At 56.7% G+C, this 115343-nt stretch carries 104 protein-coding genes, 1 tRNA gene, 3 pseudogenes and 1 other annotated feature (2 of these 109 cut by a window edge); of the genes and pseudogenes, 63 read left to right on the top strand and 45 right to left on the bottom strand.

The window, feature by feature from the left end:
• From INF77_RS07475 to INF77_RS07510, 8 genes are all read left to right on the top strand, one after another.
• On the top strand, positions 1-707 hold the 3' portion of the coding sequence (locus INF77_RS07475; protein ID WP_193531930.1) for an NAD(P)-dependent alcohol dehydrogenase. It extends 319 nt beyond the left edge of the window; only the last 707 of its 1026 coding nucleotides appear in the window; its start codon lies off the left edge, out of view; its stop codon occupies positions 705-707.
• 114 nt (positions 708-821) lie between these two features.
• Positions 822-1634, top strand: coding sequence for a sugar-phosphatase (gene yidA / locus INF77_RS07480; RefSeq protein WP_047363227.1), 813 nt, complete (start codon positions 822-824; stop codon positions 1632-1634).
• Positions 1635-1860: 226 nt separating this feature from the next.
• Positions 1861-2550: a D-galactonate utilization transcriptional regulator DgoR gene (dgoR, locus tag INF77_RS07485; protein ID WP_003861109.1), complete on the top strand. Its 690-nt coding sequence runs from the start codon at positions 1861-1863 to the stop codon at positions 2548-2550.
• On the top strand, positions 2547-3425 hold the full coding sequence (locus INF77_RS07490; RefSeq protein ID WP_047366731.1) for a 2-dehydro-3-deoxygalactonokinase: 879 nt from the start codon (positions 2547-2549) through the stop codon (positions 3423-3425). Before dgoR ends, INF77_RS07490 begins: the two co-directional genes overlap by 4 nt.
• Positions 3409-4026 (top strand): 2-dehydro-3-deoxy-6-phosphogalactonate aldolase, encoded by a 618-nt coding sequence (locus INF77_RS07495; protein WP_041911729.1) that lies wholly within the window; start codon positions 3409-3411, stop codon positions 4024-4026. The genes INF77_RS07490 and INF77_RS07495 overlap by 17 nt, the downstream gene beginning before the upstream one ends.
• Positions 4023-5171, top strand: a complete 1149-nt coding sequence (dgoD, locus tag INF77_RS07500) for a galactonate dehydratase (RefSeq protein ID WP_028014940.1) — start codon at positions 4023-4025, stop codon at positions 5169-5171. Before INF77_RS07495 ends, dgoD begins: the two co-directional genes overlap by 4 nt.
• Before the next feature lie 78 nt (positions 5172-5249).
• The gene (locus INF77_RS07505) at positions 5250-6587 is read left to right on the top strand and encodes an MFS transporter (protein WP_080351061.1); all 1338 of its coding nucleotides are present in this window, start codon (positions 5250-5252) and stop codon (positions 6585-6587) included.
• 51 nt (positions 6588-6638) lie between these two features.
• A complete protein-coding gene (locus INF77_RS07510) occupies positions 6639-7868 on the top strand; it encodes a DUF3748 domain-containing protein (protein ID WP_193531931.1) in 1230 nt (409 codons plus the stop codon).
• Here INF77_RS07510 and INF77_RS07515 read toward each other — a convergent pair.
• Positions 7865-8197, bottom strand: coding sequence for a YceK/YidQ family lipoprotein (locus INF77_RS07515; protein ID WP_014881914.1), 333 nt, complete (start codon positions 8195-8197; stop codon positions 7865-7867). The genes INF77_RS07510 and INF77_RS07515 overlap by 4 nt on opposite strands.
• Before the next feature lie 250 nt (positions 8198-8447).
• Positions 8448-8519 (top strand) — a sequence feature (ROSE (Repression Of Heat Shock gene Expression) occurs in the 5'-region of heat shock genes and acts as an RNA thermometer to modulate expression.).
• On the opposite strand from INF77_RS07515, the gene ibpA reads away from it, so the two are divergent.
• From ibpA to INF77_RS07530, 3 genes are all read left to right on the top strand, one after another.
• On the top strand, positions 8513-8923 hold the full coding sequence (gene ibpA, locus INF77_RS07520) for a small heat shock chaperone IbpA (protein ID WP_008500162.1): 411 nt from the start codon (positions 8513-8515) through the stop codon (positions 8921-8923). Its footprint overlaps the feature before it by 7 nt.
• Before the next feature lie 136 nt (positions 8924-9059).
• On the top strand, positions 9060-9488 hold the full coding sequence (ibpB, locus tag INF77_RS07525; protein WP_028014943.1) for a small heat shock chaperone IbpB: 429 nt from the start codon (positions 9060-9062) through the stop codon (positions 9486-9488).
• Between the two features lie 129 nt (positions 9489-9617).
• Complete coding sequence (locus INF77_RS07530) at positions 9618-11279, top strand: putative transporter (RefSeq protein WP_193531932.1); 1662 nt, start codon at positions 9618-9620, stop codon at positions 11277-11279.
• On the opposite strand, the gene INF77_RS07535 is transcribed toward INF77_RS07530, so the two are convergent.
• Entirely contained in the window at positions 11247-11993 is a 747-nt protein-coding gene (locus INF77_RS07535; RefSeq protein WP_028014945.1) for a GntR family transcriptional regulator, read from the bottom strand. The genes INF77_RS07530 and INF77_RS07535 overlap by 33 nt on opposite strands.
• A 221-nt stretch (positions 11994-12214) precedes the next feature.
• Between INF77_RS07535 and INF77_RS07540 the strand changes: the two genes are divergently transcribed.
• From INF77_RS07540 to INF77_RS07555, 4 genes are all read left to right on the top strand, one after another.
• A complete protein-coding gene (locus INF77_RS07540) occupies positions 12215-13837 on the top strand; it encodes an alpha-glucoside-specific PTS transporter subunit IIBC (RefSeq protein ID WP_193531933.1) in 1623 nt (540 codons plus the stop codon).
• On the top strand, positions 13834-15156 hold the full coding sequence (locus tag INF77_RS07545; protein WP_193531934.1) for a 6-phospho-alpha-glucosidase: 1323 nt from the start codon (positions 13834-13836) through the stop codon (positions 15154-15156). The genes INF77_RS07540 and INF77_RS07545 overlap by 4 nt, the downstream gene beginning before the upstream one ends.
• Before the next feature lie 92 nt (positions 15157-15248).
• The gene (locus tag INF77_RS07550; protein WP_028014948.1) at positions 15249-15596 is read left to right on the top strand and encodes a YidH family protein; all 348 of its coding nucleotides are present in this window, start codon (positions 15249-15251) and stop codon (positions 15594-15596) included.
• Positions 15586-15933 carry a DUF202 domain-containing protein gene (locus INF77_RS07555; RefSeq protein ID WP_023309822.1) on the top strand — a complete coding sequence of 116 codons (348 nt, stop codon included), beginning with the start codon at positions 15586-15588 and terminating at the stop codon, positions 15931-15933. Before INF77_RS07550 ends, INF77_RS07555 begins: the two co-directional genes overlap by 11 nt.
• A gap of 17 nt (positions 15934-15950) precedes the next feature.
• Here INF77_RS07555 and dsdA read toward each other — a convergent pair whose 3' ends face one another.
• Positions 15951-17237 carry a D-serine ammonia-lyase gene (dsdA, locus tag INF77_RS07560; protein ID WP_193531935.1) on the bottom strand — a complete coding sequence of 429 codons (1287 nt, stop codon included), beginning with the start codon at positions 17235-17237 and terminating at the stop codon, positions 15951-15953.
• A 17-nt stretch (positions 17238-17254) separates the two neighbouring features.
• Positions 17255-18592, bottom strand: a complete 1338-nt coding sequence (dsdX, locus tag INF77_RS07565; protein WP_193531936.1) for a D-serine transporter DsdX — start codon at positions 18590-18592, stop codon at positions 17255-17257.
• 203 nt (positions 18593-18795) lie between these two features.
• On the opposite strand from dsdX, the gene dsdC reads away from it, so the two are divergent.
• Positions 18796-19722, top strand: coding sequence for a DNA-binding transcriptional regulator DsdC (gene dsdC / locus INF77_RS07570; RefSeq protein ID WP_039024536.1), 927 nt, complete (start codon positions 18796-18798; stop codon positions 19720-19722).
• Positions 19723-19806: 84 nt separating this feature from the next.
• On the top strand, positions 19807-20895 hold the full coding sequence (locus INF77_RS07575; protein ID WP_193531937.1) for a cellulase family glycosylhydrolase: 1089 nt from the start codon (positions 19807-19809) through the stop codon (positions 20893-20895).
• On the opposite strand, the gene emrD is transcribed toward INF77_RS07575, so the two are convergent.
• From emrD to INF77_RS07605, 6 genes are all read right to left on the bottom strand, one after another.
• A complete protein-coding gene (emrD, locus tag INF77_RS07580) occupies positions 20798-21982 on the bottom strand; it encodes a multidrug efflux MFS transporter EmrD (protein WP_193531938.1) in 1185 nt (394 codons plus the stop codon). The genes INF77_RS07575 and emrD overlap by 98 nt on opposite strands.
• Positions 21983-22156: 174 nt before the next feature.
• Entirely contained in the window at positions 22157-22990 is an 834-nt protein-coding gene (locus tag INF77_RS07585; protein WP_150145096.1) for an EamA family transporter, read from the bottom strand.
• A gap of 62 nt (positions 22991-23052) precedes the next feature.
• Complete coding sequence (locus tag INF77_RS07590) at positions 23053-23499, bottom strand: GNAT family N-acetyltransferase (RefSeq protein ID WP_028014956.1); 447 nt, start codon at positions 23497-23499, stop codon at positions 23053-23055.
• A gap of 64 nt (positions 23500-23563) precedes the next feature.
• Complete coding sequence (gene tisB, locus INF77_RS07595; RefSeq protein WP_045260836.1) at positions 23564-23653, bottom strand: type I toxin-antitoxin system toxin TisB; 90 nt, start codon at positions 23651-23653, stop codon at positions 23564-23566.
• Between the two features lie 399 nt (positions 23654-24052).
• Positions 24053-26461, bottom strand: a complete 2409-nt coding sequence (locus tag INF77_RS07600; protein WP_193531939.1) for a DUF2235 domain-containing protein — start codon at positions 26459-26461, stop codon at positions 24053-24055.
• Positions 26449-27045, bottom strand: coding sequence for a DUF3304 domain-containing protein (locus INF77_RS07605; RefSeq protein WP_193531940.1), 597 nt, complete (start codon positions 27043-27045; stop codon positions 26449-26451). The genes INF77_RS07600 and INF77_RS07605 overlap by 13 nt, the downstream gene beginning before the upstream one ends.
• A 321-nt stretch (positions 27046-27366) precedes the next feature.
• Between INF77_RS07605 and ivbL the strand changes: the two genes are divergently transcribed.
• From ivbL to INF77_RS07650, 9 genes are all read left to right on the top strand, one after another.
• Complete coding sequence (gene ivbL, locus INF77_RS07610; RefSeq protein ID WP_057979964.1) at positions 27367-27465, top strand: ilvB operon leader peptide IvbL; 99 nt, start codon at positions 27367-27369, stop codon at positions 27463-27465.
• A 106-nt stretch (positions 27466-27571) separates the two neighbouring features.
• Positions 27572-29260 (top strand): acetolactate synthase large subunit, encoded by a 1689-nt coding sequence (gene ilvB, locus INF77_RS07615; protein ID WP_193531941.1) that lies wholly within the window; start codon positions 27572-27574, stop codon positions 29258-29260.
• Between the two features lie 3 nt (positions 29261-29263).
• Positions 29264-29551, top strand: coding sequence for an acetolactate synthase small subunit (gene ilvN, locus INF77_RS07620; RefSeq protein WP_010426528.1), 288 nt, complete (start codon positions 29264-29266; stop codon positions 29549-29551).
• 82 nt (positions 29552-29633) lie between these two features.
• Positions 29634-30227 carry a transcriptional regulator UhpA gene (uhpA, locus tag INF77_RS07625; RefSeq protein WP_022646555.1) on the top strand — a complete coding sequence of 198 codons (594 nt, stop codon included), beginning with the start codon at positions 29634-29636 and terminating at the stop codon, positions 30225-30227.
• The gene (uhpB, locus tag INF77_RS07630; protein WP_193531942.1) at positions 30224-31729 is read left to right on the top strand and encodes a signal transduction histidine-protein kinase/phosphatase UhpB; all 1506 of its coding nucleotides are present in this window, start codon (positions 30224-30226) and stop codon (positions 31727-31729) included. Before uhpA ends, uhpB begins: the two co-directional genes overlap by 4 nt.
• Positions 31722-33032, top strand: a complete 1311-nt coding sequence (locus INF77_RS07635) for an MFS transporter (RefSeq protein WP_063155232.1) — start codon at positions 31722-31724, stop codon at positions 33030-33032. Before uhpB ends, INF77_RS07635 begins: the two co-directional genes overlap by 8 nt.
• A 132-nt stretch (positions 33033-33164) precedes the next feature.
• A complete protein-coding gene (gene uhpT / locus INF77_RS07640) occupies positions 33165-34556 on the top strand; it encodes a hexose-6-phosphate:phosphate antiporter (protein WP_028014963.1) in 1392 nt (463 codons plus the stop codon).
• A 163-nt stretch (positions 34557-34719) separates the two neighbouring features.
• The gene (locus INF77_RS07645) at positions 34720-35724 is read left to right on the top strand and encodes an alpha/beta fold hydrolase (RefSeq protein WP_126818368.1); all 1005 of its coding nucleotides are present in this window, start codon (positions 34720-34722) and stop codon (positions 35722-35724) included.
• 151 nt (positions 35725-35875) lie between these two features.
• Positions 35876-36328 carry a DUF1198 domain-containing protein gene (locus INF77_RS07650; protein ID WP_193531943.1) on the top strand — a complete coding sequence of 151 codons (453 nt, stop codon included), beginning with the start codon at positions 35876-35878 and terminating at the stop codon, positions 36326-36328.
• Here INF77_RS07650 and INF77_RS07655 read toward each other — a convergent pair.
• Positions 36325-37245 carry a LysR family transcriptional regulator gene (locus INF77_RS07655; RefSeq protein WP_193531944.1) on the bottom strand — a complete coding sequence of 307 codons (921 nt, stop codon included), beginning with the start codon at positions 37243-37245 and terminating at the stop codon, positions 36325-36327. The two genes, INF77_RS07650 and INF77_RS07655, sit on opposite strands and share 4 nt — an antisense overlap.
• A 187-nt stretch (positions 37246-37432) precedes the next feature.
• Here INF77_RS07655 and INF77_RS07660 point away from each other — a divergent pair, with 187 nt between their 5' ends.
• From INF77_RS07660 to INF77_RS07695, 8 genes are read left to right on the top strand one after another with little or no spacing between them, the layout of a single operon-like run.
• Positions 37433-38044, top strand: coding sequence for a hypothetical protein (locus INF77_RS07660; protein WP_028014967.1), 612 nt, complete (start codon positions 37433-37435; stop codon positions 38042-38044).
• Positions 38045-38054: 10 nt separating this feature from the next.
• Entirely contained in the window at positions 38055-38831 is a 777-nt protein-coding gene (locus INF77_RS07665) for an AfsA-related hotdog domain-containing protein (RefSeq protein WP_193531945.1), read from the top strand.
• The gene (locus INF77_RS07670; RefSeq protein WP_193531946.1) at positions 38824-39657 is read left to right on the top strand and encodes a hypothetical protein; all 834 of its coding nucleotides are present in this window, start codon (positions 38824-38826) and stop codon (positions 39655-39657) included. Before INF77_RS07665 ends, INF77_RS07670 begins: the two co-directional genes overlap by 8 nt.
• 7 nt (positions 39658-39664) lie before the next feature.
• Positions 39665-39889, top strand: a complete 225-nt coding sequence (locus INF77_RS07675) for a 2-hydroxymuconate tautomerase (RefSeq protein ID WP_041911708.1) — start codon at positions 39665-39667, stop codon at positions 39887-39889.
• Between the two features lie 3 nt (positions 39890-39892).
• The gene (locus tag INF77_RS07680; RefSeq protein ID WP_028014971.1) at positions 39893-40543 is read left to right on the top strand and encodes an HAD family phosphatase; all 651 of its coding nucleotides are present in this window, start codon (positions 39893-39895) and stop codon (positions 40541-40543) included.
• 21 nt (positions 40544-40564) lie between these two features.
• The gene (locus INF77_RS07685; RefSeq protein WP_088204453.1) at positions 40565-41785 is read left to right on the top strand and encodes an MFS transporter; all 1221 of its coding nucleotides are present in this window, start codon (positions 40565-40567) and stop codon (positions 41783-41785) included.
• Positions 41772-42185: a carboxymuconolactone decarboxylase family protein gene (locus INF77_RS07690; RefSeq protein ID WP_028014973.1), complete on the top strand. Its 414-nt coding sequence runs from the start codon at positions 41772-41774 to the stop codon at positions 42183-42185. The genes INF77_RS07685 and INF77_RS07690 overlap by 14 nt, the downstream gene beginning before the upstream one ends.
• A complete protein-coding gene (locus INF77_RS07695) occupies positions 42182-43357 on the top strand; it encodes an acetyl-CoA C-acetyltransferase (protein WP_059357165.1) in 1176 nt (391 codons plus the stop codon). The genes INF77_RS07690 and INF77_RS07695 overlap by 4 nt, the downstream gene beginning before the upstream one ends.
• A 62-nt stretch (positions 43358-43419) precedes the next feature.
• Here INF77_RS07695 and INF77_RS07700 read toward each other — a convergent pair whose 3' ends face one another.
• A complete protein-coding gene (locus tag INF77_RS07700) occupies positions 43420-44418 on the bottom strand; it encodes an aldo/keto reductase (RefSeq protein ID WP_192971844.1) in 999 nt (332 codons plus the stop codon).
• Between the two features lie 207 nt (positions 44419-44625).
• Here INF77_RS07700 and nepI point away from each other — a divergent pair, with 207 nt between their 5' ends.
• Entirely contained in the window at positions 44626-45816 is a 1191-nt protein-coding gene (gene nepI, locus INF77_RS07705; RefSeq protein WP_049000261.1) for a purine ribonucleoside efflux pump NepI, read from the top strand.
• Positions 45817-45864: 48 nt separating this feature from the next.
• On the opposite strand, the gene INF77_RS07710 is transcribed toward nepI, so the two are convergent.
• From INF77_RS07710 to INF77_RS07735, 6 genes are all read right to left on the bottom strand, one after another.
• The gene (locus INF77_RS07710; RefSeq protein ID WP_028014977.1) at positions 45865-46770 is read right to left on the bottom strand and encodes an EamA family transporter; all 906 of its coding nucleotides are present in this window, start codon (positions 46768-46770) and stop codon (positions 45865-45867) included.
• Positions 46771-46917: 147 nt separating this feature from the next.
• A complete protein-coding gene (locus tag INF77_RS07715; RefSeq protein ID WP_041911699.1) occupies positions 46918-48297 on the bottom strand; it encodes a carbohydrate porin in 1380 nt (459 codons plus the stop codon).
• Positions 48298-48435: 138 nt separating this feature from the next.
• Complete coding sequence (locus tag INF77_RS07720) at positions 48436-48738, bottom strand: PTS lactose/cellobiose transporter subunit IIA (RefSeq protein WP_028014979.1); 303 nt, start codon at positions 48736-48738, stop codon at positions 48436-48438.
• 5 nt (positions 48739-48743) lie between these two features.
• The gene (locus tag INF77_RS07725; protein WP_048959751.1) at positions 48744-50120 is read right to left on the bottom strand and encodes a glycoside hydrolase family 1 protein; all 1377 of its coding nucleotides are present in this window, start codon (positions 50118-50120) and stop codon (positions 48744-48746) included.
• 17 nt (positions 50121-50137) lie between these two features.
• Positions 50138-51463: a PTS sugar transporter subunit IIC gene (locus INF77_RS07730; RefSeq protein ID WP_028014981.1), complete on the bottom strand. Its 1326-nt coding sequence runs from the start codon at positions 51461-51463 to the stop codon at positions 50138-50140.
• A gap of 11 nt (positions 51464-51474) precedes the next feature.
• Positions 51475-51789, bottom strand: a complete 315-nt coding sequence (locus INF77_RS07735) for a PTS sugar transporter subunit IIB (protein ID WP_014830072.1) — start codon at positions 51787-51789, stop codon at positions 51475-51477.
• 293 nt (positions 51790-52082) lie between these two features.
• On the opposite strand from INF77_RS07735, the gene INF77_RS07740 reads away from it, so the two are divergent.
• Positions 52083-53033: a LacI family DNA-binding transcriptional regulator gene (locus tag INF77_RS07740; protein ID WP_041911696.1), complete on the top strand. Its 951-nt coding sequence runs from the start codon at positions 52083-52085 to the stop codon at positions 53031-53033.
• Between the two features lie 44 nt (positions 53034-53077).
• Here INF77_RS07740 and INF77_RS07745 read toward each other — a convergent pair whose 3' ends face one another.
• From INF77_RS07745 to INF77_RS07765, 5 genes are all read right to left on the bottom strand, one after another.
• Entirely contained in the window at positions 53078-53374 is a 297-nt protein-coding gene (locus INF77_RS07745; protein WP_028014983.1) for a YicS family protein, read from the bottom strand.
• 121 nt (positions 53375-53495) lie between these two features.
• Positions 53496-54860, bottom strand: coding sequence for an efflux transporter outer membrane subunit (locus INF77_RS07750; protein WP_063155225.1), 1365 nt, complete (start codon positions 54858-54860; stop codon positions 53496-53498).
• A complete protein-coding gene (locus INF77_RS07755; protein ID WP_193531947.1) occupies positions 54860-57970 on the bottom strand; it encodes an efflux RND transporter permease subunit in 3111 nt (1036 codons plus the stop codon). The genes INF77_RS07750 and INF77_RS07755 overlap by 1 nt, the downstream gene beginning before the upstream one ends.
• Positions 57970-59091, bottom strand: a complete 1122-nt coding sequence (locus tag INF77_RS07760) for an efflux RND transporter periplasmic adaptor subunit (protein WP_045260816.1) — start codon at positions 59089-59091, stop codon at positions 57970-57972. The genes INF77_RS07755 and INF77_RS07760 overlap by 1 nt, the downstream gene beginning before the upstream one ends.
• Positions 59092-59239: 148 nt before the next feature.
• On the bottom strand, positions 59240-59809 hold the full coding sequence (locus INF77_RS07765; protein ID WP_193531948.1) for a TetR/AcrR family transcriptional regulator: 570 nt from the start codon (positions 59807-59809) through the stop codon (positions 59240-59242).
• A 186-nt stretch (positions 59810-59995) separates the two neighbouring features.
• On the opposite strand from INF77_RS07765, the gene INF77_RS07770 reads away from it, so the two are divergent.
• The 8 genes and pseudogenes from INF77_RS07770 (at position 59996) to INF77_RS07800 (ending at position 77281) form a co-directional block, all read left to right on the top strand.
• Entirely contained in the window at positions 59996-60415 is a 420-nt protein-coding gene (locus tag INF77_RS07770; protein ID WP_059357161.1) for a GNAT family N-acetyltransferase, read from the top strand.
• Positions 60416-60562: 147 nt separating this feature from the next.
• Positions 60563-61363, top strand: a complete 801-nt coding sequence (nlpA, locus tag INF77_RS07775) for a lipoprotein NlpA (protein WP_193531949.1) — start codon at positions 60563-60565, stop codon at positions 61361-61363.
• Positions 61364-61485: 122 nt separating this feature from the next.
• Positions 61486-62265: an MBL fold metallo-hydrolase gene (locus tag INF77_RS07780; RefSeq protein ID WP_193531950.1), complete on the top strand. Its 780-nt coding sequence runs from the start codon at positions 61486-61488 to the stop codon at positions 62263-62265.
• Positions 62266-62291: 26 nt separating this feature from the next.
• Positions 62292-63245: a GlxA family transcriptional regulator gene (locus INF77_RS07785; protein ID WP_193531951.1), complete on the top strand. Its 954-nt coding sequence runs from the start codon at positions 62292-62294 to the stop codon at positions 63243-63245.
• Positions 63246-63427: 182 nt separating this feature from the next.
• Positions 63428-65125, top strand: a pseudogene (locus INF77_RS07790) (ShlB/FhaC/HecB family hemolysin secretion/activation protein).
• Positions 65126-65220: 95 nt separating this feature from the next.
• A pseudogene (locus INF77_RS23445) lies at positions 65221-65949 on the top strand (filamentous hemagglutinin N-terminal domain-containing protein); the annotation flags it as partial.
• Between the two features lie 801 nt (positions 65950-66750).
• The gene (locus tag INF77_RS07795; protein ID WP_370552750.1) at positions 66751-77016 is read left to right on the top strand and encodes a hemagglutinin repeat-containing protein; all 10266 of its coding nucleotides are present in this window, start codon (positions 66751-66753) and stop codon (positions 77014-77016) included.
• The gene (locus INF77_RS07800) at positions 77006-77281 is read left to right on the top strand and encodes a hypothetical protein (protein WP_126818377.1); all 276 of its coding nucleotides are present in this window, start codon (positions 77006-77008) and stop codon (positions 77279-77281) included. Before INF77_RS07795 ends, INF77_RS07800 begins: the two co-directional genes overlap by 11 nt.
• Before the next feature lie 108 nt (positions 77282-77389).
• Here INF77_RS07800 and INF77_RS07805 read toward each other — a convergent pair whose 3' ends face one another.
• A complete protein-coding gene (locus INF77_RS07805; protein ID WP_028014993.1) occupies positions 77390-78478 on the bottom strand; it encodes an AAA family ATPase in 1089 nt (362 codons plus the stop codon).
• The gene (locus INF77_RS07810; RefSeq protein WP_044597397.1) at positions 78471-79367 is read right to left on the bottom strand and encodes a LysR substrate-binding domain-containing protein; all 897 of its coding nucleotides are present in this window, start codon (positions 79365-79367) and stop codon (positions 78471-78473) included. Before INF77_RS07810 ends, INF77_RS07805 begins: the two co-directional genes overlap by 8 nt.
• A 130-nt stretch (positions 79368-79497) precedes the next feature.
• Between INF77_RS07810 and INF77_RS07815 the strand changes: the two genes are divergently transcribed.
• Genes INF77_RS07815 through INF77_RS07825 form a run of 3 tightly spaced genes read left to right on the top strand, consistent with a single transcriptional unit; the run spans position 79498 to position 81800 of the window.
• Positions 79498-80508 carry an aldo/keto reductase gene (locus tag INF77_RS07815; protein ID WP_126345619.1) on the top strand — a complete coding sequence of 337 codons (1011 nt, stop codon included), beginning with the start codon at positions 79498-79500 and terminating at the stop codon, positions 80506-80508.
• Between the two features lie 45 nt (positions 80509-80553).
• Complete coding sequence (locus INF77_RS07820) at positions 80554-81351, top strand: SDR family NAD(P)-dependent oxidoreductase (RefSeq protein ID WP_048960252.1); 798 nt, start codon at positions 80554-80556, stop codon at positions 81349-81351.
• 32 nt (positions 81352-81383) lie between these two features.
• Positions 81384-81800 carry an SRPBCC family protein gene (locus INF77_RS07825; protein WP_048960253.1) on the top strand — a complete coding sequence of 139 codons (417 nt, stop codon included), beginning with the start codon at positions 81384-81386 and terminating at the stop codon, positions 81798-81800.
• A gap of 141 nt (positions 81801-81941) precedes the next feature.
• Here INF77_RS07825 and INF77_RS07830 read toward each other — a convergent pair whose 3' ends face one another.
• From INF77_RS07830 to INF77_RS07840, 3 genes are all read right to left on the bottom strand, one after another.
• Positions 81942-82901 (bottom strand): DUF523 and DUF1722 domain-containing protein, encoded by a 960-nt coding sequence (locus INF77_RS07830; protein WP_193531953.1) that lies wholly within the window; start codon positions 82899-82901, stop codon positions 81942-81944.
• Positions 82902-83003: 102 nt separating this feature from the next.
• Entirely contained in the window at positions 83004-83414 is a 411-nt protein-coding gene (uraH, locus tag INF77_RS07835) for a hydroxyisourate hydrolase (protein WP_028014995.1), read from the bottom strand.
• A gap of 99 nt (positions 83415-83513) precedes the next feature.
• Positions 83514-84239: a MerR family transcriptional regulator gene (locus tag INF77_RS07840; protein WP_028014996.1), complete on the bottom strand. Its 726-nt coding sequence runs from the start codon at positions 84237-84239 to the stop codon at positions 83514-83516.
• Between the two features lie 117 nt (positions 84240-84356).
• On the opposite strand from INF77_RS07840, the gene INF77_RS07845 reads away from it, so the two are divergent.
• From INF77_RS07845 to INF77_RS07855, 3 genes and pseudogenes are all read left to right on the top strand, one after another.
• A complete protein-coding gene (locus tag INF77_RS07845) occupies positions 84357-84881 on the top strand; it encodes a lipocalin family protein (RefSeq protein WP_193531954.1) in 525 nt (174 codons plus the stop codon).
• 114 nt (positions 84882-84995) lie between these two features.
• Positions 84996-85109: pseudogene (locus tag INF77_RS07850) on the top strand (class I SAM-dependent methyltransferase); the annotation flags it as partial.
• A gap of 31 nt (positions 85110-85140) precedes the next feature.
• A complete protein-coding gene (locus INF77_RS07855; protein ID WP_193531955.1) occupies positions 85141-85596 on the top strand; it encodes an acetyltransferase in 456 nt (151 codons plus the stop codon).
• On the opposite strand, the gene INF77_RS07860 is transcribed toward INF77_RS07855, so the two are convergent.
• Together INF77_RS07860 and INF77_RS07865 are read right to left on the bottom strand one after the other, a co-directional pair.
• Positions 85586-86614 carry a virulence RhuM family protein gene (locus tag INF77_RS07860; RefSeq protein WP_150145113.1) on the bottom strand — a complete coding sequence of 343 codons (1029 nt, stop codon included), beginning with the start codon at positions 86612-86614 and terminating at the stop codon, positions 85586-85588. The two genes, INF77_RS07855 and INF77_RS07860, sit on opposite strands and share 11 nt — an antisense overlap.
• A 58-nt stretch (positions 86615-86672) precedes the next feature.
• Entirely contained in the window at positions 86673-87014 is a 342-nt protein-coding gene (locus tag INF77_RS07865; protein WP_150145114.1) for a SymE family type I addiction module toxin, read from the bottom strand.
• Between the two features lie 136 nt (positions 87015-87150).
• Here INF77_RS07865 and INF77_RS07870 point away from each other — a divergent pair, with 136 nt between their 5' ends.
• The 3 genes from INF77_RS07870 to INF77_RS07880 all read left to right on the top strand — a co-directional run bounded on the left by INF77_RS07870 (position 87151) and on the right by INF77_RS07880 (position 89323).
• Positions 87151-87333 carry a toxin-antitoxin system HicB family antitoxin gene (locus INF77_RS07870; protein WP_071965046.1) on the top strand — a complete coding sequence of 61 codons (183 nt, stop codon included), beginning with the start codon at positions 87151-87153 and terminating at the stop codon, positions 87331-87333.
• A 241-nt stretch (positions 87334-87574) separates the two neighbouring features.
• A complete protein-coding gene (locus INF77_RS07875; protein ID WP_127341526.1) occupies positions 87575-87754 on the top strand; it encodes a hypothetical protein in 180 nt (59 codons plus the stop codon).
• 66 nt (positions 87755-87820) lie between these two features.
• Positions 87821-89323, top strand: coding sequence for an anti-phage dCTP deaminase (locus INF77_RS07880; protein ID WP_150145115.1), 1503 nt, complete (start codon positions 87821-87823; stop codon positions 89321-89323).
• A gap of 229 nt (positions 89324-89552) precedes the next feature.
• On the opposite strand, the gene INF77_RS07885 is transcribed toward INF77_RS07880, so the two are convergent.
• A tRNA-Sec gene (locus INF77_RS07885) sits at positions 89553-89647 on the bottom strand.
• A gap of 289 nt (positions 89648-89936) precedes the next feature.
• Here INF77_RS07885 and INF77_RS07890 point away from each other — a divergent pair.
• Entirely contained in the window at positions 89937-91328 is a 1392-nt protein-coding gene (locus INF77_RS07890) for a glycoside-pentoside-hexuronide family transporter (protein ID WP_063437862.1), read from the top strand.
• A 12-nt stretch (positions 91329-91340) separates the two neighbouring features.
• A complete protein-coding gene (gene yicI, locus INF77_RS07895) occupies positions 91341-93659 on the top strand; it encodes an alpha-xylosidase (RefSeq protein WP_193531956.1) in 2319 nt (772 codons plus the stop codon).
• A 110-nt stretch (positions 93660-93769) separates the two neighbouring features.
• On the opposite strand, the gene INF77_RS07900 is transcribed toward yicI, so the two are convergent.
• Positions 93770-95458 carry an AsmA family protein gene (locus INF77_RS07900; RefSeq protein ID WP_193531957.1) on the bottom strand — a complete coding sequence of 563 codons (1689 nt, stop codon included), beginning with the start codon at positions 95456-95458 and terminating at the stop codon, positions 93770-93772.
• A gap of 119 nt (positions 95459-95577) precedes the next feature.
• Positions 95578-96969, bottom strand: a complete 1392-nt coding sequence (gene xanP / locus INF77_RS07905) for a xanthine/proton symporter XanP (RefSeq protein WP_193531958.1) — start codon at positions 96967-96969, stop codon at positions 95578-95580.
• A gap of 225 nt (positions 96970-97194) precedes the next feature.
• Between xanP and gltS the strand changes: the two genes are divergently transcribed.
• Positions 97195-98397 carry a sodium/glutamate symporter gene (gltS, locus tag INF77_RS07910; protein ID WP_047366905.1) on the top strand — a complete coding sequence of 401 codons (1203 nt, stop codon included), beginning with the start codon at positions 97195-97197 and terminating at the stop codon, positions 98395-98397.
• Between the two features lie 2 nt (positions 98398-98399).
• Here the strand turns inward: gltS and recG are convergent, their stop codons facing one another.
• Genes recG through gmk form a run of 5 tightly spaced genes read right to left on the bottom strand, consistent with a single transcriptional unit; the run spans position 98400 to position 104266 of the window.
• Complete coding sequence (gene recG / locus INF77_RS07915; protein ID WP_047366906.1) at positions 98400-100481, bottom strand: ATP-dependent DNA helicase RecG; 2082 nt, start codon at positions 100479-100481, stop codon at positions 98400-98402.
• A 3-nt stretch (positions 100482-100484) separates the two neighbouring features.
• Positions 100485-101174 (bottom strand): tRNA (guanosine(18)-2'-O)-methyltransferase TrmH, encoded by a 690-nt coding sequence (gene trmH, locus INF77_RS07920; protein WP_193531959.1) that lies wholly within the window; start codon positions 101172-101174, stop codon positions 100485-100487.
• A 4-nt stretch (positions 101175-101178) separates the two neighbouring features.
• Positions 101179-103293 carry a bifunctional GTP diphosphokinase/guanosine-3',5'-bis pyrophosphate 3'-pyrophosphohydrolase gene (gene spoT / locus INF77_RS07925; RefSeq protein WP_028015011.1) on the bottom strand — a complete coding sequence of 705 codons (2115 nt, stop codon included), beginning with the start codon at positions 103291-103293 and terminating at the stop codon, positions 101179-101181.
• A gap of 19 nt (positions 103294-103312) precedes the next feature.
• Positions 103313-103588: a DNA-directed RNA polymerase subunit omega gene (gene rpoZ / locus INF77_RS07930; protein WP_000135058.1), complete on the bottom strand. Its 276-nt coding sequence runs from the start codon at positions 103586-103588 to the stop codon at positions 103313-103315.
• 54 nt (positions 103589-103642) lie between these two features.
• The gene (gene gmk / locus INF77_RS07935; RefSeq protein WP_010426438.1) at positions 103643-104266 is read right to left on the bottom strand and encodes a guanylate kinase; all 624 of its coding nucleotides are present in this window, start codon (positions 104264-104266) and stop codon (positions 103643-103645) included.
• A 251-nt stretch (positions 104267-104517) separates the two neighbouring features.
• On the opposite strand from gmk, the gene ligB reads away from it, so the two are divergent.
• Positions 104518-106188 carry an NAD-dependent DNA ligase LigB gene (gene ligB, locus INF77_RS07940; protein WP_193531960.1) on the top strand — a complete coding sequence of 557 codons (1671 nt, stop codon included), beginning with the start codon at positions 104518-104520 and terminating at the stop codon, positions 106186-106188.
• Positions 106189-106190: 2 nt separating this feature from the next.
• Here the strand turns inward: ligB and INF77_RS07945 are convergent, their stop codons facing one another.
• Both INF77_RS07945 and INF77_RS07950 read right to left on the bottom strand, forming a co-directional pair.
• Positions 106191-106808 (bottom strand): trimeric intracellular cation channel family protein, encoded by a 618-nt coding sequence (locus tag INF77_RS07945; RefSeq protein ID WP_023334014.1) that lies wholly within the window; start codon positions 106806-106808, stop codon positions 106191-106193.
• A gap of 206 nt (positions 106809-107014) precedes the next feature.
• The gene (locus INF77_RS07950) at positions 107015-107878 is read right to left on the bottom strand and encodes a YicC/YloC family endoribonuclease (RefSeq protein ID WP_008502687.1); all 864 of its coding nucleotides are present in this window, start codon (positions 107876-107878) and stop codon (positions 107015-107017) included.
• A gap of 125 nt (positions 107879-108003) precedes the next feature.
• On the opposite strand from INF77_RS07950, the gene rph reads away from it, so the two are divergent.
• Together rph and pyrE are read left to right on the top strand one after the other, a co-directional pair.
• Positions 108004-108720, top strand: coding sequence for a ribonuclease PH (rph, locus tag INF77_RS07955; protein ID WP_010426431.1), 717 nt, complete (start codon positions 108004-108006; stop codon positions 108718-108720).
• Positions 108721-108788: 68 nt separating this feature from the next.
• Positions 108789-109430: an orotate phosphoribosyltransferase gene (pyrE, locus tag INF77_RS07960; RefSeq protein WP_041911672.1), complete on the top strand. Its 642-nt coding sequence runs from the start codon at positions 108789-108791 to the stop codon at positions 109428-109430.
• A gap of 41 nt (positions 109431-109471) precedes the next feature.
• Here pyrE and slmA read toward each other — a convergent pair whose 3' ends face one another.
• From slmA to coaBC, 3 genes are all read right to left on the bottom strand, one after another.
• Positions 109472-110068: a nucleoid occlusion factor SlmA gene (gene slmA / locus INF77_RS07965; protein ID WP_028015015.1), complete on the bottom strand. Its 597-nt coding sequence runs from the start codon at positions 110066-110068 to the stop codon at positions 109472-109474.
• A gap of 118 nt (positions 110069-110186) precedes the next feature.
• The gene (gene dut, locus INF77_RS07970; RefSeq protein WP_015570042.1) at positions 110187-110645 is read right to left on the bottom strand and encodes a dUTP diphosphatase; all 459 of its coding nucleotides are present in this window, start codon (positions 110643-110645) and stop codon (positions 110187-110189) included.
• Complete coding sequence (coaBC, locus tag INF77_RS07975) at positions 110623-111834, bottom strand: bifunctional phosphopantothenoylcysteine decarboxylase/phosphopantothenate--cysteine ligase CoaBC (protein WP_028015016.1); 1212 nt, start codon at positions 111832-111834, stop codon at positions 110623-110625. The genes dut and coaBC overlap by 23 nt, the downstream gene beginning before the upstream one ends.
• Positions 111835-112008: 174 nt before the next feature.
• Here coaBC and radC point away from each other — a divergent pair, with 174 nt between their 5' ends.
• The 4 genes from radC to mutM all read left to right on the top strand — a co-directional run bounded on the left by radC (position 112009) and on the right by mutM (position 114201).
• A complete protein-coding gene (radC, locus tag INF77_RS07980) occupies positions 112009-112674 on the top strand; it encodes a DNA repair protein RadC (protein ID WP_028015017.1) in 666 nt (221 codons plus the stop codon).
• Between the two features lie 218 nt (positions 112675-112892).
• Entirely contained in the window at positions 112893-113129 is a 237-nt protein-coding gene (gene rpmB, locus INF77_RS07985; protein ID WP_002436699.1) for a 50S ribosomal protein L28, read from the top strand.
• Positions 113130-113151: 22 nt separating this feature from the next.
• Positions 113152-113319: a 50S ribosomal protein L33 gene (rpmG, locus tag INF77_RS07990; RefSeq protein WP_003024094.1), complete on the top strand. Its 168-nt coding sequence runs from the start codon at positions 113152-113154 to the stop codon at positions 113317-113319.
• A 72-nt stretch (positions 113320-113391) separates the two neighbouring features.
• Entirely contained in the window at positions 113392-114201 is an 810-nt protein-coding gene (mutM, locus tag INF77_RS07995; protein ID WP_049137151.1) for a bifunctional DNA-formamidopyrimidine glycosylase/DNA-(apurinic or apyrimidinic site) lyase, read from the top strand.
• A 2-nt stretch (positions 114202-114203) separates the two neighbouring features.
• On the opposite strand, the gene coaD is transcribed toward mutM, so the two are convergent.
• Positions 114204-114683, bottom strand: a complete 480-nt coding sequence (coaD, locus tag INF77_RS08000; protein ID WP_045260067.1) for a pantetheine-phosphate adenylyltransferase — start codon at positions 114681-114683, stop codon at positions 114204-114206.
• A 3-nt stretch (positions 114684-114686) separates the two neighbouring features.
• Positions 114687-115343, bottom strand: the 3' portion of a protein-coding gene (locus INF77_RS08005; RefSeq protein ID WP_041911668.1) for a glycosyltransferase family 2 protein. Its footprint extends 114 nt past the window's final position; the window shows 657 of its 771 coding nt (coding positions 115-771); the start codon falls outside the window, past its right edge; it ends in the stop codon at positions 114687-114689.

The raw sequence follows: 115343 nt of genomic DNA on the forward strand, positions 1-115343 counted from the left end.
ATTTGCCCTACAAAACGTCCGGCGGCTATTTCCAGGGAATGCTGGCCGAATATGTGGTTGTAAATGAAAACGCGCTGGTGGCCTCTCCGGAAACTCTGAATGACGCAGAGGCCAGCACGTTACCCTGCGCAGGGCTTACCGCCTGGTTCGCGCTGGTGGAGCGGGGTCAGCTCCGCGCCGGGCAATCGGTGCTGGTACAGGGGACGGGCGGCGTGGCGATTTTCGCCCTGCAAATTGCAAAATCGCACGGCGCAGAGGTTATTGTCACGTCCGGGAGCGATGAAAAGCTGGCGCTCGCCAAAAAACTGGGCGCCAGTCAGGGCGTCAACCGCCTGAAAAGTGACTGGGATGAAGAAGCATTGGCGCTGACTCAGGATCGCGGCATCGACCATATTATCGAAACCGTAGGTGGGGAAAACCTGAAGCATTCCCTGCGTGCCGTTGCCGTTCATGGGCGTATCTCCGTCATTGGCGTGCTGGCCGGGACTGACATTTCGCTGCCTGCTGCTGAGCTGCTGCTGAAATCCCCCGTCATTCAAGGGATTGGCGTGGGACACCGCCGGGCGCTGGAGGATTTCGTCCGCGCTGTTGACGTCACGGGACTGAAGCCGGTGATTGAGCATCGCTACCGTTTTAACGAGCTTGAACAGGCCCTTGAACATCTGGATCGCGGCGCATTCGGTAAAATCGTTCTCACCCGCGAGTAAGTCGTCGTTCCCCAGGATAAGCGTAAAAGGGGGGGTCTGTTGCGCAATGTAGCTCTATTTTTGTGTGCTTAATCGCGTTAGCATGAGGTAGCACTCATTTATCCCGGGGAACTCATGGCTATCAAACTCATTGCAATCGATATGGACGGCACGCTGCTGCTGCCAGACCACACTATCTCTCCTGCCGTTAAAAACGCGATCGCCGCCGCACGAGCGAAGGGCGTGAATGTGGTTCTGACCACGGGGCGTCCGTATGCGGGCGTACACAGCTACCTGAAAGAGCTGCACATGAATCAGCCGGGCGATTACTGCATCACCTATAACGGCGCGCTGGTGCAGAAAGCCGCAGACGGCAGCACGGTTGCGCAAACTGCGCTGAGCTATGATGACTACCTGTTCCTCGAAAAACTGTCCCGTGAAGTGGGCTCCCACTTCCACGCGCTCGATCGCAATACGCTCTACACCGCCAACCGCGATATCAGCTACTACACGGTGCATGAATCCTACGTTGCGACCATTCCGCTGGTGTTCTGTGAAGCCGAGAAAATGGACCCGGCGACGCAGTTCCTGAAGGTGATGATGATCGACGAGCCGGAGATCCTGGATAAAGCCATCGCGCGCATTCCGGCGGAGGTAAAAGAGAAGTACACCGTGCTGAAAAGTGCGCCGTACTTCCTCGAAATCCTCGATAAACGCGTCAATAAGGGCACCGGCGTGAAATCACTTGCTGATGCGTTAGGGATTAAGCAGGAAGAAATCATGGCGCTCGGCGACCAGGAAAACGACATCGCGATGATTGAATTCGCGGGCGTTGGCGTGGCGATGGATAACGCCATTCCTTCGGTGAAAGAGGTGGCTGATTTCGTCACCAAATCTAACCTCGAAGACGGTGTTGCCTACGCGATCGAGAAGTTTGTGCTGCAGTAACGCTTATTTTTAATCATCAGCCCCGGTTATCAACCGGGGCTTTTTTTTGCCCTGTATTTATCGAATTGTTCTTTTTGTGATCTTGATTGTAGTACAACATTAAATGATTGTACTACATTGTCACCACGGCAAAGACGAATGGCCTCACGTTTGTACTGCAAAAGTGAGGCGAAATTCAGCGGTCGCGGTAAAGTAGTGATGGACATACAGAGCACAAGGACTCTCCATGACTCTCAATAAAACCGATCGCATCGTTATTACGCTGGGCACTCAGATTGTGGGCGGTAAATACGTTCCCGGTTCGCCGCTCCCCGCAGAGGCTGAACTGTGCGAGGAGTTTGAAACCTCGCGCAACATCATCCGGGAAGTGTTCCGCTCGCTGATGGCGAAGCGGCTGATTGAAATGAAGCGCTATCGCGGCGCGTTTGTTGCTCCGCGCAACCAGTGGAACTACCTCGATACCGACGTGCTGCAGTGGGTGCTGGAAAACGACTACGACCCGCGGCTTATCGGCGCGATGAGTGAAGTTCGAAACCTGGTGGAGCCGGCAATTGCGCGCTGGGCAGCGGAACGCGCGACCTCCGGTGATTTGGCCCAGATTGAATCGGCTTTAAACGACATGATCGCCAATAACCAGAACCGGGAGGCGTTCAACGAGGCGGACATTCGCTACCACGAAGCGGTGCTGCAGTCGGTGCATAACCCGGTTTTACAGCAGCTTAGCGTGGCGATCAGCTCGCTACAGCGAGCGGTATTTGAACGTACCTGGATGGGTGATGAGGCCAACATGCCAAAAACGCTCCAGGAACATAAAGCGCTGTTCGATGCGATACGGCATCAGGACGGCGATGCGGCAGAGCAGGCGGCGCTTACCATGATTGCCAGCTCGACACGAAGGCTGAAGGAAATCACATGACATCTCGCTACATCGCAATTGACTGGGGATCGACCAATCTGCGCGCCTGGCTTTATCAGGGCGAGCAGTGCCTGGAGAGCAGGCAATCAGAAGCAGGCGTGACGCGCCTGAACGGTAAATCCCCCGAGGCGGTGTTAGCAGAGGTCACACAAAACTGGCGTGACAGCGCCACGCCGGTGGTAATGGCGGGAATGGTGGGCAGTAACGTAGGCTGGAAAATTGCACCTTACCTGCCGGTTCCCGCCCATTTCTCCGCTATTGGCGAGCAGTTAACGTCCGTTGGCGACAATATCTGGATTATTCCCGGTTTGAGCGTCTCTCGCGACGATAACCACAACGTGATGCGCGGCGAAGAGACGCAGCTGCTTGGCGCGCGCGCTCTCTCTCCTTCTTCTGTCTACGTCATGCCCGGCACGCACTGTAAGTGGGTCCAGGCTGACGCTGAGCAAATCCACGATTTTCGCACCGTAATGACCGGCGAGCTGCACCATTTGCTGCTCAACCATTCGCTGGTCGGGGCCGGTTTACCTGAGCAGGAATCCTCATCAGAGGCGTTTGCCGCCGGGCTTGAACGTGGGATCGCCTCCCCTGATGTTTTGCCGCAGCTTTTTGAGGTTCGCGCCTCGCACGTGCTGGGACTTCTCCCGCGCGAGCAGGTCAGCGAGTTTCTCTCCGGCCTGCTGATTGGCGCAGAGGTCGCCAGCATGCGTGAGTTCATCGCGCACGAGCAGGCCATTACGATTGTCGCAGGCGCATCGCTAACGTCGCGCTACGAACAGGCATTTCGCGCCGTTGGGCGTGATGTTTCGACGGTATCCGGCGACACGGCATTTCAGGCAGGAATAAGGAGCATCGCTCATGCAGTGGCAAACTGATCTTCCCCTTATCGCGATTTTGCGCGGCATCACGCCCGATGAGGCGTTAGACCACGTCGGCGCGGTTATCGACGCCGGATTCGACGCGGTAGAAATCCCGCTCAACTCGCCCGACTGGGAAAAAAGCATTCCGGCCGTGGTGGAGGTTTTCGGCGATAAGGCGCTGATTGGCGCAGGCACCGTGTTACAGCCTGAGCAGGTCGATCGGCTGGCAAAGATGGGCTGCAGGCTTATCGTCACGCCCAATATTCAGCCTGAGGTGATCCGCCGCGCGGTGGGTTACGGCATGACGGTCTGCCCGGGCTGCGCCACCGCCACGGAAGCCTTTACTGCCCTTGATGCGGGCGCGCAGTCGCTCAAAATTTTCCCGTCATCGGCTTTTGGACCGGACTACATCAAGGCGTTGAAAGCGGTATTGCCCGCCAGCGTACCGGTCTTTGCCGTGGGCGGCGTAACGCCAGAAAACCTGGGCCAGTGGATGAGCGCTGGCTGTGTGGGCGCAGGGTTGGGTAGCGATCTTTATCGTGCCGGACAGTCCGTGGAACGTACCGCACAGCAGGCGGCAGCATTTGTGAAAGCGTATCGAGAGGCAGTGAAATGAAAATAACCAAACTCACCACGTACCGTTTACCCCCGCGCTGGATGTTCCTGAAAATCGAAACCGATGAAGGGGTTGTAGGCTGGGGCGAACCGGTGATTGAAGGGCGCGCGCGCACCGTTGAAGCGGCAGTACACGAGCTGGGCGAATACCTGATTGGTCAGGATCCGGCGCGCATTAACGACCTGTGGCAGGTGATGTACCGCGCGGGCTTCTACCGCGGTGGTCCGATCCTGATGAGCGCCATCGCCGGTATCGACCAGGCGCTGTGGGATATCAAAGGTAAAGTGCTTAACGCGCCGGTATGGCAGCTTATGGGCGGCCTGGTGCGCGACAAAATCAAAGCCTACAGCTGGGTAGGCGGCGATCGTCCTGCGGAAGTGATCGACGGCATCACGCAGTTGCGCAATATCGGCTTTGACACCTTCAAGCTCAACGGCTGCGAAGAGATGGGCGTTATCGACAATTCGCGTGCGGTAGACCGGGCGGTCAATACCGTGGCGCAAATTCGTGAAGCCTTCGGCAACGAGATTGAGTTTGGCCTGGATTTCCACGGCCGCGTCAGCGCGCCGATGGCCAAAGTGCTGATTAAAGAGCTGGAGCCGTATCGCCCGCTGTTTATCGAAGAGCCGGTGCTGGCCGAGCAGGCGGAGTACTATCCGAAGCTGGCTGAACAGACCCACATTCCTATCGCGGCGGGTGAACGTATGTTCTCGCGCTTCGAGTTTAAACGCGTACTTGAAGCGGGCGGCATAGCGATCCTACAGCCGGACCTTTCTCATGCGGGCGGCATCACCGAATGCTACAAAATTGCCGGGATGGCAGAAGCTTACGATGTGGCGCTGGCGCCGCACTGCCCGCTCGGCCCAATCGCGCTGGCGGCCTGCCTGCACGTCGACTTCGTCTCCCGCAATGCGGTGTTCCAGGAACAGAGCATGGGGATTCACTATAACAAGGGCGCGGAACTGCTCGATTTTGTGAAAAATAAAGAAGACTTCTGCATGGAAGGCGGTTTCTTTAAACCGCTTACGAAGCCGGGCCTTGGCGTGGAAATTGACGAAGCTAAAGTCATTGAGCTGAGTAAGAATGCGCCGGACTGGCGAAACCCGCTGTGGCGTCATGAGGACGGCAGCGTAGCGGAATGGTAATCGCCATCCCGTAGACCCGGTAAGCCTCCGGGCAAAAATCATACATACAAAAATATAACCCTCTGTAAATTACAGGGCATGGTGAGCGGCTTCGCTATGCCCAAAATCTGGAGACAGATTGCGATGGATATTCCAGTTACCGCTACAAAAATCGGGCGTCGCCGCTACCTGACGCTGATGATGATCTTTATTACCGTGGTCATTTGCTATGTCGACCGCGCCAACCTTGCCGTGGCATCGGCCCATATTCAGGAAGAGTTTGGCATCACCAAAGCGGAAATGGGCTACGTCTTCTCGGCGTTTGCCTGGTTGTATACCTTATGCCAGATCCCCGGCGGCTGGTTTCTTGACCGCGTGGGTTCACGTCTGACCTACTTTATCGCCATATTAGGCTGGTCCGTGGCGACCCTATTCCAGGGCTTCGCCACCGGGCTGATTTCGCTGATTGGCCTGCGTGCCATCACCGGGGTTTTCGAAGCGCCCGCGTTTCCGACCAACAACCGTATGGTGACCAGCTGGTTCCCGGAACACGAGCGCGCGTCCGCCGTTGGTTTTTACACCTCTGGCCAGTTTGTCGGCCTGGCGTTCCTGACGCCGCTGCTGATCTGGATCCAGGAGCTGCTGAGCTGGCACTGGGTGTTCATCGTCACCGGCGGGATTGGCATTATCTGGTCGCTAATCTGGTTCAAGGTCTACCAGCCGCCGCGTCTGACCAAAAGTATCACCAGGGCCGAGCTGGACTACATCCGCGACGGTGGCGGTCTGGTGGATGGTGATGCGCCGGTGAAAAAAGAGGCGCGCCAGCCGCTGACCAAAGCGGACTGGAAGCTGGTCTTCCACCGTAAGCTGGTGGGCGTTTATCTGGGTCAGTTCGCGGTTACTTCTACGCTGTGGTTCTTCCTCACCTGGTTCCCGAACTACCTGACCCAGGAAAAGGGGATCGCGGCGCTAAAGGCGGGCTTTATGACCACCGTGCCGTTCCTCGCCGCATTTTTCGGCGTGCTGCTCTCCGGCTGGCTGGCCGATAAGCTGGTGAAAAAAGGGTACTCGCTGGGCGTGGCGCGTAAAACACCGATTATCTGCGGGCTGCTGATTTCGACCTGCATCATGGGCGCCAACTACACCAACGATCCGGTGTGGATTATGGCCCTGATGGCGGTGGCGTTCTTTGGTAACGGTTTCGCCTCTATCACCTGGTCGCTGGTGTCGTCCCTTGCGCCGATGCGGCTGATTGGCCTGACCGGCGGTGTGTTCAACTTTGTCGGCGGACTGGGCGGGATCACCGTACCGCTGGTCATCGGCTACCTGGCGCAGGACTACGGCTTCGGCCCGGCGCTTGTCTACATCTCTGCCGTGGCGCTGATCGGGGCACTCTCCTACATCCTGCTGGTGGGCGATGTGAAACGAGTAGGCTAATCCCTGCGGATGTTTTACCCTGATGCACTCACCGTGCATCAGGGTATCCTCATGAAACAAATTACCTTCGCCTCCCGCAACCACCAGCTGACCAACATCAATACCTGGACGCCGGACAGCCAGTGGCTGGTCTACGACGTGCGCCCGTCAGGCGCGTCATTTACCGGCGAAACCATTGAGCAGGTCAACGTCGCTACGGGTGAGGTGGAGGTGGTCTATCGCGCCACTGACGGCGCGCATGTCGGCGTGGTGACCGTTCATCCGGCACTGGACAAATACGTCTTTATCCACGGTCCGAAAAACCCGGATGCTGACTGGCACTACGATTTTCATCATCGTCAGGGTGTGATTGTGCATCACGGTCAGGTGAGCAACCTGGACGCGATGGATATCACCGCGCCTTATACCGCAGGCGCGCTGCGCGGCGGCAGCCACGTGCACGTCTTTAGCCCGAACGGGCTGCTCGTCAGCTTTACCTATAACGACCATGTTTTACATGAGCGGGATCCGAAGCTCGATTTACGCAACGTCGGCGTGGCGGCACCGTTTGGCCCGGTGAACCCGCAGGGGAATCATCCACGTGAATATTCAGGCACGTTCTGGAGCGTGCTGGTCAGCCGCACAACACCCAACCCGCAGCCGGGCAGCGATGAAATTAACCGCGCCTACGAAGAGGGCTGGGTGGGCAACAACAGGCTGGCGTTTATCGGCGATACCCTCTCCGCGCAGGGCGAAAAAGTGCCTGAACTGTTTATTGTTAACCTGCCAGAAGACGAGCAGGGCTGGAAACAAGCGGGCGATGCGCCGCTGCAGGGCACCCCAGATACCCTGCCAGCGCCGCCTGCCGGGGTGAAGCAGCGTCGTCTGACCTTTACCCACCAGAGGGCCTACCCGGGTCTGGTGAACGTGCCGCGTCACTGGGTGCGCAGTAACCCGCAAGGGACGCAGATCGCGTTTCTGATGCGGGATGATAACGGCATTGTGCAGCTGTGGCTGATCTCTCCTGAGGGCGGCGAGCCGCGCCAGCTGACGCGCACCGGGAGCGGTATTCAGTCTGCGTTTAACTGGCACCCTTCCGGGAACATGCTGGGATTTGTGCTTGAAAACCGAATCGCCTGCTGTGACGCGAAGACTGGAGAAGTGACGTTTTTGACGTCCGATCACGGCAATCCGCCGTCTGCTGATGCGGTCGTGTTTTCCCCGGATGGGCGCTTTATTGCGTGGATGCAAGAGACGGGCGGTTTCCGTCAGCTTTGGGTAACGGAAACCGCGAAGGACTAGCGCGGCGGCATCTCGGCGGGCGGGATGACGGCGTTTGTCGCCAGATTTTCCTGCTCGCTTTTCTCTACCCGTGAGCGCACGGAATCGTCCTTTCGGAATACATCCCACGGCAGCAGAAGCGTATCCGCCACTGCTGTAAAGGGCATATCCAGGATAACCAGGGATTTGGTGCCCCAGTTCGTATCGTCATCGGAGATCATCGCCGCGCTGGCGCGCGTCCCCGGATATGTTCCTTCTTTACCGCCGGTGTGAGACATCACGCTCGAACACCCGCAAAGTAAAACCACCCCGCTGAACGTCGTCAGCTTTATCAGAACATTTTTCATCATCACTCAGTCATCGTTAATGGCACTGCATAGACCTGCAACTCAGGGTTATAGCGAGCCTTATCCGAAATGAATAGCCCGATAACCCCGCACTGTGGCAGCCATCGCAATTTAACCCTTTGTGCTGTTGTCCCAGAGTCTATGCGACAACCAGCAAAGTGCAAAAAAATCTCGACTAAATAGTCTTGAAAAGCCCAGTTCCAGACCCATTTTAAGAATGTGACCCGATAACGAACACGCCTGATGGGTGCTCGGGGGCGCAAAGGCCTGTCCATGGTGGAAGGCTACAATTTCTCGCTGATTTCAGGAGTATTATCTATGCGTAACTTCGATCTTTCTCCGCTATACCGTTCTGCAATTGGTTTTGACCGCCTGTTTAACCATTTAGAAAATAACCAAAGCCAGAGCAACGGCTACCCTCCATACAATGTTGAGCTGGTTGACGAAAACCACTACCGCATCGCTATTGCCGTCGCCGGTTTTGCAGAAAACGAGCTGGAAATCACCGCGCAGGACAACCTGCTGGTGGTGAAAGGTTCCCATACGGCCGAGCAGAAAGAACGTACCTACCTTTATCAGGGCATCGCCGAGCGCAACTTTGAACGCAAGTTCCAGTTAGCCGAGAACATTCACGTTAAAGGCGCGAACCTGGTTAACGGCCTGCTGTTTATCGAACTGGAACGCGTGATTCCGGAAGAGAAAAAACCGCGCCGTATCGAAATTAACTAATTACGCGGGTCGCGCGAGCGGCCCACCCGGACTTGCTTGCCGTAACGGGAGCATATGCGAATCCATCAGGATTTGCAGGAACAACTGTGCACAAAATTAAACTGTGCCGAACTCGCTTCTCAGAAGGAGATTTAGTATGCGTAACTACGATTTATCCCCCCTGCTGCGTCAGTGGATTGGTTTTGACAAACTGGCTAATGCCCTGCAAAGCACCACCGAGCAACAGACATTTCCGCCGTACAACATCGAAAAAAGCGACGATAACCACTATCGCATCACCCTTGCGCTGGCCGGGTTCCGCCAGGAAGATCTGGATATCCAGCTCGAAGGCGCGCGCCTGACCGTGAAGGGTACGCCGGAAAAACAAGAGACCGAAACCCGGTGGCTGCATCAGGGTCTGGTTAATCAGCCGTTTAGCCTGAGCTTTACCCTGGCAGACCATATGGAAGTGTCCGGTGCGACGTTTACCAACGGGCTGCTGCATATCGATCTTATCCGTAACGTGCCGGAAGCCATCGCGCCGCAGCGTATCGCCATTAGCGAGCGGCCGGCGTTGAACAGCTAATCCGCTTTACTCACAGACTGCACAAAGCCCTGCCCCGGCAGGGCTTTTTTGTGCGCCATCGCCCATACAACCGCATCCGGCTCTGAGAAAATCCTTGTTATAACTAAGGTTATGCCAAGGATGTGGATCATGAGTGATATCGCGTTAACCGTAAGCGTGTTGGCCCTGGCCGCGGTTGTAGGGCTATGGATTGGCAATATCAAAATCCGTGGCGTCGGGTTTGGGATTGGCGGGGTGCTGTTTGGCGGCATTTTTGTCGGGCATTTTGCTGACAAGCTCGGGCTGGTTCTCAGCGCCGATATGCTCCACTTTATTCAGGAGTTCGGCCTGATCCTCTTTGTCTACACCATCGGGATTCAGGTAGGGCCGGGCTTTTTCGCTTCCCTGCGCGTCTCCGGGCTACGGCTCAATCTGTTTGCCCTCGGCATTGTGATGATGGGCGGGCTGGTCACCGCGATCCTGCACAAAATCTTTGCTATCCCGCTGCCTGTGGTGCTGGGCATTTTCTCCGGGGCGGTTACCAACACGCCGGCGCTCGGTGCCGGGCAGCAAATCCTGCGCGATTTGGGCATTGAACCCGGCATTGTTGACCAAATGGGGATGAGCTACGCCATGGCCTATCCGTTTGGGATTTGCGGCATTCTGCTCTCCATGTGGCTGGTCCGCGTCCTGTTTCGCGTTAACGTCGACAAAGAGGCGAAGGACCACGAAACCACGCTCACCAACGGCCATATGCCGATCAAAACCATCAACATTCGCGTCGATAACCCCAACCTGAACAATATGGCGATTCAGGACGTACCGATCCTGAACAGCGCCAATATTATCTGCTCCCGCCTTAAGCGCGACGACGTGCTGATGGTGCCTGCGCCCGGCACGATGATCCAGCAGGGCGACCTGCTGCACCTGGTCGGCCAGCCGGGGGATTTAAACAACGCGCGGCTGGTGATTGGTCAGGAAGTGGATACCTCGCTTTCAACGCGCGGCACCGATATGCGCGTGGAGCGTGTTGTGGTGACCAACGAGCACGTTCTGGGCAAGAAAATACGCGATCTGCAGGTAAAAGAGCGCTACGACGTGGTCATCTCCCGCCTCAACCGTGCGGGCGTCGAACTGGTTGCCAGCCCGGAGGCCAGCCTGCAGTTCGGGGATATCCTCAACCTGGTCGGACGCCCGTCGTCCATCGATGCCGTGGCGGATATGGTGGGCAACGCCCAGCAAAAACTGCAGCAGGTGCAGATGCTGCCGGTGTTTATCGGCATCGGGCTTGGCGTGCTGCTCGGCTCTATTCCGCTGTACGTGCCGGGCTTCCCGGTGGCGCTCAAGCTCGGCCTGGCGGGCGGGCCGCTGATTATGGCGCTGATCCTCGGGCGTATCGGCTGTATCGGGAAGCTCTACTGGTTTATGCCGCCGAGCGCTAACCTGGCGCTGCGCGAGCTGGGCATCGTGCTGTTCCTGGCGGTTGTCGGGCTGAAGTCCGGCGGGGATTTTGTCGATACCCTGGTCAAGGGCGAAGGGATGAGCTGGGTCGGCTACGGCATCTTTATCACGGCGATCCCGCTGCTGACGGTGGCAATCCTGGCGCGGATGTTCGCCAAAATGAACTACCTGACGCTGTGCGGTATGCTGGCAGGCTCCATGACCGACCCGCCAGCGCTCGCTTTTGCCAACAACCTGCACGCCACCAGCGGCGCGGCCGCGCTCTCCTATGCCACCGTCTACCCGCTGGTGATGTTCCTGCGCATCATCACCCCGCAGCTACTGGCGGTGCTGTTCTGGGGGATGGGCTAACAGCTCTTCCGGGTGGATGCGCCGCAGATGGTAGTCCACCTGGTAATCGCTGGTATTTCGGAACATCACGGAATAATTGAGGAACTCGCCGCTGTCGCTGTAGGAGAGAGAGGTAATTCGCAGCAGTGGCGTCTGTTCCGGCAGATTCATATAACCGGCCAGCTGTTTATCTGCCAATACCGGCGTCAGGCTCTCGTAGTTGCCGCTGATGGTGATCCCGCACTCCTTCTCAATGTAATCAAACTTAGACCCCTCAAGATGCGCGAGCGACAGGTTGCGGAACAGCTTCACCGGCATAAAGCTGTCTTCCAGCATCAGCGGCTTTCCGTCCACGTAGCGCACCCGCCGTGAAAAGTAGATCCGCTCATCCACCTGGATCCGCAGTTGGCTGGCGATGGCGGGCGGGGCGGGCATCACTTCGAACTGCAGCACCTTGCTCTGCACCTCTTTTCCCTGCTGACGCAGTACCTCCACCAGCCCGGTCAGGTTAGTGGTTTCGTGGTGAACGTCTTTGCGCGAGACAAACGTTCCGCTGCCGTGCCGGCGCTCAACCAGCCCCCAGCTCACCAGCAGATCCAGCGCCTTGCGGATGGTCATGCGCGCCACGCCAAACTCCTGCGCCAGCGCTTTTTCACCAGGCAGCGGGCTGCCGATGTTGTAGTCCGATGAATTCAGCCGCAGCCGCAACCTGTCAGCAATTGATTTGTAGATCACCAGTAGACCTCTCTGCCCTTATCAGGGCGTGGAATGCGTCCTGACATGTCCATATTTACCGCAAGAAGTAGACCTGACTGGTCAAAATAAAACCATGAATGCGATCACGAATCGCAGCGGCACGCCATGTTCGTACATCAGTAAGTTCTTATGCTCACCTCAGGCCAGCACAAAACCATAAAGGCCTCTACCCCTACAGGTTGTTACGTGAGGATTTAAAAATGCTCAGTCAAATACAACGTTTTGGCGGTGCCATGTTTACCCCGGTGTTGCTGTTTCCGTTTGCCGGGATCGTGGTGGGAATCGCCATCATGCTTCGCAACCCGCTGTTTGTCGGCGAAGCCTTAACCGCCCCCGATCATCTTTTCGCGCAGATCGTTCACATCATTGAAGAGGGCGGCTGGGCGGTGTTTCGCAATATGCCGCTGATTTTTGCCGTCGGCCTGCCGATTGGGCTGGCGAAGCAGGCGCAGGGCCGCGCCTGTCTGGCCGTGCTGATTAGCTTCCTGACCTGGAACTACTTCATTAACGCGATGGGGATGACCTGGGGCCACTTCTTTGGCGTCGACTTCTCCGCCGAACCGACGGCGGGAAGCGGGCTGGCGATGATTGCCGGGATCAAAACGCTCGATACCAGCATCATCGGCGCCATCGTGATCTCAGGCATCGTCACCGCCATCCACAATCGCTATTTCGACAAGCCGCTGCCGGTCTTTTTGGGGATTTTCCAGGGCAGCTCGTTTGTCGTTATCCTCGCGTTCTTCGTGATGATCCCCTGCGCCTGGCTGACGCTGCTGGGCTGGCCGAAAGTGCAGATGGGTATTGAGTCCCTGCAGGCGTTCCTGCGCTCTGCCGGTGCGCTGGGCGTGTGGGTGTATACCTTCCTGGAACGCATTCTGATCCCAACGGGGCTGCACCACTTCGTCTACGGTCCGTTCATCTTCGGCCCGGCGGCGGTGGAGGGCGGTATTCAGGTCTACTGGGCGCAGCATCTGCAGGAATTCAGCCAGAGCACCCTGCCGCTGAAGACCCTCTTCCCGGAAGGTGGCTTCGCACTGCACGGCAACTCAAAAGTGTTTGGCTCGGTCGGGATTGCCTTCGCTATCTGGTACACCGCGTCGCCGGAAAACCGCGTCAAGGTGGCGGGGCTGCTGGTCCCGGCCACGCTTACCGCCGTGCTGGTGGGCATTACTGAACCCCTCGAATTCACCTTCCTGTTTATCTCGCCGCTGCTGTTTGCCGTGCACGCCGTGCTGGCGGCCACCATGGCAACGGTGATGTACACCTTCGGCGTGGTTGGGAACATGGGCGGCGGCCTGCTGGACCAGTTCCTGCCGCAAAACTGGATCCCGATGTTCCATAACCACGCCTCGACGGTGTTCACCCAGATCGGCATTGGCGTCTGCTTCACCGGCATCTACTTCGTGATCTTCAAAACGCTGATTGAGCGTCTGAACCTGAAAACGCCGGGCCGGGAAGAGAGCGAAATCAAACTCTACAGCAAGGCCGACTATAAGGCGGCTCGCGGGCAAACCACCTCCCCGGCGGCGGCCAGCCAGCAGGTTGGGCAAGCCGCCGGATTCCTGCAGGCGCTCGGCGGCGCGGCCAACATCGAAAGCATCAATAACTGCGCCACCCGCCTGCGTATCGCACTGGTGGATATGGCGAAAACCCAAAGCGACGACGTCTTCAAAGCCCTGGGCGCACACGGCGTAGTGCGACGCGGCAACGGCATTCAGGTGATTGTCGGCCTGCACGTTCCTCAGGTGCGTGACCAGCTGGAATCGCTGATGAAAACTCCTTTAACAAATGAACAAACCACCCTGACAGAGGCTATATCATGAAAAAATTCTCAGTTGTCATTGCAGGCGGCGGCAGCACCTTTACGCCTGGTATCGTCCTGATGCTGTTAGCCAACCGTGACCGCTTCCCGCTGCGCGCCCTGAAGTTCTATGACAACGATGGCGCGCGTCAGGAGACCATCGCCGAAGCGTGCAGAATCATCCTTAAGGAGCAGGCCCCGGAGATTGAATTCAGCTACACCACCGATCCAAAAGCGGCGTTTACCGATGTCGATTTCGTGATGGCGCACATCCGCGTGGGAAAATACCCGATGCGCGAAAAAGATGAAAAAATCCCGCTGCGCCACGGCGTGCTGGGCCAGGAAACCTGCGGACCGGGCGGTATCTCTTACGGTATGCGCTCTATCGGCGGCGTGCTGGAGCTGGTGGATTATATGGAGCAGTACTCCCCGAACGCGTGGATGCTGAACTACTCCAACCCGGCGGCGATTGTCGCAGAAGCCACGCGCCGCCTGCGTCCGAACGCTAAAATCCTCAACATCTGCGATATGCCGATCGGCATTGAAGGGCGCATGGCGCAGATTGTCGGCCTGAAAGACCGCAAAGAGATGCGCGTGCGCTACTACGGCCTGAACCACTTCGGCTGGTGGACGTCGATTGAAGACCTGAACGGCAACGATCTGATGCCGAAGCTGCGCGAATACGTGGCGAAAAACGGCTATGTTCCGCCTTCGGAAGATGCGCATACCGAAGCGAGCTGGAACGATACCTTTGCCAAAGCTAAAGACGTGCAGGCGCTGGATCCGGACACCATGCCGAACACCTACCTGAAGTATTACCTGTTCCCGGACTACGTGGTCGCGCATTCCAACCCGGAACGGACCCGCGCCAATGAAGTTATGGATCACCGTGAGAAGCATGTGTTTAGCGCCTGTCGGGCGATTATCGAAGCCGGCAAGTCCGCCGCCGGTGAGCTGGAAATCGACGAACATGCGTCGTACATCGTCGATCTGGCGACTGCGATTGCCTTTAACACCCAGGAGCGGATGCTGCTGATAGTGCCAAACAACGGTGCCATCCATAACTTTGACGCCGACGCGATGGTGGAGATCCCGTGCCTGGTGGGCCATAACGGACCGGAGCCGCTTACGGTGGGCGATATTCCGCACTTCCAGAAAGGGCTGATGAGCCAGCAGGTGGCGGTGGAAAAACTGGTGGTGGATGCCTGGGAGCAGCGCTCGTACCAGAAGCTCTGGCAGGCCATTACCCTGTCGAAAACCGTGCCGAGCGCCTCCGTCGCGAAAGCGATTCTGGATGACCTGATCGAGGCCAACAAAGAGTACTGGCCAGAGCTGCATTAATCGTCCTGACCGGCATCGCCCGATGCCGGTCTCCTTGTCCTTGTCGATTTACGCTATGCTGAAGCCTGCCCGTAGCACGACAAGGAATCTCCATGAAAATTTCCCGCCTCGGCGAAGCGCCGGACTACCGCTTCTCTCTGGCTAATGAGCGCACGTTTTTAGCGTGGATCCGCACCGCACTGGGCTTTCTGGCCGCAGGTGTCGGCCTTGACCAGCTCGCCCCCGATTTTGCCACGCCGCTGATTCGTGAAGTGCTGGCGCTGCTGCTGTGCCTGTTCGCGGGCGTGCTGGCGATTTACGGCTACCTGCGATGGCTGCGCAATGAGAAGGCGATGCGCCTGAAGCAGGATCTGCCCTATACGCGCGGGTTACTCATCATCAGCGTGATTCTGCTGGCGGTGGCGGGCGTGGTGATGGGGCTGGTGTTCTATGGCGGATAGCCGCAAAGCGCGGCGCGAAGCGGACCCCGGCCTGCAGCCGGAGCGGACGTCGTTGGCCTGGCTGCGCACGCTGCTGGGGTATGGCGCGCTGATTGCCCTGGCGATTAAGCACAACTGGCACCGAACCGGGGTGCCATTCTGGATCTCTATTATTGTGCTGGCGCTGGTGGCCATCATTTTATGGCGCTATACCCGCAGCCGTAACCTGATGGACGTGGCGCAGAACGATTTTGTACAGCCGAAAGCGGTGCGGGATAAATTCCTGATTGCGCTGGCTGTTCTCTCGCTATCGCTGCTGTTTGCGGTGACCCATATTCAGCAAATTTTGAGCCTGTAAACCGAGTGGCGGCTTAATTACTTCCCTTTAGCCAGATACTTCGCCATCTCGTCTTCCGGCACCATGCCACCGCCGGTTGCCCACACCAGGTGGGTAACGTTGGTATGAGAATGAACGCGCACCGGCCCGGCCATCCCCGCCAGCGCTGAAGGCTCAAGGCGGATCCCTTCCTCCTGCGCCAGCCAGCCGAGCATGTCGTACATGCTCCGATCGGAAAGCGTATAGAACCCGTCGAGCAGGCGCTCCATCGCGCGGCCTACGAAGCCGGACGCGCGCCCAACCGCCAGACCGTCCGCCGCCGTCACGTTATCAATGCCCAGATCCTGCACTGCAATCGCATCATGCAGGCCGGTGTAAACGCCCAGCAGCATGCACGGCGAGTGCGTTGGCTCCGCGAAGAAGCAGTGCACGTTATCACCAAAGGCCAGCTTCAGGCCAAACGCCACGCCGCCAGGCCCGCCGCCTACGCCGCACGGCAGATAGACGTACAGGGGATGATCCGCATCCACCACGCGGCCCTGTTCGGTGAACTGCGCTTTCAGGCGCTCGCCCGCCACCGCATAGCCCAGGAACAGGGTGCGGGAATTCTCATCGTCAATGAAGAAGCAGTTCGGATCGCTTTCCGCCGCTTTGCGCCCTTGCTCCACCGCCACGCCGTAATCCTGCTCATATTCCACGACGATGACACCGTGGCTGCGCAGCCTGGCTTTCTTCCACTCGCGGGCGTCGGCGGACATATGGACCGTCACCTTAAAGCCGATGCGGGCGCTCATTATGCCAATGGATAACCCCAGGTTGCCGGTGGAGCCCACGGCAATGCTGTACTGGCTGAAGAAGGCCTTAAAGCGTGGCTCCAGCAGAATGCTGTAGTCGTCTTCGGTGGTCAGCAACCCGGCTTCCAGCGCCAGTTTTTCCGCGTGGGTCAGCACTTCATAGATGCCGCCGCGCGCTTTAATCGAGCCGGAAATCGGCAGGTGGCTGTCTTTTTTCAGCAGCAGCGTGCCGGGAATGGATTTGCCAGATTCTCTCTCCAGCCGCGCCTGCATTGCCGGAATGGCGACCAGTTCAGATTCAATAATCCCACCCGTTGCCGCCGTCTCCGGGAAGGCTTTCGCCAGATACGGCGCGAAGCGGTTGAGGCGCGCATGGGCATCGTCCACGTCGGCTTTGGTCAGCCCGACATAGGGCAGCCCTTCTTCAAGCGTGGTGGTGTTCGGGTTAAGCCAGGTGGTTTCTTTCAGGGCAATCAGATCCTCAACCAGAGGAAACTGTGCGGTTAAAGTGGTGATAGTTGCGTTTTCCATAATATGTCTCTTCGCGCTCAGATAATGAAAGAAAGCAGGAATGTGCCGCCAAGTGCAAGCACCGAGGCGATAAACGTCGCCGTCGTATAGTATTTGAAGGTCTCATTCAGGGTCGCGCCGCAGTATTGCTTCACCAGCCAGAAGAGAGAATCGGTCACGATCGTGCAGCCAATGGCGCCGGAACCGATGGCAATGGTGATGATCTCCGGGCTGACGTTCGGGTAGAGCGGCAGCATCGGCGCGACGATGGCCGTGGCGCCCATCATCGCGACCGTGGCGGAGCCTACGGCGGCATGCAGCACCAGCGCCACCAGCCAGGCGAGCAGGATAGGGTGCATGTGCAGGTTCGAGAGAATTTGCGCCAGCGAGTCCGCCAGTCCGCTGGTTTTCAGGATGGCGTTGAACGCGCCGCCCGCGCCGATAATCAGCAAAATGTTGGCGATAGAGCCAAAGCCGTGCTCGGTGTGCGTCAGCATCGCGCCCATGCCCATGTGCTGGCGGATGCCCAGCAGGTAGTAGGCGACAAACACGGCGATAAACATGGCGGTGATCGGGTTGCCGATAAACTCCAGCAGCGTATACAGCGTGCCGTCTTTTGCCATATTCAGTTCAGCGATGGTCTTCACCAGCATCAGGGCAATCGGCAGCAGCACCGTAAACAGCGTGGCGCCCAGCGACGGCAGGGTATGCTCCTCCCGCACCTTCAGGTCTGAAAATTCCGCCGGAACCGGTTTAAACGGCAGACGATTGCCGAGCAGCTTCAGGAACAGCGGGCCGCCGACCAGAGAGGCCATCAGGCCGACCATCAAACCGTAGACAATGACCGTTCCAACGTCCGCCCCTAATTTATTGGTCACAAACAGCGCGGCCGGATGCGGCGGCACCACGCAGTGCACCGCCATCAGCGTGGTACAGAGCGGAATGGCCAGCTTGAGCAGCGACGTGTGGGTCTTTTTGGCGATGGAAAACGCCAGCGGTATCAGCAGGACCACGCCCACTTCCACGAACAGCGTAATGCCGCAGATCAGGCCCACCAGCACCATAATCACGTCTGCTGACAGCCAGCGGCAGCGCTGCAACGTAATCCCGATGCGCTCTGCCGCGCCGGAAACCTCCATCATCTTGCCGAGAATGGTCCCAAGACCAATCACGGCCGCCAGGAAGCCCAGCGTGCCGCCAATCCCACTCTCAATGGCGTTTACCATATCCAGCGGGCTCATTCCCATCATTGCGCCGACGAAAAAGCTCGCCAGCAGCAGCGCGAGGAACGGGTGAAACTTTAGCTTAACGATGGTTAAAACAATCAACACAATGCTGACCAGCAGCGTTGCCACAACCCAGACCTGAGATCCCATATCTCACCTCACCCTTATGTCATCTGGGGGTATTGGACGAAAAGCGGCGTGGGCTGACAAACGATATAAATTGGCGTTCAGGTGAGCCAGATTGAATCAACTGAGTGACTGCGCTCTAAAAAACGCACTTAAACCGCATTAGGTTCACATATATTCACCCTTAAACAGTATGCTGAGCGCAGAAACCACGCGTGAGAATTGTGATGACCGATGCAAATGAAGCCAGAAATCGGCTGCTCAACGGCTGGCAGCTGTCGAAAATGTACACCTTTGAAGTGGCGGCTCGACATGAATCCTTCGCGCTGGCGGCGGAGGAGCTGTCGCTCAGCCCCAGCGCGGTGAGCCACCGCATCAACCTGCTCGAAGAAGAGCTCGGTATTCAGCTGTTTGTCCGTTCGCACCGTAAAGTCGAGCTGACGCAGGAGGGAAAGCGCGTTTACTGGACGCTAAAATCGTCCCTCGACACCCTGAATCAGGAGATCCTGGACATCAAAAACCAGGCGCTGTCCGGCACGCTGACGGTCTACTCCCGGCCGTCGATCGCTCAGTGCTGGCTGGTACCCATGCTGGGCGACTTTACCCGCCGCTATCCGTCGATTTCGCTCACCGTCCTGACCGGCAATGATTACATCAATATGCAGCGAACGGGGGTCGATCTGGCGCTCTATTTCGACGATACGCCGCCAAACCATCTGTCTCATCACTTCCTGATGGACGAAGAGATTTTGCCCGTCTGCTCGCCGCAGTATGCCCGCGAGCATGAGCTGTTGAAAAACCCCGATAACCTTAGCCACTGCACGCTGCTGCACGACCGTCAGGCCTGGAGCAATGATTCCGGTACGGATGAGTGGCTGAGCTGGGCGCAGCACTTTGCGGTGAATATGCCGCCATCGTCGGGTATTGGTTTCGATCGTTCCGACTTAGCGATTATTGCGGCCATCAACCACGTCGGCGTCGCGATGGGGAGAAAGCGGCTGGTGCAAAAACGGCTTGAACGGGGCGAACTGATCGCCCCGTTTGGTGACAAGACCCTGAAATGCCATCAGCACTACTATGTTTCGACGCTTTCGGGCCGACAGTGGCCGAAAATAGACGCCTTTATCGGCTGGCTGAGAGAACTGGCAGGTTGAAGAATTATTACGCTTTCGCGCTACACCAAATGTGAAAAAGCGTGCTAAATACAGGTAATGCTTTCGATTTATCCAGGGTAAACCGTGTTAAAGCCTCTTATAGCGACCGCGTTACTGATCTCTTCCGGCTGGGCCATTGCCGCTGAGCCGCCGCTGACGGCTGCCCGTTATGCGCAGCAGCTTGGCGTCGGGATGGATGTGGACTGGGCGCGCACCGAGCGCGGCATACGCGAATTCGACCCGCTGGTGGTCCGCGATTTTCGGGCTAAAGGCATTACTCACGTGCGCATCCGCGTGGCCGACGAGCCGACGGAAGCGCGGCTGATCCACCTGCGCAAGCTGGTGGAAGCCTGCGAGCAATATGGCGTGATCCCGATTATCGCTTATCAGGCCGATGAATATAAAAACGACCCCAAAGCCGATAACGAGAAAGAGACGATCAACTGGTGGATTGCCGTGGCGCACTATTTCGGCCAGAGCTATCCGCTGCTGGGTTTTGATCTCATCTATGAGCCAGCCGACAAGCTTAACCACAACCTCGCGTCGTTAAACCGCGTGTATGAAAAAACCATTAAAGCGATCCACGACATCGACCCGCAGCGCATGATTTTCATTGCGCCGCGCCTGCGCGCTGCGCCGGAGGATTTATCCGGCCTGAAGCTGCCTGCGCACAGTCAAAACTACCTGCTGGCGGAGTGGCATATTTTCCCGTGGGGGCCGCTGAAAAATAGCGGTAAATACCCGTGGACGTCCGGCACGGCGGCGGAGAAGGCGGCTATCCGTAACCGCATCAGCACCGCGCTGCGCTGGCAGCAAAAAACCGGGCACGTTAGTTGGGTCGGGGGCTGGGGCGTGGGGGAGTCAAACCACCTCACGCCAACCGCTTCGCAAATGGCCTTCGCCACCTTTATGGCCTGCGAGCTGCAAAAGGCGAAAATCCCGTATGCGCTTAACGCGGATTTCCAGTTTTACGACGGGGAAGAGGGGGCCTGGCGGCCTGCGCCGGAGCCGTTATTGCAGGCGATGATTGCGCCCGTCTGTGAAAAGCCCGGCGAGAAGCCGGGCCATCATGCGGTTAAACCGGCTGCTCGTGATGCGGAACGCGTGACGCCAGCGGCAGCCAGCACAGTAAAATCAGCAGCCCCATTAGCGTCATCAGCAGGCCCAAACTAGCCTGCCCGGTCTGCGGCATCATGGCCGAGAGCCAGGCCAGCGCGCCGGAACCGATGTTCTGCAAACCGCCCACCAGCGCGCCCGCCGTGCCGGCGAGGAGCGGGAACGGCTCCATCGCGCCGCTGGTGGCGAGCGGGAACAGCATTCCCGCGCCGAAGAAGAACAGCGCCGCCGGAATCAGCAGCGTCCAGACGGTCATCACGCCAAACAGCCCCGGGATCCACATCATCAGACCCGCCAGCAGGCAGCTGATCACGGCCTGCCACATCAGGGTTGAAAAGCGCTTGTTCTGACGCCCGGCAAACCACGCGCCAAAGAACGCCGCCGGGATTGGCAGAATAAACAGAATGCTCACCACCATGCTGCTCAGGCCCAGACCCGCGCCCAGCAGCACGCCGGAGCAGGCTTCGAACACTGCAATACCCGCCAGGCCGCCGATCAGCATCAGCAGGTAGCAGGTAAACGCGCCGTTGCCGAACAGTGTCTTATAGCTTGTGAGAAGCTTCGTGCGCGGCGCGTCTTTGGGACGGGTTTCCGGCATCCAGCGCGCCATGCTGAAGGTGACAATTACGCAGAGCACCAGCAGAAAGGCGTAACAGGCGCGCCAGGACCACATTGTGTCCAGCAGGCCGCCAATCAGCGGAGCGAGAAGCGGGCTGACCAGAATGCCCATATTCAACAGGCTGTTGGCGTGGCGGAGCTGGGTGCCCTGATACATATCGCGCGGTAAGGTTCGTGCCATCACCCCGCCGACACCCGTCCCAACGCCCTGCAGGGCGCTGGCGGCAATCAGTACGGTCAGGCTGTGGGTGGTAATGGCAATCACCGTCGCTACCATGAAAATGCTCATGCCCACCAGGATCACCGGGCGACGCCCGACGCGGTCGGAGAGCGGGCCGTAGAAGAGCTGTGAAACGCCATAGGTCAGCAGGTAGGCTGCCATCACGCTCTGCACCGCGCCTTCGCGGACGTTCAGTTCCTTTGCCATGTCGGCAATCGCCGGAATGTAGATGGTTTGCGCCATCTGACCGACGGCCACCAGTAACACCAGCATCAACAATAAGTTAACGTTCCTTTGCTTTTTCATGTCGCTGAATACTTTTGCCAAAAGAGAGAAATAAAGAATAAGTGACTACGCATTCCCATAAATGCGCGAGGAATCTACCACAGGCAGATGACAATTTAAGCATTGTTGCGGTGAATGGAAATACCGGAAAGGCAGGATTTGTAAACAAGAACGGCAACTAATGTTGCCAGCGATTTACGCCAGACGCAGCAGAATTGCGCCGACAGCAATACCCAGCGCTGCCGCGATGCGCAGGCCCGCAACCTTCTCTTTTAAAAGGACAAAAGCGATCAGCGCCCCGAAAAGAATCGAGGTTTCACGCAGCGCGGCGACCACCGCCAGCGGCGCCTGCGTCATCGCCCAGAGGGCCAGACCGTAAGAGCCCATGGTCCCCACGCCGCCGAGCAGCCCTTTTTTCCAGTGCAGGCGCAGGTAGCTGGACGCCTCGCGCCGACGCGCCACCATCGCCCAGCCCAGCAGGCAGAAGCCGTTCATAAAGAAGGTCCAGAGCGTGTAGCCCAGCGCGGTGTCCGACAGCCGCACGCCGGTGCCGTCCACCAGCGTATACCCGGCGATAAAACAGGCATTCAGCAGCGCCAGCCAGATCCCCCTGCGTGACTGCATGCGGCCATTCATCGCCATCGCCAGAATCGACAGGCAAATGACTCCGATACCGGACCAGGCGAGCCAGGAGAGATGGTCGCCGAGCGCCAGCACGCTGATCAGCGCCACCAGCAGCGGGGCGGTGCCGCGCATCAGCGGATAGGTCTGGCTCATGTCCGAGACCTGATAGGTCTTCGCCACCAGCACGGTGTAGACCACCTGTAAGGCGCAGGAGACGATCAAAAACGGCCAGCTTGCCGCAGAAGGCTGTGCTGAGAAGGGCAGTAAAATCAGGGCAATAATCGCGGCTGAGCCGCTAACGCCGATCGCAGAGTAGAGTTTATCCGTTCCGGCTTTAACGATAGCGTTCCAGCTGGCATGCAGCAGTGCGGCGAAAAGCAAAATGCAGAAAACGGTAATGGTCATGGCGTATTGGGTGATGAATTGTCACTCAACTGTAACATTCACATCCTGATGCCGCCAGCCGGTTACACCGCACAAAAAAGGCGGTGCGTCACCCGCGGTTCGTCTGAGACCAGCGTAAAACCGGCTCGATTGTAAAATCCGTACGCGCTGTCCGGCGCGTGAGTATTCAGAAAATCAAACCAGATGCTGGCATCCGCCATCACTACGGTTAAAAGCTGTTTTCCAATGCCCAGCCCGCGGCACTTCTCGCTGACGTAGAGATGGCGAATGCGTCCGGCACGCGGCTGCTGGCTGAACGGATCGCGGTTGAGGCCACACACGCCCACCAGCTTGCCGTTAAGAAACGCACCCAGCAGCTTTTCACCCGGCGCGTTAAAGCGGTTCTCACCCCGCAGCCAGTTCTCTTCCAGCCTGCGCAGCATGTTGAAATTCAGCGCGATACTTTCCGCCTTCAGGGCGATATACCCCGGCTCATCCGGTGTGACAGGCTCAATTAACAGACGCGACATAGCATTCCCTCGTTATTAAAGAGGGGCGGTTGCCCGCCCCTCTCAGGTGCGACTTGAACCTGAATTACCGAACGTATTTCAGGACAGCATCAAGCAGTTGCAGTACTGCAACAATGAGTTTGAGGATAAGTATCACCATATCCACTACGCTCATACGCGTCTCCTTTTGGTTAAAAGGAGCACGATGCTGGCGTACCTTTCCGCCGCCTGTTGCCAGCACCTGGATTGACGTAACACAGTGTGCTCACTTCAGGGGTTAAGGCACTGACGGCACCACCCGTTTCAGCCAGGACTTCGTTGCGCCGGTAAACTGCGGCCCCCTCGCTCACTGCGAACACCCTCAGTATAGATAAATACTGTATGCATGAACAGTATTTTTTGGACAAAATTTGGAAGGTGATCCATACTCAAAAACGTCAAAATCCGTGCCGGAATTGCGCGTTCGAGTTCTATCGCGTATACTTTTTCCGTTGACGTAACACAGTGTGTTCTGCGGCGACCAACCGCAAAACCCTGATAAAAACCTCGCTTAGGCGGGGTTTTTTGTTTTCTGTCAGTCTGAATAATTCATATTTTCAATGTAAGACTGTATTGCGGCTCTCTTTTGTTCAAAGGCCATTTCCTCCGCCTTTTGACACTCTGCCAGGGCTGAGGCAGGGTAGTGAACGCAGGGTATTTGCCGGGTTTTATCCTGCAACACCCCCAGCGGATATCCCGTGCTGGCATCAAGGACAGAAATGCGTTGTTCGACGGGGGCAGATGGCCCCCGCCCGGTATTTTGCAATTCAATAAGAAACTGGACCTCGTGCGTTGAGATGGGGTAACCCAGGCCTGCAACATAGCCCAGCATGGAGAGTGGCTTAACCTGTTTACTCGTCGCTTCGCCGAAATAGATCATACGGTAGATAAAATAACTGCCCCAGGGTTCGCGCGAACCCAACGCGCTGTGCATAAACCAGGCGCGGGAATCATGGATTTGATCATCAAAAAGCGTTCTTGTTAGTCCTGAGGGTTGATTGGCATTGCTCTGTTCCCCTTGTGGTGGAAACAGTGTTTCCAAATGTTCTTTCCCCGCCTCTTTGATCTTTTTAAACTCAACGAGAATGTCATCCTGGTTAAAGGCAAAAACAAAACCTTTGAAGTAATCGAGTACGGCGTAGGTTGTGCTTTTTGCCTGAGTACGAGAAACGCCCTGATAGTCCTCTTTGAACTCGAATGCGGCCTGTAAAAGCTGTGTTTGCCCGAGCAAAGCATCAAAGTCTTTTGGGCCTGTCTTAAGCATCACAAACTGACCCTGCGGGTAGCTACCGAGCTGTTTAATTCGCTCTCTTTCTGCATCTTTTTGTAATTTTTCGCGTTTTCTTTCCCGTTCCGCCCTTTTACCAGGATCGTTATCCTGATTTTGATTATTGGCTGCGGCGTCGTGATAAAAGCGCTGGCTCCGGAATGTTTCCTGGGCGTAGCGATTGATGCGCCAGGCGGTTATCCAGCCGATCTGGTTTTCAAGCGCTTCGATGATATTGACTCGAGCGCGAACGGGGGAGTAGTGGGTTGCCTGTTCGTCGGGAATGCCAGTTTCGGAAAGAGGTAAATCAAGAGTGAGCTGGCGCCAGGCGTTGAAGCGTTGGATTAGTAAGGGGTCAGTACTAAATTCGTCAACCAGGGCTTCTGGCATAATTCTCCATGAATCTTTTTGTAAATCTTCAGGGAGCGACTCTTTTTGGACTTTTAATGGGGCACCTGAAGTAAAGGCTGCTGCGTATATGTCGTTTAAACAAAGCTGTGATAATAAGAAATCATCGACATTAGCATTTGCTTTCCCCTGATCGCCTGGTGGATACCCGCCCCCAATATCAGAGTGCATGCCAGGATAAACCACCTCTACGGCATATTCAGGATACCCCCCGTCAGCACGACAGATTGAATCGAGTGGGAAGCACAACCGCTGATCGTGAGCCGAAACCAGATGCACGCAGCGCTTAATCAGCGCATTGTCCGGCAATTCCATCGTTCCGTCGGCCCAGCCCATATGACCTTCCGCAACCGGGGCAATATGGGCAATTCCAACGGAAGCGACCGTATCCAGCAGACCCAGAAATTCAATGCTAATCGGAATTTCACCCTGCTTTGTCGCCAGGCAAAAAGGTTGTAAGGCCCCTTCCCGGGAGGGAGAAAGCAGGGCGTTCAGCCAGTTAACAAAGGCCCGGGCCGAGGCCGCTCCGCGCGAGAAACCGTAAACATAGAGTTTGATTCCCAGCAGCTTAGAGGTGCCCGGCGTTGGCTGCCTTAACGCGATCTCCAGCGTTTTACCCAACCCGTTCAGCAGCCGGAAAAGCTCTCTGTGGCGGAGGTATTCTCCGTGAACGTTGGAGTGTGAGTAGTTGGTGGCCATAGCCTGAATGGAGTGCCAGTTTTCATCATCGCTTAGTTTCCTAAGCCCAAGCGTACGTCGCAGGGCGTCAATCAGCCGAAGCAGACCCCAGTTGATGCGCTCCTCGCCGTAAGCCGCGTATTTAAGCCCTGCATCGCTGAAGTCGAGATCTAACACCTCCGGAAAAGGCGTCCCCACGCCGGGAATATAGTATTTGTAATACTGGTTGTGCGCGACGCCGTCCTGATCGACCAGCTCTGCGTTATGCGCGCCGGTTCCCCCTGCATAGCCTTGTCCTATGGTGGCACGGAACAGGCGAGCGATATCGGTCGGATGAGGCGGGGTCGATTCATAGAGGTCATGATTCAGGTTGTTGCCCGTACCGTCAAAGAAAAGGCTGATATGCAGCGTCTTACAGCAGGGAGGCAAGACGCGTCGGTTGGCAGCTGTGCAAAGCTGGTTATGGTATTGCCTTTCCAGACTGCCTTGTTCCCTGCAGTTTTGCCCAAAGTGAGATCTAGTACTAGGTAATCTACCTCTTTCCGGAAACTCAGGAGGGTACCAGACATTATCAGGGTTCAGTTTGGACATACTTTGGGCTTCTCCATATGCACGGGGTCTTTGATGGGGTAATCCGGGCTGCCGTAGTCGGCACAGCTGGTGGTGACCTTCACCTGGTCACAGGGCAGGAAATGAACGGTAATACCGCAGGTTTTTTGTCCGGTGTAATCGGGGACCGGAACGCTTTGAGTATGTTTTTTATTCAACCCTTTGATTATTGCTCGCCACTCACGGCGTTTATCTGCATATTTCTGCCATGCCTTGTAACGCTCATCCCGGTTCATCCCGGTGGTATCTGGTTCATCAGGCTGCGGAATCTCAGGCACATCGCTGGCAAACGCGACGCCCGTTTCCCAGTCAACCTGTACCGTCATTCCGGGCTTCCACGGCCCGCTCACGCCAAAGCAGCAGCCCCCACCGCCACCCGAATACGGGCCGATAATATCGAGGCCGGACTGCCCGTTAACGCTGAAGCGGTTGATGGCCCAGCTGGTGTGGTTAATGGCTTCAATGGTTCCGCCCCCGCCGGGCGGGGCTGGTTCTGTTTTTACAGGCTTGTCGCACCCTGTTAGTAAAAGCAAAGCAGCGAAAAGCATTGTGTAAAACTTGTTCATGCTGTCTTCCTTAACACCCGCCTGTATCCCTCGGCACGCTCTAGTATTTTTGTACTTGTTCTTAGGTTCGAAGAAATCATAACCACATAAAGCCTGCGACAATACCCTCGAGCCGCTATTTTCAGATTTTCATAAGAAATTAATATGTGACTGAACCTAATAGCGTTTAGGGCAAATTTGAGAGGTGAAAACGGAGAGCAAATCCAACAAACGAAACGTGATCCCTGACGCATTTTTGTGCAGATGAAAATATTTCCATTGTCACGCCCGAAAACCTGTGTTTGTATAAATTCAATCAATGATTCCAAACACAGGTCCCCAATGACTTCATCCATCTTCACTTCGACCCTACTAAAAACTGCGCAACCAGCCGCAGTGGTCGTCGTGCGTGTGGTGGTGGTCGTCGGCAATGCGCCGTAGGGACTGGATCAACACACGAATCCAAAACCCCGCCGGCGCAAACCGGGCGGGGTTTTTCGTTTAGGACCCTCCCCGGAAAGTCGGCCCAGAAGAAAAGGACTGGAGCATGGCAAGTTCGGGCACAACATCCACAAAGACGCGTTTTACAGGCGCGCAGCTGATTGTTCATTTACTGGAACGACAGGGCATCACCACGGTTGCGGGTATCCCGGGTGGAACCGTGCTGCCGCTGTACGATGCGTTGAGCCAAAGCACGCAGATCCGCCACGTGCTGGCGCGTCACGAGCAGGGGGCAGGATTTATCGCTCAGGGCATGGCGCGTACGCAGGGCAAACCGGCGGTCTGTATGGCCTGCAGCGGCCCCGGCGCAACCAACCTGGTGACCGCCATCGCCGACGCGCGCCTCGACTCCATTCCGCTGATCTGCATTACCGGCCAGGTACCGTCCTCGATGATCGGCACCGACGCGTTCCAGGAAGTTGACACCTACGGCATCTCTATCCCCATCACCAAACATAACTATTTAGTTCGCGATATCAGCGAGCTGCCTCAGGTTATCAGTGATGCGTTCCGCATTGCGCAGTCTGGCCGCCCGGGCCCGGTGTGGATAGACATTCCTAAGGATGTCCAGACCGCAGAGATCGAGATCGACGTGTTGCCGGAGCCGGGCGAGCGCGCCCCCGCGCCGGAATTCAGCGCTGAAAGCGTGCGCGACGCCGCCGCCATGATTAACGCCGCCAAACGCCCGGTGCTCTATCTGGGCGGCGGGGCGATTAACGCTGCGGATGAAATCCGCCAGTTTGCGGAAAAGGCCAACCTGCCGACCACCATGACCCTGATGGCGCTGGGTATGCTGCCTAAAGCGCATCCGTTGTCATTAGGCATGCTGGGCATGCACGGTGCGCGCAGCACCAACTACATCCTGCAAGAGGCGGATTTGCTGATTGTTATGGGGGCGCGTTTTGATGACCGGGCGATTGGCAAAACCGAGGAGTTCTGCCCGAACGCCAAAATCATTCACGTGGATATCGACCGCGCCGAGCTGGGTAAAATCAAACAGCCGCACGTGGCGATTCAGGGCGACGTGGCCGAAGTGCTGGCGCAGCTGATCCCGCAGACTGACGCAACTGACCGGGCCGACTGGCGTCAGCTGGTGGCCGATCTGCAGTGCGAGTTCCCGGGCGCCATTCCAGCTGAGGGCGACCCGCTGAGCCACTACGGGCTGATCAACGCCGTGGCCGCCTGCGTGGACGACAGCGCGATTATCACCACTGACGTGGGCCAGCACCAGATGTGGACCGCGCAGGCGTATCCGCTGAACCGTCCGCGCCAGTGGCTGACCTCCGGCGGCCTCGGCACCATGGGCTTCGGCCTGCCGGCGGCAGTAGGCGCGGCGCTCGCCAACCCGGACCGCAAGGTTATCTGCTTCTCCGGCGACGGCAGCCTGATGATGAACATTCAGGAGATGGCGACCGCGGCCGAAAACCAGTTAGACGTGAAAATCATCCTGATGAACAACGAGGCGCTGGGTCTGGTGCACCAGCAGCAGAGCCTGTTCTACAAGCAGGGCGTGTTTGCGGCGACCTATCCGGGAATGATTAACTTTATGCAGATTGCCGCCGGCTTTGGCCTGCACACCTGCGATCTGAACGCGGAAGAAGACGCCCACGCGGCGCTGCAGGCGGCGATCTCGCGTCCTGGCCCGGCGCTGATCCACGTGCGTATCGACCCTGAACAAAAAGTGTATCCGATGGTGCCGCCGGGTGCGGCCAATACTGAGATGGTGGGGGAATAAGCCATGCAGAAACAACATGATAACGTCATTCTGGAACTCACCGTCCGCAACCACCCTGGCGTTATGACCCACGTCTGCGGGCTGTTTGCCCGCCGCGCGTTTAACGTGGAAGGTATTCTCTGCCTGCCGATTCAGGGCAGCGAGCACAGCCGCATCTGGCTACTGGTCAACGACGATCAGCGTCTGGAGCAGATGATGGCGCAGATCGACAAGCTGGAAGACGTCACCAAAGTGGCGCGCAACCAGTCCGATCCCACCATGTTTAACAAAATTGCGGTGTTTTTCGAGTAAATCGCTTAAGGTAAGCGTCTTTCGCTCTTGTAGGCCGGATAAGCGCAGCGTCATCCGGCTTTTTCAGACCGCAGGAACACACATGACCACCATCGCTCTCATCGACGACCACCTTATCGTCCGCTCCGGCTTTGCCCAGCTTCTTAACCTCGAACCGGATTTTCAGGTCGTGGCCGAGTTTGGCTCCGGTCGCGAGGCGCTGGCGGGCCTGCCGGGGCGCGGGGTGCAGGTCTGTATCTGTGACATCTCGATGCCGGATCTCTCCGGGCTGGAGCTGTTGAGCCAGCTGCCGAAAGGGATGGCGACGATCATGCTCTCGGTTCACGACAGCCCGGCGCTGGTCGAGCAGGCGCTCAACGCGGGCGCACGCGGCTTCCTCTCCAAACGCTGTAGCCCGGACGAGCTGATCGCCGCGGTGCGCACCGTCTCCACCGGCGGCTGCTACCTGACGCCGGATATCGCCATCAAGCTGGCGGCCGGACGTCAGGATCCGCTCACCAGACGCGAGCGCCAGGTGGCGGAGAAGCTTGCCCAGGGGATGTCGGTAAAAGAGATTGCCGCCGAGCTGGATCTGTCGCCGAAAACCGTGCACGTCCATCGCGCGAACCTGATGGAAAAACTCAACGTCAGCAACGACGTTGAGCTGGCGCGCCGCATGTTCGACAGCTGGCAATGAGTCCCGTGTTTTCGCGGCTGATCGCCGTCGTTGCCAGCTTTTTTATCTTCTCCGCCGCGTGGTTTTGCCTGTGGAGCATCAGCCTGCATCTGGTGGAACGCCCTGAGCTGGCGGTGCTGCTGTTTCCCTTCGGCCTGCGTCTGGGGTTAATGCTCCAGTGCCCGCGCGGCTACTGGCCCGTGTTGCTGGGTGCAGAGTGGCTGCTGCTGGTCTGGCTGGCGCAGGAAGTCGCTCTGGCGCATCTGCCATTATTGATGATCGGAAGCCTGCTTACGCTTCTCCCCGTTGCCCTGATTTCCCGCTATCGTCACCAGCGCGACTGGCGCACGCTGCTGCGGCAGGGGACGGCGCTGATTGCCGCCGCGCTGCTGCAGTCCCTGCCGTGGGTCGGCGACAGGGAGATGCTCAACGCGCTGCTGCTCACCCTCACCGGCGGCCTGACGCTCGCGCCGACCTGCCTCGTTATCTGGCACTACCTCTCAAGCACCGTCTGGCAGCCGCTTGGTCCGGGGCTGGTGTCTCAACCGGTGAACTGGCGCGCCCGGCATCTTATCTGGTATCTGCTGCTGTTCGTGGTGAGCCTCTGGCTTCAGCTGGGTTTACCTGCCGAGCTTTCACGTTTTACCCCGTTTTGCCTGGCGCTGCCGATTATCGCCCTGGCCTGGCACTACGGCTGGCAGGGGGCGCTGATCGCGACCCTGATGAACGCTATCGCGCTGATTGCCAGCCAGACCTGGCACGACCATCCGGTGGATCTACTGCTCTCGCTGCTGGCCCAGAGCCTGACCGGGCTGCTGCTCGGGGCGGGCATTCAGCGCCTGCGCGAGCTGAACCAGTCCCTGCAAGCAGAGCTGGCGCGCAACCGGCGTCTGGCGGAGCGTCTGCTGGAGACCGAGGAGAGCGTGCGTCAGGAGGTGGCTCGCGAGCTGCACGATGATATCGGCCAGACCATTACCGCCATCCGCACGCAGGCGGGCATCGTCCAGCGTCTGGCGGCGGAAAACGCGGTGGTGAAGCAGGGCGGGGCGCATATCGAACAGCTTTCGCTGGGTGTCTATGACGCCGTTCGCCGCTTGCTGGGACGGCTGCGTCCGCGCCAGCTTGATGACCTGTCGCTGGAGCAGGCGATACGCTCCCTGATGCGCGAGATGGAGCTGGAAAGCCGCGGCATTGTCAGCCATCTCGACTGGCGCATTGATGAATCATTGCTCAGCGAAGGCCAGCGCGTGACGCTGTTCCGCGTCTGCCAGGAAGGGCTGAACAATATCGTTAAACATGCCAATGCCAGCGCGGTCACGATCCAGGGCTGGCAGCAGGACGAGCGCCTGATGCTGGTGATTGAAGACGACGGCTGCGGCCTGCCGCCGGGCTCCGGCCAGCAGGGCTTTGGCCTGGCGGGCATGCGCGAGCGCGTCAAGGCGCTGGGCGGCACGCTGACCCTCTCCTGCACCCACGGGACGCGCGTCAGCGTCAGTTTGCCGTTAAGGACGTACCATGTTTAAAACCCCAACCAGCGCGGCTCCGTTGCGCGACAAGGCGGAAATCGACGCCCGCTACCGCTACTGGCGTCGCCATATCCTGATTACCATCTGGCTCGGCTACGCGCTGTTCTACTTCACCCGCAAAAGCTTCAACGCCGCCGCGCCGGAAATCCTCGCCAGCGGCGTGATGACGCGCACCGATATCGGCCTGCTGGCGACGCTGTTTTACATCAGCTACGGGCTGTCGAAGTTCTTCTCCGGCATCGTCAGCGACCGCTCGAACGCGCGCTATTTCATGGGCGTTGGGCTGATCGCCACCGGCGTGGTGAACATCCTGTTTGGCTTTTCCACTTCGCTGTGGGCCTTTGCCCTGCTGTGGGCGCTGAACGCCTTTTTCCAGGGCTGGGGCGCGCCGGTCTGCGCCCGCCTGCTCACCGCCTGGTACTCGCGCAACGAGCGCGGCGGATGGTGGGCGATCTGGAACACCGCGCATAACGTTGGCGGGGCACTGATCCCGATGGTGGTGGGGGCTGCCGCGCTGCACTACGGCTGGCGCACGGGGATGATGATTGCCGGTGCCCTCGCGATTGTCGCCGGGCTGTTCCTCTGCTGGCGCCTGCGCGACAGGCCGCAAACCGTCGGCCTTCCGGCGGTGGGCGACTGGCGGCACGACGAGATGGAGATCGCCCAGCAGCAGGAGGGCGCCGGGCTGTCCCGCCAGCAAATCCTCACCAAGTACGTGCTGAAAAATCCGTACATCTGGCTGCTGTCCCTCTGCTACGTGCTGGTCTACGTGGTGCGCGCGGCGATCAACGACTGGGGTAACCTGTACATGTCCGAGACGCTGGGTGTGGATCTGGTCACCGCTAATTCGGCGGTCACAATGTTCGAGCTGGGCGGGTTTATCGGCGCGCTGGTGGCGGGCTGGGGCTCGGACAAGCTGTTCAACGGCAACCGCGGCCCGATGAACCTGATTTTTGCCGCCGGGATTTTACTCTCCGTGGGCTCGCTGTGGCTGATGCCGTTTGCCAGCTACGTGATGCAGGCGGCGTGCTTCTTCACCATCGGCTTTTTTGTCTTTGGTCCGCAGATGCTGATCGGCATGGCGGCGGCGGAGTGCTCGCACAAGGAGGCGGCAGGCGCGGCGACGGGCTTTGTCGGGCTGTTTGCCTACCTCGGCGCATCGCTCTCCGGCTGGCCGCTGGCACGGGTCATCGACGTCTGGCACTGGAGCGGTTTCTTCGCGGCGATCGCCATCGCGGCGGGGATTTCCGCCCTGCTGCTGCTGCCGTTTTTGCACGCCCAGGCGCCGCGCGAAGCGTGACGTGCCTCACCTTTTGTTGCCGAATGGCGCAAAACTAAGAAATTTTCCCGGTTTCACCTGGACGCTGTCTCAGGCATCTCTCCCGGCTGATTTTTACAATGCTGCAAAAATCAGCTCAGGAGTAAACCAACCATGCTGGCCTTCTTAAACCAGGTGCGCAAGCCGACCCTGGATCTGCCGCTCGACGTGCGGCGCAAGATGTGGTTCAAACCGTTCATGCAGTCTTATCTGGTGGTCTTCATCGGCTACCTGACCATGTACCTGATCCGCAAAAACTTTAACATCGCGCAGAACGACATGATCTCCACCTACGGGCTGAGCATGACGCAGCTGGGGATGATTGGCCTGGGCTTCTCCATCACCTACGGGGTGGGGAAAACGGTTGTGTCCTACTACGCGGACGGTAAAAACACCAAGCAGTTTCTGCCGTTTATGCTGATCCTCTCCGCCATCTGTATGCTCGGCTTCAGCGCCAGCATGGGCGCGGGCTCCGTCAGCCTGTTCCTGATGATCGCCTTCTACGCCCTGAGCGGTTTCTTCCAGAGCACCGGCGGGTCGTGCAGCTACTCCACCATCACCAAATGGACGCCGCGCCGCAAGCGGGGTTCGTACCTCGGCATGTGGAACATCTCCCACAACCTCGGCGGGGCGGGTGCGGCAGGCGTGGCGCTGTTTGGCGCGAACTATCTGTTCGACGGCCACGTGATCGGCATGTTTATCTTCCCGTCGATTATCGCCCTGATCGTCGGCTTTATCGGCCTGCGCTTCGGCAGCGACTCCCCGGAATCCTACGGCCTCGGCAAAGCGGAAGAGCTGTTCGGGGAGGAGATCAGCGAAGAGGACAAAGAGACCGAAGAGAACGAGATGTCCAAATGGCAGATCTTTGTTGAGTACGTGCTGAAAAACAAAGTGATCTGGCTGCTGTGCTTCTCGAACATTTTCCTGTACGTGGTGCGCATCGGCATCGACCAGTGGTCAACGGTGTACGCCTTCCAGGAGTTGAAGCTCTCGAAAGAGGTGGCGATTCAGGGCTTCACCCTGTTCGAAGTGGGCGCGCTGGTCGGCACGCTGCTGTGGGGCTGGCTCTCCGACCTCGCCAACGGCCGTCGCGCGCTGGTGGCCTGCGTCGCGCTGGCGCTGATTATCGCCACGCTCGGCATCTACCAGCACGCCAGCAACCAGTACGTTTACCTGGCGTCCCTGTTCGCGCTCGGCTTCCTGGTGTTTGGCCCTCAGCTGCTGATTGGCGTGGCGGCCGTAGGTTTCGTGCCGAAAAAAGCGATCGGCGCCGCCGATGGGATTAAAGGCACCTTCGCCTACCTGATCGGCGACAGCTTCGCCAAGCTTGGCCTGGGGATGATCGCCGACGGCACGCCGATTTTCGGCCTTACCGGCTGGGCGGGCACCTTCGCGGCGCTGGATGCGGCAGCGATTGGCTGTATCGTCCTGATGGCGATGGTCGCGGTGCTGGAAGAACGTAAAATTCGCCGCGAGAACCGCGCGCAGAAATTAAAAGCGGCCTGAGTGTGCAGGTAACGTCTTTGCCCGGTGTGTGATGCCGGGCTTTTTTTATTTGCTCGTCCTACCTTTACCCCGCTTTACACACCCACTCCTCTCCATGCTCTACAGTGTTTTTTGCTGCCGCCTTTCGTGCAGCCTTAGCCCCTTTTGCTAACGGAGAGCTTGCATGTTAACCCGACGATTGTCCTGCCTGGCGCTGCTGATGGCGCTGGCGTCCCCCGCAATGGCTGCGGATGCCCCCACCTACGGCGAGAAGCTGGAAGGTTTCGACTACGGCTGGCCGGTAAAACACTTTACCTTTACCTCGCAAAACCAGTCTCTGGATATGGCTTACCTGGACGTGAAGCCGGAAAAACCCAACGGACGTACCGTGGTGCTGATGCACGGCAAAAACTTTTGCGCCGGCACCTGGGACGGCACGATCCGTGCGCTGTCGGCCAGCGGGTATCGCGTGATCGCACCCGACCAGATCGGCTTCTGTAAATCCACCAAGCCGGACCATTATCAGTACACCTTCCAGCAGCTGGCGGACAACACCCACGCGCTGCTCACATCGCTTGGCGTCGATCGCGCGACGGTTATCGGCCACTCGACCGGCGGCATGCTGGCGACCCGCTACGCGCTAATGTGGCCGCAGCAGGTAGAGCAGCTGGTGATGGTGAACCCGATAGGGCTGGAAGACTGGAAAGCGCGCGGCGTGCCGCATATCACGGTTGACCAGTGGTACCAGCGCGAGCTGAAGGTCAGCGCCGACGGCATTCGTCAGTACGAGAAAAATACCTACTACGCCGGGGAGTGGAAGCCGGAGTACGAACGCTGGGTCACGATGCTTGCCGGGCTGAACAACGGGCCGGGTAAGGCGCGCGTGGCGTGGAACTCGGCGCTGCTCTACGACATGATCTACACCCAGCCGGTCATCTATGAATTTAGCGACCTGAAGATGCCGGTATTATTGATGATCGGCACGAAGGACAACACCGCCATCGGGAAAGACCTCGCCCCGCCGGAGGTCCGCAAGACGCTTGGCAACTATGCGGTGCTGGGCAAAGAAACGGCGAAGCGCATCCCGCACGCGACGCTGGTGGAGTTTAACGACATGGGCCACGCGCCGCAGATGCAGGATCCCGCACGCTTTCACGAGGCGCTGTTGAAGGGGCTTCAGGCGCGCTGACGGGTCTCCAGCAACAGCCCGCGCAGCCACGCCTGCGCGGGATTGCTTTCATCGCATTTATCCAGCTTTTTTCGGTTCACTATTCTGGCCGTACCCGCTGTCGACACGCTGCGTTTCCCGCTATGATGAGCGGCTAGTCTAAGGAGAACGCATGGTCTGGATAATGCTGGCAACGCTTGCCGTGGTGTTTGTGGTGGGATTTCGCGTCCTGACCTCAGATTCCCGCCGCGCCATCAAACGTTTAAGCGAACGGCTGGGGATTACCCCGATGCCGATCGAGTCGATGATTGACCAGTTCGGTAAAACACCGGGCAATGAATTTATCCGCTACCTTGAGCGGCCTGACGAGGCGCATCTGCAAAACGCCGCGCAGGTGCTGCTCATCTGGCAGGTCTGTATTGTCGACGGTAGCGAAGAGAATCTGCATACCTGGCACCGTATGCTGCGTAAAGCCCGCCTTGCCACACCCGTTACCGATGCGCAAATTCGTCTGGCACTTGGCTTTATGCGCGAAATGGAGCCCGATCCGCAGGAGCTGAACGCCTTCCAGCTGCGCTATAACCAGCTATTTCTGCCGGAAGAAGGTGTGTTTTATCTGCATTAAGCCTTTTTGCCGCACAAGATATTCTGAGCGTTCAGGATCTCCTCTCTGTTTTCATTGAGGCGAGTTGCGGCATAGATATCAATATTTAATCTCTTTGCCTCATCGTCCGTTAGTTCGCGATAGCATAGCCCCTCCTGATTGAAGGTGCATTTTGACTGAGGCAGCAGCGCAAACCCTTTCCCTCTTGCGATACGGCTTAGCATCACGAGGGAATCATCCGGCTCTTTAATACGCTTCAGCGGCGTTTTAAGCGTGTCAAAGTAGCTTTCGCATTTGTCATAGAATGACGGATTAGCGCTTCTCGAAAACCAAAAAAGTGGAAGATCGCTAATGTCTTCCAGCGAGACTTTCTCTTTCAGACTGGCAGGATGTAAAGAAGGCATTGCGATGAGCAACGGTTCCTGGCAGACCCAGCGGTATTGAACAATGTCTTCATGACCCGTTCCCTTTTCCCCGGTCAGCACCAGATCCAGCATATTTTTAGACAAGCTTTGCAGCAGCTGTGCTGACGTCAGGTCGGGCGTTTCAACGTCATCTCCGGCGTTCATTTTTTGAAGCTGGGTATTTACAGGTTCAATATATTCAAAATTAAGCGTGCGCGTGAGACCGATGCGCAGATTCGTTTCTGAAGAGTGAGGGTCTTCTTTTAAGCTGCTGATGTCTTTGAGTATTTTTTCTGCCTGAACGACCAGCGCTCGGCCTGCTTCAGTGAGGCTAACGTCATGCGTACTGCGACTGAACAACTGACGTTTCAACACCGCTTCAAGGCATTTTATCTGACGCGTCAGAGGCGGTTGAGTCATGCGCAGACGTTCGGCAGCCTTACGAAAGTTCAGTTCATGTGCAACAGCGAGAAAGCATTGTAATTGTTTGATACTGGGCAGGTTATTGCTGAGTAAATGTTCTGCTGTAGCCATACGTGGGTCCTAAATGCGAAAAGGTATTTCGTCTTTTTTCCATTTCGATATTACACGCTAAATGCTGGCAGCAAAACCCGTTTTAACAGTAATACAAAAAATATATTACAAATTTAACAATTCCAATAGTTTCCTGTATTGATAAATTTCTATCCGAATCCTCACTTAATCAATACTCGGAGTAATTATGTCGTCTAAATATGTACTGGTATCACGCTTCCCATTAAAAAACACTTTTTCTGAAAAAGAATTTACTTCCTTAAAAAGCAATGAAAACGTTCGCTACTATACCTGTGAAGAAAACGGCGTTAATGAATTGCTGGAATTACGCGCATTCAACGATATTAAAGAAATTGCATGGGTTGAAAGTGAAATGGAATCCATGTTCCATCGTTTCTCTGAGGTTCTTTCTGCCGATATCCGTCGCGAACTGCTTAAGTTTGTTGAATCCCCAATTGATAATAATAATAGCTTGCCACAATCAAATTATATTCAACTCCGACACGTCGAAGTGCCTGCGCATAACTATCAGCAGTACCGTCAGTGGCGCGATGAAACCATTTTTAATGTTGTAAGAGATAACAAAGATAAGATTGAAAGTTTCGAAGCATTTCATTCACTGATCAGTGGCGTTCCGGGTGTAATGTTCATCTCCTCATTCAACGGCGATAAAGCAGCATATAAAGAAGCATTTACCAATGCGCGTTATCAGGAAATCATTCAACAGGCCGGCGATAACTTTATTACTGGCGGTAATGACGGCCTTTATACACGTATCTATCGTGCTTGCTGTTGTTGAGGGACAATGAATGAACTGTAAAAAGTTGGTAGTTGTTGGCGATAAATTTAATGAATTTGCCAATGGTAAAGATGTACTGACTATATCTCAGCTAGAATTATTGACTCAAATCCCTGCGAATATCATTGATAAAGAACATGAAATTATTGTTGGGCAGGGCGTGCGCAAGGATTTTGCCGGAAAGGTAATTTCAAACCAGGCAAGAAATGCGATTCATGGTAATAAATTAAAAATGTGCTCTCTGGAAAAACTGGTTAGCGACAAAAAAAATGCTTATTGCCATAAAAGACTGGAACAGAATGTACTTATAGGATCTGCGGAACAAGCTGAGCATAACCACGATCTTTATGCGATGCCGCTGTTAATCGATGAGCGTTGCGAATTGATGGCGGATCATCAGACGGGGCAGCATATTCAGGGAATGCTCCTGGTTGAAGCCAGCCGACAGGCCTTTATCGGCGTCACCGAAGAATTTATTTACCAGCAGGAAAGTGGACGCTATTACGTCATTAATAGCATGGCAATCAATTTCGCCAGTTTCCTGTTCCCTTTACCGGCGCTGGTCCACTTTGAATTTCTTGAAAAAGATATTAACGACCGCCGGGGGCGTTTCAAGGCTCAGGTTCGCGTCACTCAGCATAAAACGCTTTGCGCGACAATGGATGTCTCGTTCACCGTCTATCCTTCCGCCCTGATTACAGAGAAAGAGAAATCTCTGGCTGAGGTTGCCATGCAGGCGACCATTGTTGAGCAGCAAGGGGTGACTCAGGGGGTAACGCATGCCTGAATTACGTAGCCAGAAATACCGTCTGGCTGCGACCACGCAGGGGCCGCTTTACCCCCCTGCGGAGGTCATGGACGGGAAGGGTAATTTTGTCGTGGTTGGCATGGTGCCAGGGGATAACGGACTGCAGTGGCGAAGCGTCATTGTCTCTCCGGACAGCCCGCTTCCGGCATTTGGGGAAGTCGCACCCTATAACATTCTGTGCGATCTGGAAAAGATGCCTCAGGACGCGTTGAAGGACATCATTCTTCATACTCTTCCTTTACCCATTCCGATGAACAACTATCGGATGGTTTTCGCACCAGAACAGCGGCCGCAGGCCAATAATGAAATAAGGCCTGGCCTGCCACTTCATGAAGGCTATATCGCGGATTATCGCAGCAGCGATGGAAAGCGAGAGATCGAGCCAGTGACCCTCGCTGCCTGGCTCGAGGCAGAGGGCAACTTTGAGGTCACATTGTCCGAAGATAAGAAACGAGCCCGGTTCACGTTTTCGTTCCGGAGCCTTGTTCCGGATAGCGTTTACACCGTGATGAGTCTCAGGGAAAACGATCTAGCCTCGGTGGATCCGAGCAGGCCAGGTCCGCTGGGAATACCCAACGTATTTATAACCGATAGCGAAGGTAATGCCGAATATTGGGCAGAGTTAACCGATCCTTTCCCGGCTCCGGCGAGGAAAGGAAACAGAATTATTAACGTAGTCGTACTTTATATGAGCTCGCGTCAGAGCTACGGCGGTGCAATTGGCTTGTATGGTCTTGGAGGCGATATCCATGCCCATTTAAAACTCAAAGGCCGTTCCTTCGATGAATTTACAACTATAGAGTGAGAAAAATATGCCATTTGTTCATGTTATGACCTGGCCTGCGAAAGATGAAAATCAAATCATCAGACTCCAGGAAGATATTACATTTGCCGTTCACAAAAACACGGGTGCGCCGCTGGATAAAATTTCCGTGGTGGTTTCTGAAATTGCGCCTTCCCGCTGGGCGGATGCAGGCGTGTCTGGTACGGATAGAGATTTTCCGGTTAAGAGTCGAAGAAAAAACTACGAGGAATAAAGTTTGCGTAAACATGCCGCTTTTTTTGATGTTGATGAAACGCTTATAAATATTAAAAGCATGTTTGATTTCTATGATTTCTGGTGCAGGGAAAATAATCAAAACGATCGTCTTCAACGCTATATGTCTCGTTTTCGCACCGACGTGAAAAACGGCGTGCCAAGGGAAGCCCTGAACAGAGATTATTATCGTCAGTTTAAAGGTGTGTCTTGTCGTTATCTGGAAGAAATGGGTGAGAAGTGGTTCAGGCGTAAGCTGGAAAGCGATTTTTTTATTGAGAGTGCTGTTTCAGCCCTTAAAAAACATCAGAACCAGAACATGTATACCGTATTTATATCGGGCTCTATGCTTCCGATTCTTTCACCCATTGCAAAATATCTTGGAGTAACGGAAGTACTCTGTGCGCCGGTGATAATAAATGACGAAGGTGAGTTGACGGGTGAAATCGGCCTGCCTCAAACAATTGGAACAGGTAAAAAAGACGCGCTTATCGCCTTTTGCGATGATAAAGAGATTAACCCCGTGGATTGTTATGCCTACGGCGACGATCTTTCGGATATTCCAATGCTGGAAGCCACTGGCCATCCCGTCTGTGTGGGAGAGCATTCCGCGCTTACCAGATATGCAACTGAAAAAAATTGGCACATTATTTAAATCCTTATTGAGGTAAGTAGTATGACTTCAGAACTCACTCCGCAGAATATGACGTTAAGGTCATGGCTTGCTTTATTCATTCTGGCTATTTCAACCTTTACTATTGTCACCACCGAACTGGCGCCAGTCGGATTATTAACGCCAATCGCAGAGGGGCTACAATCTTCGGAATCTGCGGTGGGCATGACCGTGTCGCTTTATGCCTGGGTGGGGGCGTTGAGTGCGCTGTTTGCCTCCGTCTTTTTAGGGAATGTGTCCAGGAAGCGGCTTTTACTTGTGCTCACCGTGGTACTTCTGATCTCTAACGTTATGGCTGCGACGGTAAACGTCTATAGCATGCTGCTTAGCGCCCGCGTACTGGGAGCGCTCGCTCACGGCGCATTCTGGGCGATGATCGGCGCAACGGCGGTAGCTATGGTCCCTGCCAGATATATAGGGGCGGCGACGTCAATCGTATTTGGTGGTGTTTCCGCAGCAAGCGTTTTTGGCGTACCGGTATCCAACTATATTGGTATTCACTTCGGCTGGCGGCAGGCATTTTGGCTGATGGCCGCGCTGAGCGTAATTGCCTTTGTGGGTATTAGCGTTCTTGTCCCCAGGATTACCAGCAAAAGCGCGCTCGGGCTGGATGCGCTTAAAGGCGTGCTGAAATCGTCAACATTATGGAAAATTTACTCAGCAACCTTGCTGGCTGTGACGGCTCACTTTGCTGCCTTTACGTACATTGAACCCTGGCTACACACGCAGAGTTTACTGTCCACCACCATTATTCCTGCTGTGCTTTTTGTTTACGGCATCGCGGGTCTGGCAGGTAATTTCCTGACCGGCGTGTTGATTGATAAGTATCTCAAGCTGACGGTCTCTTTGTCTGTACTGCTGATCTGTGCAGTGCTGCTGTTCCTGGGCCTGTCTGGTTCCTCGCTCTCTGCTGCGTTGATATTTACCAGTATGGTTGTCTGGGGTGTCGCCGTATCAGGAATATTTGTCGGTTTCCAGACGTGGGTTTTACGTATGGCAGAGGATAAAGCCTTCCCGGCCTCCGCAATCTACGTTTCATTTTTCAATACCGCCATTGGTATCGGTGCGTCAGTCGGTGCCTGGATGGTTTCATCATTTTCAATGCCGCTCCTGTATATCGTCGCCGGTACGGCCATCGGTCTGTCCGTTCTGCTTGTCGCGGTTATTCCGGCAACGTTGACCGCAAAACAATCCCGTATGGAGAAATCTTATGAGTCAAATTAATGACCGCACGCGCTATGGCAGAGAGATTATGGACCGTCTTGAAGCGGGGCTCGCGGATAAAGTCACCCGCCGCCTGAGCGAGCTCGACCCGGGGCTGCCCGCCCTGATTACCGACTATGCGTTCGGGGATGTGGTGGGTCGTCCGGGACTGGATCTCAAAACGCGCGAAATGTTGACCGTCGCCTCGCTTGTGACGCTGGGTAATGCCATGCCGCAGCTAGAACTGCATATGCGAGGCGCGCTCAATACCGGCGTGACGCCGGAAGAGCTGCTTGAAATTGTGATACAGATGGCGGTATATGCTGGCGTTCCCGCCTGCATGAATGGTCTTACTGCATACCGCGCGGCAATGGCCGCGACGGGCCATACTTTGCCAGGACTGAAGGGAAGTGACGCATGAGCGAGATTGTTATTATTGCAGCCCGCCGCACGGCGACGGGCGCATTTCAGGGCGCGCTTGCGGAGCATTCAGCCTCTGATCTGGGAAGCCGCGTCATTCAGGCGCTCCTGAAAGAATCTGGCGTAGAAGCCAGTGATATCTCTCAGGTCATTATGGGACAGGTTCTTACTGCGGGGTGCGGCCAGAACCCGGCCCGACAGTCGGCACTGAATGCTGGATTGCCCGTAGATACGCAATGTCTGACGGTAAACAAAGTGTGCGGGTCCGGGCTTAAGGCGGTCCATCTTGGCATGCAGGCGCTGCAGACGGGTGAGGCTGAGTTTGTTATCGCAGGTGGTCAGGAGAGTATGTCCAACGCGCCGCATATCGCCACGACGTCGCGTAGCGGAACGCGGCTGGGTGATATTACTCTCAAAGATAGCCTGGTTTCTGATGGGCTCTGGGATGCCTTCAACGATTATCACATGGGGATCACTGCAGAGAATGTTGCGACGGAGTTTGGTATCAGCCGCGAAATGCAGGATGAATATGCCCTTGTCTCTCACCACAATGCGCTTGAAGCGCAGGCGCGTGGCATTTTTGAGCGTGAAATTGTCCCGGTTGAGTGGCAGACGCGAAAAGGTGAAACGATCAGCGTGGAGAGGGATGAAGGACCCCGTGCAACCAGTATCGAAAAATTGACGAAACTGAAGCCTGTCTTCCGAAAAGAGGGTACGGTGACGGCGGGAAATGCTTCATCGTTGAATGACGGTGCCGCGGCGGTCCTGCTTTGTACGCGTGAGACTGCCGAAGCACGTAGTTTGCCGGTTCTGGCATCGCTGGGCGTATTTTCCAATTCCGGTATCCAGCCGGCATTAATGGGTGCAGCCCCGATTCAGGCCATTGCCGACTGTCTTTCCCGCTCGGGATGGAAGCCTGAGGATGTCGATCATCTCGAATCCAACGAAGCGTTTGCCGCCCAGGCGCTGGCCGTGATTCAGCGGGCCGGGATTTCCCCGGATCGTATCAATCCATACGGCGGGGCAATCGCGCTTGGGCATGCGATAGGTGCATCCGGCTGCCGAATTTTGGTGACGCTGGTTCATTCCCTGATCCGTAATGATGCCAGGCGTGGCGTTGCCGCCCTGTGCGTTGGCGGCGGGGAAGGCGTCGCGTTGAGCGTTTATCGCTAACGGCGTTTCCGTAGATATAAAAAAACCGGGGAAACCCGGTTTTTTATTTTTAAGATGCTGTATCAGGCATTCACGCCCTTCATACCCTCGGCAGAATAACGATCGCCTTTAATCGCTACCCGGCGATGAAGGTTGTTCAACGATTCGATATCGCTCTTCTCAAGCACAATATCGGCAGCGCGCGCGTTCTCGGCCAGATAGCTGACGTGCTTAGTACCCGGAATGGGAACCAGCCGATCGTATTGTGCTAACAGCCAGGCAAGCGCAATCTGACCTGCGGTACAGCCGTATTTTGTCGCCAGCGGGGTAATGATATCGAGCAACTGGCGATTATGATCGAGACTGGACTGAACAAATCGTTCGTTATTCTTGCGGAAATCACTTTCTGCAAAATCGTTGTTGTTCAGGTATTTTCCCGTCAGGAAGCCTCTGCCAAGAGGTGAGTAGGGCACCAGGCCGATACCTAGCGCTTTCACGACCGGCAAAATGTTTTCCTCGATGTCTCGTGTCCACAGAGAATATTCTGTTTGCAATGCGGTGACCGGATGCACCGCATGCGCCCGTTGCAGCGTTGAAGCCGACACTTCGCAAAGGCCGATGTGGTTGATCTTGCCCTCTTTAACAAGGGTGCGCAGACAATCCATACTCTCTTCGATCGGGGTTGCGTTACTCACTCTGTGAAGATAAAAGAGGTCGATTCGCTCCACGCCAAGCCGCTTAAGGGATTCGTTACAGCAGCGGATGATATAGTCCGGCGTATTGTTGATGGTGCGGGCGTAGGACTCGTCAGGAGAGCGATCGATGCCGCACTTCGTGGCGATTTTGAACTGGTCGCGAGTGTTTTTATCCAGCCCGGCAAGAAAGTGACCGATTAGCCTTTCATTATGGCCACGGCCATATAAATTTGCGGTATCAATAAACGTCACGTTCAGATCGATGAGGTTATGCAATACCTGCAGTGAGCCTTTGTCATCAGTCTGGCCATAAAATTCACTCAGACCCATGGCACCGTAGCCGACGGCACTGACGGTAAGATTTTGAGATAAAGTACGTGTTTTCATAGTTTCTCCTTTTCAGACGCTATGATTGTTTCACCTCAATTGTGGTTACTGAATTTTCATTTTCGTTATGCTGAAAAGGTATCAGTCACCGCCGCTCTGCCTTCCGAATCATTAAAAACGACAAAAGTTGTCTAAACGTTAAATTCGTCACACTTTTGATGATAAACTGCGCGACTTTTCCGCACGTTTTTATCTTCAGGTGACGCCATGACAGAACATATCCAGCCCACAACCAGACCGCAGACCAAAGAGGTGTCGCGCCCCAACTGGTCGGCGGTTTTCTCCGTGGCGTTCTGCGTCGCCTGCCTGATTACCGTTGAGTTTCTGCCGGTGAGCCTGCTGACGCCGATGGCGCAGGATCTGGGCATTTCCGAAGGCGTGGCGGGGCAGTCCGTTACCGTCACCGCCTTTGTGGCGATGTTCGCCAGCCTGTTTATCACTCAGGTGATTGGCGCGATTGATCGCCGCAAAGTGGTCATTCTGTTCAGCGTGCTGCTGACGCTCTCCTGCCTGCTGGTCTCTTTCGCGGAAAGCTTCACCCTGCTGCTACTCGGTCGCGCCTGTTTGGGGCTGGGATTAGGCGGCTTCTGGGCGATGTCGGCCTCGCTGACCATGCGCCTGGTGCCCGCGCGCACCGTGCCAAAAGCGCTGTCCGTTATCTTCGGCGCGGTCTCTATTGCGCTGGTGATTGCCGCGCCGCTGGGCAGCTTCCTTGGTGGGATTATCGGCTGGCGTAACGTCTTTAACGCGGCGGCAGTGATGGGTGTGCTCTGCATTATCTGGGTGTGGAAGGCGCTGCCGTCCCTACCGGGCGAAGCGGCGCACCACAAACAGAACATGTTCGCGCTGCTCAAGCGTCCGGGCGTGCTGGCGGGGATGACCGCCATCTTTATGGCCTTTGCCGGGCAGTTTGCCTTTTTCACCTACATCCGCCCGGTGTTTATGACCATGGCGGGCTTTGACGTGGACGGCCTGACGCTGGTGCTGCTGAGCTTCGGTATCGCCAGCTTTATCGGCACGTCGCTGTCGTCCCAGTTCCTGAAGCGCTCCCTGAAGGTGGCGCTGGCGGGTGCGCCGTTGCTGCTGGCGGTGAGTGCCACGGTGCTGATTTTGTGGGGTAGCGACAAATGGGTTGCCTCGGCGATTGCGATTATCTGGGGCTTTGCCTTTGCGCTGGTACCGGTGGGCTGGTCGACGTGGATCACCCGAACGCTTGCCGATCAGGCGGAAAAAGCCGGGTCGATTCAGGTGGCGGTGATCCAGCTGGCGAACACCTGCGGTGCGGCCATTGGCGGCGTGGCGCTCGACCATCTGGGGCTGACGTCACCGCTGGTGATCTCCGGCACGCTGATGCTGCTGACCGCGCTGCTGGTGGCGGGGAAGGTTAAGGCGAAGTAGTGTTTTTCTCCCTCTCCCGTGGGAGAGGGTTGGGGTGAGGGCATCAGGCTACGCCGATGCCTTAACCCTTCTACGCGAATCCATCGAAATCAGCACCACCGACGACACGATCAGCAGCGTCCCCAGCCAGTCCGGCAGCGTAAACGCCACGCCTAGTAACACCACCGACAGTAGCGCGCTGCTCAGCGGCTCGGCGCAGCTCAGAATGCTCGCCTTCGGCCCGCCGATCATCTGCGCGCCCTTCAGGTACAGGCTGAACGTCAGCGCCGTGCCGATCACCACCAGGTAGAAAAACGCCAGCAGCAGGCCGCCGTCAATCACGAAAGTGGTGCCGCGCCCGGCGTAGAACGGCGTCAGCATTAACCCGGCAATCAACATGCTCCAGCCGACAATCGGCAGCGTGCCGTAGCGGGCAATCAGCGCTGACGGATAGGTTGTGTAAAACGCGGCGGCAAACGCCGAGGCGATGCCGAAGAACAGCGCGGCAGGGGAGATGGAGAGCGAGGTTGGGTCGCCGTGGGTCACCAGCAGGAAGGTGCCGATCAACGACGTAAAAATCGCTGACAGGACAAACACGCCGGGACGCGTTTTCCGCGCCAGGGCGAACCACGCCACAATGATGGTCGGCGACAGAAACTGGAGCACGGTCGCCGTAGCGGCATTGGATTTTTCAATCGTCAGCAGGAAGGTGAGCTGCACGGTGAGTGCGCCGACCAGCGAGAAAAACAGCAGACTGAGCGCGTCTTTACGATGCTTGATGATCGAGAAAATCTTGTCGCCGTGAACGAAGGAGAGCGTCAGCAGGATCACGCCGGTAAACAGCAGGCGAACCATGGTCAGGTAAGGCGAAGAAATGTGGCTTTTCTCCATGATGTACTGCGCGCAAACTCCGGAACTGCCCCATAAAACGGCGGCGATCAGGACGTTCAGCATCCCTTTGCGTGTGGAACCCATTTTCTCCCCTGCTATGTTGTCGTTAATTGGCCAACAGCATAGCATGGTTGTGTGCGGCCTGATGCCCTCACCCCGGCCCTCTCCCATGGGGAGAGGGGGAAAACCGTAGGCCGGGTAAGCGTAGCGCCACCCGGCATGTTGTTGACCTTAGAACCACGCCTCCCACATCGCGCCGACGTTGAAGTCGTCGAGCGTCTCGTCTTTGGTATTGTTCACGCGCGCGGTGCGTTCATTATCCACTTTGCCGCCGGTGACGTAGAAGCGCAGCATCGGACGGAACTCAGGCCCCATGGCGATAGACATGTTCTGCGACAGGGTCAGCTTCCAGCCCTTGTTGTCGCCGCCGTTGTCGTAGTCAACGTGCTGCCAGCCTGCTTCCAGCCAGGTGGAGTGAACGTCGTTCCACCAGTGCATCGGGCGCACGATGGCGTTGTAGTTCTTGCGGTTGTCGGTCTTATCGCGGCTGTTGTCGTAGTCGTGGAAGGCGAGGATGTACTCCACCTGCGTGGCCTGGGTGAATTTATACAGCCCTTCGAAGCTGGCGTAGACCGTGGTCAGATCTTCGGTTTTGTTGAACACGCTGTTATCCGCATTATCGGAGTAGCGGGCGATCACCTTATTCACGCCGCTGTCGTTGGTGTGGCTCAGCACCACGCCGCCCTGCCAGGCGTTCAGGCGTTCGTCGCTTTCAACCGCTTTCGAATCAAAGCCATAGTTGGCGTACAGCTCCATGTCGATCGGGCCGAGCTTCATGCCGTGGATTTTGGAGGTCGCGGCGTAGTTGCCCTTGTCGCCCGTGCCGGAACCGCCGGTACAGGTGATGCGCGACGGGTTCGCTTCGTCTTCCATCACTTCCGGGCTACAGGATTCGACTGCCGCCACGGCAGCCACGTCAAACTGCACGCCGCCGATGTCGAAGTTCTTCACGCCTGCGCCCTGGCCGTCGTGGTTCATCCAGAAGTAATCATTAATGCCCTGCTGCGGACGCTGGTGGAAGTCACGACCGGCCCAGAAGTAGGCATTTGGGTTGGAGGCCATAATGTTGGTCACCCCCGCGTAGGCTTTTTTCAGGTTAACCTCGTCGCCCCAGTGGTCGATCATCACGTTGATGTCCCAGATGGCGCCGTTGTCCCCTTTGAAGGCCTTGGAGAGCTGGAATTCCCCGCCGTTACCTTCGTTACCCAGACGACCAATCGCGGACGCGCCGTTGTAGGAGCCGTCCACCGCCACGTATTTCTGATCGGCGGCCTGGAAGTGCGCGCCGTAGCGGGCGTAGCCGGTAAATTTAATGCCGAACGGGATCGCCATATCCGGGGATTGCGCCGCGCTTTGCGGCTCGGTTACCACGTCCGCTTTTTTCGCAACCGCCGCATCCATTTTGGCCTGACGCTCGGCCAAAGCTTTATCTACCGCTTTCGCCACAATGGCGTCGATTTGCTCCTGGGTAAATTCTTGTGCGAGTACGGAAATTGGGCAAAGCGCGGCGATAACCGCCATGGTTAATGGAAGTTTTTTAATCGTATTCATGGTTATCTCAATATAGTTTAATTTTATTCAGACAATAACCATCCCGCTCCGATCTGACAGAGTATGTCGCTATCATCAGAACAAGTGGATCTCTATTTAGGGTACAGAGGTATTACATTAACTTTATTTCGCCATAGACTATCTCTGATATAAATGAATAATTTCTTCAGACAGTTCACGCGCTAATAAGGAATTCATTAAATGATCCTGCGCGTGCACCATGATTAACGTCATCGGCTGGCGGCCTTCGCCTGCATCCTGCTCGATCAGTTTGGTCTGCATCTTGTGCGCCTGGCGCGCGTAGCCGTCGGCTTCGTGCAGCAGGCTTTTGGCCTCGTCAAAGTTGCCCTGACGCGCCGCGTGCAGCGCTTCAAAGCACAGGCTGCGGGACTGTCCGGCGTTGACGATAATTTCCATTACGGCTTCTTCTAGTGCGATCATCATTATTACTCTTTTTCAAAACTATTATTTAAGGCGGTGGCGGCAAACCACTCTCCGCTTTTCTTAATGGTGCGCTGCTGCGTCTTTAAATCAAGCTGGATAAATCCGTAGCGGTTTTTATAGGCATTGCACCACGACCAGTTATCAATAAACGTCCACATATGGTAGCCAAGACAATTGCACCCTTCGCTAATCCCTTTATGCAGCCACGTTAAATGCTCAGAAATAAACTCGATGCGGTATTGATCGTTAATCTGGCCATTTTCAATAAAACGCTGTTCATTTTCGACGCCCATGCCGTTTTCAGAAATAAAGCAGCGAGGGTTGCCGTAATTGTCGCGCAGGTTAACCAGAATATCGTAAATACCCGGCTCGTAGATTTCCCAGCCGCGGTACGGATTCATCTTGCGGCCCGGCATCTCGTAGTTATCAAAGAACCACTCCGGCATAAACGGCGCCTGCGGGTTCACCGCGCTGTCGCGACACTTCACGCGGCGCGGCTGATAGTAGTTCACGCCGAGCAGGTCGATTTTCCCTTCCGCAATCAACGCGCTGTCTTCCGGTTTGCAGGCGGGCAACTGATCGTAGGATTTCAGCAACGCCACCAGGTCGGCCGGATACTCCCCGCGCAGTACCGGGTCAAGGAAGCTGCGGTTAAACATCAGGTCCGCGATATGCGCCGCCTTCACGTCCGCCGGGTTCTGCGAGCGCGGGTAGGACGGCGTCAGGTTCAGCACGATGCCGATCTCCCCCGCGTAATGTCCGGCGCGGTAAGCCTGAACGGCCTTCGCGTGGGCCAGCACGGTGTGATACGCCACGGTGGCGGCCCGGCGGAAATCCACCACGTTGGGATAGTGGAAGTCGTACAGATAACCGCCTTCCACCGGCACGATCGGCTCGTTGAAGGTAAACCAGTGCAGCACGCGGTCGCCGAACAGTTCGAAGCAGATCTGCGCATAGCGGGCGTAAGCGTCCACCACGTCACGGTTTTCCCAGCCGCCGATTTCCTGCATCGCCATCGGCATGTCGAAATGGAACAGGGTGATAAACGGCGTGATGCCCTGTTCATTCAGCTCATCAATGACCTGATTGTAAAAATCGACCGCTTCCGGGTTCACTTCACCGATACCGTCGGGGATCAGGCGTGCCCAGCTAATCGAGGTACGAAAGCTGTTGTGGTTCAGCTGCTTTAACAGCTGAATGTCCGTTTTCCAGTTTTGATAAAACGTGGAGGTCTGCTGCGGCCCCACGCCGTTGTGAAAACGGTTCGGCTCGCGGGCAAACCAGTAATCCCATGTGGTTTCCCCCTCTCTTGCCCCTTCGGTCTGGAGAGCGGAGCTTGCGCTGCCCCACCAGAAGTTATCGGGAAATGCGTATTTCATGTCCTTTCCTCTTTGACTTAATTGCTTGCGGCTTCAGCGGTACCGACGGTTGCCTGGGCTTTCTGCTCTTCGTTTTTCATCAGCGTACGCTCATAGGCGCGCAGGAACGGCAGGTACATCAGCGCGGACATCACCATACAAACCAGGCACATTATCACCGGACTGAGCGCCCAGTTTGCCGCCCATGAGGCACCAATCGGCGCGGGGGTGGTCCACGGGGTTAATGACACCACCTGAGCCAGCCAGCCGAGCTTCGTTGCGCCGTACGCCAGGCAGGCATTGACCAGCGGAACAAACACGAACGGGATAAACAGCATCGGGTTCATGATGATCGGCGCGCCGAACAGAATCGGCTCATTGATGTTAAAGAAGCTCGGCACAATGCCCATTTTGCCGATGGTGCGCAGGTGCGTGGCGCGGCTGCGCAGCAGCAGGAACGCCAGCGGCAGCGTGGAGCCTACGCCGCCAATCAGCAGGTAGTGATCCCAGAAGCCCTGCAGGTAAACGTGCGGCAGCGCCGCGCCTGCGGCGAGCGCCGCCTGGTTTGCGGAGAGGTTCGCCATCCAGAACGGGTTCATGATGCCGGTGACAATCAGCGAGCCGTGAATACCGGCAAACCAGAAGATCTGGCACAGCAGCACGGAGAGCAGTATCGCGGGTAGGGAGTCGGATGCGGATACCAGCGGCTCCAGCAGGTGCATGATCGCCTGCGGGATGATCATTCCGGTCTGCGCTTCAATGAACAGGTTCAGCGGGTGCAGCGTACCGATCACCACCATCACCGGGATCAGGATCTCAAACGAACGCGCCACGCCGGTGGGCACTTCCTTCGGCAGGCGGATGGTCACGTTGTTCTGCTTCAGCCACGCATAGACGCGGGTGGCGTAAATCGCGGTGATAAGCGCGGTAAAGATGCCCTGACCTGACAGATATTGGGTGGAGATCTTACCGTCGGCATACGGCGCGGCGACCAGCAGGAAGGCCATAAAGGCCAGCAGGCCGGACATCACCGGGTCGAGGTTAAACTGACGCCCCAGGCTCGCCCCAATCCCCACCGAAATGAAGAAGGTCATCACGCCCATGCTGAGGTTAAACGGCAGCATCAGCTGTTCGCGGTAGGTCTGGGAGAAATCCAGCCAGCCGCGGGCGAAGCTGTTGGTGGTATCCGCCGAGAACGGCGGGAAAATGAACACCAGCATAAACGAGCCGATGATCATAAACGGTAGCGCGGCGGTAAAGCCGTCGCGGATGGCAATCACATACTTTTGCTGACCCAGCTTTGCGGCCAGCGGGGTAATTGACTGCTCAATCACCGCGACCATGGATTGATATAACGAACTCATGTGAACACCTTTTAGTGTGCCGCTTCGATGAGCGACAGAGCATAGTCCAGTACTTTATCGCCACGCTGCATGCCGTAGTCCATCATATCGATGGGCTGCACCGGAATGCCTTTCGTAGCCGCCTTGTCTGAGAGTGTCTGTAACATGTATTTCACTTGCGGTCCGAGAAGTACCACCTGGTATTGCGGAAACTGCGTATCAAATTCGGAAACACCGTACGCATCAATCTTCACCGGCAAACCACGTTCTTTCGCGACATCGACCATTTTGCTGACCAGCAGGCTGGTGGACATCCCGGCAGAGCAACACAGCATAATCTTGAACATCGACAACCATCCTCTAAATGTAAATAGTTATTGCGAAGATGATTGGACATGATACGGAAACCGGTTTCCATTTATAAAAAGCAGAACTGTGATAACCATCAAGATCCAATACTTATGAGGCTAATTAACCGGATGTGTGTCACATAATTTGGCTGTTTTGACATCATTTTGAGTGGAAACGGAAAATCGGTTTCCATGAAAAACGGAAACGGATATACTCCGTTCTGGCTATAATGTGAGCCGTAGCGGTTATGGAATTTGCAGGCGCGAGGTTAGCCTGCCAGGGGAAAGAGATGTCGACAATCAATGATGTATCACGTCTGGCCGGGGTGTCTAAAGCCACGGTATCGCGAGTGTTGAGTGGGTCACGTGGCGTTAAGGAAGCCAGCCGTCAGGCCGTGCTAAAGGCGGTGGATGAGCTGAACTACCGTCCTAACGTGATTGCCCAGTCGTTGCTGAGCCAGTCGACGGGCTGCATTGGGGTGATTTGCGCGCAGGAAAACATTAACCAAACCACCGGGTATCTTTACGCGCTGGAAAAACAGCTCAGCCAGCACCAAAAACACCTGCTGCTGCGCTTCGCCCATAGCAAAGCGGAAGTGATGAATGCTCTTGAAGAACTCTCCTGCGGCCTGTGTGACGACATTCTGGTGATTGGCGCCCGTTTCCCGCTGGACGTGGATATGGACAACGTCATTCTGGTGGACTGCATGGAGGCTGATAACTCCAACAGCATCCAGTTCGATCACGCCTTTGCCGCCGAAACCGCCTGTAACTATCTAACCAGCCAGGGGCGTCGCCAGATTGCGCTGATCCACCCGCACGGCAGCGGGTTTGCCGACCAGGTGCTGCTCGGCTATAAGCACGCGCTGGAGAAAAACTTCCTGCCTTTTAATCGCAACCTCGTCTTTATGGACGCGACCTCCTCGTCCGTTGCGCTTCAGGAATTACTCAACAACGCGTCCACGCTGAACTTCAACGCGTTACTGGTGGCGGACGAGCAGGAAGCCCAGCGGGTGATCCCGCAGCTGCAGGCGTTTAATAAATCCGTACCGGACGACATTATGGTCTTTAGCCTTGCCGGATCGCTGCACCTGCCGGGTATTCCGGTGATCCCGGCGATTGAATATTCCATGGATGCCATGGCGGCGCGTATCGTAAGCTGGCTGACGGAGAAAACGCAGATGCTCGGGTCCTATGTTCTGCGCGGGGATCTCATCATTCCGGACGTGCGGAAGCGTTAAAACATTTTCCAGGCCGGGTAAGCGCAGCGCCACCCGGCGAGAACTCAATAATCTTCCAGACAATCCACCTGACCAACCGCAGCCCAGTAGGCGTCCAGGTTGTCGCGCTTCACGGCGGTGATGGCGTTTTTGATCAGCAGCTGATTGGCCTCGGACGACAAAATCATCTCCTGCCAGGCCTTATCGCTCTGCTTTTTCTGTGGCGTACAGGTTTTCTTAATATCTTTCAGGACCTGTTGCTTAATCTGCGCCTCTTTCGCCGGATCGTCCTTTTCTTGAGCATGGACAAACGCGGCGAAGAGCAGACAAACCAGCAGGCAGACCAGGTGCGCAGCTTTCATCAACAACCCCCTTTAGACGTCACAGGCTTCCCATGAAATATATCGTTACATTCAGTGTAGCGATTCCAGTCGAAAGTATGATTTTCTCTTTTCTGCGCATGAGAATCGCCCACCGATAAGGTTACTGGATCCCCCCGCCCAGCGACTGCCACAGCGTGATACGGTTCTCCAGGTCGGTTTGCTGCAGCGCAATCAGCGATTCCTGCGCCGACCACAGCGACCGCTGCGCGGTCAGTACCGTCAGATAATCCCCCGCGCCCGCCTTATAGCTGCGCGTTGCCACATCCAGCGTTTTTTGCTCGGCCGCCACGTATTCTCGCTGGGCATCAAGCTGCTCGCTGAGCGTTTCACGGCGCGCCAGCGCGTCGGCCACGTCTTTAAACGCGCTCTGGATGGCTTTTTCGTAGGTCGCAATTAACCCTTTTTTCTCGGCTTCTGCATAACGCAGCTGCGCCAGATTGTTGCCACCGCTGAACAGCGGCAGGGTGATGGACGGCGCGAATGACCAGACCTTCATCCCGTGGCTGAACAGGGAGGAGAGCGAGTCGCTGCCGACGCCCGCGCTGGCGGTCAGTGAAATGGTCGGGAAGAAGTTGGCGCGCGCCGCGCCGATATTGGCGTTGGCGCTCAGCAGGTTATGTTCCGCTTCCTGAATGTCCGGGCGGCGCAGCAGCGCGCTGGAGCTGACGCCCGCCGGGATCAGCGTGATGGCGTTGTTGCTCAGGCTCTCCAGCGTACCGGGCAGCAGGTTCTCCGGCACCGTATCGCCCGCCAGCAAATTGAGGGCATTTTTATCCTGCATCACCAGCGTCCGGTAGCTCGCTACGCTGGCGCGCGCCTGCTGGTAAACCGCCATCGCTTCACTGACGTCCGTAGCCGCCGCGACGCCCACTTCCTGCTGGCGCTTCACAATCTTCAGCGAGTTTGCCGCGCTCTCCATTGTGGATTTCGCCAGCGCCAGGTTGCTGTTATCCGCCGCCAGCGTCACCCAGGCCGTGGTCAGCTCGCTAACCATCGTCAGGCGCGTGTTCTGCGCGGTGAACTCGCTGGCAAGCCAGGTTTCACGCGCGGCGCGGGAGAGGCTCTGGTTGCGGCCAAACAGATCCAGCTCGAAGCTGGAGACCGCGCCGTTGGCTTCGTCGCTTGTCGCAACACCGCTTGCCAGCGTGCGGCTGCGGGTGTGGCTCAGCTCGGCGTCCACCGTCGGAAACAGGGACGAGCGCGTTTCACCGTACTGTGCGCGGGCGGCGTCGATATCCGCGATCGCTTTTTGCACGTCGCGGTTGCTGTTCAGCGCCATCGTTACCACGCTTTTCAGCCTCGCGTCGTTCATCACCTGCTGCCACTGGCTCACCACGGCGGTGGCTTCGCCGTGCGCGCCGGGCAAGGTCGCCGGGACGGGAGCGTCCGGGCGTTGATAGGTAGGGTCTAACGACACACACCCTGCGCTCAGCAGGGCTAACGCTAAAACAGTGACACGAAACATTATGACCTCCGGTTCGGGTGTTTACCGGAGAACAGACGTTTCACCAGTACAAAGAATAAAGGGACGAAGAAGATCGCCAGCAGCGTCGCAGCCAGTGTTCCGCCGATAATGCCGGTACCAATTGCCACGCGGCTGTTGGCACCGGCACCGGTTGCAACGGCCAGCGGCGTCACCCCTGCGATAAACGCCAGCGACGTCATGATGATGGGACGCAGACGCGTCTGGGCGGCACGCAGGGCGGCGCGCGTCAGGGAGTAACCTTCTGCGACTTTGGCTTCGGCAAACTCGACAATCAGGATGGCGTTCTTCGACGACAGGCCGATGGTGGTGAGCAGCGCCACCTGGAAGTAGACGTCATTACTCAGGCCGCGCAGGGAGGCGGCAAGCGCCGCACCCAGCACCCCAAGCGGGATCACCAGGATGACCGAAATCGGCACCGACCAGCTCTCATACAGCGCCGCCAGGCACAGGAACACCACGAGAATGGAAAGGGCATAAAGGCTCATTGCCTGACCGCTCGCCAGTTTTTCCTGCAACGATAAACCGCTCCACGCCCAGGTGCTGCCGGATGGCAGGCTGTTTGCCAGCTGCTCCATTTTGCTCATCGCCGTGCCGGAGCTCGCGCCGCTGGCGTTTTCGCCCTGTATCTCATACGCCGCCGAGCCGTTGTAGCGCACCAGGCTTTCCGGGCCATACTCCCAGCGGGTGGTGGCGAAGGCGGAGAACGGGGTCATGGTGCTGTCGCTGCCGCGCACATACCATTTGTTGAGATCGGACGGCACGGAGCGATAGTCGCTGTCGCCCTGGATGTAGACCTTTTTCACACGGCCGCGATCGATAAAGTCGTTCACGTAGGTCCCGCCCCAGGCGCTGGAGAGGGTGTTGGTGACGTCGCTCAGGGACAGCCCCAGCGACACGGCCTTGTTGTTGTCGATATCCACCTGAAGCTGCGGCATCTGCGGCAGATCGTTGGCGCGCACGGCGTGCAGCGAGCTGTCCTGGTTGGCTTCGCCAATCAGCTGGTTACGCAGTTTAAGCAGCGCATCGCGGTCGGTGCCGCCGCTGGCCATTAGTTCAAAGGTAAAGCCGTTGCTCTGGCCCAGGCCGTCCACCGCCGGCGGCGTCATCGCAAAGATGGTCGCATCGCGAATGGTGCTCAGTTCCTGCGTGGCACGCAGAGCGATGGCCTGAGCCGTGTTTGCATCGCCTTTACGCTCTGACCAGTTCTTCAGGGAGACAAACGCCATCCCGGCGTTCTGGCCGCTGCCGCTGAAGCTGAAGCCTTCAATGGTGAAGATCACGTTGGTGTTGGCTTTCTCTTTGGTGAGGAACCACTCGCGCACCTGGCGGCTGACTTCGGCGGTACGTACCGTCGTCGCGCCGGCTGGCAGGGTGTACTGCACCATGATTTCGCCCTGGTCTTCCGTCGGCAGGAAGCTGCCCGGCAGCTTAAGCATGGCGAAGCCCATCGCGCCGCAGAGCAGGGCGTAGATGACCAGCATGCCGCCGGAACGGCGCAGAGCGCGCAGCACCTTGTTCTGATAACCGCGCTCGGTCCTGCTGTAGAAGCGGTTAAACGCGCCGAAGAAGCCCTTTTTGTGCGGCGTCGTGTGGCTCAGAATCGAGCCGCAGAGCGCGGGCGTCAGGGTCAGCGCCACCACCACGGAGAGGAACATCGCCGAAATAATGGTGACCGAGAACTGACGGTAAATCACCCCGGTGGAGCCGCCGAAGAAGGCCATCGGCAGGAATACCGCAGAGAGCACCAGCGCAATGGCGACCAGCGCGCCGGAGATTTCGCCCATCGATTTCTCGGTGGCTTCCCGGGCGGGCAGCCCCTCGTCGCGCATAATACGCTCGACGTTTTCCACCACCACGATGGCGTCATCCACCAAAAGCCCAATCGCCAGCACCATCGCAAACAGCGTCAGGGTATTGATGGAGTAGCCGAACAGCGCCAGCACGCCGAAGGTACCCAGCAGAACGACAGGTACCGCCAACGCGGGGATCAGCGTCGCGCGGATGTTTTGCAGGAACAGGTACATCACCACCACCACGAGGACAATGGCTTCGAACAGGGTCTGAATCACGTCCTCAACGGAGATCTTGATGAACTCGGTGCTGTCCTTCGGGTAGGCCACGTCGTAGCCTTCCGGCATCGACTTTTTGAACTCGGCAATCTTGTCTTTCACCGCCGTCGCAGTGTTGAGCGCGTTCGCACCCGGTGAGAGCATGACTGCCATACCCGCCGCCGGGTGGCCGTTGAGCTTCGCGGTGGCGGTATAATCTTCGCTGCCCATCTCCACGCGGGCGACATCGCTGATGCGCACCACCGCGCCGTTGGACTGGCTCTTCACAATGATGTTTTTAAACTGATCCACCGTCTGCAGGCGCGACTGGGCTCGGACGGTGGCGGTCAGCTGCTGGGCGTTCGACGAGGGCAGCGCGCCGATTTTACCGGCGGAGACCTGCACGTTCTGCGCTTCAATCGCGTTCTGCACGTCGGACGGCATCAGCGAGTAGGATGCCAGCTTCGCCGGATCGAGCCAGATGCGCATCGCGTATTCCGCCCCGAACACCTGCAGGCTCCCGACGCCTTCCACGCGCGCCAGCGGATCCTGCATATTACTCACCAGCCAGTCGGCAATATCCGAGCTGCTGGCGGTGTCGGTTTTATCGTACACGCCCATGATCAGCAGGAAGTTGCTCTGGGATTTTTCGACGGTGATCCCGGACTGCTGCACCTCGGTGGGCAGGCGCGATTCCGCCTGCTGGACTTTGTTCTGCACCTGCACCTGAGCGGTGTCCGGGTCAGTGCCCTGCTCGAAGGTGACGGTAATGCTCACCGATCCGTCCGAGCTGCTGGTGGAGGTGAAGTAGAGCAGGTTATCCAGCCCGGTCAGCTGCTGCTCGATCACCTGCGTTACGCTGTTTTCCAGCGTCTGCGCGGAGGCACCGGTATAGGTGGCGGAGATTTTGATCGACGGCGGCGCGACGTCCGGGTACTGCGCGACCGGCAGCGTGCGGATGGCCAGCATTCCGGCGAGCATGATAAGAATAGCGATAACCCAGGCAAAGACCGGGCGACGCACGAAGAAACGGGAAAACATCAGGCGTTTCCTCCGTTGGCTTTCATCTCTTCGGCCTTCACTTCCTGCCCGGCGGTGACTTTGTCAGTACCTTCCACAATCAGCCTGTCGCCCGCCTTCAGCCCGCTCAGCACCAGCCATTTGTCGCCGTAGGTGTCACCCGTTTCCAGCTGACGCTGCTCGACCTTGTTGCTGGCATTGACCACCAGAGCGGTGGCGGTGCCTTTGGCGTCACGGGTGATGCCCTGCTGCGGCGCGAGGATCGCGTCGCTCATGACGCCTTCATCCACCCTGGCGCGGACAAACATGCCCGGCAGGAGCTGATGCTGCGGGTTCGGGAAGACGGCGCGCAGCGTGACCGAGCCGGTTGATTCATCCACCGCCACTTCGGTTAACGCCAGGCGGCCTTTCTCGCTGTAGGTGCTGCCGTCTTCGAGGATTAACGACACGCTTAGCGTATCGCTATTGGTGGCAAGGGTTTGCTTGCGTAAACGCAGCAGATCGGCGCTGGAACGGGTTAAGTCGACGTACATGCTGTCCAGCCCGCGAATGGTGGCGAGCGCGGTATCCTGCTGGGCGGTGACCAGCGCGCCGGGGGTGACGGAGGAGATGCCGATGCGTCCGGCAATCGGCGCGGTGACGGTGGTCCAGTTGAGGTTAATGCGCGCGCTCTCCTGCGCGGCCTTCTTTGATTCAACGCTGGCCTTGTCCTGCGCGCAGGTGGACTTCGCGTCTTCTGCGTCCTGACGCGACACGCCGTCGTCTTTCACCAGCTGCGCATAGCGCTGGGCTTTCTGGCAGTCGGCCTGCACCAGCGCCTGGGCCTGTTTCAGCGCCGCGGCGGCTTCATCAAACGCCGCGCGGTAGCTGGAAGGGTCAATTTGATACAGCGCCTGTCCGGCCTTCACGGTATCGCCTTCGGTGAACAACCTCTTCTGAATAATGCCGCCCACCTGCGGGCGCACTTCGGCGCTCATGGCGGCGGTGGTGCGGCCCGTGAGTTCGCTGACGACGGAGACCGGCTGGCTCATGAGAGTGACAATCCCCACATCCGGAAGAGGATGCTGGGGAGCAGATGTTTGCGCATTATCGCACCCGGTCAGGAGGAGTAATGCCGCGATGGAGGTTGTTATGGTTTTCATAATCTTTTTCCAGGGTGAACGATGCCTGCCCTGTTAAAGGCTCAACAGGGAGAAAGGCTATTTAAAGGCACAGCGATACCGCATCTCCGGCATGGCCGAAAATGTTAAGTTGGGAAATTACTTATTCCCGCTAATTATTCACATGCGATTACTTCGCAGAGAAAAGCATATTTAAAATATTCTGATAGATAGGCTCTAATTGTTCTGGCGGTACTTTTAAAGGCGCGAGTCGACGGTAAATCGTGCCTTCGATCATCACCGCGGTAATTTCCACGCAGCAGCGAATATGTTCATCGCTCAGATGAGGAAATTGTTTTTTCAGGTGCGCACAGGCATTGGTAAACATCCGGGCATCGGCTGCGATCAGCATGGCCGCCACCTGCGGGTTACGGGTCGCCTCGGCAGACATTTCGAGCATCAACGCATCGTCGTCTTCGTTGAGCGTCTGACGCCAGGCGAGCGCCTGCGGCATCCCTTCCACCACCGTTTTGTCCTGCATCCCTTCGATGCGTGAGTCGATAATGCGGCGGATCATCTCTTCAATAATCGCGTCTTTGTTACTGAAATAACGGTAAATTTGCCCGACGCTAAGCTTCGCCTCACTGGCAATTTGCGACATGCTGGCGGCGTGAAATCCGCTGGCGCGAAAGCAGCGACGCGCGGCGGTGATGATTTCGTCCTGACGTTGTTTTTGTCGTTCTTCCAGCTTTGTGCTCATCGTCGTCTACCGTGTAAAAGTGAGAATGATCGTTCTCAGTATACGTTTGGGGTGCGTATTGGAAAGGCTTTTTTTATTTAGTTATTGAGTGAATGTTTCTGTATTAAAAAAAAGGAGGAAATTAGGAGTTTTTATGAAGGTTAAGCTGTGAGATATTCAAATTGCGCGGAAAATAAGGAGAGGAATATGCACCTGAGCATAACAGATAATGTAACACCCGCAGAAAAAGAAGAGCTATTTGTGGGGTTAAGAGCCTATAACGGACAGTTTATCGATCTGACAAACTTTAGCGGCGACATTGGCGTTTATGTACGAGACGATAAAGGCGTCATGCTCGGCGGGCTCATTGGAGTGCGTAAAGGCGACTGGCTGAATATCGACTTTCTCTGGGTCAGCGACACCGTGCGGGGTACGGGCGTGGGCAGCCAGCTTATCAAAACGGCGGAAGAGGAAGCCAGACGCAAAGGCTGCAAGCATGCGCTGGTGGATACCGTCAGCTTCCAGGCGCGCCCGTTCTATGAAAAACAGGGGTACCAGCTGCAGATGTCTTTGCAGGATTATCCTTATCCGGGCATGCAGCGACATTACCTGGCGAAAGCCCTTTAAGCTTTGAATCCGTAGGCCGGGTAAGCGCAGCGTCACCCGGCCATACCCGCATATAACTTATCCTTCTTATTGATTCTTTTTCGTTTTTTATTTCTCCGCCTCGTTGTCGATATAGTCACTACAACATTCAGCAAAAGGAACTTTCTCGTGAAACGTCGATTGGGTGCTCTGGTTCTCGCTGGCCTGCTGCTGGCAGGGTGCGATCAAAGTGGCAGCTATGCCAAACACATAAAAGTGGGCGTCATCAACGGCGCTGAACAGGACGTGGCGGAAGTCGCCAAAAAGGTGGCAAAAGAAAAATATGGCCTGGACGTGGAGCTGGTCGGATTCAGCGGCTCGCTGTTGCCTAACGATGCCACTAACCAGGGAGAGCTGGATGCCAACGTTTTCCAGCATCGCCCGTTCCTTGCAGAAGATAACAAGGCGCATGGCTACAAGCTGGTGGCCGTGGCGAACACCTTTGTTTTCCCGATGGCCGGCTATTCCCGCAAAATCAAATCCGTCTCTGACCTGAAGGACGGGGCGACTATCGCCATTCCAAACGATCCGACCAACCTTGGCCGCGCGCTGCTGCTGCTGCAAAAAGAGAAGCTCATCACCCTGAAGCCGGACACCGGGCTGCTGCCGACGGCGCTGGATATTACCGCCAACCCTAAGCAGCTGAAAATCATGGAACTGGAAGGGGCACAGCTGCCGCGCGTGCTGGATGACCCGAAAGTGGATGTCGCCATCATCAGCACTACCTATATTCAGCAAACCGGGCTATCGCCGGTGCATGACAGCGTCTTTATTGAAGATAAAAACTCGCCGTACGTGAACATCGTGGTGACGCGCGAAGACAATAAGGACGCGGAGAACGTGAAGGCGTTTATCCAGTCCTATCAGTCACCGGAAGTGGCGAAAGCGGCAGAGACGATCTTTAACGGCGGGGCGGTGCCAGGCTGGTAAAGGTGCCGGCAGAAAACGCGGTGATGAAAATGGCCCGATTCCATCGGTAATCGCCCTTTAACCCACAGCACCAATTGTGACGGCTGGCTATTCTCCTTATCACACCAACCGGAGGATAGCCCATGAACATTACCCAAATTCGCAATGCCACCCTGCTGATTACCTACGCCGGAAAACGCCTTTTAATCGACCCGATGCTGGCCCCGAAAGGCGCTTATCCGGGCTTTCCCGGTACGGCGCATGCCGAACGCCGTAACCCGACGGTCGAACTCCCTGTCGACGTCAATACGCTGCTGGACGCTGACGCGGTGATCGTCACCCATACCCATGACGATCACTGGGATCGCACCGCGGCAGAGCTGATCGCCAAAGACAAACCGATCTACGTGCAAAACGATCGTGACGCCGCGCTGCTGCGCAGCCAGGGATTTACCAACCTGACGGTCATGACCGACGAGACCACCTTCGGGGAGGTTCGGATTGCGAAAACGTACGGCGGCCAGCACGGTACCGACCGCGCATACGCCGTGCCGGAGCTGGCGGAGCGGCTGGGCGAGGCCTGTGGCGTGGTGCTGCGTCATCCTGATGAGAAGACGCTCTATCTTGCCGGGGATACCATCTGGCGCGAAGAGGTGGCAGCCGATCTGCAAAAACACCAGCCAGATGTGGTGGTACTGAACGCCGGTTATGCCCACGTCATCGGCTTTGGGCCCATTATTATGGGGCAGGAGGACGTGCTCAACGTTCATTTCCTGCTGCCGCAGGCTAAAATCGTCGCGAGCCACATGGAGGCGATTAACCACTGCCTGTTGACCCGCAGCGCGCTGCGTGAGTACGTCGAATCCAACCAGGTGAGCGATGTGGTGAGCATTCCCCAGGATGGCGAAACCGTTATATTCTGAGTGCGTTAACGGGAAAGGAGAGACAGATGTCGCTAATCAACGTCGCGATTGTCGCGGTAGACGGGTTTAGCCCGTTCCACTACTCCGTTCCCTGCATTCTGTTTGGTGATTCGGTCTCCGGCGAAAAGCGCTTTAACGTGACGATCTGCGCCGAAACGCCGGGGTTTCTTACCTCAAAAGACGGGTTTGCCCTCAACGCCACGCAGGATTACACCGCCATCGGGCAGGCCGACATTGTTGTCGTTCCCTACTGGCAGCACGTCCTTGAACGGCCGCCTCAGGCGCTGCTCGACAGCCTGGTGTTGGCGAGAGACAACGGCGCGGAAATTGTCGGCCTGTGTCTGGGGTCGTTTGTGCTGGCCTGGGCGGGGATCCTCGACGGTAAACGGGCCGCCACCCACTGGGAGTTTGAACATCACTTCCAGTCGCTCTTTCCGAACGTCCAGCTGGATATCAATGCCCTCTACGTGGATGACGGCAATATCATCACCTCTGCCGGTACCGCGGCTGCGCTGGACTGCTGTCTGTACATCATTCGCCAGCGTTTTGGCAGCGTCGTCGCCAACCAGATTGCCCGTCGGATGATTGTCCCGCCCCATCGCGAGGGCGGGCAGGCGCAGTTCATCGCCCAGCCGGTTCCGAAAGATACCCGTGACGCACGTATTAACTGCCTGATCGACTACCTGCAGCAGCACATCACCGAACCGCATAGTCTGGACTCGCTGGCGGAGGTGGTTTCGATGAGCCGCCGCACGCTGACTCGTCATTTTGTTAAAGCCACGGGGATGAGCGTCGCCGACTGGCTTACCGCCGAACGCCTGCGGCGCAGCCAGATTTTGCTTGAAGCCGGAAATATGCCCGTTGAGAGCGTGGCGGAACTGGTGGGATTTAATTCCGCCGTCACCTGGCGACAGCAGTTTAAGGCGCGCTTTGGGGTGAGCCCTGCTGAATGGCGAAAAACGTTTCGCCTGCATATTTAATTTATTACGGCTAACTCTTCATTGAAGGGTAAGTTAAATATTTCTCTTATTTTCTTAATCGAGCTCGCAATTTTCTGAAATAATATTCTTTTTAATGTGCCATAACGCAAATCACATATACTCGCATTAAGAATGCTCTTATATTGCGACTATTATAATTGCGAAATAACCTTGTGGCATGGATGAATAGCTCAGAAATAAAAATTAGAATAATTTCATTTGTAAATTATGCCGTTGCTATCTTATTGGCTGCGCTTTTTTCAGCGAGCGCTCACGCTGCGCCGCTGTCGCCAGCCGATCGCGATGCCATTCAACAGCAACAGCAGCAGCTTTTACTCCAGAACCAGCAGCAGCGTGAAGAGCTGGAGCGCAGTATTCCCCTTCCCGAATCCGCCAGACCACGGCCTGTTACCGGCTCCGGGCCTTGTTTCACCATTAACAATATTACGCTTTCCGGCGCGACCTTAATCTCCCCAAAAAACCAGCATAGACTTGTTGCGCCGTGGCAGGGCCAGTGTCTGAATATGGCGAAAATAACGGAGCTTCTGGCCCATATTTCCGACTGGTATATCAGCCGGGGATATATCACCAGCCGCGCCTTTCTTACCGAGCAGGATCTGTCCGGCGGTCAGCTGAATATTGTTGTGCTGGAAGGCCGGCTGGAAGCGATTCGCCTGGAAGGTGAAACGCCGCGGATGCTGAAAATGGCGTTTCCGGGACGGGTGGGGCGCATCCTTAATTTACGCGACATCGAACAGGGCATGGAGCAAATAAACCGTTTGCGCGCCGAGCCGGTTCAGATTGAAATTCTGCCGGGGACGCAGGCTAGATATTCGATTGTTAATCTCACGGCAAAACCGGAATTTCCCTTAAGCGCATCCGTAAGCCTGGATAATAGCGGGCAGAAGAGCACCGGTGAAAACCAGCTTAACGGCGTGCTCACCGCCAACAATATGCTGGGGCTGGCGGATAAATGGTTTGTCAGCGGCGGGCGCAGCAGTGATTTTGCCAGCGCGTACGATGCGCAGAATTTCCAGGCGGGCGTCAGCGTGCCGTTTGGCTAAGGCTTGCTGGACTACAGCTACGCCTGGAGCAACTACCGAATCACCATCAATAACCAGGGGTTCAACTGGCTCTCCACGGGCGATACCAAAACCCACCGCGTCAACGCGTCGTGGGTGGTTTTCCGCAACGGGGATGTGAAAACCGGTATCGCGGCAGGCGTAGTTCAGCGTTCAAGCCGTAACTGGCTTAACGACGCGCCGCTTCAGAGCAGCACGCGCAATCTCTCCAGCCTGATCCTCGGGGTTACCCACACGCAAAAAATGCTGGGCGGTGTGGCGACCTTCAACCCGACCTGGAGCCACGGCATGCCGTGGTTCAATGCCGAAACCGACGAAGGTAAATCCGGCGATATGCCGCGGGCAGAATTCCGCAAATGGAGCCTGAACGCCAGCTTCCAGCGTCCCGTCGCCCGTAACGCCTGGTGGCTGACCAGCGCCTACGGCCAGTGGTCGCCCGACCGGCTCTACGGCTCCGAGCGCCTGACGCTCGGCGGGGAAAGCTCCGTGCGCGGTTTTAAAGAGCAGTATCTGTCCGGGGATAACGGCGGCTACTGGCGTAACGAGCTGGGGTATTCCCTCTTCACCCTCCCGGTGATTGGCGCGGTGAACGCAACGATCGCCGTTGACGGCGGCTGGCTGGAAAAAGACCGTCAGGACCGCTTTGCCTCCGGCACGTTATGGGGGGCCTCTGTGGGGCTGAGCAGCGCAGGGCGCTGGTACAGCAGCCAGGTTTCAGTCGGCACGCCGCTGCACTACCCCGACTGGCTTGGCCCGGATCATGTGAGCGTTAACTGGCGCATTGCCTTCATGCTTTAAGAGACTCTACGACTATGGATACCCGTCACCCACCCGTTCGTTTCTCACAGTGTCTGATCAGCTGGATTGTCTGCGGCTTAATGGTCTGGCAACCGATGGCACCTGCCGTCGCGGCGGCGCTTACGCCGACCGGGCAGACCACGGTGGATCGGGCGGGGAACGGGGTTCCGGTCATCAATATCGCCACGCCGAACGGGGCGGGCATTTCGCATAACCAGTTCCAGGATTACAACGTCGGCAAAGAGGGGCTTATCCTCAACAACGGTACCGACCGTTTAACCCAGACCCAGCTGGGCGGGCTTATCCAGAACAACCCCAACCTGCAGGCCGGGCGGGAAGCGAAAGGCATCATCAACGAAGTCACGGGAGCCAGCCGCTCCCAGCTGCAGGGCTACACGGAAGTTGCCGGTAAGGCGGCAAACGTCATGGTGGCTAACCCGTACGGGATCACCTGTAACGGATGCGGGTTTATCAACACCCCCAACGCCACGCTGACCACGGGTAAACCGCAGTTTGACGCTAACGGTAACCTGCTGGCGCTGGATGTAACGAAAGGGGCCATCACGGTTGAAGGCCAGGGGCTGGACGCCAGCAAGAGCGACGCGCTGTCGATTATTGCGCGCGCAACGGAGGTGAACGCCGCGATTCACGCGAACGACCTGAAGGTGACGGCAGGTGCGAACCGCGTTGGCGCAGATGGAAGCGTTAAGCCGATTGCCGGTGAGGGGGCTGCACCCGTTGTGGCCGTGGATACCGGCGCGCTCGGCGGGATGTATGCCAACCGTATCCGCCTGGTCTCCAGCGAGAAGGGTGTAGGGGTAAACCTCGGCAACCTCACTGCGCGCCAGGGGGATATTCAGCTTGATGCGGGCGGGAAACTGACGGTCACGAACAGCGTGGCCAGCGGATCGATCGCCGCGAATGGCGCGGGGGTGACCCTCAACGGCAGCCATCAGGCCGCGGGGGCGCTGAATGTAACCAGCTCGCAGGATGTGGAACTCAATAACAGCACCCTCGCCAGCCAGGGGGATATGCGCCTTTCCGGTGAGGGGAAAGTGCAGATAACGGGCGGCAGCATCAGCAGCAAAGGCGCGCTCAGCGTGGCGGCCGGAAAGGATATCGTACTCACCAATACCCGCAGCGGAAGCGATACCCTTACCTCGCTGACCAGCGGCGGCACGCTGTCAGCCACGGGCAGTGCGATCTCGGCAGGAGAGAACCTGGCGCTGAGCGGTGGACAACTGGTGCTGGACGACCTGAGCCGGGCCGATGCCACGGGCGATATCCGCCTGACGGGCGGCACCGTCAGTAATCTGGGACAGGTGAACGCGGGGCGCGACGCTGCGCTCTCCGGCGACAGGGTGTCAAACGGCGGCCAGCTGGCGGCGAAAGGCCATCTGGATGTGAACGCCCGAGACCTTACGAACGGCGGCATGGTTCAGGGTAACGACATTACTTTACTGGGGCAGACGGTCACCAATAACGGTACTTTGCAGAGCGCGGGAACGCTGGCGTTAAACGCCGATACCCTGGAGCAGCAGGGCACGCTGAGCGCGAAAGGCGATGCGAACGTCACGGCGCAGCAAACCCTGCGTAACGGCGGCAGCCTGCTGGCTGACGGCGCGATGAACGTGACCGCAGGCACTCTTGAACAAAATGGCACCCTGTCCGGCGCGACGGCGCTGACGGCGAAGGCCGATACCCTGACCAGCGGTCAGGCATCCCGTACCACCAGTCAGGGCAACGTCCAGCTTACTGCGACCCGCAGCGCCAGCCTGAACGGGCAGACGGACGCGGCGGGGGCATTAACCGTTACCACCAGCGATTTGATCTCCGATCGGGATGCCCGCCTGCAGAGCGGGCAGGCGCTCATACTTCAGGCGCAGAATGCGACGCTGAACGGCACCCAGGCGGCGAAAGGGGCACTGTCGGTGACCGCGGGCACGCTGATGCACGCCGGGAAATCCACCGGTAACACCCTGAATTTTAATGCGACCAACGACCTGACCAGCAGCGGGGAACTTGCCGGCGGTACGATCGGCCTCAGCGGACAGAACATCCTCCACTCCGGCGTCGCAAAAGCGGACCGCATGACCCTGACGGCAGCCGACCGCATCACCACCCGCGGTTCGCTGGTGGCCGATAGCCTGTCGCTGGACGGTGCGTCGGTGGAGAACGGCGGCCTGCTGCAGGGAACCACCCTGCTCAATCTGAAGACCGGATCGCTCGCGAACCTGACCGGAGGCTCGCTCTACAGTTCGCAGGATTTAACGCTGAATATCCCGATGCTGAATAACAGCGGGCTTATCACCACCGACGGTACGCTGCGCATTAAAGGCGACACGCTGACAAACCAGGGTGAAATCAACGGCGTCAGTCTGAGCAGCGATTATCTCAACCTGAGCAACAGCGGACGCCTGCTGGCGGACGAGCGGATCACGCTGAACGGCACCACGCTGGTCAACGCGGGCAATATTGCGGCCAGCGACCTGCAAATGACGGCGAACAGCCTGCAGAACCAGGGCACCGTTCAGGGGGAAGATACCCTGACGCTTGGCGTGGCAGACATTACTAACCGTGGTGCGCTGCGCAGCAGCGGAACGCTGACGCTTAACGGCGACACGCTTGCCAACAGCGGCGAACTCAGCGCCACCGCGCTGCTGCTGAACCTGACCCGCCAGGCCGCCAACGATGCCGACGGTCGGGTGATTGCCCGTGACGGCCTGACCCTGACCGCCGCCAGCCTGACGAACGGCGGGTTGATGGCGGGCACTGACGCCCGGTTCAACAGCGCGGCAATCACCAACGGCGGCACGCTGCAGGGAACCCATTCTCTGACGGCGACGGGGGCGCAGCTCAGCAACCAGCAGTCGGGCATGCTGCTCTCCGGTGGCGCGCTCGAACTGCACCACACCACGTTAAACAACGCCGGGCTTCTGCAGGGTAATACCCTGAACCTGGCCACCGGCGAGTGGATCAATACCGGTAATGCGCTGGGGGAAACGGGCGTAACGGCGGCAGTGACCGGCGCGCTGACCAACAGCGGCAAGGTGCTCAGCCAGCAGACGGTGGACGTGCAGGCTAGCAGCACTGATAACCGGGGCCAGCTGCTGGCGAAAGTGTTGACCCTGCGTGGCGACCTGCAGAACAGCGGCCTGCTTCAGGGCAGCAGCACGCTGGCCTGGTCCGGCGATAGCTTCGCGAACCAGACTCAGGGGCAGGTGACGGGCGGCGAGACCCTGACCCTGAGCGGAAAAACTCTCAGCAATGCGGGCAGCCTGCAAGGGCGCAGCGCGACGCTTGGCGCAGAAAACCTGAGCAACCAGGGCAGCGTTCAGACGCTGGATGCCCTGACGCTTGCCGCGACCGGCAGGCTGGACAACAAAGGGGCTCTGCTCAGCCAGAACCTGTTTTCGCTGACGGTGGCGCAGCTGTTTAACGACGGCCAGCTGGCCGGGAAAGCGCTGGCGGTGAACGCCGCGCAGCTGACCAACTCCGGCATTCTGCAGGGTAACGACACGCTGTCGCTGACAACCCGCGCGCTGAGCAACAGGAATACCGGACAGCTGGTGAGCGGCAGCGACCTGGATTTAAACCTCACCACGCTTGATAACGCCGGTCTGCTGCTGGTGGACGGCGGGTTCACCCTCCGGGGAAGTGACCTGACGAACCAGGGTGATATTCAGGCGCTGAGCCTGGATCTTGGCCTGAGCAACACCCTGAAAAATATGGGGAATCTCGTTGCCACTGACGATGTCACCCTTAACGCAACGACGCTGACCAACAGCGGCACGGCGGCGGGCAAAACGCTGACCGCAGGCGCAGCGGAGCTGCGCAACAGCGGCCTGATGCAGGGCAGCAACGCCGTTAACGCCATCGCCGATAGCTTTATCAACGAGCTGAACGGCAAATGGCTCTCCGGCGGCGGCTTCACGCTGAAGGGCGGACAGCTGACGAACGCCGGTACGCTACAGGGCGCGACGCTGGGCATGACGGGTAGCACCCTGAGCAACAGCGGCACGGTGAACGGGCTGATGGGGCTCAGCGGCACGCTCAGCGGGACGTTAACGAATACCGGGCTGCTGCAGAGCGGCGGCGCAACGACCTTCAACGCGGATACCCTGGCGAACCCGGGGCGCATCATGGGCGGCACGCTGTCCCTCAACGCTCGCGATCTCAATAACGGCGGGCTGATGCAGGGAACGAACGGCCTGGCGCTCACCGGCACCACGCTGACCACCGGGGCAAACTCGCGCACGCTTTCCGGCGGCATGCTGACGCTGGACGCAGACCTGCTGACCACCCAGGGCACGCTGCAGGGGAACGGCGCAGACATCCGCGCCACCGAGTGGACGCACGGCGGGTCGCTGCTCAGCCAGGGGACGCTGACGGCAAACGCAGGCGGTACGCTGACCTCAACAGGCTCGCTGATGAGCCAGGGCGGGGTGGATATCAGCGCCCGGACGCTGGATAACCGCGGGCAGCTTCTCAGCGAGGATAACGTCACGCTCGGCGGCAGCACGCTCAAAAACAGCGGCACCGTGCAGGGGAATAGCCTCACGCTGGGTCAGAGCAGCATTAACAACCAGGGCACTTTAACCGGCCTGCAGAGCCTGACCCTGCAGGGGCAGCAGCGGCTGATGGCGCGCATGGCGATGGCCGCGCCGCAGCCGGAACTTATTAACGGCGCAGGCGGCAAGCTGCTCACCCAGGGCACCCTGACAATAACGTCCGGTGCGGTAACCAACGCCGGAAGCTGGCAGGCACAAAACATTCTGCTTAACGCCCAGTCGCTCACCAACAGCGGCGCGGTGCAGAGCGCCGACGCGCTGCAGATGACGCTGGCCGACACGCTCACCGGGACCGCAGGCAGCAAGATCACCGCGCTGGGCAGCGCGACGCTGCAGGCTGCCACGCTGGTGAACCAGGGGCAGTGGGCGGCGAAAAACCTGACGCTGAAAAGCGGCACGCTCAGCAACAGCGGCGCCATCAGCGGCGTGAATGGTCTGACCCTCAGCCAGACCGGCGCGGTGAGCCAACAGTCATCCGGAACCCTACTCTCCGGTGGGGCGCTGAACGTTACGTCGGCGTCCGTTACCAGTGACGGCAAAATTCAGGGTAGCACGCTCGGTATCACCACCGGGGCGCTTACCAATGGCGGACGTCTGCAGGGCGATAACGGCGCGACGCTGGCTCTCAGCGGGACGCTGACCAACAACGGCGGGGGCGAAATCGTCAGCCGCGATGGCCTGACGCTGACCACACCCACATTATTTAACTACGGCCTGATCCAGGGCGGCGGCGAGACGCGCGTGACCGCCTCCTCGCAGGCGCGTAATGATGGCAGGCTGCTTTCCGGCGTGCGCCTGACGCTCGGCACGCCGCAGTTCACCGGCACCGGCTGGCTGCAGGCCACCGACCTTATTCTTAATGCGGCAAGCGCCACTAACGGCGGTACGTGGGTGGCCGATCGCGCCACGCTGACCGGCACCACGCTTGCCAGCCAGGGCACCACCCAGGCGGGAGAGTTAACAGTTAACTACGGTCAGCTGAACAACAGCGGCACGCTGCTCGGCAACGCGCAGCTGAACATTAATGCCGACCAGGTGACCCAGAGCGCGGGCGGCAAGCTGCTGAGCGGTGGCAACCTGTGGCTGCAGAGCAAGGGGCTGGACGTCGTAGGTCAGCTGGTCTCTCTGGGTGATTTAACGCTGCAGCTGACGAACGCGTTTACCAGCAAAACCGCCGTGGCGGCGGGCAGAACCCTGACCATCAGCAGCGGTGGCGACATCGATAACCGCAGCGTGCTGCAGGGGCAGGCTGTCAACCTCAATGCGGGCGGGCAGCTTAGCAATAACGGACAAATTACTACCGGCGCTGGTGCCAGCACCCTCTCCGGCAGCAGCGTGGCGCTGAACGCTGCGGGCTCGGTGCAGGGCGGGGGCGACATTACCGTTGCCAGCCGGAGCAATATTACCGTCGACGGCTTCACCGGCACGCGCGGCTCGCTGACCCTCAGCGCGCCGGGCTCCATCGTCAACACCGCGCTGCTGTATGCGGCGAATAACCTGGCGCTTTTTGCCGACAGCATCACCAACCAGCGCGGCGACATTATGGCGGGGAACAACCTGTGGATGCAGCGGGATGCGGCGGGGAATACCAACAGCCAGGTGGTAAACACGTCGGGGAATATTGAGACGCAGGGTGGTGATATTACTGTTAAAACCGCTAATTTGCTCAATCAACGTGCCGGATTAGCAACATCCACAACCACCAGTTCGTCGCCTGCTTATGACTGGGTAGGTCAGGCAACTGTAGACATACCCGCGTCGGTTCTCGGAATCGATACGCTTGTTCAGGATAGCTACAGCACTTACACCCATGATGGTTCAGGTACATGCGGGGGAGTTCCCTGTTTCATGTATGAGGACACGCATTACTACTACAGACCAATTACAGGTTATGGAACGCGTAAATATGCATTGAATCAGACAGCACAGGTTGTAAATGCTGAAGGTGGAAGCGCTCGTATTTCTTCAGGGCGTAACCTGACTATCACTGCCGCAGAGTTGAACAATCAGGCGAGTGCAATCCTGGCGAATAGCAATATTACGCTTGCAGGAAACACGCTGAATAATCAGAGCTATCAGAGCGGAACTTATACAGAATATGCTGTATATAAATATGTCAGCCCCTCATATGGCGGGGGTTCTCCCGGCTCCTACTCTCCAACCCATCGCAATACTTACTACGACAATGACGTAACCTATGTATTAGATGGGCATGTCACAGAAAGTGAAAATGGTGAAACATTCCGCGCCGTCATCCAGGCTGGCGGCAACGTCACCGCAAACTTCACCAGTAACATCAGCAACACCAATACCACCGCTAACGCGGGCGGCGTCAGCAACGTTATCTCCACGCCGTCCCTGAACACCCTCAGTAACCAGACTATCGGCAGCGGAGTGCAAAAACAGGGGCTAAGCAATACCGGCACCGTGGCGGTGAATTCGCCGCAGTGGAACGATCAGCTCCAGGGTGCGCTACAGCAGCTTAACGGCGGCGGGGCGCTGGAAAACAGCGGCGCGTCCGGCACGTCTCTCAGCAACATTGCCACCACGCAGAAAGGCAACGCCAACCTCGGCCAACTGGGTGCACTGGCGAACGCCGGAGCCACCACCGCCGATCTTAAAACCGCTCAGGGCGGGGCTGTCGGGCATTATCAGGGCCAGCGCGTCGATACCAGCGCTTACCCGCTGCCGTCGGGCAACAACGGCTATTTTGTCTTCTCCGACAACCCAAAAAGCCCGTACCTGATCAACATCAACCCGAAACTAAACGGCCTGGGGCAGCTCGATCCCGCCCTGTTTGCCGATCTGAACGCCATGCTCGGGGTCAAGCCGTTGTCCACTGCACCACAGGAGACGCGGCTGGCGTTTACCGACGAGAAGCAGTTCCTCGGCTCGTCTTACATGCTCGGCCGTCTCAACCTGAACCCGGACTACGATTACCGCTTCCTGGGCGATGCGGCGTTCGATACCCGCTATGTTTCCAACGTGGTGCTCAACCAGACCGGTAACCGCTACCTGAACGGCATCGGCTCCGATCTGGATCAGATGCGCTATCTGATGGACAACGCCGCGGCAGCGCAGCAGTCGCTGGGCCTGCAGTTTGGCGTCTCGCTGACCGCCGATCAGATTGCCGCGCTCGACCACAGCCTGCTGTGGTGGGAGAAAGCCACCGTCAACGGCGAAACGGTAATGGTGCCGAAACTCTACCTGTCGCCGAAGGACGTCACCGTCAATAACGGCAGCGTGATCGCGGGCAACAACGTCACCCTGAAGGGCGGCAGCATCACCAACAGCGGCAGCTCGCTGCTGGCGAATAACAGCCTGACGCTCGACAGCCAGAACAGCATCAGCAACCTCAACAGCGGACTGATGAAAGCGGGCGGCGACCTGAACCTGAGCGCCATCGGCGATATCAATAACATCAGCTCCACCATCAGCGGTAAAACGGTCGCGCTGGAGAGCCTGGACGGCAGCATCAACAACCTGACCCAGGTTGAGCAGATTGATATCAACGCCAAAGGGAAATACAGCAACATCGGCCTGAAAGACACGCTTCTGGGCAACACGGCGTCCATTACTGCGCAGGATGGCCTGTCGCTTGAGGCGGGGAAAAACATCACCGTGACCGGGGCGAACCTCGCCTCCGGCGGCGACATGCTGCTGAACGCGTGGGGCGATATTGCCGTCAACGCGAATCAGATCAACGACGCGTACAGCTCCAGTCGGGAGAAAACCAGCCGCTCATCCGTCACGTATCAGGGTAGTAACGTCACCGCAGGCGGCAGCCTGCTGATGAATGCCGGACACAACCTCGACGTGACCGCCAGCGACCTGAAGGCGGGCGGCAGCGCGGGGCTGAGCGCGGGCAACGATCTCAACCTGAACGCGGCACAGACCAGCGAAAGCAGCCGTAAAGGGAAAAGTGAGTCCCACAGCACCGGGCTTGACCGTACCACGATTTCCGCAGGCGATAACCTGGTGCTGAAGGCCGGGCAGGATATCAATGCGCAGGCCGCCGCGCTGGCGGCGGAGAAAAACGTCGGGCTGCAGGCGGGTCGCGACGTGAATCTGGCTGCGGAAGAGACCACACAGGGCGACAGCTATAGGTCAGGCAAGAAAACCGTTATTAACGAGTCGGTACGTCAGCAGGGAACCGAGATCGCCAGCGGGGCGAATACGCAGATCCTCGCAGGGCGCGATGTCACCACCGAAGCCGCGCAGGTGACGGCGAAGGGCGATATCGGCGTGGTGGCAGGCCGCGACGTCAGTCTCGATACCGCAACCGAAAGCGATTATCACTACAAAGAGGAGACTAAAACCAAGAAAGGTTTCCTGAGCAAGAAAACCACTCACACCATCGAGGAGAACAGCGCGACGCGTGAATCCGGCTCTTTGCTGAGCGGTGACAACGTGCTGGTGGTGGCGGGCAATAACCTTCTGGTGAACGGTTCCGCCGTGGCGGGCGATGGCGATGTGCAGCTTAAGGCGGGCAACAACGTCGATATCGTGGCGGCCACCAACAGCGACACCTCCTGGCGCTTTAAGGAAGAGAAAAAATCCGGTCTGATGGGCTCGGGCGGGATTGGCTTCACCATCGGCAGCAGCAAAAGCACGCACGATCTCCGTGAGAAGGGCACCACCCAGAGCCAGAGCTTCAGTACGGTGGGTTCGACGGGCGGTAACGTCGCGATTTCTGCCGGAAACCAGGCCCACATTGGCGGCGCGGATCTTATCGCCGGGAAGGATTTAAGCCTCAGCGGCGACAGCGTCATCATCGAACCGGGGCATGACAAGCGCACCCGGGATGAAACCTTTGAGCAGAAGAAAAGCGGGCTAACCGTGGCGCTCTCTGGCACCGTCGGTAGCGCTATAAACAATGCCGTGAGCGCGGCGCAGGAGACCAAAGAGCAGAGTGACGGCCGTCTGAAAGCCCTTCAGGCCACCAAAACGGTGCTGTCCGGCGTGCAGGCCGGGCAGGCAGCGGATATGGCGGCAACCACCGGCGACCCGAACGCAATGGGTGTGAGCCTCTCGCTGACGACCCAGAAGTCGAAATCACAGCAGCACGCTGAGAGTGATGCGGTGGCAGGCAGCACGCTGAACGCAGGCAACAATCTCTCCATCACCGCGAACGGTAAAAACAACGGCGCGAACAGCGGCGACATCGTGATTGCGGGCAGCCAGCTGAAAGCCGGGGGCGACACCACGCTGGATGCACAGAACGACATTCTGCTGTCCGGCGCGGCGAATACCCAAAAAACCAGCGGCAAGAACAGCAGCAGCGGTGGCGGTATCGGCGTGAGCATCGGTGCAGGAGGTAGCGGCGCAGGTATCAGCGTATTTGCCAACGTCAACGCCGCGCACGGCAAGGATAAAGGCAACGGGACCGACTGGACCGAAACCACCATCGACAGCGGCAAAACCGTCACCCTTAAAAGCGGGCACGACACCGTGCTCAACGGGGCCCAGGTTAACGGCGATAAAATCGTGGCAGATGTCGGTCACGACCTGCTGATGCGCAGCCAGCAGAACAACAGCGACTACGACAGCAAGCAGACCAGCGTTGCGGCGGGGGGCAGTTTCACCTTCGGCACCATGTCCGGTTCAGGCTATATCAACGCCAGTCAGGATAAGATGAAGAGCCGCTTTGATTCGGTGGCCGAACAGACCGGGCTGTATGCCGGGGACGGAGGATTCGACATCACCGTGGGACATCACACCCAGCTTGATGGCGCGGTTATCGCCTCTACCGCCACGCCTGACAAAAACAGCCTCGACACCGGGACGCTGGGCTTCAGCGATATCCACAACGAGGCGGACTTTAAAACCTCGCACTCCGGTATCAGCCTGAGCGGCGGCGGCAGCTTCGGGGATAAATTCCAGGGCAACCTGCCGGGCGGCATGATCTCCGCTGCGGGTAATAAAGGCCATAAGGAAGGCACCACGCAGGCCGCTGTGGCGGAGGGCTCCCTCACCATCCGCGATAAGGCAAACCAGAAGCAGGACGTGGCCGATCTGAGCCGCGATACCGAACATGCTAACGACAGCATCAGCCCGATCTTCGACAAGGAGAAAGAGCAGAACCGTCTGAACGCAGTTGGGATGATCAGCGACATTGGCAGCCAGGTGGCGGATATTGCCAGGACGCAGGGTGACCTGAACGGGCTGAAGGCGGCACAGAAAGCATCCGGTGAGACGCTTCCCGCAAATGCGACAGAGGAACAGCGCCAGAACTATCTTGCGAAGCTGCGTAATACCCAGGCATACAAAGAAGAGATGGTGAAGTACGGAACCGGCAGCGATCTGCAGCGTGGTATCCAGGCGGCCACGGCAGCGCTTCAGGGACTGGCGGGCGGCAATATTGCCGGTGCGCTGGCGGGGGCATCGGCACCGGAGCTGGCGCATATGCTCAAATCTACCGAAGGCGATCCGACCGTCAATACCGTTGCGCACGCTATTCTGGGCGGCGCTGTGGCGGCTCTCCAGGGGAACAGCGCTGCAGCGGGAGCTGCGGGGGCCGCGTCAGGGGAGCTGGCTGCGCATGCGATAGCCAGCCTGCTCTATCCGGATGTGAAAGACCTGTCGAAACTGAGTGAAGATCAAAAGCAGACGATCGTTACGCTGGCTTCCGTATCGGCGGGGATGGCGGGTGGATTGGCGGGAGGGAGTACGGCTTCGGCAGCTGCTGGGGCGCAAGGGGGAAAGAACGCGGCTGAGAATAATGCAACCTCCATTCCGCTCCCCTCCGGCCTTGATAACTACATGAACGCCGTGGGGTCATGGAATCAATATGCTGAAAGCCAGGGCTTATCTGTAGAAGAAAAACAGGCCGGTCTGGATAAACTGGCGAAAGGCGACTTACCTGAAGGCGCTAACATCACAAAAGTGATTGTCGAAGGTTACCAGGATGGGGTAATGATCGGAGCTGCCTGGTATTTAGGACCTGCGGCATCCGTGGGTAAAGTTGTTGGCGGGGGAGTGATTGCGGAAATCGCCAACGGGGGGTACCAGTGGTTTAGTCTGAGTCAGCCTGGCAATGAAAATAAATCATGGGATTATAAAAGCAGCATTAGTGCTGGCGTAGGAGGAATGCTTGCTCCGGGCAGGAATACCTGGCAAAACGTCGGCATAGCTATGGGAGGGGCATTCTTTACTGATGGCCCAGATACGGGATCGCTTATTGGTTCAGCATTAGGTTCATGGGCTGGCGGTAAATTCGGTGAGCTGGCACCTTTCCCTGGGGAAGTTAATGATCTGATTGGTGGTTTGGGAGGGGAGTTAATCGGCGATAAAGTTAAGGATAAAGTTAATGGCAAATAAAAAGACGTTTCATCGGGCTACGTTTTTGGTTTTTCTGCTTAGTACCCTTTATTACGGCGTATGTTTTTTTGCACTTATTTTTATTGTAAACAATGTGCTGATCGAGTTTATAAGCTCTGGAAAGATTGATTTTTCATCAAAATCATTAAGTTATTTGTCTGTGGTGAGCGCTATTGTTGGCGTCGCCGCAGGTGCCAGAGTATGGCTCTTTGCAAAGATAGATGAACGCAAAGCGAGAAGATCATCCTCAATAGATCGCCACTAATTGACAGGCCCATCCGGGTTGTATGGACATTTGATATGCCTGGGAAATATTCTTTCCAGGCATAACTTCGCTACAAACGAGACCTTCCTGACGATTTTTTCTTACAGGCTACCCCAGCCTCTCCACCCTCGTCTCCCCCTCCGCCATCGACAGCTGATACAGGGAAAACGATCTGTGCTTCTCAATCAACGTCGCCAGCTCCGGCGAGTGGCTGGTGAGCCAGATCTGCGAGTAGCGGCTGGCCTCGGCGATTAAGCTCGCCAGGGCGGGCAGCATCTGTGGGTGCAGGCTGTTTTCCGGTTCGTTTAACGCGATAAACGCCGGCGGGCGCGGGCTTAACAGCGCCACCGCCAGGCACAGAAAGCGCAGGGTGCCGTCGGAGAACTCCGCCGGTTCCAGCGGCCTGCTCAGCCCCTCGCGCTGCATCATCATGCGAAAACGTCCACCGCTGTTGTCGCTGTAAAACACGCAGCCGGGGAAGGCCTGATCGAGAATGCGCATCAGCAGCAGCTCGTCGCCAATCTCCACTATGGTCTGAAACGCCGCAGCCAGGTTGGCGCCGTCGCTGGCCAGCACCGGGGAGCGGAAACCGACCTGCGGGGCGCGCATCGCCGAGCCGATTGATACAGAAAACTCATGATAAAAGCGCCAGTTACGAAGGGACTCGCGCATCTGCGACACTTCCGGGTAAAGGTGCGGTTCGCCGAGCTGCCCGAATACCGATTCGTTCTCGTACAGCGTGCCGCTGTGGGTCACTTTTTCATGATGTACATTGTTCAGAAATACGGCCTGATTCCTGCGCTTCATCAGCTGTGACGAAGGACGACGGTGCTGGCCGCTCAGCCAGATGGACTCCTCTTTGATCACCGGGTCGAGCTGAAACTGTGAGGGATACGGCAGCTTCTCCACAAAACCGACCTGCAGTTCGTATTCGTAGGTCTCTGTTTCCACGGCCAGATTCATCCGCCGCAGCTGGTCGCTGCGGGTTTTGCCTGCCCAGAACACCTTCAGAATGCCGCCCTCGTTCGCCAGCGCCTGGGAAAACTGCCCTTGCGCGGCGCTGTGCATCAGGTGTATCGCCTTATAAATATTGGATTTCCCGGTACCGTTCGGCCCGAAGACGATATTGAGCTGCTCCAGCTCCAGCGACATCTCGCGGATGGAGCGGTAGTTTTGAATGTGCAGGGTGTTAATCATTTTTGTTCCCACGCAAAATTTCCCTGAAATGCGTGACCAGTGGACGCTGGTTGGCCTTATGCCACGCCGCCCACAGTTGAGTTGAGTAAGGCATCCACGTTAGTTCGCGCAGTATCACCCCTTCCGGTGCGTTATGACGCAGGCTGTGCTGGATGAGCGCCAGTCCAAGCCCGGCGGCCACAAGCCCCAGTGCCGTTAGCGGTTCACCCGCCTCCAGACGAATGGTCGGGTTAAATCCAGCCTTCACGCAGGCGGCAACAAACTCGTCGCGGGAGTGAGCATCATCGTTGTGAATGACGGCAATCCACTCCTGATCCGCCAGTTGCGCGGGCAAAAGGACTTCTTCCTGAGCCAGAGGGTGATGTTGCGGCAATGCCAGCAGCATTTTGTCATCCAGCACCTGAATATATTCCAGGTCTTGCTCGCTTTCCGCAGGTGGCGTGTCGACCAGTGAAAAGTCGAGGCTGCGCTGACGCAACCCTTCGATCTGCGTGGCGGGTGGTTGGCTGTAAAGGGCTATATGAACGTCCGGGCGGGACTGGCGCAGTGTGCGTAAGGCGGTAGAGAGCACACCGGAGTGCATCGCGTTTTCAATATAGCCGATACACAACCCCCCATCCTCACCGCGGCCTAAGCGCTTTCCGAGAGACTCCAGACGGTTCGCGTGGGTCAGCAGGGAGCGGGTCTCAGCGAGGAAAGTTTGCCCGTCGGCGGTTAAACGTATGCGCTGCTGGTTGCGTTCAAAAAGCATCAAACCGAGGCGTTCTTCAAGCTGGGCAATCTGGCGGCTCAGCGGAGACTGAGAGATATGCAAACGCTCGGCGGCACGGCCAACGTGCTCCTCTTCTGCCACCACCACGAAATATTTCAGCTGTCGTAAATCAATCATGTCAGACCTCAAAGGACTCAAGTTAGACGAATTATGTCCTATCAAGTCATAACCTCGCAAGGTATTGTGATCAGCGTCACAGGGCGACAGCGAAATCGCCCGACCTGAACCCAAAAACTGAGGACATCTTATGAGTATCAAAAATCTGTTACCTGCAAACATCGGCCTGGGCGGCGCACCGCTGGGCAACATGTTCCGCAACATTCCTGAGGATGAAGCATTGGCCACCGTACACGACGCCTGGAAACTGGGCGTGCGTTACTTCGACACCGCACCGCTTTATGGCTCTGGCCTTTCCGAACTGCGCATGGGTGAAGCGCTGTCTCAGTATCCTCGCGACGAGTATGTGCTGAGCACCAAAGTAGGCCGCATCATGCTCGACGAGATGGAAGATCCCGCGACCCGTGATTTTGGTGAGAAAGGCGGTCTGTTTGAACACGGTCTGAAAAACAAAATTCTCAATGATTACTCCGCTGATGCCACGCTGCGCTCTATTGAGGATAGCCTGAAACGACTGAAAACTGACCGTCTGGATATCGTCTGGATCCACGATCCAGCGCAGGATTTCTACGGTGACAGCTGGCTGGAACAGTTTAATGTGGCGCGTACCGGTGCGTTCCGTGCCCTGACTCGCCTGCGAGAAGAGGGCGTCATTAAAGCATGGGGTCTGGGCGTAAACCGCGTCGAGCCGTGCGAGCTGACGCTGGCGCTGGATGAGCCTAAGCCCGATGCCTTCCTTCTGGCGGGCCGTTACTCTCTGCTCGACCATAAACGCGCCTTACAGCGTCTGATGCCAGAGGCGCTGGAGCACAATGTCGATATCGTGATCGGCGGTCCCTACAGCTCAGGCGTGCTGGCCGGAGGGGAGCACTTCGAATATCAAAAAGCCTCTCCGGCTATTCATGAGCAGGTGGCACGTATTCAGGCTGTTGCCGCGCAGTTCAACGTGGATGTAAAAGCTGCGGCACTGCAGTTTGCGCTGGCGAATCCGGCCGTCGCCGCCGTGATCCCTGGCTCCAGCCGCCCTGGCCGTATGGCTGAGGATTTGGCTGCGCTAAAAGCCACCATTCCAGCGGCATTCTGGGAAGAGATGCGCCGTCAGGGTCTGGTTGCTGAGAATGCACCGCTGCCCGTTCGTTAATCACCGCGGGGTCGTCAGGCCCCCAATACTTACATGAGAAATATGATGAAACTGGATCTTACCGACAAAATTGCGGTGGTGAGCGGCTCTACGTCCGGCATCGGGCTCGGCATTGCCGACGGGCTGGCACAAGCGGGAGCCACCGTCGTGGTGGTTGGCCGTCAGGAAACCAGCGTGGCCACAGCGATTGCCAGCATTAAAGCAAAAAATCCAGCCGCGCTGCTGCGTGGTGTGGTGGCTGACCTTAGCACCGAACAGGGTGTTGCCGCACTGATCGCCGCCGTGCCTGTCGCCGATGTGCTGGTAAATAACCTTGGCATATTTAACGACAAAGACTTCTTCACCGTGCCGGACGACGAGTGGATGCATTTCTACAACGTCAACGTTCTGTCCGGCGTCCGCCTGGCGCGGCACTATGCGACAGCCATGGCAGAGCAGGGATGGGGACGCATTATTTTCGTGTCGTCCGAATCTGGCGTGGCCATTCCCGGTGACATGATCAACTACGGCGTCACCAAAGCCGCTAACCTGGCGGTTTCGCATGGACTGGCAAAACGGCTGGCGGGCACAGGCGTCACCGTGAATGCGATTCTGCCCGGTCCGACATTTACTGATGGCCTGAAAACGATGCTGGCCGAGGCTGCCGAAAAATCAGGCCGTAACGCACGTGAACAGGCCGATGAGTTTGTCCGCAGCGCGCGCCCCAGCTCGATTATTCAGCGCGCCGCGGATGTGGAAGAGGTGGCAAACCTCGCCGTTTATCTGGCATCACCGCTCTCTTCCGCGACCACGGGTGCTGCCCTGCGTGTGGATGGCGGTGTTGTCGACACCCTCGCAATGTAATCCTACATTACTGATATTAAGAGAGAATAATCATGGCTAATACAACAGTATCTATTGAAATTCCGGCATCTGCCGAAACGGTGTGGCAACTGATGGGGGGCTTTGATGCCCTGCCAGACTGGCTACCGTTCATTCCAGAAAGCGTCTCCTCTGAAGGCGGGCGCGTACGTTCGCTGACCACGGCTGATGGTGGCACCGTGATTGAACGTCTGGAAGCGTTTGATAACCGCCAGCGCAGCTACAGCTACTCGATTATGAAAGCGCCCTTCCCGGTGGTGGATTATCTTTCCACCATTACGGTACATGAAACGGCCGACAGCAACGTCTCACGCGTAGAGTGGTACGGTGAATTCACGCCGGTAAATGTTTCTGACGCAGAGGCCCAGGCCCTGTTCAGCGGGATTTACCAGGATGGGCTGGAAGCGTTGAAAAAGAATTTTGTCGCATAATCCTCAGAGCGCCGTTTTACGGCGCTTTTTTTTGCCGATCGTATGGGTTAAGCGCAAAAAAGAGACGACAGTGAGGATGTCGTCTAAACGGGGTACTGCTTTGGGCCTCTATGGGTCAATGGGGCCTTCGCATTTTTTTCATCACTTGACTGCCAGACGCAGACCCAAATCATCAGGATAGGGATCAAAGTAGTTTTGCGTCATCAGATACCGGTCGGGGTATTCGGCCAGGTAGTGCTTCAGCAGCGTGATCGGCGCGAGGATAGGCAACTGTCCGTTGCGATAATGCAGGATCACATCGCGCAGCTCGCCGCGCTGGCGGGTGTTGAGCTGGTTACGAAAATAGCCCTGAATATGCATCAGCACGTTGGTGTGATTCTTCCGCGAGGCGGGTTTTTTCAGGATGGTCATCAGCTTTTCCCGGTACGCTACGAAGAAAGCGTCCAGGTCTTCCCACTCGTGCAGCGAGGCAACGAACGGGCCGATTTCGCGGTAACCCGCCTGATGGTGCGCCAGCAGCTGAAGCTTGTAACGGCTGTGGAAGTCCAGCAGCGCGCGGCGCGTGAGGCCATTTTTACGCAGCGTGTTAAGTTCGTGCAGCGCAAACACACGCTCGACGAAGTTTTCCCGCAGCACCGGGTCATGCAGGCGCCCGTCTTCTTCAACGGGCAGCCACGGCAAGGTTTCAAGGAGGGCGGCGGTGAACAGCCCGACCCCCTCCTTGCGGCCCCGGTTGCCGTTTTCATCGTACAGCCGCACGCGTTCCATGCCGCAGCTTGGGGATTTTGCACAGACAACAAAGCCTGCGAGATCGCCGATTTTCGGCAAATAATCTGTCGCAAAGTCGGCCATTTTCTGCGTAACGTCTTCGTGAGGCGCGTGGCTGAAGCGCATCTGCGTTTCTCCGTCTGTCGTGACGATCAGACGCAGCGCCGGGCGAGGCGTCGGCAGGCCGATGGCCATCTCCGGGCAGACGGGCCTGAAATTCACCCACTGGGCCAGCTCATCCATGATGAAGCCCATGCGCTTATGTCCGCCGTCAAAGCGAACGGCGGATCCGGTCAAACATCCGCTAATACCGAGCACAGGTTTCGTTGTCATGGTGTAGTCCTCCCGTTCATATAACTAAAACTTACACAACATGACTAATTTGTCCAAGTATTCGCGGAACTATTTTTTATAATCCTTTAAAATCAATACGTCTTAACTGCCCTTGTAGGTCGAGTAGCCGTACTGGCTAAGCAGAAGTGGGATGTGCAGCTTCTCGTTGGTGCGGGTCACGGTAAACAGCACCGGGATCTCCGGGAAGAAGGTGTCCAGCTTTTTGCCGTGGAAGTACTCTGCGGTTTTGAAGGTCACTTTATAGACGCCAGGCTGCATGTCCTGATCCTGCGGATAGAGCGATTTGATACGGCCATCCTGGTCGGTTTTGCCGCTGGCAACCTGAGTCCATTTGTCCTGCTGCTGCTTCTCCAGCGTAACGGTAACGTCTGATGGCGGCATTCCGGTTTGCTGGTCAAGAATGTGGACGCTTAGCGTGCCGGCAGGGGCGCTAAAGGCGGCAGGGGCAAAGGCCATCGAGGCCAGGATCAGCAGAGGGGCAGTTTTTTTCATGGTGTTTTCCTGTTGAGTTATTCGTCACAGGAAAACGTTAGCATCTGCGGCGCGGGAAAATATTCAACTTTTCGTGAAGATTCCCGCAGGAGAAAATTATCAGAGGATAATCACTTCAAGCGATACCTGCTGCTGCCACTGCTCCACCTGCTTTTTACGCCCGGCGGTGAGCTTGCCGCTGGTGACCAGCAGCCATTTCCGCTCCGGGAAAATCTCGGGTGCCAGCGCGTCAGGGGGAACCGGCAGGATGTCGATGCGGTGGCCCTGCCCGGTGCGCGTTAGGGCTTCGAGCCAGATCTCGCACGGGTCGTTCAGGTGCCAGCCGCTGAGCAGAATATTGTCGCCCGGCGCTTTTTTATCGCCTTCGAGGCAAAACGAGGTGTAGGCGATGATGATGCCGTCGAGGATCGCGCGCAGGGTCATGGCGGCGGCGACGTTAGCCGAGACCTGGCTGCGCAGCGGACGCAGTACGTTCGCGACCAGTTCCGGCCTTGGGTACTCGCGTCCGGCGTCGTAAATCATCTGGCGCAGGGACTCGACTTTGCCGTCCTGCAGGCGTTGCAGCATGCTCTGCTGCAGCGTTTGCCAGTTGTTGGTCCGCCCCGGCGTCGGGCGCTCGAGCAGCGGTTTGACCTGGCCGATCGGGACGCCTTTTTTTACCCAGTCGAGGATTTTTAGCGCCTGCTGGACGTCCTCATCGCTGTACTGGCGGTGGCCGCCTTCCGTGCGCTGTGGCTTGAGTAAACCGTAGCGACGCTGCCACGCCCGCAGGGTGGTGGCGGTGATGCCGCTGAGTCTGGCGAATTCGCCGATGGAGTAAGCCATGTCCGTGTCCAGGGTGGAGGAATACTCTCAATATACTACGAATTTTCCCGAACGGGATGAAGCGCCGAAACGGTGCACTACACTTAACTTCCAACCGTGCAAATGAAAGGAATTCTCATGAAGCTATGGCCTGTTGTGACCGGTGTTGCGATTGCCCTGACGCTGGTCGCCTGTAAATCCCCCACGCCGCCGAAAGGCGTGCAGCCTATTACCAACTTTGAAGCCAGCCGCTATCTCGGCAAATGGTACGAAGTCGCCCGTCTGGAAAACCGCTTTGAACGCGGTCTGGAACAGGTGACGGCGACCTACGGCGAGCGCAGCGACGGCGGCATCAGCGTGCTTAACCGGGGTTTTGATCCGGTGAAGAACAAGTGGAACGAGAGCGAGGGCAAAGCCTACTTTACCGGCGAGCCGACCACCGCCGCGCTGAAGGTATCGTTCTTCGGCCCGTTCTACGGCGGGTATAACGTGATCAGGCTGGACGATAAGTACCAGTACGCGCTGGTGAGCGGCCCGAACCGCGACTATCTGTGGATCCTGTCACGCACGCCGACCATCCCGGATACGGTGAAGCAGGATTACCTGAACACCGCGCGCAGTCTGGGCTTCCGGGTTGACCAGCTGGTGTGGGTGAAGCAGTAAAAATCGTGCTTTCTTCCAGGGGGCATTACTGGCTCGCCTGGATAGACTTCCGTTAAAAGCCCAACGGAGAAAGACGACATGAACGGGCGAGCGGAGCTGCCATTCCGGTGGGGAGCGTTACAGCAGCTACAGGATATTCACCTTGCGGCAGGCGTGCCGATGGAAAACGTCACCGTGGTGGTACCGAAGGATGGGGTGATGGGGAACAGATCGCAAAGAGTGGATTGAAATAGTTCGGTTTTCTAATCATGATCTCCCCATGAAAATAGAAACCGCACTCCCAAGACACTTTGAACGTCTGGTTGCGATCTGGGAATCTTCCGTTCGCGCCACCCATCACTTTTTACAAGAAAGCGATATTGCGGCGCTGCGCCCGTTATTGCTTAACGCCTATCTGCCTAACCTCAAGGTCGTGATTGCTCGCGATGACGCAGGCGTTATTTACGGCTTTTTGGGCGTGGATGAAAACCGCATTGAAATGCTTTTTGTTGATGACGCGAGCCGAGGGAAGGGCGTTGGGAAATTGCTGCTAAAACACGCCATCGCCGAGTTTGGCGTAAACGAAGTGGACGTGAATGAGCAGAACCCGCAGGGCGTCGCGTTTTATCGCCATATGGGATTTGAGCAGGTCGGACGCTCGGAACTGGACGGGCAGGGGAATCCGTTTCCGTTGTTGCATATGAAGCTGAGCAGAGATACCGGGATTAGCGCTTAGCCTGTTTATCCCATTTTAATAAGCCGACGATATCTTTCTCACCTTCGGCTTCTTTCAGCAGGCGCTGCTTTTTTTCAAACTCAATGTATTCTGAGCACGCCTTCTCATCAGCTGCTTTCTTACTGATTTTGCCAGCTCCTTCTAAAACGTCCCGGTCATTAAATTGCAGGAACTGATCGAGTTTGGTTTGCCAGTCTCGTAAAAATATCTGCTTGCGACGTTTGGCCTGATCTTCGGCAAAATCGAGCCACATATTAACGACGCGATTAAGCTCGCTGACCTCATCCTGAGACAGATAATTTTTTGCCGTGGTGACATCGCTTTTACGGACTTCTTCGCCCTTATAGCTGGTCAACCCCATATGCGGTTGAGTGGCGTCCGCACGTTGGTGAATCAACTCAGCAGCGGTAAGACCCGTGCAGGCAAAATGCAGTTTATTTTGGATTGTCTGGAAGAATTGCGTGGTTTCTTTGAGTGATGGCTGATAGTCAGCGGCTAGCGCAAAAATCTCCCTCACGCGAAGATAGACCCGGCGTTCACTGGCCCGTATGTCGCGAATGCGTTCCAGCATTTCATCGAAATAGTCAGGCACGGCGGATGAACCCACAGGCGGGTTTTTCAGACGCTCGTCGTCCATAACGAAGCCTTTAACCAGATATTCCTGCAGCGTTTGGGTGGCCCACTGGCGGAACTGTGTACCTCGTGCGGAGCGGACGCGATAGCCGATGGCAAGAATGACGGGCAGGCTAAAGTATTGAACGTTATATACTTTACCATCGCTGGCAGTTGTTCGGTAAAACCGAACAACTGAATTTTCGACCAGCTCACCCTCATCAAAAATATTCTTGATATGCCCGCTGATCGTAGCTTTGGCTTTGCCGTATAACTCACAGATCGTGGCCTGTGAGAGCCACAACGTATCGCTTTCGAAGCGGCATTCAATGCGAACTTTTCCATCCTTGCTGGCAAACATGACGAACTCACCGGCTGGTGAATTCATTAATTCTTCATATGTCATGCTGCCTCCGCGTCATAAGGTTGATGCCGGTAAGCTCGTAGTATGCCAGAAACAGCCGCTAAGCCAGGTGGTTTGTATTTGATTTTGCGAGGCGCTTTCCATGATGCTGAGTTTGGATCGCCGCAAGCGCGTCCTCTATCTCAATCAGCTTTGCCTTCGTCCGTTTATAATCGTCCTGCAACCGCTGCTCCTGCTCGTTATACGCCACCAGAACGATGCACCCTTTCATGACCTTTACCGTGACCTGTTGTCCGGTATCAAAACCTGCTGTGCGCAGCCACTTGCCGGAAAGGATGATTTTCGGCGTGGATTTTTCGAAAACATTCGGACGGTATCCCACAATTAGCGAACGCTCGGTTCCGGATTGGTCGGTGTCTGGGGTAGAATGCGAATCAGCCATAATCAACTCCTTGATAGTTGGTGAGGTTAGCTCTCGTCCGGTATTGCGAGTACCTGACGGGGGCGTTTCAATCTCAGGTACACGTGTGTTAAGGTACGTACCTGAGTGATGATATCTTGCTCTTGTAGGTACGTACATGTCAACAGCCAAACGTGACCCTAATCAGTCAAAATCCGGAAAAGCACCGACTTTTCAGATTCGCATTACGCCGGAGTTGAAGGCGCAGTTTGAGGCTGCGGCGAAGGCTGAAGGGATGAGCTTAGGCAATTGGCTTAAGTCTTTGGGTAGGAAGGAAATTGAGCGAAGAAAATTGTCGTAGTCCTTGATAATGAATTTCTTATTTTATTGCATGAAATCTAAAAAATATGAATTCAATGCCAAGTATCTATATGTAGGGTTTAAGGTTCGATAAATTACTACATATTGATATTTACAAAAAAATATCCATATTTTCTTGCCCAAACGTTTTTTGTGATGTAAAGCATAAGGTGAGCATTGAAAAAAAATGCTGCAACTGTATAATTGTGCAGCTTTTATGTTCCGGGGTATAAGGAAAGAAAATGACTAACATTGTGCGTATAACGGAAGAAAATAAAAACGATAAAGAATCTAATGATTCCGTCGCTCGCCGTTCGTCATATGTTAATAATATTGAAAGTATCACTGAACATCGAATTAAAAAGGCGTCCTCTTCTGTAAGAAATAAAATACTCAAAGCAGCTTCAAAAATAAATTGGTAAGTTCTATCTAATTAATTTCAGTTCCATATGCCTCGCCTTGATTTTTAACTACTTTGGAGCAATGTCATGGCTGATACAGCAGAAAATATTATACCTGTTCATTGGGAAAAAAATAACTCGGATAGTATTAATGATATAAAAGGCCGCCGTTCTCAAGAGCTAATTGTAGGATTGTGTGGAGCAATGGGTTCTGGAATAAAAACATTAAAAGAACAAATGGTTTTATGTTTAAAACAGAATGGCTACCATGTAGAACATATTAGGATAAGTGACTTAATAGCAACATATAGCAAGAGTAAAACGCACCATTTAGATAACTATGAACGTTACAATACTCTCCAGGATTTAGGTGATGGATTACGTGGTAAACACGGCCATTTTATATGTGCAGAATTGGCAGTTTTATCTATACAAGAAAAAAGAGAGACTATATACGGTAGCGATACTTCTGAACTTACAAAAAATACGAAAAAAACTGCTTATATTATAGACCAGATCAAGCATCCTTCAGAAGTTGAACTTTTTAATCAAGTATATAAAAATAATTTTTACCTTGTAGGGCTTTTACGGACTGTTTCTGAAAGAATACAGAATTTGAAAGATGAGGGAATTAATCCAGAAAGCATAGCCAAAATTATAGAGCGAGACAGAAAGTCAAAAAACAAGAACGGTCAACAAGTCGAAGAAACCCTTCAGTTAGCTGATTATTTCATCAAGAATTTAGATACAGATGTGATGAAAAAATCAGTTTCAAGATTTATAGATTTAATTCATGGTGTTAGCCATATTACCCCATCTAAAGACGAATCAGGAATGTATAGCGCATATTCTGCATCTTTAGGTTCTGCATGTTTATCTCGTCAAGTTGGCGCTTCTATAATGGACACTGAGGGGAATATAATTGCAACTGGTCGTAACGACGTTCCCGCATTTGGTGGTGGATTATATACTGCAGAGAGTAATAAAGATAAAAGATGTTTTAACAAAAATGGTTGTCATAATGATAAACATAAAGCCTTGTTAAAAAATGAAATTAAAAATATTCTCTCAAAGTATAGTTTAAATGAAGCCGATGTCTTGGCTGATGAAATAATGAATGAGACGAAAGCAAAATATCTCATTGAATATTCTAGGGCTGTACATGCCGAAATGGATGCAATTGTTTCTTTAGCACGTAATACAAACATTGGTACAATAGGGAATACTTTATATTGTACTACGTATCCTTGTCATGTATGTGCGAGACATATCGTTGCCGCTGGGATCAAGAGAGTTGTCTATATAGAGCCCTATGAAAAAAGCCTTGCTCTACAATTGCATGATGACACCATCTGTCAACCAGATCATTCTCCATCCCCAGAGAAAGTTTTATTTGAAAACTTCGAAGGTGTTGCACCTAAGCGGTATGCTAAATTCTTTGCCTATAATAGGAAAAGAAAAGATGAACAGGGTAAACCAATAAACTATAGCATCGAAGAATCTTATCATGTAGATACGCAATATCTCGATAGCTATGGTGATTATGAATCTAAAGTCATCAGTAATTTAAGAACTAAGTTCGATCTTTAGTTAGACTATGGTAGATGTTATACCATCAAGAAAGGTGACACGAATCATTCGCGTTGCCTTTTTTATTAAGTGAAATTTTATGATATACATCCATTATTTCTAAACTTAATATGAAAGAATACGAACAGCTAAAAGAGAAATAAATTACTTCAGTGAAAATATAAGATAACGAATAGATAATACAAGGGGGGGGGGGTAAAAAATTTTAAAAACGAACAAAAGAAAATTTTGGCGGAAGATCACAGGAGTCGAACCTGCCCGGGAACGCTGGCGCCCCCAACTGGATTTGAAGTCCAGCCACCTCACCGGAGATGACGATCTTCCGCGCCTGCATTGCTACATGGAGGCGGGGCGCATTATAGCTACTTTCAGGCATTTACCACATACCCCACACCACTTTTTTCACCTCTCTTTTGACCTGTACCCCCCTGTTTCAGCTAATTCCTAAGAAAATCCTCAGGTTAGCCTTTTGTGCTCTCCAACATTTATCGCGATCACAAAAAACAAGAAACGTAATCTGCTAACCAGAAAACGCAATACCCGCCGTTGAAACAATGGTTTAAAACCAATGCAACCGGTCTCAGCGCCCCCTACAGCGTGAAGGATAAAAAATATGAGCGAAGTATTGTCAGTAAAAGAGAAGATTGGCTATGGCATGGGTGACGCCGCCAGCCACATCATTTTTGATAACGTCATGCTTTATATGATGTTTTTCTACACCGATATTTTCGGCATTCCCGCCGGGTTTGTCGGCACCATGTTCCTGCTGGCCCGCGCGCTGGATGCAATCTCCGACCCGTGCATGGGGCTGATTGCCGACCGCACCCGCAGCCGCTGGGGCAAGTTCCGTCCGTGGATTTTGTTCGGTGCCATCCCGTTCGGCATCGTCTGCGTGCTGGCCTACACCACGCCGGACCTCAGTCTCAACGGCAAAATGGTTTATGCCGCCGTGACTTACACCCTGCTGACCCTGCTCTATACCGTGGTCAATATCCCGTACTGCGCGCTGGGCGGGGTAATCACCAGCGACCCGACGCAGCGTATCTCCCTTCAGTCCTGGCGCTTCGTGCTGGCGACGGCGGGTGGCATGCTCTCCACGGTGTTGATGATGCCGCTGGTGAAGCTGATTGGCGGCGACGATAAGGCTTTCGGCTTCCAGGGCGGGATCGCCGTGCTGTCGGTGGTCGCGTTCCTGATGCTGGCGTTCTGCTTCTTCACCACCAAAGAGCGCATCCAGGTGCCGCCGAGCACCACCTCCATGCGGGAAGATCTGCGCGATATCTGGCAAAACGACCAGTGGCGCATCGTCGGCGTGCTGACCATCCTCAATATCCTCGCCGTCTGCGTGCGCGGCGGCGCGATGATGTACTACTGCACCTGGATTATGGGATCGCCGGAGGTGTTCGTCGCATTCCTCACCACCTACTGCGTCGGCAACCTGATCGGCTCCGCGCTGGCGAAACCGCTCACTGACTGGAAGTGCAAGGTCAGCATCTTCTGGTGGACCAACGCCGCGCTGGCGGTGGTCAGCGTGGCGATGTTCTTCGTCCCGATGCACGCCACCGTGCTGATGTTCGTCTTTATCTTCGTTATCGGCGTGCTGCACCAACTGGTGACGCCAATCCAGTGGGTGATGATGTCCGATACCGTCGACTACGGCGAATGGACCAACGGCAAACGCCTGACCGGCATCAGCTTTGCGGGCACGCTGTTCGTGCTGAAGCTCGGCCTGGCGCTGGGCGGGGCGATGATCGGCTGGATGCTGGCAGGCGGCGGCTACGACGCGGCGGCCAAAACCCAGAACAGCGCGACCATCAGTATCATTATCGGCCTGTTTACGCTGGCGCCGGCGATCTGCTACGTGTTGAGCGCCATTATCGCCAAACGCTACTACACGCTGAAAACCCCCTTCCTGACCAAAATCCTGGGTGAGCTGGCGCAGGGCGCGCGCCGCAATCAGCAGGATTTTGAAAACCTGCCGGTCAGTAAAGAATTGCAGAACTAAGAGGACGAAAGCATGAAAATCAGTGATGGAAACTGGCTTATTCAACCGGGCCTGAACGTGACCTGTCCGGTTCAGGTGTTCGACGTGGAGCAGCAGGGCAATGACCTGGTGGTGTATGTTGCGCCGCGCGACGTGCGTGAGCGCACCTGGCAGCTCGACACGTTGATGTTCACGGTGCGTCTGTTTTCCCCGCAGGAAGGGATTGTCGGGGTGCGCATCGAGCACTTCCAGGGTGTGCTGAACAACGGCCCGCACTATCCGCTGAACGTTCTGAAAGACGTGAAGGTCGAGATGGAAAACAACGCCGAATTTGCCGAGCTGAAAAGCGGCAGCGTCAGCGTGCGCGTCACCAAAGGCGAGTTCTGGGCGCTGGATTTCCTGCGCAACGGCCAGCGCATTACCGGCAGCCAGTTGAAAAACAACGGCTACGTGCAGGACAGTAACACCGACCGTAATTACGTGTTCGAGCGTCTGGATCTGGGCGTGGGGGAAACAGTCTACGGCCTGGGCGAGCGCTTTACCGCGCTGGTGCGCAACGGCCAGACGGTCGAAACCTGGAACCGCGACGGCGGCACCAGCACCGAGCAGTCCTACAAAAATATCCCGTTCTACCTGACCAACCGCGGCTACGGCGTGCTGGTGAATCACCCGGAAAACGTCTCGTTTGAAGTCGGCTCCGAGAAGGTGTCCAAAGTACAGTTCAGCGTGGAAGGGGAATATCTCGAGTATTTCGTGATCGACGGCCCGACGCCAAAAGAGGTGCTGAACCGCTATACGCAGTTCACCGGGCGTCCGGCGCTGCCGCCGGCGTGGTCGTTCGGCCTGTGGCTGACCACGTCGTTCACCACCAACTACGACGAAGCGACGGTCAACAGCTTTATCGACGGCATGGCCGAGCGCGACCTGCCTCTGCACGTGTTCCACTTCGACTGCTTCTGGATGAAGGCCTTCCAGTGGTGCGACTTCGAGTGGGACCCGGTGACCTTCCCGGATCCGGAAGGGATGATCCGCCGCCTGAAAGAGAAAGGGCTGAAGGTCTGCGTGTGGATCAACCCGTATATCGGCCAGAAATCCCCGATTTTCCGCGAGCTGAAAGAGAAGGGCTACCTGCTCAAACGTCCGGACGGCTCCCTGTGGCAGTGGGACAAATGGCAGCCGGGGCTGGCGATTTACGACTTCACCAATCCGGACGCATGCCGGTGGTATGCCGACAAGCTGAAAGGCCTGGTGGATATCGGCGTTGACTGCTTCAAGACCGACTTCGGCGAGCGTATCCCGACCGACGTGCAGTGGTTCGACGGGTCCGATCCGCAGAAGATGCACAACCACTACGCCTACATTTATAACGAACTGGTGTGGAACGTGCTGAAAGAGACCGTCGGCGAAGAGGAGGCGGTGCTGTTTGCCCGCTCGGCGTCCGTCGGGGCGCAACAGTTCCCGGTACACTGGGGCGGCGACTGCTACGCCAACTACGAGTCGATGGCGGAAAGCCTGCGCGGTGGGCTGTCGATTGGCCTGTCCGGCTTCGGGTTCTGGAGCCACGATATCGGCGGGTTCGAAAACACCGCTCCGGCGCACGTCTATAAACGCTGGTGCGCGTTCGGGCTGTTCTCCAGCCACAGCCGCCTGCACGGCAGCAAATCCTACCGCGTGCCGTGGGCGTACGATGACGAGTCCTGCGACGTGGTGCGTCACTTCACGCAGCTGAAGTGTCAGCTGATGCCGTACCTGTACCGTCAGGCGGCGCTGGCCCGCGAGTTCGGCACGCCGATGCTGCGTGCGATGATGCTGGAGTTCCCGGACGATCCGGCGTGCGATTACCTCGACCGTCAGTACATGCTGGGGGATTCCATGATGGTGGCGCCGGTGTTCTCCGAGGCGGGGGACGTGCAGTTCTACCTGCCGGAAGGCCGCTGGACCCACCTGTGGCACAACGACGAAATCCATGGCAGCCGCTGGCATAAGCAGCAGCACGATTTTATGAGCCTGCCGGTCTACGTGCGCGACAATACGCTGCTGGCGCTGGGCAACAATAACCAGAAGCCGGACTACGCGTGGAACGCGGGGACGGCCTTCCAGCTGTTTAACCTGGAGGATGGCGCAGTGGCGGTGAGCGAAGTGCCTGCGGCGGAAGGTTCCGTGGCGTTTACGCTGAAGGCGTCACGTCGGGGCGACATTGTGACCTTTACCGGCGCGGGTGACGCGAAAAACTGGTCGGTGTGCTTGCGCAACGTGCAGAAGGTGAGTGGCGTGAAAGGCGGCTCGCACGCGGGCAGCGAGTGGGGTGTGGTGGTGAAAGCGGAGGGGGATGAGGTGGTGGTTCAGCTCTGAGGTGGAAAATGCCCGGTGGCGCTTCGCTTACCGGGCCTAAGGTAATTATGTGCTCTGATGCCCTCACCCTGACCCTCTCCTACAGGGAGAGGGAACAAACATCAAAAACTTTATTGCACAGGCGTTGAAACCACGCCGCCCGTCATCGTCTGCTCAACCTGCTGCTTATCCATATTTACCGCGCTCAGCTTCCCATTCACCGTTGGCTTCAGTGGCGAATTCGCCTGCACGCTGCCGCTGGCGGTCATCTGAATATTGCCGTCGCCCGTAATCGGTAACGCAGGCCAGCCCCACTGCTGCAGCACGTTGAGCGGTACGCCGCGCCCGTTCAGGCTCACCGTGGTCTGCCGCTGCGGGAGCTGTGAAACGGTCGCCGTCGCCTCCAGGATCCCTTTCTCGGTAAACGCGCTCAGGTCGCTAATGTTCACCGTGGCGGCGTTGGCATTCAGCGCCAGCGACGGACGGCGCACGTCGACGCGGTTAAAGGTCGCCGCCGCGCCGTTTAATGTTGCGCTGCCGCCCCAGACGCCCCACTGGCGATCTTTCGCCAGCTGCAGGTTTGCGCCGTAGCCGTCCAGGGAGGTGATCTGCCACGGGAAGGCGGGATCGATGTCGATCACCAGGTTGCGGCTCAGGCCAAATTTTTGCAGCGTGACGCTGTTCAGCCATTCCGGCAGCGGCTCCATCCACAGCGTTTTCCAGTTTTCAGGAAGGGTGTACTCCAGCCCGGCGATGGCAACATCGTCCAGAACCAGCGCTTTACCGTCGCGCAGCCAGTTGCCGGACGTGCGCACCATACCGCCTTCCCAGCGGGAGGTGAACTGACGCAGCGCTATGCCCTGCGGGGAAAACTCCGCATTCAGGATCGGGTCAAACAGATGCAGCGAGCCGAAGATAAACTCGCTGGCGTTCATGGACAGGCGACCTTCCTGGCTCTGCCAGTCGCCTTTGCTGAGAGTCAGGTTGCGCAGGCTTAAGTCGAGATCGGTCACCGCCCAGTCCGGGCCTTGCAGGCGGGCATCGGTGACCTCCAGACGGCCAATTTGCAGGGAGGGGATGGTAGCCAGCGGCGCGAAGAATGCTTTCAGCGTTTTGTCGCTCTGCAGGCGGATCTCGTTCAGGCGCATGGTGTCGATTATCCAGCTTCCGTCAGCGTTACGCAGGGCGGAGCCGGTGAGCGAGCCACGGGCCATATCGGCACCAATAGTGTTCAGCACCACCTCCTTGCCGTTCAACTGGCCGTCGATTAGCACGTTGGTGGCCGGTACGCCGTTCAGGGTCAGCGAGCCGGCGCTCATCTGGATCTTCGCGTTTTTACCCAGCACGTTCCCGGCTTCTGGCTGCCATGGGCTGACGCCGCCCGTGACCTTCTGTGCGCTCAGATCCCATTCAGTATTCGGGCTATTAAAGGCCATGTTGTTCAGCTGCAGACGATCGGCCTGGAAGGGCAGCGGCGCTGTTTGAGGCGAGAGATTCAGCGTGCCGTCGAACAGGGTGATAGTGCCCATGTGCAGCGGAGCGGTGATCTGACGGCTGCTCAGGCCAATATCGACTTTTTTGGCAACTAATGTGGCGGGTTTACCGTCCCGCCCAAAGGTGACATTTTCCAGAATGAGGTGGGAAGGCGATGAAAAGCGGTGATTCATCTTGTCGAAACTGAGTTCGTAGTCGGTATTCACCGTAATCCAGCTGCTGACCTGCGCCGCGCCCCAGCGGGTCTGGAGCAAAATATAGAGCGCCAGCAGCACAATAAGCAGGGCTACCAGAAGATAGACGAGTAGCTTTCCAATAAATTTCATGGTCTTCCATCCCGCGAAACGAACATAAGGGAGTTATGCACGATTTATGCGCAATGCTCAAGGCGGGAATGGTGTAATTAGATGTCACGGCAGGCATTGACTGCCTGCCGTGAGGGAGATCAGTTCTTCTCAGGCGGGAAAACGAGGTTCAGCACGATAGCGGTGATACCGCCCGCGGCAATGCCGGAAGAGAGCAGGTTTTTCACCCAGTCCGGCGCAAACTGCAGGATCAGCGGCTGCTGGGAAACACCCAGACCAACGGCCAGCGACAGCGCGATAATCATGATTGCGCGGCGGTTCAGCGGCTCGCGGGAGACGATACGCACGCCGGAGGCCGCGATAGTCCCAAACATCACCAGCGTTGCGCCGCCCAGCACCGGCTCAGGAATGTGCTGCACAAAGCCGCTCACCGCCGGGAACAGGCCGAGGACGATCAGCATCAGCGCCACCACGAAACCAACGTAGCGGCTGGCCACGCCGGTCAGCTGGATCACACCGTTGTTCTGGCCGAAGCAGGAGTTCGGGAAGGTGTTGAATACCGCAGAGACAAACGAGTTCAGGCCGTTCGCCAGTACGCCGCCTTTCAGACGCTTCATGTACAGCGGGCCGGAAACCGGCTGCTCAGAGACGTCGGAGGTAGCGGTGATATCACCGATGGTCTCCAGAGAAGTAATCATAAAGACCAGCATCAGCGGCAGGAGCAGACCCCAGTCTATGCCCAGGCCGTAATAAAGCGGCGTTGGGACGGTGATCAGCGCGCTGTTGGTCGGCGCGGTGTTCTCCGGCAGCATCCCCAGCGCCCACGCCAGCAGATAGCCCGCTGCCATGGCGATCACCAGCGAGGCCACGCGCAGGTAAGGGTTACGCTGACGGTTAAGCAAAATAATGATCGCCAGCACCACGCCCGCCAGCAGCAGGTTTTTCGGCGCGCCGAAGGTGTGGTCGCTTATTGCCGCGTAGCCGCCACCGATGGAGGTGAGGCCCACCTGAATCAGCGACAGGCCGATAATCATCACTACCACGCCGGAAACCAGCGGGGTGATCACACGGCGAGCCAAGTGCAGCACGCGTGAGATGACCATCTCCGTGCAGCTTGCCAGCATCAGCGTGCCGAACAGCGCCGCCATCATGGTCGGAACATCCGCACCGCCGGTTTTCAGCGCCGTACCGCCCATGATCAGCGGCGCCACGAAGTTAAAGCTGGTGCCCTGAATCGACAGTAGCCCAGACCCCACCGGGCCCCAGGCTTTAATTTGAATAATGGAGGCCACGCCGGAGGCGAACAGAGACATACTGATAATGTGCTGCGTGTCCTGCGCCGGTAAACCGAGTGCCTGGCAAATCAGCAGCGCCGGGGTGATCACCGCAACAAACATCGCCAGAAGATGCTGGCAGGCGGCAAAAAGCGTCTGCGGCAGCGGCGGTCGGTCTTCAAGGCGGTAAATCAGTTCGCTATTTTGCTTCTGCGCAATCGGTTGCGCATCTGGCGATTCTATGGTGTTAACGGACATCGGCGGCAATCCCACGGTGGAAAAGCGGGCATTTTATCTGACCACTTGGTAAAAGCAAACGATTGCCAGCAAAAAAAAGGAAGAAAATCTGCCGCTGTGAGCAGGTTTTTTACAACCTACCGGAAAAAAAAATTACACTTTTTGCGCCGGGGGCTCATGACGAGCGCAAACCGGCCCAGGATAACGCCGCGTGTGTATGGAATACGCGCATAACAGGAGCCTTTTATGATTCATCTCGATACGTTGTCGACCCTTGTTGCCGCAACGCTGGTTCTTCTGCTTGGTCGCAAGCTGGTCCACAGCGTTTCCTTTCTGAAAAAATACACTATTCCTGAACCTGTCGCCGGCGGTCTGCTGGTGGCGCTGGCCTTGCTGATACTGAAAAAAAGCATGGGCTGGGAAATTGATTTTGACATGTCCCTGAAAGACCCGCTGATGCTGGCTTTCTTTGCCACCATCGGCCTGAACGCCAACCTGGCGAGCCTGCGCTCGGGCGGTAAGGTGCTCGGCGTATTCCTGATTGTGGTGGTGGGGCTGCTGCTGATGCAGAACGCCATTGGCATCGGTATGGCAACGCTGCTGGGGCTGGATCCGCTGATGGGGCTGCTGGCGGGGTCGATTACCCTTTCGGGCGGTCACGGCACCGGCGCGGCGTGGAGCAAGCTGTTCATCGAACGCTACGGTTTTGAAAACGCGACGGAAGTGGCGATGGCCTGCGCGACCTTTGGCCTGGTACTGGGTGGCCTGATTGGCGGCCCGGTAGCGCGTTATCTGGTGAAGCACTCCACCACGCCGAACGGCAGGCCAGACGATGAAATGGTGCCGACCGCGTTTGAAAAACCGGACGTTGGCCGCAGCATCACCTCGCTGGTGATGATTGAAACCATCGCGATGATTGCCATCTGCCTGACCGTGGGCAAAGTGGTTGCGCAATGGCTGGCGGGAACGGCGTTTGAACTGCCGACCTTTGTCTGCGTGCTGTTTATCGGGGTGATCCTGAGCAACGGTCTGGCGCTGATGGGCTTCTACCGCGTGTTTGAACGGGCGGTATCGGTGCTCGGCAACGTCTGCCTGTCGCTGTTCCTGGCGATGGCGCTGATGAGCCTGAAGCTGTGGGAGCTGGCCTCGCTGGCGCTGCCGATGGTGGCGATTCTGGCGGTGCAGGCGCTGTTTATGGCGCTGTATGCCATGTTCGTGACCTGGCGCATGATGGGGAAAAACTATGATGCGGCGGTGCTGGCGGCCGGTCACTGCGGGTTTGGTCTGGGGGCTACCCCCACGGCTATCGCCAACATGCAGGCGATCACCGAACGGTTCGGGCCATCGCATATGGCGTTTCTGGTGGTCCCGATGGTCGGCGCATTCTTCATTGATATCGTCAACGCGCTGGTGATCAAGCTGTACCTGATGCTGCCGATATTTGCCTGAGATCAGGCGTTGGAATACCGTTCGGTTTCTGGCATCCAGCGCTCAATTAACGCTGCCGCCTGTTCGGGGTAGCGTTCATGAATATGGCGCGCAAGGCGCTGAACTTCGGGGATCATGGCCTGATCGCGCAGTAAATCCGCCACTTTGAATTCAGCATTTCCCGTCTGGCGCGTGCCCAGTAGTTCGCCCGGGCCGCGTATCTCCAGGTCTTTTTGCGCAATCACAAAGCCGTCGTTGCTGTCGCGCAGCACCTGCAGTCGCATCTGGGCGGTTTTTGAAAGCGGTGCTTTGTAAAGCAGCACGCAGTGAGACGCTACCGCGCCGCGGCCAACGCGCCCGCGCAGCTGGTGGAGCTGGGCAAGCCCCAGACGTTCCGGGTTTTCGATGATCATCAAACTGGAGTTGGGTACGTCAACGCCCACTTCGATGACCGTCGTCGCGACCAGCAAATGCAGTTCCCCCTGTTTGAAGGATTGCATCACCGCCTGCTTCTCGGCAGGCTTCATGCGGCCGTGAACCAGGCCAACGTTCAGCTCGGGCAGTGCCAGCTTGAGCTCTTCCCACGTCGCTTCGGCGGCCTGGGCTTCCAGCAGTTCAGACTCTTCAATCAGGGTACAGACCCAGTAGGCCTGACGCCCTTCATGGGTGCAGGCATTGCGCACCCGGTCAATGATGTCGCTGCGGCGCGTATCCGGTATGGCGACCGTCGTCACCGGCGTTCGGCCCGGCGGCAGTTCGTCGATGGTAGAGGTATCCAGATCGGCGTAGGCGGTCATCGCCAGGGTACGCGGGATCGGCGTGGCGGTCATGATCAGCTGATGCGGGTGGAAGCCCTGCTGCAGCCCTTTTTCCCACAGCGCCAGACGCTGATGCACGCCGAAGCGGTGCTGCTCGTCGATAATCACCAGCGCGAGGCCGTTAAACTGCACCTGCTCCTGAAAGATAGCGTGTGTGCCGACAATCATCTGCACCTGGCCGCTGGCGATGGCCTCCTGTTGCGCAAGACGCGCTTTGCCTTTTTGCTTTCCGGCAAGCCAGCCCACTTCAATCCCGAGCGGTGCGAACCAGGCGCGGAAATTGTTGGCGTGTTGTTCAGCCAGCAGTTCGGTGGGTGCCATCAGCGCGACCTGTTTGCCGTGGGCAATCGCGCGCAGGGCGGCCAGGGCGGCAACCAGCGTTTTACCTGAACCTACGTCGCCCTGCACCAGGCGCATCATCGGTACGTCGAGCGCCATATCGCGCTCAATCTCGGCGGTGACGCGCGCCTGCGCGCCGGTGGGCTTAAAGGGCAGCGAGGCCAGCAGCTTATCTTTGAGCACATCATTCGGGCTTAACGGCTGAGCGTGGAAACGCTGCGCGCCGGCGCGCAACGCCAGCATGCTCAGGTTATGCGCCAGTAATTCCTCAAGGATAAGACGCCGTTGAGCGGGGTGTTTACCGCTTTCTAAATCGCTGAGCTGCAGCGTTGGCGGCGGGCGGTGCAGGGTGCGCAGCGCCTCGGGCAGGCTCATCATCCCCTGAGCCAGTTCTGGCGGCAGCAGTTCGGTAATGGCGCAGGTATCCAGCAGTTCCAGCGCCTGATCGGTGAGCTTACGCAGTGTCGCCTGCTTAACGCCTTCGGTCGTCGGGTAAACCGGGGTGAGCGTCTCCTGCAGTTCCGGCGTGCTGAGATCGCCCTGTACGCGGTACTCCGGGTGGATCATCTCTGCGCCGTATTTCCCGCGTTTAGCTTCGCCATAGGCCAGCACTCTGCGGCCTGTCGCCAGGCTGTTTTTCATTGCAGCGCTGAAGTTGAAGAAACGCATGGTGAGGATGCCGGTGCCGTCGCTGATCTGACAGGTCATCATCCGGCGTCCGCCGAAAGTGATATTGCAGTTCAGGACTTCGCCTTCAACGGTGGCGTAAATGGCGGGAAGCAGATCGCCAATCTTGTAGAGCTGAGTGCGGTCTTCGTAACGCAGGGGGAGGTGAAGCAGGAGATCCTGCACGGTGTGCAGGCCAATTTTTGCCAGCTTATTGCTTTGCGCCGCGCCCACGCCCGTCAGGCTGTTGAGCGGGATAGCATCCAGCAGGCGGCCTTTCATCGGTTACCCGGCGTACTGCATGGTGGCCCACCACTCGGCATCGGCTTCAATTTCGCCCTGCGCGTTGACGTGGGGGTAAGGCAATTTTTTCTGCTTCGCAACGCGTGCCAGCACCGGATAGCCACCTTCAAACAGCAGGCGCTGCTGTTCTTCTTCCGGCAGAATGCTGTTGCTGCGCTCGTACATCCCGGCGTTCTGACGCTGGCGCTGCGCTTCATACAGAATGAGCGCGGACGCCACGGAGACGTTAAGGGACTGGACCATGCCGATCATCGGAATGATGATGTCCCGATCCGCCAGATCCAGCGCTTCCTGGGAGATCCCGGTTTTCTCCTGACCCATCAAAATGCAGGTCGGGCGGGTATAGTCGATCTCGCGGAAATCCACGGCCTTATCGGACAGGTTTGTCGCCAGGATCTGCATCCCGCGTCCTTTCAGATGCGATACGGCATCGCCAATCGTCTGGTGAGATTTGACGGATACCCAGCTGTTACTGCCTGCCGCAGCAGAGACCATGGTTCGCATCCGGTGACCCTGCCAGACGGCGTGCACTTCATGCACGCCGACGGCATCTGCGGTACGGACGATGGCAGAGACGTTATGAGGTTTATGCACCTGCTCCATGCAGACCGTCAGGTCAGGCTGGCGTCTGGCGAGCATTTCGCAGATACGGGCATAACGTTGTGAATTCATAAACCTAGTTTCGGTTTCGGGTGACTTTAATCACGTCCGGCATGACGCGGATCTTGCGCATAATGTTCGCCAGATGCACGCGGTCGCGAGCGGTCAGACGAATAAAGGCGCTATAGACGCGGCCGTCTTTTTCTTCCGTATTCAGGCTCTGAATGTTGGACGAGGCCGTGTTGATGGCTGCCGTCAGGTTCGCCAGGGCACCCTGGTGGTTGAACATATCCACCTTAATTTCGGTGATAAATTCCTGCGCCGTCTCTTTATCCCACTCGACCGCCATAAACTTCTCGGCTTCTTTCTGGTAGCCGCGAATGTTACGACAGGATTCATGGTGGATAACCAGCCCTTTGCCCGGACTGACGTGCGCAATAATCGGGTCGCCAGGGATTGGACGGCAACATTTTGCGAAGGTGATCAGCACCCCGTCCGCGCCTTTGATCGGCAGATGAGCATGGCCGGATGCGCCTGGAGCAGATGGCGTCGCTTCGCCCTGCTGCAGGTTTTTCGCCACCACGACGCTCATCGCGTTACCCAGACCAATTTCCGCCAGCAGATCGTCCAGAGACGTGAGCTTCATACGGTCGAGTTCACGCTGAATATGCTCCGGTGGGATCTCAGCCAGCTTGCGGCTGCCGCCCAACGCGTGGTTGAGCAGGCGACGCCCCAGGCTCACGGAGTCATCGCGCTTGAGGTTTTTCAACAGCTGACGAATTTTGGCGCGCGCTTTGGAACTCACGACAAAGTTCAGCCAGGCCGCGTTCGGACGTGCGCCCGGCGCGGTAATAATTTCGACCGTCTGGCCACTGGAGAGCGGCTGAGACAGCGGGTAAGGCTGTCTGTCGACGCGCGCGCCCACGCAGGCGTGCCCGATATCGGTATGCACGGCGTAGGCGAAGTCGACCGGCGTTGCGCCCGCAGGCAGTTCGACAATGCGGCCTTCTGGGGTGAAAACGTAAATCTCATCCGGGAAGAGATCGGATTTAACGCTCTCGATAAATTCGAACGAGCTACCCGCACTCTGCTGAAGCTCCAGCAGGCTCTGCATCCAGCGCTGGGCGCGGATTTGCGCGGTGGTGCTGCTTTCGCCACCATGCTCTTTGTAAGCCCAGTGCGCGGCTACACCCATCTCTGCCATCTGGTCCATGTCTTCGGTGCGGATCTGCACTTCAACAGGCACGCCGTGCGGACCGATCATCGAGGTATGCAAAGATTGATAGCCGTTCGCTTTCGGAATAGCGATGTAATCTTTCATGCGCCCCGGGCGCGGTTTATAGAGGCTGTGCATCTGCCCCAGCACGCGGTAGCAGGTGTCAGAGTCGTGGACGATTACGCGGAACGCGTAGATATCCATGATCGAGTGAAAACGCTGCTCTTTGAGCACCATTTTGCAGTAGATGGAGTAAAGATGTTTTTCGCGACCGCTGACGCGGCACGGGATTCCCGCTTCCTGCAAACGCCCTTCAATTTCAGAGAGGATCTTTTGAATCATCTCTTTACGGTTACCGCGTGCGGCTTTCACCACCTCTTTAATCACGCGATAGCGGTTCGGGTACAACGCTTCAAAGCCCAGCTCTTCCAGCTCGGTTTTGATGTGGTGGATACCTAAACGGTGCGCCAGCGGACTGTAAATTTCGAGGGTTTCACGGGCAATGCGGCGACGTTTATCCGGGCGAAGTGAGCCCAGCGTGCGCATGTTGTGGGTACGGTCAGCGAGTTTGATGAGAATGACGCGGATATCCTGCACCATCGCCATAATCATCTTGCGGAAGTTTTCGGCTTGCGCCTCTTTCTTGTCGCGGAATTTCAGCTTATCAAGCTTAGAGACCCCTTCCACCAGCTCGGCAACGCTTTTGCCAAACAGCTGTTCCATATCCTGGTAGGTGGCAGGGGTATCTTCGATCACGTCGTGCAGCAGGGCGGCCATCAGCGTTTCGTAGTCGAGTTTCATCTCGGCCAGAATACAGGCTACCGCAACCGGATGCGTGATGTAGGGTTCACCGCTTGAACGTGTCTGGCCCTCGTGAGCGTCACGTGCAACGAGATACGCCTGCTGAAGACGCTTAATCTGGTCTTCAGGCAGGTAGGTTTGAATCAGTTGATTCAGGCTTTCAAACAGATACAAGGGCGACCCGCAGGTTTAATTAACGACGACCTTCAGCAATGGCGGTTACGGCCTGCAGTTCTGCGGCTTCCTGCTCTTGCTGCTCCTGGCGCTCACGCACGTCGAGGATCTGGTTGTTGATCAGACCTTCTTCGATTTCGCGAAGTGCAATAACGGTGGTTTTATCGTTTTCTTCCGGTACCAGCGGATCTTTACCGCCCACCTGCATCTGACGAGCGCGACGCGCGGCGACCAGCACCAGGTCAAAACGGTTACCAATTTTCTCTACAGCGTCCTGAACAGTTACGCGTGCCATACTTAAAATGCTCCACAGGTGAAGAAATGACTGGGCATGATACTGAAAGTGGGTTCAGTCTGCCAACAGTTTGGTGATTAATGCGTCATGTCGCTGCTTCTGGCGGCTCATACGCAGTCGTTCTGCGCGAAGAATGGTTTTGAGATCGCTCAGCGCGGCATCAAAATCATCATTCACAATAAGGTAATCATATTCCGCGTAATGGCTCATTTCTGCAACTGCCTGTTCCATACGCTTTGCGATGACTTCTTCACTGTCCTGACCGCGGCCACGCAGGCGGCGATCCAGCTCATCCTTCGACGGCGGTAAAATAAAGATACTGCGCGAGTCAGGCATTTTCTTGCGAATTTGCTGTGCGCCCTGCCAGTCGATGTCGAGGAACACATTTACACCCGTCGCCAGAACCTGCTCAATGGTTTCACGCGAGGTGCCGTAGTAGTTACCAAACACTTCTGCGTGTTCAAGAAACGCATCTCTGCCGATCATCGCTCTGAACTCGTCGTGATCCACAAAGAAATAGTGTTCACCGTGCACTTCACCCGGACGCGGCGCTCGCGTGGTGTGAGAAACAGAAACCTGTGTGTCGTACAACGGTTGGGTTTTTAACAGTGCCTGAATAAGGCTGGATTTACCCGCGCCGCTAGGGGCAGAAACAATATAAAGCGTGCCTTGAGCCATGAGAGTCTTTTGTATGTGTTAACGAAGAAGTCCTACATACGGGCTTATTATACACGTCGCCGCTGTGTGACGTAGCCTTTGTCACACTTTTTCCCCTGGATTATTGAATTTTGCGTACCGTTTTCAGGTTTTACCTGCGGTTTGCCGCAATAAAAATTAACGCTGGATAGCGCCTCGCAACGTGAAAGGTTGCTATTAGCGTCGTTTCTCACGTCAGGTTATACCTCCTGCATTGCAGAGGAGGGATAGCGATGTGGCGGTGGATAAGCGGGTTAATGCTGTTGTGGTGTGGTTACGGGGCGGCGGTGTGCCCGGTGTGGTCACAGGCAAAAGCCGAAAAAGAGATTGCGTCATTAAGTGCACAAATCAAACGCTGGGATGAGGCTTACTGGAAGCTGGGGGTGAGCGAGGTCAGTGACGAAGTGTATGACCAGCTCAATGGCCGTTTAACCCAGTGGCAGCGCTGTTTCGACAACGATTTTGCTGAGAGCGCCCTTCCTGCGCTGGAGGGAAACGTAAAACATCCTGTTGCCCATACGGGGGTACGTAAAGCAGCCAGCAAAGAAGCGCTGGGTCACTGGATGCACGGCCGGAAAAATCTCTGGATGCAGCCAAAAGTCGATGGCGTGGCGGTGACGCTGGTGTATCGCAACGGAAAGCTAGCGCGGGCCATCAGCCGTGGTAATGGGCTAAAAGGCGAGGACTGGACGGCCCGCGTGCGTTTGATCCCGTCCGTGCCCAAGGAGGTATCCGGCGCGCTTGCAAACAGCGTCTTACAGGGGGAGCTTTTCTGGCTACGCGAAAACCACGTCCAGCGGCAGATGGGCGGAATGAATGCTCGCGCAAAAGTGGCGGGTGCGATGATGCGACAAAAGGACAACGCGCTTCTGAGCCAGACAGGAATATTTATCTGGGCCTGGCCGGATGGACCGAAGGGAATGGAAAACAGGCTTTCTGAGCTGTCCAGCGCAGGCTTTTCCCTGACGGCGCGCTATACGTTGCCCGTACAAGCGGTTGATGCTGTTGAAAAACAGCGTTTGGCCTGGCAAAACACGGCATTGCCCTTTGCCACGGATGGCATAGTGGTTCGGTCTGCGGAGTCACCTACAGGGGAAAGTTGGCTGCCCGGCGAAGGCAACTGGATTATCGCGTGGAAATATTCGCCTGCGGCACAGGTCGCAGAGGTCAGGAATATTCTTTTTTCCGTGGGGCGCACGGGCAAAATTTCTGTCGTGGCGGCACTTGAGCCTGTGCAGTTGAACGATAAACGGGTGCAGCGAGTGAGTCTCGGTTCGGTTGGGCGCTGGCAGAGGCTGGATATTGCCCCGGGCGATCAGATCCAGGTCAGCCTGGCAGGGCAGGGTATCCCCCGGTTTGATAAGGTGGTCTGGCGAGGGGCGGACAGACAAAAACCAGAGCCTCCGGCCTCGCGTTATCACTCCCTGAGTTGCTTTTATGCCTCGCCGGAGTGTATGGAACAGTTCTTTGCCCGGCTGACGTGGCTCAGTTCAAAGCAGGTATTCAACATTGAAGGATTAGGTGAGTCAGGCTGGCGCACACTCTGGCAGGCGCATCATTTTGAACATCTCTTTTCGTGGCTGCTATTAACGCAGGAGCAGCTGCAGTCGACGCCGGGATTCTCTGCCGCACGCGGGCTGGCGCTCTGGCATCGCTTGAATCAGGTGCATGAGCAGCCTTTTATCCGCTGGATTATGGCGCTGGGTGTACCGCTGCCACAGGCCTCGCTGAAGGCGTTGGAAGATGTGTCGTGGCAGAAGATGAGCGAACGCAGTGAAAAGGCCTGGCAGGCCTTGCCGGGTACGGGTGAGGAGAAGGCGCGGCAAATCGTTGCCTGGCTGCACGCGCCAGAGATCGATGTGCTGGTCAGGTGGCTTGCTCAGCAGCACATCAATGGGTTCTGAGATCAGTGGGCGCTGTGCTTATAGTGAAACACGGGCAATCCGAGCTTCAGACGCAGCGCCAGCATGCGGGCCGTAAAGCCAAACAGCAGCGTGGAGATGACCACCACGTCGTGGTTTGAAACGTAATGCTGCAGGGCAATGTAGAGCACCGCTGCGGCGAAGGAGATGCCGGCATACAGCTCTTTTTGGAAGACCAGAGGAATGCGTTTGCAGAACATATCGCGCAGCACGCCGCCGAATACGCCCGTGACCACGGCGGCAATGGTGGCGATAACCGGGCCTTCCCCCATATCGAGCGCGATTTGTGCACCGATGATAGAAAAGACGATCAGCCCCAGTGCATCAAGCACCAGGAACAGGCGGCGCAGATGGGGCATAACGGGTGCCACTATGGTGGTTAATACGGCAGCCGTTGCGACGATAATCACATACTCAGGATGTTTCACCCAGCCGAGCGGGTAATGGCCAAGCAGGATATCGCGCACGGAACCGCCGCCCAGCGCGGTTGCAGTGGCAATAATGATCACACCGAAGGTGTCCATCCGGCGACGCCCGGCGGCAAGAGCGCCAGTCATGGCTTCGGCGGTGATACCAATAAGATAAAGAATGTGAAGCAGCATATATCCTCCGGTGTGAACGCGGAAAGGTTAGCGATTTGTGCGCAAAATCACGATTGAGATTTTCTAAGGCGATTGGGTTTCACCTATAAAATTTAATCAATACATGTTGAATATCTTTGATTCTTGGCTGCTGAATTTGAAAAGAGGCGGGAATTCGGATTAGAAATAATAATGGATGGCGTCAGCCGACGCCACCCAAAAAGCGATTACTCAATATTCTGGATCTGCTCGCGCATCTGCTCAATCAGAACCTTGAGTTCAATCGCTGAGTTGGTCACTTCAGCGTTGATAGACTTAGACGCCAAAGTGTTCGACTCGCGGTTGAACTCCTGCATCATAAAGTCCAGGCGGCGGCCTACAGCTTCCTTCTTCTTCAGGATGTTATAGGTCTCTTTCACGTGCGCTTCCAGACGATCCAGCTCTTCGGCAACATCGATACGCTGCGCCATCAGCACCAGCTCTTGTTCCAGACGGGTGTTTTCCAGCTGAACTTCCGCTTCTTCCAGCTTGGCGACCAGACGCTCGCGTTGCCATTGCAGCACTTCCGGCATGTGGGTGCGGACTTTGGCTACTTCAGCGCTGACGCCTTCAAGGCGCTGCTCAATCATCGCTTTCAGCGCCTGACCTTCGGTTTCGCGGGCAACGATAAAGTCATCCAGCGTGCCGTCGAGGGCTGCCAGAATTTCTGCGGCAATCGCGTCCAGATCCTGCTCGCCGGCGGCCATGACGCCAGGCCAGCGCAGAATATCAACCGGGTTGATTTCGCCTTCATCGCTCTGCATTTTGACCCAGTTCGCCGCATTCACGAGCTGTTTCGCCAGTTTTTCGTTGAGGATCAGCTCGCCCTGTGCGCTGGCATCGGGCTCAAAGCGCAGGTTGCATTCCACTTTCCCGCGGGTCAGACGCGTACGGATACGCTCGCGCACCACAGGTTCAAGGCTGCGGAACTGTTCCGGCATACGGAAATATGTTTCCAGATAGCGCTGGTTTACCGAACGCATTTCCCAGGTAGCGCTACCCCAGCTACCCTTGATTTCACGCCGGGCGTAGGCGGTCATACTGCGGATCATAGACATTCCCGTTTTTAAAGGAGAGATGGGGGGATTATAGCTTTCGGGGGCTTCTCAGGATAGGAATAAGCGTCCTTTATCCGTATAATGCGCAGCCACATTCGTTTCAAGCCGGAGAATCCATCATGCGTCCATCAGGTCGTAGCGCCAATCAGGTGCGTCCCGTCACCCTGACCCGTAACTATACAAAACACGCTGAAGGCTCCGTGCTGGTTGAGTTTGGTGACACCAAAGTGCTTTGCACCGCGTCCATCGAAGAAGGCGTTCCGCGCTTTCTGAAAGGTCAGGGCCAGGGCTGGATCACCGCCGAGTACGGCATGCTGCCACGCGCGACCCATACCCGTAACGCCCGTGAAGCGGCAAAGGGTAAGCAGGGTGGACGTACCATGGAAATCCAGCGCCTGATCGCACGTGCGCTGCGCGCCGCCGTTGACCTGAAAATCCTCGGTGAATTCACTATTACCCTGGACTGCGACGTGATTCAGGCAGATGGCGGCACGCGTACCGCGTCCATTACCGGTGCCTGTGTGGCGCTGGCCGATGCCCTGAACAAGCTGGTTGCAGCCGGTAAGCTGAAAACCAACCCTATGAAAGGGATGGTCGCGGCGGTTTCCGTGGGGATCGTTAATGGTGAAGCGCTTTGCGATCTGGAATATGTTGAAGATTCTGCCGCCGAGACCGACATGAACGTGGTGATGACTGAAGATGGTCGCATCATTGAGGTGCAGGGGACGGCGGAAGGTGAGCCGTTCACCCATGAAGAACTTCTCTCCCTGCTGGCGTTGGCCCGAGGGGGAATCGAATCCATTGTAACGACGCAAAAAGCGGCGTTAGAAAATTGATTTTAAAGGCGACCAATGAGTCGCCTTTTTTTTGCCTGTAAGACAGAAAAAACCAAAGGAGCGAATCCATGAAATCGTATCAGCGCCAGTTTATTGAGTTTGCGATTAATAAACAGGTACTTAAGTTTGGCGAATTTACGCTGAAATCCGGGCGTAAGAGCCCGTATTTCTTCAACGCCGGGCTGTTTAATACCGGGCGCGATCTGGCACTGTTAGGCCGCTTCTATGCCGAAGCGCTGGTGGATTCCGGGATTGATTTCGACCTGCTGTTTGGCCCTGCGTACAAGGGCATTCCGATTGCAACCACCACGGCGGTGGCGTTGGCGGAGCACCATGACCGTGATGTGCCGTACTGCTTTAACCGCAAAGAGGCCAAAACCCACGGTGAAGGCGGTAATCTTGTGGGCAGTGCGCTGCAGGGCCGCGTGATGCTGGTCGACGACGTGATTACCGCAGGCACCGCGATCCGTGAATCTATGGAGATTATCCAGGCCAACGGTGCGACGCTGGCTGGCGTGCTGATTTCTCTTGATCGTCAGGAGCGCGGTCGCGGCGATATCTCTGCTATCCAGGAAGTAGAGCGTGATTACAGCTGCAAAGTGACCTCTATCATCACCCTGAAAGACCTGATTGCGTATCTGGAAGAGAAGCCAGAGATGGCGGATCACCTGGCGGCGGTGCGGGCGTATCGCGAAGAGTTTGGCGTGTAATTAAAATGCCCGGCGGCGCTACGCTTACCGGGCCTGCGGTGCTACTGCAGCTGCGCTGCCACTAACGGCCAGCGGGCGTCAAAATCGTCCGTTGGTCGGTATTTGAATTCGCTGCGCACAAAGCGGGAGAGCATGCCTTCACAAAACGCCAGTATCTGGCTTGCCAGCAATGTCTCATCCGTATTGTATCCTTCGCCTTCACGCATTTTCTTCTCGCGCAGCACCTGGCGCAGCTGCGCTTCAATACGCTCAAAAAGCTGATTGATGCGGCCCTGCAGCCTGTCCTGCTCAAACATTAGCGCGTGGCCGGTCAGGATACGGGTTAAACCCGGATTGCGCTCCCCAAAGCCCAGAATTAACAGCACAATCAGACGAAGACGCGCGGTGGTATCTTTTTCATCTTTCAGAATCAGGTTAATGCGCGTGATCAGACTGTCTTCAATAAACTCGATCAGGCTGTCGAACATTTTTGTTTTGCTGGGGAAATGACGATACAGCGCCGCCTCAGACACGCCCACAGAGGCGGCCAGTTTGGCGGTGGTGATGCGTTGACTGCCATCGCTGGATTCAAGCATCAGAGCCAGAGATTGAAGTATTTCTTCGCGACGATTCCTTTTCGCGGTTTGTTTTTCTGCCATGTTACAAAATACCCCTGAAAATAAGCACTTGCCAGGCTGGCATCCACACAGCGACCGCAAACTGACGTTTGCGGTTTGTTATTGCGTTATGGCGCTGCGAGATACGTGTGTCGGGCGGTTATTTGCGCCCGGAATGGCCGAAGCCGCCTTCGCCACGGTCGGTGGCATCAAAGTCTGCCACCAGGTTAAATTCTGCCTGTACCACCGGTACAAAAACCATCTGCGCGATACGCTCGCCAGGTTCAATGGTGAAGCTGTCCTGACCACGGTTCCAGACGGACACCATCAGCTGACCCTGGTAGTCGGAGTCGATCAGGCCGACCAGGTTACCCAGCACTACGCCGTGCTTATGGCCCAGACCCGAGCGCGGCAGGATGACTGCCGCCAGAGACGGGTCTGCAATGTGGATCGCCAGGCCAGTCGGGATCAGGGTAGTGGCACCGGGAGCCAGTTCTACGGCGTCATCGAGACAGGCGCGCAGGTCAAGTCCGGCAGAGCCGGAGGTGGCATAGGTTGGCAGCGGGAATTGCTCGCCAACACGCGGGTCCAGAATCTTAACGTCGATTTTTTTCATCATAACGGGTAACGATCTCGTCCAGTAATTGTTGGCCCAGGAGTTCCTTGCGCTCAAGCGGTAAGATTTTATCTCCATCCTGCCAGAAAAGGTGCAGTGCGTTGCTGTCGCTATTAAATCCTTGCGTGGCCAGCGATACGTCGTTCGCGCAAATTAAATCGAGGTTTTTGCGGGTACGTTTTTGCCGGGCATATTCTTCCACATTATTCGTTTCTGCGGCAAATCCAACAACGTAAGGACGATGGCTTTTTAGTGCGGCGACACCGGCAACAATGTCCGGGTTTTTCACCATTTTCAGTGTTAATTCATCGCCTTGCTTTTTGATTTTAGACTCGGCGATGGTCTCGGCGCGATAGTCTGCCACGGCCGCACAGCCGATAAAAATCTGCTGGCGTTGCGCATGAGCCTGCACGGCGGCTTCCATCTCCAGCGCGGTGGTAACATTAATACGCTGTACAAAAGGTGGCGTAGGTAACGAGACCGGGCCGCTGACCAGCGTGACGTTAGCACCGCGTTTTGCCGCTGCGGCAGCAATTGCAAAGCCCATTTTGCCGGAGCTGTGGTTGGTGATGTAACGCACCGGGTCCAGCGGCTCGCGCGTCGGGCCCGCGGTAATCATGATGTTGAGATGTTGCAGGTCGTTGACAGGTGAAAAATGGGCGGCGGCCATATCCACAATCGTCAACGGGTCGAGCATACGCCCCGGGCCAACGTCGCCGCAGGCCTGGCTGCCGCTGTCCGGGCCCCAGACAAGCAGGCCGCGCGAAGCCAGCGTCTCCAGATTATGCTGGGTGGCGGCATTGCGGTACATCTGCTGGTTCATGGCGGGCACAACGGCGACGGGCGCAGGCGTCGCGAGGCAAATGGTCGAAACCAGATCGTTCGCCATACCAGCCGCCACGCGGGCAATTAAATCTGCCGTGGCAGGGGCAAGAATCACCAGATCGGCCCATTTCCCAAGCTCAATATGCCCCATCGCGGCTTCGGCGGCCGGATCGAGCAGGCTGTCAGATACCGGGTATCCTGAAACCGCCTGCAGGCTCAGAGGGGTGATAAAGGCTTTACCGCCTTCGGTTATCGCGACCCGCACGTCCGCCCCGCGCTCGCGCAGACGACGCACCAGCTCAGGCGCTTTATAGGCAGCAATGCCGCCGCTCACGCCAAGAACGATTTTTTTACCGGCCAGGCTCATCATGATTCTTTCCTGTTGGGTTTCACCAGAGAGCGGGCATTTTACCACAATCCCAAATAGGGGGGTGATGAAGTCCTTTATGCACTTTGCGAGGCGCTACGCAAGAACGAAACCTCAGCGTCGAGCCCCGGATTTGCCTGTGGCAGCATAATGGCAAACAGAAGGAGGCCGGGCATGGAAGAGACTGAACTGCTGCTACCGCGCGAAAAAATGCTGCGTCATGGCGTCGCGTTATTAAAAGACGAGGAGCTGCTGGCGCTCTTTTTACGTACAGGTACGAAGGGAAAAACGGTATTTACGCTGGCGAAAAATCTGATAGACCATTTTGGTTCACTACATGGTTTGCTGACAGCCGAACTGGAGGCGTTTACGCACGTAGAAGGCATTGGCGTCGCGAAGTATGCCCAGTTACGGGGTATTGCTGAACTTGCCCGGCGATTTTATAACGTACAGATGGAGGAGCAAGATCCGATCCTTACCCCTGACATGACCCGCGAATTTTTGCAAAGCCAGCTATCTGGTCTGGAGCGGGAGATCTTTATGGTGATCTTTCTCGACAACAGGAACCGGGTACTGAAGCACAGCCGCCTGTTTTCGGGTACACTGAGCCACGTTGAGGTACATCCGCGTGAAATTGTGCGTGAAGCGATAAAAGTGAATGCAGCGGGGGTGATCCTCGCGCATAATCACCCCTCTGGCTGTGCAGAACCGAGCAGAGCTGACAAAGAAATCACCGAACGCATTATCAAATGCTGTCAATTCATGGACATTCGTGTTCTGGACCATCTGATAATTGGCCGCGGAGAGTACATTTCTTTTGCAGAACATGGCTGGATTTAGGCTATTTCTCGCGATCCATCGGGATCTTTGTCTGTTCGGGACTTGAGCACACCGCCGAGTCAGCGTATACTACGCCACCTTTGAGAATCTCGGGTTTGGCATTTGGGCCTGGCAATCGAGAGTTCACTTAGAACTACGCGATGACCGGGCTGTAAAGCCTGACGAGGCGCCGATACCCCATACGAAGCTCGAGCTAATTTGATTTTTGGAGAATAGACATGTCCCGAGTCTGCCAAGTTACTGGCAAGCGTCCGGTGACCGGTAACAACCGTTCCCACGCACTGAACGCGACTAAACGCCGTTTCCTGCCGAACCTGCACTCTCACCGTTTCTGGGTTGAGAGCGAGAAGCGTTTTGTCACCCTGCGTGTATCTGCTAAAGGTATGCGTGTAATCGATAAGAAAGGCATCGATACAGTTCTGTCTGAACTGCGTGCCCGTGGCGAAAAGTACTAAGTACTTAAAGAGGAAATAAATCATGGCTAAAGGTATTCGCGAGAAAATCAAGCTGGTTTCTTCTGCTGGTACAGGTCACTTCTACACCACCACGAAGAACAAACGTACTAAGCCGGAAAAACTGGAACTGAAAAAATTCGATCCAGTTGTACGCCAGCACGTACTGTACAAAGAAGCTAAAATCAAATAATTTTAGCCTCCTTGTATTGAAAAACCCCGCAACTGCGGGGTTTTTTGCATTCTGCATCTCAACGGAGGAACCATGCCTGAATTACCTGAGGTAGAGACCAGCCGTCGCGGCATTGAGCCCCATCTGGTCGGCGCGACTATTCTTCATGCCGTCGTTCGCAATGGACGACTGCGCTGGCCGGTGTCCGATGAGATCCACGCGTTAAGCGACAAACCCGTCCTTAGCGTGCAGCGCCGCGCGAAATACCTGCTGCTGGAGCTGCCTGACGGCTGGATCATTATCCATCTTGGGATGTCCGGGAGCCTGCGCATCCTGACCGAAGAACTGCCTGCGGAAAAACACGATCACGTTGACCTGGTAATGAGCAACGGCAAAGTGCTCCGCTACACCGATCCGCGGCGCTTTGGCGCGTGGCTGTGGACGAAGGAGCTGGAAGGACACAACGTGCTGGCGCATCTGGGCCCTGAGCCGCTTTCAGACGCGTTTAATGCGGACTACCTGAATGAGAAGTGCGCGAAGAAAAAGACCCCGATCAAGCCCTGGCTGATGGATAACAAGCTGGTGGTCGGCGTGGGGAATATTTACGCCAGTGAATCGCTGTTCGCGGCCGGGATCCATCCCGATCGGCTGGCCTCGTCGCTGTCCGCGCAGGAGTGTGAGCTGCTGGTTCGGGTCATTAAAGCAGTGCTGCTGCGCTCGATTGAGCAAGGCGGGACCACCCTGAAGGATTTTCTGCAAAGCGACGGTAAACCAGGCTATTTTGCCCAGGAGCTGCAGGTGTATGGCCGTAAGGGCGAGCCATGCAGGGCATGCGGGACGCCGATTATTGCCACGAAGCACGCCCAGCGCGCCACGTTCTACTGCCGCCAGTGTCAGAAATAGAACTACTTTAGCTTTTCCATCAGTGCCAGGTGGACGTTATCCGGCAGGAAATGGGTAACGTCCCCGTGATGGCGCGCCACCTCTTTTACCAGCGTGGACGAGATAAACGACCACTCTTTTGACGGCATCAGGAATACGCTTTCCAGCTCCGGCATCAGGTGGCGGTTCATGTGCGCCAGCTGCATCTCATACTCGAAGTCTGCCACCGCGCGCAGGCCACGAATCAGAATATTGGCCTGCTGGGCGCGGGCGAAGTTCGCCATCAGATCGCTGAACCCGACAACTTCAACATTCGGCAGGTGCGAAATGGCGTCGGTGGCAAGTTGCACGCGCTCGTTGAGATCAAACATCGGCTTTTTGCTGGGGCTGGCGGCAATCGCCAGGATCACCTTGTCGAACATGCACGCTGCACGGGTAATGATGTCAAGATGACCGTTAGTGATCGGATCGAAGGTACCCGGATAAATCGCTTTTGTGCTCATGGCTCACGTTTTCTCTGAGTAGCCGCGGCAGAGCGCCCACAGCTCGGTGTATTTGTTGAAAGTATACTGGGCATTCACTACCGCCAGTAACCAGCCCTGCTTACCATCCAGCACGCCGCCGCGCAGCAGCAGCGTTTTCAGAAACGCGCCCAGCGTGTGGGTGAAGATTCCTGTCAGCGAGGCCTTCTTGCCGCGCTGGTGGCGTTCCTGCGCCCATGCGGTGGCATAGTTGAGCTGCTTTTGCTGGAAGCTGGCGAAATCACGGCAGGTCAGATGCAGCAAATCACCCGTCAGGGGGATGACCTGGGCGCCGTCGCAGGCCAGTGACTCATGGACAAGATTGTCGTTGTACTGAAAGCGCCCGCGCTCGTAGAGGCGCATTACGCGATCCGGATACCAGCCGCTGTGGCGCATGAAGCGGCCAAGGAAGTAGTTACGACGCGCGATGCTATATACAGCGCCAGGCTGGGGTGAGGAAAGCACCGCCTGAATGGCCTGCTGGAGTTCTGGGGTGACGCGCTCGTCGGTGTCGATCATCAGCACATAATCGCCCGTGGCGTGACCCTGCGCGCGCTGGCGCTGAATGCCGTAGCCCTGCCAGTCGGTATCGGTAAAGACTTTTGCGCCCGCAGCCCGGGCGATGTCCACCGTGTTGTCCGT

It is taken from the genome of Enterobacter cloacae complex sp. P1B (assembly GCF_014982345.1).
Classification (GTDB): domain Bacteria; phylum Pseudomonadota; class Gammaproteobacteria; order Enterobacterales; family Enterobacteriaceae; genus Enterobacter; species Enterobacter bugandensis.

Bases quoted from the DNA above. Each gene is read 5' to 3' on its own strand.
- rpmG (WP_003024094.1), top strand. From the start codon at position 113,152: ATGGCTAAAGGTATTCGCGAGAAAATCAAGCTGGTTTCTTCTGCTGGT.
- INF77_RS07670 (WP_193531946.1), top strand. From the start codon at position 38,824: ATGCCTGAATTACGTAGCCAGAAATACCGTCTGGCTGCGACCACGCAG.
- INF77_RS07950 (WP_008502687.1), bottom strand. From the start codon at position 107,878: ATGATCCGCAGTATGACCGCCTACGCCCGGCGTGAAATCAAGGGTAGC.
- INF77_RS07730 (WP_028014981.1), bottom strand. From the start codon at position 51,463: ATGAGTTCGTTATATCAATCCATGGTCGCGGTGATTGAGCAGTCAATT.
- INF77_RS07800 (WP_126818377.1), top strand. From the start codon at position 77,006: ATGGCAAATAAAAAGACGTTTCATCGGGCTACGTTTTTGGTTTTTCTG.
- INF77_RS07655 (WP_193531944.1), bottom strand. From the start codon at position 37,245: ATGGCTACAGCAGAACATTTACTCAGCAATAACCTGCCCAGTATCAAA.
- pyrE (WP_041911672.1), top strand. From the start codon at position 108,789: ATGAAATCGTATCAGCGCCAGTTTATTGAGTTTGCGATTAATAAACAG.
- ligB (WP_193531960.1), top strand. From the start codon at position 104,518: ATGTGGCGGTGGATAAGCGGGTTAATGCTGTTGTGGTGTGGTTACGGG.
- INF77_RS07510 (WP_193531931.1), top strand. From the start codon at position 6,639: ATGAAACAAATTACCTTCGCCTCCCGCAACCACCAGCTGACCAACATC.
- slmA (WP_028015015.1), bottom strand. From the start codon at position 110,068: ATGGCAGAAAAACAAACCGCGAAAAGGAATCGTCGCGAAGAAATACTT.
- INF77_RS07875 (WP_127341526.1), top strand. From the start codon at position 87,575: ATGACTAACATTGTGCGTATAACGGAAGAAAATAAAAACGATAAAGAA.
- INF77_RS07490 (WP_047366731.1), top strand. From the start codon at position 2,547: ATGACATCTCGCTACATCGCAATTGACTGGGGATCGACCAATCTGCGC.
- mutM (WP_049137151.1), top strand. From the start codon at position 113,392: ATGCCTGAATTACCTGAGGTAGAGACCAGCCGTCGCGGCATTGAGCCC.
- dsdA (WP_193531935.1), bottom strand. From the start codon at position 17,237: ATGGAAAACGCAACTATCACCACTTTAACCGCACAGTTTCCTCTGGTT.
- INF77_RS07830 (WP_193531953.1), bottom strand. From the start codon at position 82,901: ATGACAACGAAACCTGTGCTCGGTATTAGCGGATGTTTGACCGGATCC.
- INF77_RS07945 (WP_023334014.1), bottom strand. From the start codon at position 106,808: ATGCTGCTTCACATTCTTTATCTTATTGGTATCACCGCCGAAGCCATG.
- uhpB (WP_193531942.1), top strand. From the start codon at position 30,224: ATGAGTCCCGTGTTTTCGCGGCTGATCGCCGTCGTTGCCAGCTTTTTT.
- INF77_RS07815 (WP_126345619.1), top strand. From the start codon at position 79,498: ATGAGTATCAAAAATCTGTTACCTGCAAACATCGGCCTGGGCGGCGCA.
- dgoR (WP_003861109.1), top strand. From the start codon at position 1,861: ATGACTCTCAATAAAACCGATCGCATCGTTATTACGCTGGGCACTCAG.
- INF77_RS07890 (WP_063437862.1), top strand. From the start codon at position 89,937: ATGAGCGAAGTATTGTCAGTAAAAGAGAAGATTGGCTATGGCATGGGT.
- INF77_RS07860 (WP_150145113.1), bottom strand. From the start codon at position 86,614: ATGACATATGAAGAATTAATGAATTCACCAGCCGGTGAGTTCGTCATG.
- gmk (WP_010426438.1), bottom strand. From the start codon at position 104,266: ATGGCTCAAGGCACGCTTTATATTGTTTCTGCCCCTAGCGGCGCGGGT.
- INF77_RS07690 (WP_028014973.1), top strand. From the start codon at position 41,772: ATGAGTCAAATTAATGACCGCACGCGCTATGGCAGAGAGATTATGGAC.
- INF77_RS07530 (WP_193531932.1), top strand. From the start codon at position 9,618: ATGAGTGATATCGCGTTAACCGTAAGCGTGTTGGCCCTGGCCGCGGTT.
- INF77_RS07745 (WP_028014983.1), bottom strand. From the start codon at position 53,374: ATGAAAGCTGCGCACCTGGTCTGCCTGCTGGTTTGTCTGCTCTTCGCC.
- ibpA (WP_008500162.1), top strand. From the start codon at position 8,513: ATGCGTAACTTCGATCTTTCTCCGCTATACCGTTCTGCAATTGGTTTT.
- INF77_RS07865 (WP_150145114.1), bottom strand. From the start codon at position 87,014: ATGGCTGATTCGCATTCTACCCCAGACACCGACCAATCCGGAACCGAG.
- INF77_RS07725 (WP_048959751.1), bottom strand. From the start codon at position 50,120: ATGAAATACGCATTTCCCGATAACTTCTGGTGGGGCAGCGCAAGCTCC.
- INF77_RS07760 (WP_045260816.1), bottom strand. From the start codon at position 59,091: ATGAAAACCATAACAACCTCCATCGCGGCATTACTCCTCCTGACCGGG.
- emrD (WP_193531938.1), bottom strand. From the start codon at position 21,982: ATGAAAAAGCAAAGGAACGTTAACTTATTGTTGATGCTGGTGTTACTG.
- INF77_RS07715 (WP_041911699.1), bottom strand. From the start codon at position 48,297: ATGAATACGATTAAAAAACTTCCATTAACCATGGCGGTTATCGCCGCG.
- INF77_RS07765 (WP_193531948.1), bottom strand. From the start codon at position 59,809: ATGAGCACAAAGCTGGAAGAACGACAAAAACAACGTCAGGACGAAATC.
- INF77_RS07555 (WP_023309822.1), top strand. From the start codon at position 15,586: ATGGCGGATAGCCGCAAAGCGCGGCGCGAAGCGGACCCCGGCCTGCAG.
- INF77_RS07605 (WP_193531940.1), bottom strand. From the start codon at position 27,045: ATGAACAAGTTTTACACAATGCTTTTCGCTGCTTTGCTTTTACTAACA.
- dsdC (WP_039024536.1), top strand. From the start codon at position 18,796: ATGACCGATGCAAATGAAGCCAGAAATCGGCTGCTCAACGGCTGGCAG.
- INF77_RS07755 (WP_193531947.1), bottom strand. From the start codon at position 57,970: ATGTTTTCCCGTTTCTTCGTGCGTCGCCCGGTCTTTGCCTGGGTTATC.
- INF77_RS07665 (WP_193531945.1), top strand. From the start codon at position 38,055: ATGAACTGTAAAAAGTTGGTAGTTGTTGGCGATAAATTTAATGAATTT.
- INF77_RS07515 (WP_014881914.1), bottom strand. From the start codon at position 8,197: ATGATGAAAAATGTTCTGATAAAGCTGACGACGTTCAGCGGGGTGGTT.
- coaD (WP_045260067.1), bottom strand. From the start codon at position 114,683: ATGAGCACAAAAGCGATTTATCCGGGTACCTTCGATCCGATCACTAAC.
- tisB (WP_045260836.1), bottom strand. From the start codon at position 23,653: ATGAGCGTAGTGGATATGGTGATACTTATCCTCAAACTCATTGTTGCA.
- INF77_RS07545 (WP_193531934.1), top strand. From the start codon at position 13,834: ATGAAAAAATTCTCAGTTGTCATTGCAGGCGGCGGCAGCACCTTTACG.
- INF77_RS07795 (WP_370552750.1), top strand. From the start codon at position 66,751: ATGAACGTGACCGCAGGCACTCTTGAACAAAATGGCACCCTGTCCGGC.
- INF77_RS07785 (WP_193531951.1), top strand. From the start codon at position 62,292: ATGTCGCTAATCAACGTCGCGATTGTCGCGGTAGACGGGTTTAGCCCG.
- INF77_RS07900 (WP_193531957.1), bottom strand. From the start codon at position 95,458: ATGAAATTTATTGGAAAGCTACTCGTCTATCTTCTGGTAGCCCTGCTT.
- ibpB (WP_028014943.1), top strand. From the start codon at position 9,060: ATGCGTAACTACGATTTATCCCCCCTGCTGCGTCAGTGGATTGGTTTT.
- coaBC (WP_028015016.1), bottom strand. From the start codon at position 111,834: ATGAGCCTGGCCGGTAAAAAAATCGTTCTTGGCGTGAGCGGCGGCATT.
- ilvN (WP_010426528.1), top strand. From the start codon at position 29,264: ATGCAGAAACAACATGATAACGTCATTCTGGAACTCACCGTCCGCAAC.
- INF77_RS07735 (WP_014830072.1), bottom strand. From the start codon at position 51,789: ATGTTCAAGATTATGCTGTGTTGCTCTGCCGGGATGTCCACCAGCCTG.
- rpmB (WP_002436699.1), top strand. From the start codon at position 112,893: ATGTCCCGAGTCTGCCAAGTTACTGGCAAGCGTCCGGTGACCGGTAAC.
- recG (WP_047366906.1), bottom strand. From the start codon at position 100,481: ATGAAAGGCCGCCTGCTGGATGCTATCCCGCTCAACAGCCTGACGGGC.
- INF77_RS07585 (WP_150145096.1), bottom strand. From the start codon at position 22,990: ATGACCATTACCGTTTTCTGCATTTTGCTTTTCGCCGCACTGCTGCAT.
- INF77_RS07495 (WP_041911729.1), top strand. From the start codon at position 3,409: ATGCAGTGGCAAACTGATCTTCCCCTTATCGCGATTTTGCGCGGCATC.
- INF77_RS07650 (WP_193531943.1), top strand. From the start codon at position 35,876: ATGGTCTGGATAATGCTGGCAACGCTTGCCGTGGTGTTTGTGGTGGGA.
- INF77_RS07840 (WP_028014996.1), bottom strand. From the start codon at position 84,239: ATGGCTTACTCCATCGGCGAATTCGCCAGACTCAGCGGCATCACCGCC.
- nepI (WP_049000261.1), top strand. From the start codon at position 44,626: ATGACAGAACATATCCAGCCCACAACCAGACCGCAGACCAAAGAGGTG.
- INF77_RS07675 (WP_041911708.1), top strand. From the start codon at position 39,665: ATGCCATTTGTTCATGTTATGACCTGGCCTGCGAAAGATGAAAATCAA.
- INF77_RS07505 (WP_080351061.1), top strand. From the start codon at position 5,250: ATGGTGAGCGGCTTCGCTATGCCCAAAATCTGGAGACAGATTGCGATG.
- INF77_RS07870 (WP_071965046.1), top strand. From the start codon at position 87,151: ATGTCAACAGCCAAACGTGACCCTAATCAGTCAAAATCCGGAAAAGCA.
- INF77_RS07700 (WP_192971844.1), bottom strand. From the start codon at position 44,418: ATGAAAACACGTACTTTATCTCAAAATCTTACCGTCAGTGCCGTCGGC.
- dut (WP_015570042.1), bottom strand. From the start codon at position 110,645: ATGATGAAAAAAATCGACGTTAAGATTCTGGACCCGCGTGTTGGCGAG.
- INF77_RS07635 (WP_063155232.1), top strand. From the start codon at position 31,722: ATGTTTAAAACCCCAACCAGCGCGGCTCCGTTGCGCGACAAGGCGGAA.
- gltS (WP_047366905.1), top strand. From the start codon at position 97,195: ATGATTCATCTCGATACGTTGTCGACCCTTGTTGCCGCAACGCTGGTT.
- INF77_RS07550 (WP_028014948.1), top strand. From the start codon at position 15,249: ATGAAAATTTCCCGCCTCGGCGAAGCGCCGGACTACCGCTTCTCTCTG.
- INF77_RS07880 (WP_150145115.1), top strand. From the start codon at position 87,821: ATGGCTGATACAGCAGAAAATATTATACCTGTTCATTGGGAAAAAAAT.
- INF77_RS07710 (WP_028014977.1), bottom strand. From the start codon at position 46,770: ATGGGTTCCACACGCAAAGGGATGCTGAACGTCCTGATCGCCGCCGTT.
- INF77_RS07825 (WP_048960253.1), top strand. From the start codon at position 81,384: ATGGCTAATACAACAGTATCTATTGAAATTCCGGCATCTGCCGAAACG.
- yicI (WP_193531956.1), top strand. From the start codon at position 91,341: ATGAAAATCAGTGATGGAAACTGGCTTATTCAACCGGGCCTGAACGTG.
- INF77_RS07820 (WP_048960252.1), top strand. From the start codon at position 80,554: ATGAAACTGGATCTTACCGACAAAATTGCGGTGGTGAGCGGCTCTACG.
- INF77_RS07695 (WP_059357165.1), top strand. From the start codon at position 42,182: ATGAGCGAGATTGTTATTATTGCAGCCCGCCGCACGGCGACGGGCGCA.
- INF77_RS07845 (WP_193531954.1), top strand. From the start codon at position 84,357: ATGAAGCTATGGCCTGTTGTGACCGGTGTTGCGATTGCCCTGACGCTG.
- dgoD (WP_028014940.1), top strand. From the start codon at position 4,023: ATGAAAATAACCAAACTCACCACGTACCGTTTACCCCCGCGCTGGATG.
- uhpT (WP_028014963.1), top strand. From the start codon at position 33,165: ATGCTGGCCTTCTTAAACCAGGTGCGCAAGCCGACCCTGGATCTGCCG.
- INF77_RS07645 (WP_126818368.1), top strand. From the start codon at position 34,720: ATGTTAACCCGACGATTGTCCTGCCTGGCGCTGCTGATGGCGCTGGCG.
- radC (WP_028015017.1), top strand. From the start codon at position 112,009: ATGGAAGAGACTGAACTGCTGCTACCGCGCGAAAAAATGCTGCGTCAT.
- ilvB (WP_193531941.1), top strand. From the start codon at position 27,572: ATGGCAAGTTCGGGCACAACATCCACAAAGACGCGTTTTACAGGCGCG.
- INF77_RS07810 (WP_044597397.1), bottom strand. From the start codon at position 79,367: ATGATTGATTTACGACAGCTGAAATATTTCGTGGTGGTGGCAGAAGAG.
- yidA (WP_047363227.1), top strand. From the start codon at position 822: ATGGCTATCAAACTCATTGCAATCGATATGGACGGCACGCTGCTGCTG.
- uhpA (WP_022646555.1), top strand. From the start codon at position 29,634: ATGACCACCATCGCTCTCATCGACGACCACCTTATCGTCCGCTCCGGC.
- INF77_RS07780 (WP_193531950.1), top strand. From the start codon at position 61,486: ATGAACATTACCCAAATTCGCAATGCCACCCTGCTGATTACCTACGCC.
- INF77_RS07590 (WP_028014956.1), bottom strand. From the start codon at position 23,499: ATGTCGCGTCTGTTAATTGAGCCTGTCACACCGGATGAGCCGGGGTAT.
- dsdX (WP_193531936.1), bottom strand. From the start codon at position 18,592: ATGGGATCTCAGGTCTGGGTTGTGGCAACGCTGCTGGTCAGCATTGTG.
- INF77_RS07600 (WP_193531939.1), bottom strand. From the start codon at position 26,461: ATGTCCAAACTGAACCCTGATAATGTCTGGTACCCTCCTGAGTTTCCG.
- INF77_RS07855 (WP_193531955.1), top strand. From the start codon at position 85,141: ATGAAAATAGAAACCGCACTCCCAAGACACTTTGAACGTCTGGTTGCG.
- rph (WP_010426431.1), top strand. From the start codon at position 108,004: ATGCGTCCATCAGGTCGTAGCGCCAATCAGGTGCGTCCCGTCACCCTG.
- INF77_RS07685 (WP_088204453.1), top strand. From the start codon at position 40,565: ATGACTTCAGAACTCACTCCGCAGAATATGACGTTAAGGTCATGGCTT.
- xanP (WP_193531958.1), bottom strand. From the start codon at position 96,969: ATGTCCGTTAACACCATAGAATCGCCAGATGCGCAACCGATTGCGCAG.
- INF77_RS07740 (WP_041911696.1), top strand. From the start codon at position 52,083: ATGTCGACAATCAATGATGTATCACGTCTGGCCGGGGTGTCTAAAGCC.
- INF77_RS07805 (WP_028014993.1), bottom strand. From the start codon at position 78,478: ATGATTAACACCCTGCACATTCAAAACTACCGCTCCATCCGCGAGATG.
- ivbL (WP_057979964.1), top strand. From the start codon at position 27,367: ATGACTTCATCCATCTTCACTTCGACCCTACTAAAAACTGCGCAACCA.
- uraH (WP_028014995.1), bottom strand. From the start codon at position 83,414: ATGAAAAAAACTGCCCCTCTGCTGATCCTGGCCTCGATGGCCTTTGCC.
- trmH (WP_193531959.1), bottom strand. From the start codon at position 101,174: ATGAATTCACAACGTTATGCCCGTATCTGCGAAATGCTCGCCAGACGC.
- INF77_RS07750 (WP_063155225.1), bottom strand. From the start codon at position 54,860: ATGTTTCGTGTCACTGTTTTAGCGTTAGCCCTGCTGAGCGCAGGGTGT.
- INF77_RS07720 (WP_028014979.1), bottom strand. From the start codon at position 48,738: ATGATCGCACTAGAAGAAGCCGTAATGGAAATTATCGTCAACGCCGGA.
- rpoZ (WP_000135058.1), bottom strand. From the start codon at position 103,588: ATGGCACGCGTAACTGTTCAGGACGCTGTAGAGAAAATTGGTAACCGT.
- INF77_RS07770 (WP_059357161.1), top strand. From the start codon at position 59,996: ATGCACCTGAGCATAACAGATAATGTAACACCCGCAGAAAAAGAAGAG.
- INF77_RS07660 (WP_028014967.1), top strand. From the start codon at position 37,433: ATGTCGTCTAAATATGTACTGGTATCACGCTTCCCATTAAAAAACACT.
- INF77_RS07540 (WP_193531933.1), top strand. From the start codon at position 12,215: ATGCTCAGTCAAATACAACGTTTTGGCGGTGCCATGTTTACCCCGGTG.